The 94,270-nt window shown below is 63.5% G+C and carries 86 protein-coding genes and 1 pseudogene (1 of these 87 running past the window's edge); 53 read left to right on the plus strand and 34 right to left on the minus strand.

Features of this window, described 5'->3' with window-relative positions; all coding sequences use genetic code 11:
- Positions 1-554, minus strand: the 5' portion of a protein-coding gene (locus tag VGN93_RS12740) for an acyl-CoA dehydrogenase family protein (RefSeq protein ID WP_327507775.1). 658 nt of this gene lie to the left of the window's left edge; only the first 554 of its 1,212 coding nucleotides appear in the window; its start codon is at positions 552-554; its stop codon lies beyond the left edge, outside the window.
- Between the two features lie 192 nt (positions 555-746).
- Between VGN93_RS12740 and VGN93_RS12745 the strand changes: the two genes are divergently transcribed.
- Positions 747-2,162, plus strand: coding sequence for an LLM class flavin-dependent oxidoreductase (locus VGN93_RS12745; RefSeq protein ID WP_327507776.1), 1,416 nt, complete (start codon positions 747-749; stop codon positions 2,160-2,162).
- A gap of 49 nt (positions 2,163-2,211) precedes the next feature.
- The gene (locus tag VGN93_RS12750; protein WP_327507777.1) at positions 2,212-3,654 is read left to right on the plus strand and encodes an FAD/NAD(P)-binding protein; all 1,443 of its coding nucleotides are present in this window, start codon (positions 2,212-2,214) and stop codon (positions 3,652-3,654) included.
- Positions 3,655-3,732: 78 nt separating this feature from the next.
- Here VGN93_RS12750 and VGN93_RS12755 read toward each other — a convergent pair whose 3' ends face one another.
- The 5 genes from VGN93_RS12755 to VGN93_RS12775 all read right to left on the minus strand — a co-directional run bounded on the left by VGN93_RS12755 (position 3,733) and on the right by VGN93_RS12775 (position 9,492).
- Positions 3,733-4,839, minus strand: coding sequence for a glycerol dehydrogenase (locus VGN93_RS12755; protein ID WP_327507778.1), 1,107 nt, complete (start codon positions 4,837-4,839; stop codon positions 3,733-3,735).
- A gap of 10 nt (positions 4,840-4,849) precedes the next feature.
- Positions 4,850-5,638 carry a glucose 1-dehydrogenase gene (locus VGN93_RS12760; protein ID WP_327507779.1) on the minus strand — a complete coding sequence of 263 codons (789 nt, stop codon included), beginning with the start codon at positions 5,636-5,638 and terminating at the stop codon, positions 4,850-4,852.
- Positions 5,639-5,663: 25 nt separating this feature from the next.
- Positions 5,664-7,202 (minus strand): GMC family oxidoreductase, encoded by a 1,539-nt coding sequence (locus VGN93_RS12765; RefSeq protein ID WP_327507780.1) that lies wholly within the window; start codon positions 7,200-7,202, stop codon positions 5,664-5,666.
- Positions 7,203-7,273: 71 nt separating this feature from the next.
- The gene (locus tag VGN93_RS12770) at positions 7,274-8,815 is read right to left on the minus strand and encodes an altronate dehydratase family protein (RefSeq protein ID WP_327507781.1); all 1,542 of its coding nucleotides are present in this window, start codon (positions 8,813-8,815) and stop codon (positions 7,274-7,276) included.
- The gene (locus VGN93_RS12775; protein WP_327507782.1) at positions 8,815-9,492 is read right to left on the minus strand and encodes a GntR family transcriptional regulator; all 678 of its coding nucleotides are present in this window, start codon (positions 9,490-9,492) and stop codon (positions 8,815-8,817) included. The genes VGN93_RS12770 and VGN93_RS12775 overlap by 1 nt, the downstream gene beginning before the upstream one ends.
- A gap of 227 nt (positions 9,493-9,719) precedes the next feature.
- On the opposite strand from VGN93_RS12775, the gene VGN93_RS12780 reads away from it, so the two are divergent.
- From VGN93_RS12780 to VGN93_RS12815, 8 genes are all read left to right on the plus strand, one after another.
- Complete coding sequence (locus VGN93_RS12780) at positions 9,720-10,832, plus strand: iron-containing alcohol dehydrogenase (protein WP_327507783.1); 1,113 nt, start codon at positions 9,720-9,722, stop codon at positions 10,830-10,832.
- 91 nt (positions 10,833-10,923) lie between these two features.
- Positions 10,924-11,967 carry a sugar ABC transporter substrate-binding protein gene (locus VGN93_RS12785; RefSeq protein ID WP_319315149.1) on the plus strand — a complete coding sequence of 348 codons (1,044 nt, stop codon included), beginning with the start codon at positions 10,924-10,926 and terminating at the stop codon, positions 11,965-11,967.
- Positions 11,968-12,068: 101 nt separating this feature from the next.
- Complete coding sequence (locus VGN93_RS12790) at positions 12,069-13,589, plus strand: sugar ABC transporter ATP-binding protein (protein WP_327507784.1); 1,521 nt, start codon at positions 12,069-12,071, stop codon at positions 13,587-13,589.
- The gene (locus VGN93_RS12795; RefSeq protein ID WP_327507785.1) at positions 13,586-14,560 is read left to right on the plus strand and encodes an ABC transporter permease; all 975 of its coding nucleotides are present in this window, start codon (positions 13,586-13,588) and stop codon (positions 14,558-14,560) included. Before VGN93_RS12790 ends, VGN93_RS12795 begins: the two co-directional genes overlap by 4 nt.
- Entirely contained in the window at positions 14,557-15,567 is a 1,011-nt protein-coding gene (locus VGN93_RS12800; protein ID WP_327507786.1) for an ABC transporter permease, read from the plus strand. Before VGN93_RS12795 ends, VGN93_RS12800 begins: the two co-directional genes overlap by 4 nt.
- 19 nt (positions 15,568-15,586) lie before the next feature.
- Positions 15,587-16,618: an aldo/keto reductase gene (locus tag VGN93_RS12805; protein ID WP_327507787.1), complete on the plus strand. Its 1,032-nt coding sequence runs from the start codon at positions 15,587-15,589 to the stop codon at positions 16,616-16,618.
- 21 nt (positions 16,619-16,639) lie between these two features.
- A complete protein-coding gene (locus tag VGN93_RS12810; RefSeq protein WP_327507788.1) occupies positions 16,640-17,062 on the plus strand; it encodes an RbsD/FucU family protein in 423 nt (140 codons plus the stop codon).
- Between the two features lie 22 nt (positions 17,063-17,084).
- Complete coding sequence (locus VGN93_RS12815) at positions 17,085-17,915, plus strand: amidohydrolase family protein (protein WP_327507851.1); 831 nt, start codon at positions 17,085-17,087, stop codon at positions 17,913-17,915.
- A gap of 19 nt (positions 17,916-17,934) precedes the next feature.
- On the opposite strand, the gene VGN93_RS12820 is transcribed toward VGN93_RS12815, so the two are convergent.
- The 3 genes from VGN93_RS12820 to VGN93_RS12830 form a co-directional block, all read right to left on the minus strand.
- Positions 17,935-18,585, minus strand: coding sequence for an HAD family phosphatase (locus tag VGN93_RS12820; protein WP_327507789.1), 651 nt, complete (start codon positions 18,583-18,585; stop codon positions 17,935-17,937).
- Positions 18,585-20,066, minus strand: a complete 1,482-nt coding sequence (locus VGN93_RS12825; protein ID WP_327507790.1) for an FGGY-family carbohydrate kinase — start codon at positions 20,064-20,066, stop codon at positions 18,585-18,587. The genes VGN93_RS12820 and VGN93_RS12825 overlap by 1 nt, the downstream gene beginning before the upstream one ends.
- A 78-nt stretch (positions 20,067-20,144) precedes the next feature.
- A complete protein-coding gene (locus tag VGN93_RS12830; protein WP_327507791.1) occupies positions 20,145-20,996 on the minus strand; it encodes a DeoR/GlpR family DNA-binding transcription regulator in 852 nt (283 codons plus the stop codon).
- 228 nt (positions 20,997-21,224) lie between these two features.
- Between VGN93_RS12830 and VGN93_RS12835 the strand changes: the two genes are divergently transcribed.
- From VGN93_RS12835 to VGN93_RS12860, 6 genes are all read left to right on the plus strand, one after another.
- A complete protein-coding gene (locus VGN93_RS12835) occupies positions 21,225-22,025 on the plus strand; it encodes an SDR family NAD(P)-dependent oxidoreductase (RefSeq protein ID WP_327507792.1) in 801 nt (266 codons plus the stop codon).
- Positions 22,026-22,094: 69 nt separating this feature from the next.
- Positions 22,095-23,195, plus strand: a complete 1,101-nt coding sequence (locus VGN93_RS12840; RefSeq protein WP_327507793.1) for an ABC transporter ATP-binding protein — start codon at positions 22,095-22,097, stop codon at positions 23,193-23,195.
- 3 nt (positions 23,196-23,198) lie between these two features.
- A complete protein-coding gene (locus tag VGN93_RS12845; protein ID WP_327507794.1) occupies positions 23,199-23,999 on the plus strand; it encodes a carbohydrate ABC transporter permease in 801 nt (266 codons plus the stop codon).
- Between the two features lie 39 nt (positions 24,000-24,038).
- The gene (locus tag VGN93_RS12850; protein WP_327507795.1) at positions 24,039-25,322 is read left to right on the plus strand and encodes an extracellular solute-binding protein; all 1,284 of its coding nucleotides are present in this window, start codon (positions 24,039-24,041) and stop codon (positions 25,320-25,322) included.
- Between the two features lie 151 nt (positions 25,323-25,473).
- Positions 25,474-26,349 (plus strand): sugar ABC transporter permease, encoded by an 876-nt coding sequence (locus VGN93_RS12855; RefSeq protein WP_319315187.1) that lies wholly within the window; start codon positions 25,474-25,476, stop codon positions 26,347-26,349.
- A gap of 66 nt (positions 26,350-26,415) precedes the next feature.
- On the plus strand, positions 26,416-27,222 hold the full coding sequence (locus VGN93_RS12860; RefSeq protein ID WP_327507796.1) for a BtpA/SgcQ family protein: 807 nt from the start codon (positions 26,416-26,418) through the stop codon (positions 27,220-27,222).
- Positions 27,223-27,267: 45 nt separating this feature from the next.
- Here VGN93_RS12860 and VGN93_RS12865 read toward each other — a convergent pair whose 3' ends face one another.
- The 15 genes from VGN93_RS12865 to VGN93_RS12935 all read right to left on the minus strand — a co-directional run bounded on the left by VGN93_RS12865 (position 27,268) and on the right by VGN93_RS12935 (position 44,085).
- A complete protein-coding gene (locus tag VGN93_RS12865; RefSeq protein WP_327507797.1) occupies positions 27,268-27,960 on the minus strand; it encodes a GntR family transcriptional regulator in 693 nt (230 codons plus the stop codon).
- Positions 27,961-28,063: 103 nt separating this feature from the next.
- Positions 28,064-29,392, minus strand: coding sequence for an aspartate aminotransferase family protein (locus tag VGN93_RS12870; protein ID WP_327507798.1), 1,329 nt, complete (start codon positions 29,390-29,392; stop codon positions 28,064-28,066).
- Positions 29,389-30,447, minus strand: a complete 1,059-nt coding sequence (locus VGN93_RS12875; protein ID WP_327507799.1) for a phosphotransferase — start codon at positions 30,445-30,447, stop codon at positions 29,389-29,391. Before VGN93_RS12875 ends, VGN93_RS12870 begins: the two co-directional genes overlap by 4 nt.
- Before the next feature lie 162 nt (positions 30,448-30,609).
- Positions 30,610-31,401, minus strand: a complete 792-nt coding sequence (locus tag VGN93_RS12880) for an SDR family oxidoreductase (RefSeq protein ID WP_327507800.1) — start codon at positions 31,399-31,401, stop codon at positions 30,610-30,612.
- Positions 31,402-31,410: 9 nt separating this feature from the next.
- Positions 31,411-32,493, minus strand: a complete 1,083-nt coding sequence (locus VGN93_RS12885) for a sn-glycerol-3-phosphate ABC transporter ATP-binding protein UgpC (protein ID WP_327507801.1) — start codon at positions 32,491-32,493, stop codon at positions 31,411-31,413.
- A 13-nt stretch (positions 32,494-32,506) separates the two neighbouring features.
- A complete protein-coding gene (locus VGN93_RS12890) occupies positions 32,507-32,935 on the minus strand; it encodes a diol dehydratase small subunit (RefSeq protein ID WP_327507802.1) in 429 nt (142 codons plus the stop codon).
- Positions 32,932-35,211 (minus strand): propanediol/glycerol family dehydratase large subunit, encoded by a 2,280-nt coding sequence (locus VGN93_RS12895; RefSeq protein WP_327507803.1) that lies wholly within the window; start codon positions 35,209-35,211, stop codon positions 32,932-32,934. Before VGN93_RS12895 ends, VGN93_RS12890 begins: the two co-directional genes overlap by 4 nt.
- 1 nt (position 35,212) lies before the next feature.
- A complete protein-coding gene (locus VGN93_RS12900; protein ID WP_327507804.1) occupies positions 35,213-36,130 on the minus strand; it encodes a sugar ABC transporter permease in 918 nt (305 codons plus the stop codon).
- A gap of 85 nt (positions 36,131-36,215) precedes the next feature.
- Positions 36,216-37,517, minus strand: coding sequence for an extracellular solute-binding protein (locus VGN93_RS12905; protein WP_327507805.1), 1,302 nt, complete (start codon positions 37,515-37,517; stop codon positions 36,216-36,218).
- A 60-nt stretch (positions 37,518-37,577) separates the two neighbouring features.
- Positions 37,578-38,399, minus strand: coding sequence for a carbohydrate ABC transporter permease (locus VGN93_RS12910; protein WP_319315217.1), 822 nt, complete (start codon positions 38,397-38,399; stop codon positions 37,578-37,580).
- A 382-nt stretch (positions 38,400-38,781) separates the two neighbouring features.
- Positions 38,782-39,099: an L-rhamnose mutarotase gene (rhaM, locus tag VGN93_RS12915; RefSeq protein ID WP_327507806.1), complete on the minus strand. Its 318-nt coding sequence runs from the start codon at positions 39,097-39,099 to the stop codon at positions 38,782-38,784.
- Between the two features lie 15 nt (positions 39,100-39,114).
- Positions 39,115-40,110 carry an ABC transporter permease gene (locus tag VGN93_RS12920; protein ID WP_327507807.1) on the minus strand — a complete coding sequence of 332 codons (996 nt, stop codon included), beginning with the start codon at positions 40,108-40,110 and terminating at the stop codon, positions 39,115-39,117.
- Between the two features lie 18 nt (positions 40,111-40,128).
- Positions 40,129-41,649: a sugar ABC transporter ATP-binding protein gene (locus VGN93_RS12925; RefSeq protein WP_327507808.1), complete on the minus strand. Its 1,521-nt coding sequence runs from the start codon at positions 41,647-41,649 to the stop codon at positions 40,129-40,131.
- A gap of 54 nt (positions 41,650-41,703) precedes the next feature.
- Complete coding sequence (locus tag VGN93_RS12930) at positions 41,704-42,888, minus strand: sugar ABC transporter substrate-binding protein (RefSeq protein ID WP_327507809.1); 1,185 nt, start codon at positions 42,886-42,888, stop codon at positions 41,704-41,706.
- 78 nt (positions 42,889-42,966) lie between these two features.
- Positions 42,967-44,085 carry a mandelate racemase/muconate lactonizing enzyme family protein gene (locus VGN93_RS12935; RefSeq protein ID WP_327507810.1) on the minus strand — a complete coding sequence of 373 codons (1,119 nt, stop codon included), beginning with the start codon at positions 44,083-44,085 and terminating at the stop codon, positions 42,967-42,969.
- Positions 44,086-44,248: 163 nt separating this feature from the next.
- Between VGN93_RS12935 and VGN93_RS12940 the strand changes: the two genes are divergently transcribed.
- The 18 genes from VGN93_RS12940 (at position 44,249) to VGN93_RS13025 (ending at position 62,144) form a co-directional block, all read left to right on the plus strand.
- Positions 44,249-44,977 (plus strand): FadR/GntR family transcriptional regulator, encoded by a 729-nt coding sequence (locus VGN93_RS12940; protein ID WP_327507811.1) that lies wholly within the window; start codon positions 44,249-44,251, stop codon positions 44,975-44,977.
- Positions 44,974-45,750 carry an acetoacetate decarboxylase gene (locus tag VGN93_RS12945; RefSeq protein WP_327507812.1) on the plus strand — a complete coding sequence of 259 codons (777 nt, stop codon included), beginning with the start codon at positions 44,974-44,976 and terminating at the stop codon, positions 45,748-45,750. The genes VGN93_RS12940 and VGN93_RS12945 overlap by 4 nt, the downstream gene beginning before the upstream one ends.
- The gene (locus VGN93_RS12950; RefSeq protein ID WP_327507813.1) at positions 45,747-46,724 is read left to right on the plus strand and encodes a C-terminal binding protein; all 978 of its coding nucleotides are present in this window, start codon (positions 45,747-45,749) and stop codon (positions 46,722-46,724) included. Before VGN93_RS12945 ends, VGN93_RS12950 begins: the two co-directional genes overlap by 4 nt.
- Before the next feature lie 15 nt (positions 46,725-46,739).
- On the plus strand, positions 46,740-47,786 hold the full coding sequence (locus VGN93_RS12955; protein WP_327507814.1) for a Gfo/Idh/MocA family oxidoreductase: 1,047 nt from the start codon (positions 46,740-46,742) through the stop codon (positions 47,784-47,786).
- Between the two features lie 2 nt (positions 47,787-47,788).
- The gene (locus VGN93_RS12960) at positions 47,789-48,607 is read left to right on the plus strand and encodes a sugar phosphate isomerase/epimerase (RefSeq protein ID WP_327507815.1); all 819 of its coding nucleotides are present in this window, start codon (positions 47,789-47,791) and stop codon (positions 48,605-48,607) included.
- Positions 48,604-49,410: an SDR family NAD(P)-dependent oxidoreductase gene (locus VGN93_RS12965; RefSeq protein WP_327507816.1), complete on the plus strand. Its 807-nt coding sequence runs from the start codon at positions 48,604-48,606 to the stop codon at positions 49,408-49,410. The genes VGN93_RS12960 and VGN93_RS12965 overlap by 4 nt, the downstream gene beginning before the upstream one ends.
- Positions 49,407-50,162, plus strand: coding sequence for an SDR family oxidoreductase (locus VGN93_RS12970; protein ID WP_327507817.1), 756 nt, complete (start codon positions 49,407-49,409; stop codon positions 50,160-50,162). Before VGN93_RS12965 ends, VGN93_RS12970 begins: the two co-directional genes overlap by 4 nt.
- Positions 50,163-50,176: 14 nt before the next feature.
- Positions 50,177-51,229 carry a zinc-binding dehydrogenase gene (locus VGN93_RS12975; protein WP_327507818.1) on the plus strand — a complete coding sequence of 351 codons (1,053 nt, stop codon included), beginning with the start codon at positions 50,177-50,179 and terminating at the stop codon, positions 51,227-51,229.
- Between the two features lie 109 nt (positions 51,230-51,338).
- Positions 51,339-52,100 carry a FadR/GntR family transcriptional regulator gene (locus VGN93_RS12980; protein ID WP_327507819.1) on the plus strand — a complete coding sequence of 254 codons (762 nt, stop codon included), beginning with the start codon at positions 51,339-51,341 and terminating at the stop codon, positions 52,098-52,100.
- 111 nt (positions 52,101-52,211) lie between these two features.
- The gene (locus VGN93_RS12985; RefSeq protein ID WP_327507820.1) at positions 52,212-53,189 is read left to right on the plus strand and encodes a substrate-binding domain-containing protein; all 978 of its coding nucleotides are present in this window, start codon (positions 52,212-52,214) and stop codon (positions 53,187-53,189) included.
- Positions 53,190-53,291: 102 nt separating this feature from the next.
- Positions 53,292-54,821 (plus strand): sugar ABC transporter ATP-binding protein, encoded by a 1,530-nt coding sequence (locus tag VGN93_RS12990; RefSeq protein WP_327507821.1) that lies wholly within the window; start codon positions 53,292-53,294, stop codon positions 54,819-54,821.
- A gap of 13 nt (positions 54,822-54,834) precedes the next feature.
- Entirely contained in the window at positions 54,835-55,842 is a 1,008-nt protein-coding gene (locus VGN93_RS12995) for an ABC transporter permease (RefSeq protein ID WP_327507822.1), read from the plus strand.
- Positions 55,843-55,866: 24 nt separating this feature from the next.
- Positions 55,867-57,495: a GMC family oxidoreductase gene (locus VGN93_RS13000; RefSeq protein ID WP_327507823.1), complete on the plus strand. Its 1,629-nt coding sequence runs from the start codon at positions 55,867-55,869 to the stop codon at positions 57,493-57,495.
- Positions 57,492-57,905, plus strand: a complete 414-nt coding sequence (locus VGN93_RS13005) for a hypothetical protein (protein WP_327507824.1) — start codon at positions 57,492-57,494, stop codon at positions 57,903-57,905. Before VGN93_RS13000 ends, VGN93_RS13005 begins: the two co-directional genes overlap by 4 nt.
- A gap of 13 nt (positions 57,906-57,918) precedes the next feature.
- Entirely contained in the window at positions 57,919-58,701 is a 783-nt protein-coding gene (locus VGN93_RS13010) for an SDR family NAD(P)-dependent oxidoreductase (RefSeq protein WP_327507825.1), read from the plus strand.
- A gap of 28 nt (positions 58,702-58,729) precedes the next feature.
- Entirely contained in the window at positions 58,730-59,911 is a 1,182-nt protein-coding gene (rhmD, locus tag VGN93_RS13015; protein ID WP_327507826.1) for an L-rhamnonate dehydratase, read from the plus strand.
- A gap of 15 nt (positions 59,912-59,926) precedes the next feature.
- Entirely contained in the window at positions 59,927-60,673 is a 747-nt protein-coding gene (locus VGN93_RS13020; protein WP_327507827.1) for an SDR family NAD(P)-dependent oxidoreductase, read from the plus strand.
- Between the two features lie 154 nt (positions 60,674-60,827).
- Entirely contained in the window at positions 60,828-62,144 is a 1,317-nt protein-coding gene (locus VGN93_RS13025) for an Nramp family divalent metal transporter (RefSeq protein WP_327507828.1), read from the plus strand.
- Between the two features lie 123 nt (positions 62,145-62,267).
- Here the strand turns inward: VGN93_RS13025 and VGN93_RS13030 are convergent, their stop codons facing one another.
- The 4 genes from VGN93_RS13030 to VGN93_RS13045 are packed head-to-tail and all read right to left on the minus strand — an operon-like array spanning position 62,268 to position 66,840.
- A complete protein-coding gene (locus VGN93_RS13030; protein WP_327507829.1) occupies positions 62,268-63,122 on the minus strand; it encodes an alpha/beta hydrolase in 855 nt (284 codons plus the stop codon).
- Positions 63,123-63,138: 16 nt separating this feature from the next.
- A complete protein-coding gene (locus VGN93_RS13035; RefSeq protein WP_327507830.1) occupies positions 63,139-64,602 on the minus strand; it encodes an NAD-dependent succinate-semialdehyde dehydrogenase in 1,464 nt (487 codons plus the stop codon).
- Positions 64,603-64,614: 12 nt separating this feature from the next.
- Positions 64,615-65,814 carry an iron-containing alcohol dehydrogenase gene (locus VGN93_RS13040; RefSeq protein ID WP_327507831.1) on the minus strand — a complete coding sequence of 400 codons (1,200 nt, stop codon included), beginning with the start codon at positions 65,812-65,814 and terminating at the stop codon, positions 64,615-64,617.
- A gap of 21 nt (positions 65,815-65,835) precedes the next feature.
- Entirely contained in the window at positions 65,836-66,840 is a 1,005-nt protein-coding gene (locus VGN93_RS13045) for an Ldh family oxidoreductase (RefSeq protein ID WP_327507832.1), read from the minus strand.
- Positions 66,841-66,912: 72 nt separating this feature from the next.
- Here VGN93_RS13045 and VGN93_RS13050 point away from each other — a divergent pair, with 72 nt between their 5' ends.
- From VGN93_RS13050 to VGN93_RS13070, 5 genes are all read left to right on the plus strand, one after another.
- Positions 66,913-67,626 carry a GntR family transcriptional regulator gene (locus VGN93_RS13050; protein WP_319315294.1) on the plus strand — a complete coding sequence of 238 codons (714 nt, stop codon included), beginning with the start codon at positions 66,913-66,915 and terminating at the stop codon, positions 67,624-67,626.
- Positions 67,623-69,215, plus strand: a complete 1,593-nt coding sequence (locus tag VGN93_RS13055; RefSeq protein WP_327507833.1) for a sugar ABC transporter ATP-binding protein — start codon at positions 67,623-67,625, stop codon at positions 69,213-69,215. The genes VGN93_RS13050 and VGN93_RS13055 overlap by 4 nt, the downstream gene beginning before the upstream one ends.
- Positions 69,178-70,176 carry an ABC transporter permease gene (locus tag VGN93_RS13060; protein WP_327507834.1) on the plus strand — a complete coding sequence of 333 codons (999 nt, stop codon included), beginning with the start codon at positions 69,178-69,180 and terminating at the stop codon, positions 70,174-70,176. Before VGN93_RS13055 ends, VGN93_RS13060 begins: the two co-directional genes overlap by 38 nt.
- A gap of 47 nt (positions 70,177-70,223) precedes the next feature.
- Positions 70,224-71,189, plus strand: coding sequence for a substrate-binding domain-containing protein (locus tag VGN93_RS13065; RefSeq protein ID WP_319315300.1), 966 nt, complete (start codon positions 70,224-70,226; stop codon positions 71,187-71,189).
- A 63-nt stretch (positions 71,190-71,252) separates the two neighbouring features.
- Positions 71,253-71,840: a DJ-1/PfpI family protein gene (locus tag VGN93_RS13070; RefSeq protein WP_319315301.1), complete on the plus strand. Its 588-nt coding sequence runs from the start codon at positions 71,253-71,255 to the stop codon at positions 71,838-71,840.
- Positions 71,841-72,117: 277 nt separating this feature from the next.
- Here the strand turns inward: VGN93_RS13070 and VGN93_RS13075 are convergent, their stop codons facing one another.
- Positions 72,118-73,017 (minus strand): SDR family oxidoreductase, encoded by a 900-nt coding sequence (locus VGN93_RS13075; RefSeq protein WP_327507835.1) that lies wholly within the window; start codon positions 73,015-73,017, stop codon positions 72,118-72,120.
- A gap of 96 nt (positions 73,018-73,113) precedes the next feature.
- Between VGN93_RS13075 and VGN93_RS13080 the strand changes: the two genes are divergently transcribed.
- From VGN93_RS13080 to VGN93_RS13090, 3 genes are all read left to right on the plus strand, one after another.
- The gene (locus VGN93_RS13080; protein ID WP_327507836.1) at positions 73,114-73,944 is read left to right on the plus strand and encodes a helix-turn-helix transcriptional regulator; all 831 of its coding nucleotides are present in this window, start codon (positions 73,114-73,116) and stop codon (positions 73,942-73,944) included.
- Between the two features lie 383 nt (positions 73,945-74,327).
- Entirely contained in the window at positions 74,328-75,590 is a 1,263-nt protein-coding gene (locus VGN93_RS13085) for an MFS transporter (RefSeq protein ID WP_327507837.1), read from the plus strand.
- Between the two features lie 118 nt (positions 75,591-75,708).
- Entirely contained in the window at positions 75,709-76,953 is a 1,245-nt protein-coding gene (locus tag VGN93_RS13090; RefSeq protein ID WP_414714089.1) for a patatin-like phospholipase family protein, read from the plus strand.
- Between the two features lie 90 nt (positions 76,954-77,043).
- On the opposite strand, the gene VGN93_RS13095 is transcribed toward VGN93_RS13090, so the two are convergent.
- Positions 77,044-77,529: a MarR family winged helix-turn-helix transcriptional regulator gene (locus VGN93_RS13095; protein ID WP_327507838.1), complete on the minus strand. Its 486-nt coding sequence runs from the start codon at positions 77,527-77,529 to the stop codon at positions 77,044-77,046.
- Between the two features lie 47 nt (positions 77,530-77,576).
- Between VGN93_RS13095 and VGN93_RS13100 the strand changes: the two genes are divergently transcribed.
- Positions 77,577-79,079, plus strand: a complete 1,503-nt coding sequence (locus VGN93_RS13100) for an FAD-dependent oxidoreductase (RefSeq protein WP_327507839.1) — start codon at positions 77,577-77,579, stop codon at positions 79,077-79,079.
- Between the two features lie 160 nt (positions 79,080-79,239).
- Here VGN93_RS13100 and VGN93_RS13105 read toward each other — a convergent pair whose 3' ends face one another.
- The 3 genes from VGN93_RS13105 to VGN93_RS13115 all read right to left on the minus strand — a co-directional run bounded on the left by VGN93_RS13105 (position 79,240) and on the right by VGN93_RS13115 (position 83,061).
- On the minus strand, positions 79,240-81,453 hold the full coding sequence (locus VGN93_RS13105; RefSeq protein ID WP_327507840.1) for a xanthine dehydrogenase family protein molybdopterin-binding subunit: 2,214 nt from the start codon (positions 81,451-81,453) through the stop codon (positions 79,240-79,242).
- A 3-nt stretch (positions 81,454-81,456) separates the two neighbouring features.
- Positions 81,457-81,915: a (2Fe-2S)-binding protein gene (locus tag VGN93_RS13110; RefSeq protein WP_327507841.1), complete on the minus strand. Its 459-nt coding sequence runs from the start codon at positions 81,913-81,915 to the stop codon at positions 81,457-81,459.
- Positions 81,916-82,104: 189 nt separating this feature from the next.
- On the minus strand, positions 82,105-83,061 hold the full coding sequence (locus VGN93_RS13115) for an AraC family transcriptional regulator (RefSeq protein ID WP_327507842.1): 957 nt from the start codon (positions 83,059-83,061) through the stop codon (positions 82,105-82,107).
- A gap of 172 nt (positions 83,062-83,233) precedes the next feature.
- Between VGN93_RS13115 and VGN93_RS13120 the strand changes: the two genes are divergently transcribed.
- Positions 83,234-83,605, plus strand: coding sequence for a cytochrome c family protein (locus VGN93_RS13120; protein ID WP_327507843.1), 372 nt, complete (start codon positions 83,234-83,236; stop codon positions 83,603-83,605).
- Between the two features lie 309 nt (positions 83,606-83,914).
- On the opposite strand, the gene VGN93_RS13125 is transcribed toward VGN93_RS13120, so the two are convergent.
- On the minus strand, positions 83,915-84,808 hold the full coding sequence (locus VGN93_RS13125) for a LysR family transcriptional regulator (protein ID WP_327507844.1): 894 nt from the start codon (positions 84,806-84,808) through the stop codon (positions 83,915-83,917).
- A 100-nt stretch (positions 84,809-84,908) separates the two neighbouring features.
- Here VGN93_RS13125 and VGN93_RS13130 point away from each other — a divergent pair, with 100 nt between their 5' ends.
- From VGN93_RS13130 to purU, 9 genes and pseudogenes are all read left to right on the plus strand, one after another.
- A complete protein-coding gene (locus VGN93_RS13130) occupies positions 84,909-86,360 on the plus strand; it encodes an aldehyde dehydrogenase family protein (protein WP_327507845.1) in 1,452 nt (483 codons plus the stop codon).
- Between the two features lie 4 nt (positions 86,361-86,364).
- Positions 86,365-87,360: a membrane dipeptidase gene (locus tag VGN93_RS13135; RefSeq protein ID WP_319315328.1), complete on the plus strand. Its 996-nt coding sequence runs from the start codon at positions 86,365-86,367 to the stop codon at positions 87,358-87,360.
- Positions 87,357-89,051 (plus strand): hypothetical protein, encoded by a 1,695-nt coding sequence (locus VGN93_RS13140; protein ID WP_327507846.1) that lies wholly within the window; start codon positions 87,357-87,359, stop codon positions 89,049-89,051. Before VGN93_RS13135 ends, VGN93_RS13140 begins: the two co-directional genes overlap by 4 nt.
- On the plus strand, positions 89,048-89,626 hold the full coding sequence (locus VGN93_RS13145; RefSeq protein ID WP_327507847.1) for a DUF3726 domain-containing protein: 579 nt from the start codon (positions 89,048-89,050) through the stop codon (positions 89,624-89,626). Before VGN93_RS13140 ends, VGN93_RS13145 begins: the two co-directional genes overlap by 4 nt.
- A gap of 10 nt (positions 89,627-89,636) precedes the next feature.
- Entirely contained in the window at positions 89,637-90,641 is a 1,005-nt protein-coding gene (locus VGN93_RS13150) for an Ldh family oxidoreductase (RefSeq protein WP_327507848.1), read from the plus strand.
- 102 nt (positions 90,642-90,743) lie between these two features.
- The gene (locus VGN93_RS13155; protein WP_319315339.1) at positions 90,744-91,748 is read left to right on the plus strand and encodes a glycine betaine ABC transporter substrate-binding protein; all 1,005 of its coding nucleotides are present in this window, start codon (positions 90,744-90,746) and stop codon (positions 91,746-91,748) included.
- Positions 91,749-91,864: 116 nt separating this feature from the next.
- Positions 91,865-92,737: a proline/glycine betaine ABC transporter permease gene (locus VGN93_RS13160; RefSeq protein WP_319315342.1), complete on the plus strand. Its 873-nt coding sequence runs from the start codon at positions 91,865-91,867 to the stop codon at positions 92,735-92,737.
- 4 nt (positions 92,738-92,741) lie between these two features.
- Positions 92,742-93,887 (plus strand): betaine/proline/choline family ABC transporter ATP-binding protein, encoded by a 1,146-nt coding sequence (locus tag VGN93_RS13165; RefSeq protein WP_327507849.1) that lies wholly within the window; start codon positions 92,742-92,744, stop codon positions 93,885-93,887.
- A gap of 33 nt (positions 93,888-93,920) precedes the next feature.
- Positions 93,921-94,270, plus strand: a pseudogene (gene purU, locus VGN93_RS13170) (formyltetrahydrofolate deformylase); the annotation flags it as partial.

The following is a 94,270-nucleotide window of genomic DNA, read 5'->3' on the forward strand; positions in this document are numbered from 1 at the left end:
GGGCGATCGGTCGGCAGCACGAGATTGGCGATCTGGTCGCCGAAAGCCGCATTGGCATTGAGGCGGTCGGAAATGTGGGCACCGGTCGAGAATGTCTTGCGGCCGCTCAGCAGGTAGTGGTCGCCGTTCTGCGTCAGCGTCAGGCCCGGATCGCGCGGATTGACGGCGGCGCCCCAATAGAGCGTCTTCGCCACGGTCTCGACGCCGAGGTCCCAGGCCTTGTCCGGATCGTCCGCCGCCCAGTAGACGTACTGGCTGTTGACGAAATGGTAGCCGAGGAGCTGGCCGATCGAGCTTTCGCCACGCGCCAGGATGCGCACCAGCCGAAGCCCGTCCACCCAGTCGAGCCCGCCGCCGCCGATCTCCACCGGGTGCAGGGCGTTCAGCAGCCCGTCCTTCTTCAGCCGTTCGATTTCCGCAATCGGCGGCCTGCCTGCCGCGTCCAGTTCCGCGCCACGGCGGGCGAGATCGGCGGAAATCTCTTCCGCCCTGGCAAAGAGCCGCGTGCGGTCGTCCTGAAGGTCGGGGTCCTTGAGAAGGTGTAGGGCGTTCATGGCGGATCTCCTGTTTCAGCGCCGTTCGGCTGCTCGGCCCGCATTTTCCCCGACGCGCGATCCCGGAGCCAGCAAAGCCATTTCCGAAATTAATCCATATAAAAGATAGAATTTCTGTATTTGTGCGAAGCAGGCGTTATCCTCCCCCAAAGTTCGATGCCATCCGGCATCCTCAAGACGCTGGAGAACTCCATGGCCCGCCCCATTCGCTTCAACGCCTTCGATATGAACTGCGTCGGCCACCAGTCGCCGGGGCTATGGGCGCATCCCCGCGACAAGTCCTGGAAATACAAGGATCTGGACTATTGGCAGGATCTCGCCCGCACGCTGGAGCGCGGCGTCTTCGACGGCATCTTCATTGCCGACGTCGTCGGCTATTACGACGTCTACAAGGGCTCGAACTACCACGCCATTCACCAGGCGGCGCAGCTGCCGGTGAACGACCCGTTGCAGCTCGCGGCCCCCATTGCGCTTGCTACCGAGCATCTCGGCATCGGCATCACCGCCTCCACCTCCTTCGAGCATCCCTATACCTTCGCCCGGCGCATCGCGACGGCCGACCACCACTCGAAGGGCCGTGTCGGCTGGAACATCGTCACCTCCTATCTGGAGAGCGGTGCGAAGAATGTCGGGCAGGGCGGCCTTCGCCGGCATGACAACCGCTACGAGGTGGCCGCCGAATATGTCGAGGTGCTCTACAAGCTGCTGGAAGGGTCCTGGGAAGAGGGGGCGGTGGTGCGCGACGGCGAGAAGCGCATCTTCACCCATCCGGAAAAGGTCCACGAAATTGCCCACAAGGGCAAATTCTTCGACGTGCCGGGCTACGGCCTGACGGAACCCTCGCCGCAGCGCACGCCCGTGCTCTACCAGGCGGGCGCTTCCGGTCCCGGCAAGGCTTTCGCCGCTGCGCACGCGGAATGCATCTTCGTCGCCGCGCCGACCAAATCCGTGCTGAAGGCCTATGTCGCCGATATCCGCCAGCGCATCGCCGCCGCCGGGCGTGATCCGAAGAAGGTCTTCATCTATACGCTGGTCACCATCATCACCGACGAGACGGAAGACAAGGCGCAGAAGAAGTTCGAGGACTACAAGAGCTACGTCTCCTATGACGGCTCGCTCACCTTCATGTCCGGCTGGAGCGGCATCGATTTCGGGCAATATGCCCCGACCGACGTGGTGGAGCGGATCGAGACGAACGCCATCCATTCCTTCGTCGAGCACATTGCCGGCGGCGACAAGTCCTGGACGATCGACGAACTCGCCCAGTTCGGCGGCATCGGCGGCATGGGGCCGGTCTTCGTCGGCTCGCCGGAGCGCATTTCCGATATCCTGCAGGAATGGGTCGCCGATACCGACGTCGACGGCTTCAATACCGCCTATGCCGTGACGCCGGACAGTTTTGAGGATATCGTCGCCCATATCGTGCCGGAATTGCAAAAGCGCGGCGCCTACCCGACCGAATACAAGCCCGGGACATTGCGCGAAAAGCTTTTCGGCGACGGTCCCTATCTGCCGAAGACGCATCCAGCCGACGGCTACCGGGACATCGAAGCGGTGAAGCGCCGCGAGGCCGAAGCGGTGCCGGCTCTGAAGACAGTGGGTGCCTGACATGCCGGCAGGCTTGGCGTTCGAGGAAGGACAGGCGGGTTTTCAAGCCGTGAGCAATGGATCAGCCAGACCTGTCGTGGCGGTTATCGGCGGTGGTTTCACCGGCGCGGCGCTCGCCTATCATCTCGCCTGCCTGCTTCCGCTCGGTGAAGCGACGATCGTCGTCTACGAGCCGCGGGCCGTGCTGGGCGGCGGCGTCGCCTATGATACGGACGAGCCCGTCCACCGCATCAACGTGCCGGCGGCGCGCATGACGCTCGTTCCGGGCGACGACGAGCATTTCCAGCGCTGGCTTTTCGAAACCGGCGCGCTTCTGGACGATCCGGACGCGACCACAACCGACGGTCACGTCTTCGCGCGGCGCTCGGCCTTCGGGCGCTATGTTTCTTCCCAGCTTCAGCCGCTTATCGCGGCGGGCAGGATCGAGCACCGTCGCAGCCGCGTTCGCGCCGTAACGGAGGTTGAGGACGGGGTGTGGCGCATCGCGGCCGACGACGGTTCGGAGCTCTGGGCCGACCGTCTGGTCCTGGCAACGAGCCATCCGAGCCCGCAGCCCCCGGCGGCTCTCGACAGGGCGCTCGCCGGGCATGATCGCTACATTCCCGATGCTACCCTTCCGGGGGCCTTGTCGCAGATCCGGTCGGATGATCGCGTGCTCGTCGTCGGCACCGGCCTGACCGCCGCGGATGTGATCGCCACCCTCGACACTATCGGGCACCGGGGCCTGGTGACGGCCGTTTCGCGCCGCGGGCTGCGCTCCCGGGGCCACAATCTTAACCCCCAGGACCCGTTCGGCGATTTCGTCGATCCTCCAGCCCGCTCGGCGCATGCCCTGCTGCGACGGGTTCGCCGTACCCTTGCCGAGGCCGAAGCATCGGGCGTGACCTGGCACGCGGTGTTCGATCGGCTGCGCGGGCAGGGCGGCGACATCTGGCGCGCGCTGCCGGTTGTCGAGCGGCGGCGCATCGTGCGCTTCCTGCGGCCCTATTGGGACGTGCACCGATTCCGCATCGCACCGCAGGTGGAAGCGGCCATCGACCGGCGCAAGGCGGCCGGCACGCTTGTCCTTCACGCCGCCTCCATCGCCGGTGTGAAACAACAAGCAAACGGCGAAATCGCCGTGACATTCCGGCCCCGGCACGGGCGGGAGCCGTTCGAAAGACGCTATGACGCCGTCGTCGTGACGACCGGCCCCGGCCACCGGTCGATCCTCTCAAGCCAGCCGTTCCTGGAAGGCCTGGCGCTGGCAGGCGTGCTGCAACCCGACAGCGTCGGCCTCGGCATCGCCGTCGACGGACAAAGCCGCGCCATCGGCTCGGACGGGCGCACAGCACAAACCCTCTTCATCGCCGGCCCCCTGGCGCGCGGTACGTTCGGAGAACTGATGGGACTACCCCAGGTAACCGACCACGCCGTTTTCGTCGCGACCCGCATCGCGGATGGAATCATCGATGTTGCAAAGCCTGGCGCGCTTGCGCGGCCGGCGACCTAGAGCATTTTCAGCCGACGCGGCATCGCTTCAGCATCGGATATGGTGTTCGTCTCGCTGAAAATCTGGCAGCGCGCGACGTTAGGACCTGCGCTCCAGCAAATGCCTCGCCAGCACGTCAGCGGTGCGGATTGCATCGGCGACGATGCGGGCATTCAACACCCGCGGGACGGAGTGGATCACGCTGGATGGATGCATTGCCGTCTCGCCGACGCGCAGGAGATCGGCGTCGGACACATCCTCAAGTCCAAGATCGGCCAGCCGGACAGGCAGTCCAATGTCCGCACAGAACAGGATTGCCTCCTCGATCTCCTTCGGGTCACGATTTTCCAGCACCAATAGACCGATGATGCCGAAGGCGACCTTTTCGCCATGGAAGAAATGATGCGTCGGCTCCAGCACCGTCAGCGCATCATGGATGCCATGGGCCGCGGACACGCCGCAGTTTTCAAAGCCGAGGCCGGAGAGAAGCGTGTTTGCTTCGATGATGTTCTCCACCGCTTCCGTGAGGCAGCCGGCCTTGGCTGCGAGATACGCTGCTCGTCCGTCTCGCAGGAGTGTCTCGTGGCAGGCCCGAGCGACATGAGCGCCGGCAATCGTCGGTGCATAGCCGTCGGCAATGTAGTTGTTTGACCGGCTTTCGAAATTCGAGCGCGCCTCGAACCAGGTGGATAGCGCATCGCCCATGCCAGCCGCGAGAAAACGCACCGGAGCGCGAAGGATGATTTCGGAATCGACCAGCACGACGTCCGGATTGCGATAGCAGCGCTCGACACGGTCATAGACGCCCTCGGCCGTGTAGATCACGCCGATGGAACTGGTCGGGCTGTCGGTCGATGCGATGGTCGGGACGGTTATGATACGCGCACCGATCTCGCGAGCGGCGATCTTGCCGGTATCCAGCGTCTTGCCGCCTCCCACACCAATCACCACGTCGACGTTAGAGCCGAGTTGCGCGCAACGTCTGACCTCGACATCCGTGGATTCGCCGCCGAAGACGGTCGCCACGGCCTCGACACCGGCCCTGGCCAGCGAAGCACGCAGCGCCTCGCCATAGGTCTTGTCGACGAAGGCATCGGTCAGCAGCAGGGCTTTTTTCCCAAGCCCGGCTGCATAGGTGCCGAGGTCCTTGAGAACTCCCGGCCCCTGCACGTAGCGCAACGGGCCGCCAAATCCGCGAGTGAGCATTCTGTTCTCCTTAGCGCAGCGTCAGGCCGCCATCGATGGTAATGATTTCGCCGGTCGTGAAACTCGCGGCGTCGGAGGCGAGATAGACGACTGCCCCGACCAGTTCGGTCACGTTGCCGATGCGGTTCTGCACGGCGCCTTTTTCCCAATGGTCGCGCACGACATCCGGGTGCTCCTTGAGCACTTCATCGGTCAATTCCGTGCGGATGTAGCCGGGCGCGATGGCGTTGACGCGGATGTTGTGCTCCGCCCATTCTGTTGCCAGCGCCTTGGTCAGCATGTGCACGCCGGCCTTGGAGACATTGTAGGCGGCATGACGGAACGGCCAGTTGACGATGCGGCCCGACATGGAGCCGATCGAAATGATGCTGCCGGATTTCTGGGCGATCATCTGCCGGCCGGCGGCGCGCGAGACCAGGAAGACGCCGTCGAGATTGACCGCCATGGTGCGCTGCCACGTCTCGAGCGAACAATCCTCGGCTGGTGCCGGAAGGACGATGCCGGCATTGTTGACGAGAATGTCGACCCGGCCGAACGCTGAAACCGTCTCGGCGATCAGTCGGTCGGCGTCCGCTTCGACGGAGACGTCGGCCTTGATGGCCTTGCTCTTTCCGCCGGCCGCTTCGATGGCGGAGACGACGGCCTCGGCGCGATCGGCGGCCGAGTTGTAGTTGACGACGACGGTCGCCCCTTGCGCCGCCAGTCCTTTCGCCAACGCTTCGCCGATGCCCCGCGATGCGCCTGTGACGATGGCAATCTTGCCCGAGAGGTCGAAGAGACCTCCTTGAACAGCATTCATGTTTTCCTCCCGAAAACGGCGCGGCTCAGGCAGCCGTGCTTGCCTTGAGAACGTTGTTGGCGATGTGCTCCGCCACACGGATAGCCTGCGCGACGATGGTCAGCGAAGGGTTGAACCCGGTGGAAGAGGGCAGGAAAGACGCGTCGACCACGTAGAGATTGTCGACGTCCCAGATCTTGCCGTAGGGGTCCAGCACCGAGGTCGCCGGGTCGTTGCCGAAGCGGGCGGTGCCGCATTGATGCATGGACACGGTGATGTCCATGCGCTGGGTGATGACGATCGGATAGCCGATCGATCGCATGATCCGTGTCCAGTGACGCACAAGCTCATTGTGGGACGTCAGGTTGTTGGGTGTGTAGTTGACGCGGATCGTGCCGTCCTTGTCGAGCGTGACGCGGTTCTCGGGCCGCGGCAGGTCTTCGGACATGATCCACCAGTCGACCGAACGTTCCGCAAACAGATCCATCAGCCATTCCGGAATCCATTTGGCATTGGCCGTCAGCATGCCGCCCTGCAATTTTCCCAATCCCTGGACATTGCCCATCGGCCAGGGGCGATGGGCGTTGGCCAGGTAGAAATCGTTGATCGCCATCGATTTCTGGAACTTCACCCGGTTTTTGCGCAAGGGGTTTATCGCCATCATCGCGGTGTTGTTGTGGGCCATGTAGTTGCGACCGAGCTGGTCGGACGTGTTGTTGCCCAGTCCGCGCGGATGTTTTTCATTGGCGGAGCGCAGCAGGATCGCGGTCGAATTGATCGCACCTGCCGATGTGATGAACAGGTCGCCGGAAATCACCCGCGTCGCACCGGCCTGTTCCACCTCGATGCCGGTGACCTGCCGTCCGCTGCCGTCGGTCAGCATGCGCAGAACCTTGGTGTCGAGCACGAGATCGACGAGGCCGGTCGCAAGCGCTGGCCCGACCAGGCGGATTTCGGCGTCGTTTTTTGCGCCGAGCTTGCAAGCGAAGCCATCGCAGGTGGGACAGCGAATGCACTTGCCGCCATCGTGCCGGTCGATGGCGATCGGCAGTGGAAAGGGTCGCAATCCCTTGCCGCGCAGTTTTTCGGCGACGGCTTCGATCTCCGGTTCGTGGCCGATGGCGGGGTAGGGCATGGGGCCGGAGCGCGGCGGCTCGATGGGATCGGCCCCGGCGGTGCCGTGGGTTCCCATCAGTCGCTCGGCTTCATCATAATAGGGCGCGAATTCGTGATAGCTGACCGGCCAGGCGGGCGCGATGCCGTCCTCGTGTTGCAGCTCCTCGAAATCCTCCACCCGGAAACGCACCGTGGCGGCGCCGAAGAATTTGGAGTTGCCGCCGACATAATAGAAGGTCGAGGGGGTGAAAGAATTGCCGCTCTTGTCTCGCCAGGTTTCCTTCGTCGTATATTTGCGCTGGTGGAAGACGGCCTTGACGGACCAGTTGTCGGCCTCTCGCGGCAGATAGTTTCCACGCTCGATCATCAGCACGCGGGCGCCGGTTTTCGCCAGCCGATTGGCCATCGCGCCCCCGCCGACGCCGGCGCCGACGATCACCACGTCATAGTGGGTGTCGATCGTGTTCATGATAGTCTCCTCCAGGCCGCCTTCACGACGGGCGGCGAAATATAAGTTCCTGTGCCGGCAAATCCGGCTTGTCACATGACGGCGCCGACCTGCCAGGGCACGAATTCGTTATCGCCGTAGCCGAGCTCCTCACTGCAGGTCGGCTTGCCGGAGGCGGTGGCGATCATCAGATCGAAGATGCGATGGCCGAGGACTTCGATGGTTTCGGTGCCGCTGACGACCGTGCCGCAGTCGATGTCCATGTCCTCGACCATGTGCCGGTACATCTCGGAATTGCTGGCAAGCTTCAGCGATGGTGACGGCTTGAAGCCCGAGACGGATCCGCGGCCGGTCGTAAAGGCGATAAGATTGGCGCCGCCGGCGACCTGGCCGGTGACCGCAACCGGGTCATAGCCGGGCGTATCCATGAAAACGAGGCCCTTTTCGCTCACCCTCTCGGCATATTCGTACACCGCATTCAGCCGCGACATGCCGCCCTTGGCGACCGCGCCGAGTGATTTTTCCAGGATGGTGGTCAGCCCGCCCTGCTTGTTGCCATGGGAGGGATTGTTGTCCATCTCGGCACCGTTGCGGGCGGTATAATCGCGCCACCATTCTATGCGCTCGAGCAGCTTCTCGGCCACGGCCGGCGAGGCCGCGCGGCGCGTGAGCAGGTGTTCGGCGCCATAGATTTCCGGCGTTTCCGCAAGAATGACCGTGCCGCCGTGGCGCACGAGAAGGTCGGCCGCGAAACCGAGGCCAGGATTCGCCGATATGCCGGAATAACCATCCGATCCACCGCATTCCAGCGCGAGCGACAAGCCGCTTGCCGGCTGGGGCGTGCGCTCGATGGCACCGACGATGGGCATCATCTCCTCGACGGCGCGGATGCCGGCCTCGATGGTGCGCCGGGTGCCGCCGACAGCCTGGATGGTCATGGTGCGAAGCCGGTCGGTTTCGCCCAGTCCCTCGCGCCTGAGCAATGCAGGGATCTGGTTGGTCTCGCAGCCAAGGCCGATCATCAGGACGCCGCCGACGTTGGGATGGGCCGCATAGCCGGAAATCGTGCGGGCGAGGTAGTCGTAGCCCTCCGTCTTCGTGTTGAAGGCGCAGCCGCCGCCATGGGTGAGGGCGATGACCCCGTCAACGCCAGGATAACGCTCCACGACACCGGGAAGCGAAAAGTGCTGTGCTACCGCCTTGGAAACGGTGGCGGAACAGTTCACCGACGAGATGATGGCAATGTAGTTGCGGGTTCCGACACGCCCGTCCGGCCGGGCATAACCCATGAATGTCGCGCGCTTGTCCTCGTCAACCATGTCCGGCACCACCGCATCGGCGCCGATCGCATAATCGCGCGTGAACTCGCCGACCGCCAGGTTGTGGCTATGCACATGCGCCCCGACGGCGATGTCGTCACTGGCAAAACCGATGGTCTGCCCGTATTTCGTGACGGCCTGGCCGCGGGCGATGACTGCGGTGGCGATCTTGTGGCCGCGTGGAATCCGTTCCAGGGGCCGAAGGCCGTCGATGTCCGGCATGGCGGCGGGCTCGATCTGCTCCCGGGCAACGGCGACATTGTCGGCCGGGTTCAGCCGGATGAGTGGCGAAATATAGTTGTGCGTGTCGACCATCAGGAGGCGTCCTGTGAAAACATGCTGGTTCCTTCCTGATAAAGCCTGGCCATGACGTCGAAGGACGATTCCAGATGGATGCGCATGGCGAGCTCGGCATGATCCGGCTTGCCCGCGCGGATCGCCGCGACGATGGCAGCATGCTGTTCGGTCACCATGGCCAGATGGCCGGGCACCGGTGCGGAGAGCTGGCGCATCCTGTCGAGGTGCACTTTGGCCAGGGTTATGAACTTCCAGATGCGCGGCATGCCGCTCAAGCGGGCAATCGCCTCATGCAGCATGTCGTCCTCCTCGAGATAGAGTTCGAGGCGACCCGTGTCGATCAGCACCTGCATGCGCTTCACGATCGCGTCGAGCTCGGCGCCGGCCGCGTCGTTGTAGCGTGACGCTGCACGTCGGACGCTCTCGATCTCCAATGCGCGGCGGATCACGAATCCCTCCTCGGCAACCTGGAACGAGATGCCGCTCACATAGGTCCCCGAGTGCGAGATGACATTGACCAGCCCTTCCTCGGCGAGCTTCTGAACGGCCTCCCGGACGGGTGTTCGCGACACGGAAAGCTCAGCGCAGATGTCCTTCTCGACGATGGGGGCACCCGGCTTAATCTCCAGCATGATGATGGATCGCCGTAACAACTCATATACTTGCGTAGCTTTCTGAGTGGACTGTTTGTTCATGCCGCTTCCTCTAATAACTGCAATTACACACAGTTATTGGGATCTTGCAATTAATTTTTCGCTTCCCGTTGACAAACTCATATATCTGTAGCCTCTATAACTCATATATGAGCTGCCTCATCGCCGGACTTTTACCGATGGGTGGCAGGAGAGCGGCGCAGCATTCGCGCCGAGCAGGAGAGAGCCATGACCGACCGCGCAATCGCGCCTGCTCTACAGGTGAGCCTGTGAGCATCATCAACTATTTGACGCGGATCGAATTCGGCGAAGGCGAGATCGTTCGCTTGCCGGAACTGCTTGCCGCCTTGAAGGTGACGCGGCCATTGATCGCGACGGACAAGGGCCTCGTCGCCTCCGGTCTCGTCGATAGGGTCGCCGCGCTTTTCGGTGACGGTGTCGTCGTGTTCGACGGTACGCCGGCCAACCCGACCGAGGACGCCGTGATCGCCGCACATGATCTTTATGTGAGGAGCGGGTGCGACGGCATTGTCGGCCTCGGCGGCGGATCGTCGCTCGATCTGGCCAAGGCTGTACGCCTTTTGACCGGTCACGAAGGCCCGCTTGACCAATATACCGCAGTCTCCGGTGGCGTAGCGCGTATCCACGGCAATATCTGTCCGATGGTTGCCGTGCCGACCACCTCCGGCACGGGTTCGGAAGTCGGCCGCGCCGCCGTGATCATCACGGCGGACGGGCGCAAACTCGGCATCCTGTCCGGCTTCATGCTTCCGTCCATCGCGCTCTGCGACCCGGAACTGACCTATGGCCTGCCGCCGCGGCTGACGGCGGCGACCGGCATGGATGCCATCTCGCATTGCCTCGAAACCTATATGGCCCCGGCCTTCAATCCGCCCGCTGAAGCAATCGCGCTCCATGGCCTGGACTGCGGCCTCGGCGCCATTGAACGCGCCATGGCCGACGGTGCGGACAAGGCCGCGCGCCGCGACATGATGGTATGCGCCCTGGAAGGCGCGCTGGCTTTCCAGAAGGGTCTGGGCGCAGTGCACGCACTGACGCATCCCCTCGGCGCGATCCGCGAACTGAACCTGCATCACGGCACACTGAACGCCATCCTGATGCCGGCCGTGCTGCGCTTCAACCGCGAGACGATCGGCGCGAAGTGGGATGTCCTCGCCAGGCGCATGGGCGGCACACCGGACGAGGTGATCGCCGCTCTGAACATGCGCATCGGAATGCCCTCCGGGCTGAAGGAGATGGGCGTGACCGAGGCGATGATGGAGGCGGTGTCCCACGCCGCACTGAAGGACCATTGCCACGCGACCAACCCGCGGATCGCGAGCCAGCAGGATTATCTGGAAATTCTTCGCCACGCCGCATGAGGCATGGGGCGAGGGGAGGAGCCAGGCGGGCTGACCCGCCTGGTATGTTCAAGTTCGAATAGGGCCGTGTGCCCGATCTTGGGAGGGTGAAATGACTGAAGAAACGAAAAACACCGATCGCGTCGCGAGCTTTGGCGGGTTTCGTCTGACGCGCCGCGGTCTTTTGTCGGCAGGTGCCGCTGCCACCGTCGCAGCCACGCTGGCACGGCCCGGGTTTTCCTTTGCGCAGAATGCCGAGAAAAACTTCTGTGCCTCGCTCGGCTGGACGGTCTGGGAATCCGGTCGTCACATCGTCAACGGCTACAAGGACGCCGTCGAGCGCCTAGGCGGAAAGCTGACCATAGCGGACGCCAATTACGACATCAAAAAACAGGCCGACCAGATTCTCGCTTTCGTGGAAGCCAAGCCGGCTGCGATCTTCATTACGCCCGCTGACGCGGCTGCGATTTCGCCGGCCGTACAGCAGGCCGTCGCCTCGGGAATCCCGATCTTCGTCGGCGACTCCTATGTGCCCGGCGTGACCGTCACCTCGACCGCGATGTCGAACAATTTCGGCCTCGGCGCCTACCCGGCCCAGTATATTGCCGACCAGCTCGGCGGCAAGGGCAAGGTGGCCCTGGTATCGCTGCCTTCGAACGAAAGCTGGGACCAGCGCACGCTCGGCGCCAAGTCGGTCTTCGTTCGTTATCCCGATATCCAGATCGTCTCGGAAATCGCCTTCGCACTCGGCGGCTCGACCACGCCGCGGCAGGTCGTCGATCAGATCCTCACCGCCAATCCGGAACTGGACGCCATCTGGTGCGCCTGGGATGGTGCGGCTTCGGAAGGAACGCTTGCCATTCGCGCTTCTGGCCGCAACGTCATCATCACGGGTATCGACGGAGGCCAGCAGTCGTTCGAATATATCAAGGCGGACTCGCCGTTCAAGCTGACCATGGCGCAGAGCTTCTACGAGATGGCCTATATGAACGCCTACTATGCCCAGGAAGTCGCCGCCGGCCGTCAGGCGCCGCGCTTCGTCATCACGCCGTCCTACGCCGTGACCAAGGCCTCGCTCGATCCGCTGGATGCGATCCCGGATACCTATGACGTGCCGGGCGAGGCTGCCAAACTCGGCTGGAGCCGCGTGCTCTGAGGCGAACCGCCTGAGGGATTGACTGTTTCCTCCCGAGGCGGGTGACGGCACACAATTGCCGCCACCCGTTTCGGCGGAAAGACATCGAGGAGGATCGGATTTTGACTGGTGATACGGGCGTGATCCTCGCAATGCGAGGAATCCGGAAGCGCTTCGGCGATGTCAACGCGCTGGAAGACGTCGATTTCTGTCTGCGCGAGGGGGAGGTTCACGCCCTCCTCGGGATCAACGGGGCCGGCAAATCGACACTGATCAAGATCCTGTCGGGCGTTTATACCAAGGACGCCGGTTCAATTAAAATCGCGGGCCAGTCCTATGAACTCGGTTCGCCGCGAGCGGCGATCGAAGCTGGCGTGGCCGTCGTCCAGCAGCATCCGGAACTCGTCGGCGACCTCACGGGCGCCGAAAACATCTTCCTTGGTCACGAGGGTCGCCGCCCGGGTTTGTTCTCGCGCATCAATCGCCGCGATATCGCCGCGCGCGCCGAAGCGATGCTCGCCCGCTTTCCGATCGATATAGACCTTGGCCGAAAGGTCTCGGACATGCCGGCCGTCGATCGGGAGATCGTCGCGATCCTCCATGCTCTGCGGCTGGAAAAGGCCCGCATCCTCATTCTCGACGAGCCGACCTCAACCTTGACCGAGCGCGAGAAGGCCTCGCTGTTTTCCATGATGCGAACGCTGAAGGCAGCCGGCATCGCCATCATCTACATCACCCACCGTCTGGAAGAGGTCTTCGAGATCGCCGACGGGTTCACCGTCTTCCGCGGGGGGCGCAACGTCGCGACCCATACGGTCGCCGAAGCGCGCGCGAAAAAGATATCGATCCCGAACCTGATGCTCGATTCCGACAAGGGGCTTACCTTTCCACCCCGTTCGGAAACAGACGACGGCGAGATCGTGCTGGAGGCGAGGGCGCTGCGCGCGGAAGGCCTTTTCCGCGATGTTTCCTTCACCGCCCGCAAAGGCGAGATTCTCGGCATTTTCGGGCTGGTCGGTTCCGGTGTCGATGAATTGTCGAAAGCGCTCTTTGGCGTCGTCACGCCGGACGGCGGTGAAATCCGCCTGAAAGGACAGCCCGTCCGGTTCCGCTCGGCGGCGCAGGCCCTGAAGGCCGGCATCTTTCTCGTGCCGGGGGACCGACGCACCGAGGGCCTCGCCATGAATGAGGACGTGGTGTTCAACACCACGCTCGCCAATCTCGACCGTGCCTCGCTCGGCGGCTTGCTGCGCTTCCGTGACAACCGAAAGCAGTCGGCAGCGCTTGCGGCCAAGGTCGATCTGCAGCCCCCGAAGCTCGATCGTCCGCTGCGCGGCTTTTCCGGCGGAAACCAGCAGAAGGTCGTCATTGCCAAGGGTCTCTACCGCCAGGCCGGAGCCTACATTTTCGTCGAGCCGACGGTCGGTGTCGACATCGGCGCCCGGTCCAAGATCTACAGCCTGATGCGGGAAATCTCGCGCGAGGCGGCTGTCATCGTCATTTCGTCGGATTGCGACGAGGTGCATGGCGTCGCAGACCGAACGCTGGCGCTCTACAAGGGACGGCCGATCGGTGTTCCGGATCGGACAACCACCCGCGACCAGTTGTTGTCCGCGGGCATCATGGGGGAGATGACGGTATGATTTCCGGCCACCTTGCGTTTCGCCTGTTGGCGTTCATCGTGCTTGTCGCCGTGATCGCCGGTATTTTCTGGACGCAGAATTCGGCCTTCCTGTCGGAAGGCAACCTTCGCGCACTGATGCGCCACATGTCCGTGCAGGGATTGGCGGCGCTGGGACTGACCTTCGTCATCGTCGTGCGCCAATTCGACCTCTCTTTTCCGGGTATCGCATCGCTCGGCGCGATGACGCTCGGCTGGCTGATCGCCATCGGCATGCCGCTGCCCGTTGCCATCGGAGGCGGGCTTGCCGTGGGCATAACCTTTGGACTGGTCAACGGTATTGCCGTCGCGCGTTTCGGCCTGCCCGACATCGTGACGACGATTGCCACCGGTGGGCTCGCCATCGGCTTTTCCTATTTCTATTCGAACGGCACGTCGATTTCCCAGAACTTCTTCATGTCCGGCATCCTCGATCTCAACGACCGCAAGATCATTGGTCTCGACATGCCCTTCGCCATCCTGATGGCGGCCGCGATCGCCGGTTTCGTGCTGTTGCATGCCTCGCGCTTCGGTCGAGGGTTCTATGCAACGGGCGAAAACCGCGTCTCCGCACGCTTTTCCGGTGTGCCGACACGTCTGCTTATCGTTGCGGCCTTCGCGATCTGCGGCATGGCCGCCTGCCTGTCGATCACGCTTCTGGTGGCGTCTTCCGGGGCTGCGAACGTCACGGCAGGCAACCAGCTCCTGATGCCGGCCTTTGCCGCTGTCTATCTGGGCGCAGCACTCTTCGGGCGGCCATCTATCGGCGCGACGCTCGCCGGCACGCTGATGATGTCGACCATGCTGAACGGGTTCACCCTGCTTGCCATTCCCTATTATTATTCGGACGCCATTGTCAGCACGGTCCTGATCGCGGCCATCGCGCTGTTCGACCCGCGCGTTTCCGGCCTGTTCCGCAATCTGTTTGCCGCACGGAAGGACAAGATCGTATGACGGACCTTGCCGCCTCCTCCACCCACGCCCGCAGGGCCGCACCGGTTGCCCGCAACGGCAGCACGCTCGCTCGCTACGGCTTCTTTCTCCTGATACTCGTCGTCTTTGCGGTTTTTGCCTGGCTGCGGCCCACATTCGTGTCGGCTGGCAACATTCACGGCATGCTGATGTCCGCCTCCATTGCGGCGTTGATGTTCCTCGGGTTGACGTGGATCGTAGCCGCCGGCGAAATCGATGTCAGTTTCATGTCGGTGGCGGCTCTGTCCAACATGCTCGTTGCAGGACTTGTACAGGCGGGTGCCGGCTGGGAGTTGGCGACGCTTGGCGGGCTTGGTGCCGGTCTGGCCTTCGGCCTGCTGAATGCAGGCCTCGTGGCAGGCCTCAGGCTGCCGGCGCTGGTGATTACCATAGCGACCGGAGCGCTCGCCGCCTCGATCGCTGCGGCCATCGGCCTCGGAACGTCGATCTCGCTCTCCTCCACCGGTTTCGTCGGCCAGATTCTCGGCCTGCGCCTCGGTCTGGTCCCGCTGATCGCGGTCATCGTCGGCCTGCTCTATGCGGCATCCTGGTTCGTCCAGGAGAAGCTCACCTTCGGACATTATATCTATGCCCTCGAGCAGAATCGTGAGGCGGTGGTGGAGGCCGGCGTGCCCGTCAACCGCATGCTCTTCATGCTCTACGTTCTTTCTGGCATCGTCTCCGCGCTTGCAGGCGTGCTGCTGGCGGCAAACCTTTCGTCCGGTCAGCCCTATCTCGGCACGTCCTATTTCCTCGACGGCCTGACCGCTGTCCTCCTCGGTGGCATGGCGCTCAAGCTCGGCAAGCCGAACGTCCTCGGGACGCTGGCGGCGGTCATCTTCCTGATCGGCCTGCTGAACGGCGCCGCCCTGCTGGGCTGGACGGACAGCGAGCGACAGATCGTGCGCGGCAGCCTGCTGCTCGTCGGCGTCGGCCTCGTCGTTTTTGCCCGCAACCGCAACCGCAATCAACGCCGCGCCCACACTTGAGCGGCTTCCAGGAATGAACATGGTGCTGACTGCAACCTCCCGCCGCAAGATCGCTTCGACCGGCCTCGAAGTCACAGCGCTCGGTATCGGCTCCGCCCCGCTTGGCGGGCTCTATGCCGATGTGCCGACAGGACAGGCGCTGGACATGCTTCAATCGGCGTGGGATCTCGGCATACGATATTTCGACGCCGCACCGATGTACGGCCTGACGCGGTCGGAACACCTTGTCGGCCAGGTTTTGCGCGAGCAGGACGGCAGCCACGTCCTTTCCACCAAGGTCGGCAGGCTGATGACAACGGAGCGGGCCGGCCGCAAACTGCCGCCGGAGCCACCGAAAAACCCTCTCGACCCGGGCTGGTGGAACGGCCTGCCGTTCCGTGAGGTGTTCGACTACAGTTATGACGGCGTGATGCGCAGCTATGACGACAGCCAGCAACGCCTCGGCACGAACCGCATAGACATCCTCTATGTTCACGATATCGGCCGCATCACCCATGCCGAGCTTCACGACCATCACTGGGGCGCACTGACGAAGGGCGGCGGTTTTCGCGCTTTGCAGGAGCTGAAATCCGCAGGCGACATCCATGGTTTCGGTCTGGGCGTCAATGAATGGGAGGTCATCCGGGACGCCCTCGAAGAGACCGATCTCGACGTTTCCATGCTCGCCGGCCGCTATTCGCTGCTCGATCGGGATGCTGGCGAGACCTTTCTGCCGCTGGCGCAGAAGCGCGGCATGTCGCTGGTGCTGGCCGGCGTCTACAATTCCGGCATTCTCGCGGCCGGCAGGGATGGGCGGAAGAAGTTCAACTATGCCGACGCCGATCCGAAGGTGGTCGCCCGCGTCGAGGCGCTGCGCGCCGTCTGCGATGACTACGGCGTTCCGCTCGCCGCGGCCGCCATCCGCTTCCCGATGCGCCATCCGGCCGCCACCTGCGTCGTGATCGGTGCCAAGACGGCGGCGCAGCTCAGGCAGAATGTCGAATGGTTCGACACCGATCTGCCAGATTCGATCTGGGTCGATCTCGACACCGCGCTGGCAAAAGCCGGCTGACCATCAAACGAAGAGAGTACCATGCTGAAATCAATCAATCCGCTGCTGACCGGTGAACTTTTGGCCATTCTGTCCGACATGGGCCATGGCGACGAAATCGTCATCGTCGACGCCAATTTCCCGGCCGATGCCGTGGCGCAACGCCTGGTGCGCCTGCCCGGCATCAGCGCGACAGACACGCTCGATGCCGTGCTTTCCGTCTTGCCGCTCGATGATTTCGTCGATCTGCCGGCCGCCGTGATGGACGCGCCGGGCGATCGTCCCGCAATCTATCCCGAGTTCGAAACACAGCTGGAAAAGGCGGAAGGCCGTGCCATTTCCCTTGATCCGATCGACCGTTTTGCCTTCTACGATCGCGCCAAGGAGGCCTATGCCGTTATCGCGACCGGCGAGCGGCGGCTTTATGCCAACATCACCTTGAAGAAGGGCGTACTCCGCGCCTGAAGCGGGAAATGGAGTGAAGAACATGCTCGACGCGCATCAGCATTTTTGGGCCGTGGCTCGCGGCGACTACGGCTGGATGACGCCCGATCTGAAGCCGTTGTTTCGCGATTTCGGCCCCGACGATCTCTGGCCCCTGATGCAGGCCGCCGGAGTCACCCGGACGGTGCTCGTGCAGGCGGCCGAAACGGAGGAGGAGACCGATTATCTGCTCGGGATCGCAGCCCGGACCGATTTCGTTGCCGGCGTCGTCGGATGGCTCGACATGCTGGCGCCGGATTTCTCTCGCCGGCTGGAACATTACGCCGCTCAGCCGAAATGGATTGGTCTGAGGCCGATGCTCCAGGAGCACGATCCAGCGCAGATCGCCGACCCACGATTTCGCGCCTCGCTTGCCGAGGTCGCACGCCGCGGCATTCCCTTCGATATCCTGACGTTTCCGCGACATCTGCCGGCAATGGTCGAAGCGCTTCACGCGACACCCGGTCTGCGCGCCATCCTGGACCATATTTCCAAGCCCGACATGACGAAGCCGGTCGATGCCGACTGGGCTTCGGGGATCGCATCGCTTGCCGCCATTCCGGGCCTGCACTGCAAGATCTCCGGCATGGTGACGGAAGCGGGCACTGATTGGTCGATCGATCGTATTCGCCCTTTCGTCGAACACGTCGCCGAACAGTTCGGACCCAGCCGCCTTGTCTTCGGTTCCGACTGGCCGGTCTGCACTCTCTCCGCGACGTATGCTGAAGTCGTCGCTTTGGCTCATTCAGTTTTGAACGACCTTTTTGGGGCCGAAGACATGACGGGCATAATGCAGACGAACGGTTTGAGGTTCTACGGGCTCCAGATGCGGTAGTTGACGCTTCGAAATCGTCTCAGCGATCGAGCTGCAAGATTTCATCCAGAAGAGCGATCCGAAAATCCGGCTCGTCGCCTCCGCTCTGCGCATTCGTCGAGCCATTGCCGAGCAGGGCCACCTGCATTCCCGCGGCGCGTGCGGCGCGGGCACCGGTAAAGCTGTCCTCCACCACCAGGATGTCAGCGGGATCGATTTGGACAAGCTGGGCTGCCCGTAAATATGATTCCGGCGAAGGTTTGCCTTCGTTCACATCGTCGAGCGATACCGACGCTTGCATCAGTGCCGTCACGCCGATGGCGGCCAGATTGGCGTCTACGACCTCCCGTGCGGAGTTCGAGGCGCAGACTTGCACCACGCGCATTGAATCAAGCGATCGCATCGTTTCGACCGCGCCAGGGATAGCTCTGAGTTTTTCAACACCTGCCGCATAGTGTCGATTGATCCGACGATGAAACTCCGCCTCCGCCAGCGTCTTTGGAAGATGCTGCCGGAGCTGTAGCCAGACGTCTCGCAAATGCACGCCGATAAACGTTGTTTCGGGAAGGGCGCGCAGATCCAGCCCTTGTTCGTCGCACGTCGCGATCAGCGCCTGATGATGCAGCGGCTCGCTGTCCACCAGCGTGCCATCGATATCCCAGGCGACCGCTTTCCAGGGGAATGTCTTCATCAGTGCATGCCCTGAACGCGGCGATAGAGATCTCGAAACGTGGCATAGCCGCGACTGTAGGTTTCACGGTTGTCGGAGTTGGGGGTGAACAATGTATCGCGGGTGGTGAACGCGATGATACCGTCCCATTCCGCGGCGCCAAGGCCGACCGCTGCCGTCCAGGCAGCGCCGAGGCATGAGCCGGGATGACCGGCAAGACGTTGAAGCGGCTGGCCGAGGACGTCGGCGACAATGCCCATCCAGACGGAGGATTTCGCCCCGCCATCCGACACGAGAAAGCGTGTCGTCTGATGCCCCGCCTCGTTGAGGATTTCGATGTGGTGACGGATTGCATAGGCGTAGGATTCGAGCACCGCGCGCCAGATGTGGCCGAGGTCGTGAGATAGCGTCAGTCCGTTCAAGACGCCCCGTGCGAAAGGGTCGTGCAGAGGTGTTTTCTCTCCCAGCAGATAGGGCAAGAAGGTCAGGCCCATTGCGCCTGCCGGTCTCTCGGCGGCCATGGCGTCCAATGCGGCGTGCACCGAGCCGTTCAACGGCTCGATTCCGCCTGCAAAGGTTTCGACAAACCAGTTCAATACCGAGCCGCCGGTCGACATGCAGCCGTTCGGCAGCCAGAGGCCGGGGACGAGGTGATAATCCAGGAAGAGCCGCGGATCGGGTTTAAGCACCGTGGTTGCGGTGAGGATATCCACTGCGCCACCGAACTTCAGCAACACATCGCCGCTGCGCACCACTCCCGCTCCCAGGCAGGAGGCGATCATGTCTGCCGCGCCGCCGACGACCGGCGTACCTGCGGCCAACCCCGTTTCGCGCGCGCAATCGGCGGTGACATGGCCCAGGACCGCCGATGAGCCGATCAGAGGGGGCAGGAGATGCGGCGGAATACCGGTCCGTTCCGCCTGTGCCAGATCAATTCGACCGCTGGCGACATTGACGATGCCGGCCTCCAGAGCCCAATTCTGCTCGACCGCGGCTTTGCCGGTCAGACGATAATTGATATAATCGTAAGATCCGAAGAGCGTCCTTGCTTTTGCCAATGTCTCGGGCTCGTGCCTTGCGAGCCAGCGGATTTTTGCACCGACAAGCTGCTGGTTCACGCCGCAGCCTGCCGCCTCCAGAAATGCGGCTTCATCGACGTCGCGTCGGATTTCCTCCACCTCGGCACCGGCGCGACCGTCGCTTTGCTGAATCGAGCGGCGAAGCGGATGCCCGGCTTCATCGAGAAGCACCGTGGCGGGGAGCATTCCGGCAACACCTATGCCCGAGATGTCGGCGGCTTCGATGCCGGACTGCGCCAGGAGGTCAGGAATGATGGCGCAGCAGTTTTGCCACCACTCCGCCGGGTCTTCCTCTGCCCATCCGGGCTTTTCCGAATAGAGCGCCACCGGCCGCGAGGCGAGGGCCAGAACGTTGCCCGAGGTATCGACAAGAATGCCGATGGTGGAGGTGGTGCCGATGTCGAGGCCAAGAAAGACGTTCATTCTGCGGTGGGTTCCGAAAAATAGAGTTTGTCAGGGAAAGTGGAAACCGGTTTTCCCGAAAAGACATACTCTAGAGGGTTACAAGGGATCGGCGACGATGACGCGTACGCCTGCCGCGTCCAGCACGGCAGCGAGATCCGGCGGAGGCGGCGCATCCGTGATCAGCGTCGTAATTTCAGACAGGGTGGCAATCAGAACCGTCGAAATCCGGCGGAACTTGGTGCTGTCCATCAGGAGAACACGTTCGGCGGAGCGTTGCAGAAAGACCGTTTTCACGGCCACCTCCTCGGGCGAATAGTCGAAGACGCCTTCGGTCGTCATGCCCGATGCGCTGAGGAGCGCCACATCGAAATAGTAGCGGGAGAAGCCGTCCACGGCCTCTTTGCCGGTCAGCGACATTTCCTCGGCGCGGATCAGCCCGCCGCTCATGTAAATCGGGATTCCGGCGCGGGCGATCACCATCCCCACGCGCAAACTGTTCGAGAAGGCGCGCAGCTGGGTGTCCGGCCCGGCCTGAACGATGGCATGGGCCGCGGCAAGGACGGTGGTGCCCAGGTCGAATGCAATGGCTTTGCGCCCGGAAACGTAGCGGGCTGCGGCCTGCGCGATGCGGGCCTTGCGCTCGGCGTTCTGGCGCGCCCTCGCTTCGAAGATCGGCTCGACATCATCGATCACGGTCAAAGGTCCGCGCTTCAGGCCGACCGCGCCGCCATGGACACGCTCCAGCAATCCGTCACGCTCCAGTTCGGCGAGATCGCGGCGCACCGTCATGTCCGAAATGCCAAATTCCTGCGCGATATCGGTGACCGAGATCGAACCGCCTTCCTCCAGTCGCTCGAGAATACGGACCATGCGTGCCCGCGCAGGCGCCCGGACGCGTTCTCGCGTGGGTGAGGGGGTGTTGGCGGTCGTCTTTTCCAGCTGTGTCACGTCTATGGCCGTCCCAAATCCGACTGAATGCGATGTCCCGAGCTGGTAGCACAGACCAGAGTGATTTTCCCGGCGTTTCCATTGGCAGATCACCTGCTCGCAGGCTGAAAAGGGGTGCCGTTTCGATCACATAACAACATATAGCGGAAAAATATCGAACACAAGTGAACATTTATGTTGCAATCGGCGCCACAAATTGTTTGATTTCGTGCAATTGGAGAAATGGATATGCAACCAAATCAACTTGCCGATCAAAAACACCCGGGGTTGGCCCGCAAGCGGGCCATCGTGACCGGCGCTGCGACCGGCATCGGCTTCGCCATTGCCAAGGCGCTTGCCGCGCAAGACGTTTCGGTGGTCATCGCCGACCTCAACCTCGAGGCTGCGCAGGCCGCCGCCGCCTCGCTTGGCGCGGGGCACCATGCCGTCAAAATCGACGTGCGCGAGCGCGCCTCGGTGCAGGCGGCATTTGACGAGGCGCTGTCATCCTTCGGCGCGCTCGATATCTGCATTGCCAATGCAGGTGTATCGACCATGCGCCGAGCGGTCGATCTGAGCGATGACGACTGGGACTTCAACATGAACGTCAACGCGCGCGGTGTGTTTTTGACGAACCAGGTCGCGGTGCGATATTTTATTAAAGAAAACAAAGGTGTTATCGTCAACACGGCGTCGCTCGCCGCCAAGATCGGCGCGCCTCTTCTCGCCCACTATTCGGCTTCGAAGTTCGCCGTGGTGGGTTGGACCCAGGCTCTTGCACGCGAACTTGCGCAGCAGGGTATCCGCGTCAATGCAGTCTGCCCCGGCTTCGTCCGCACATCGATGCAGGAGCGCGAGATCCTCTGGGAAGCCGAGTTGCGCGGTATGACGCCTGCTGAGGTGGAAGAGGATTACATTCGCCAAACGCCTCTGGGTCGTATCGAGACCCCCGAGGATGTCGCGGGTGTCGTCGTCTTTCTCTGCTCCGATGCGGCGCGCTTCATGACGGGCCAGGCCTTGAACGTCACCGGCGGCGTTTATACCACCTGACCCCATGATTTGTTCGAATTTGTTCGATTTTAAGCCGCATCCCAACGCCACTCTGTCCATGAGGCTACCTTGACCGCGATCACACTCGACACCATCAGCCGTGAATACGGCAGCGGCGTATTCGGGGTGAAGGATGTTTCCCTCACCATCGAAGAGGGTGAGTTCATGGTGCTGCTCGGCCCATCGGGCTGCGGAAAATCCACGACGCTCAGGATGATCGCCGGCCTGGAAGAGATTACGGCTGGACGAATAAGGATCGGAAAACGCGACGTCACCGACCTGCCGCCCCGCGCGCGAAACGTCGCCGTCGTGTTCCAAAGCTATGCTTTGTATCCGCATATGTCCGTGCGCGAGAACATGCGTTTCGGGATGAAGATGCGCGGCACGCCGCTCGCCGAGCAGGATGTGAGGATCAAGGACGCTTCCGAGATCCTGGGACTTGTCCCCTATCTCGATCGCAGACCGGGCGCGCTTTCGGGTGGCCAGCGTCAGCGCGTGGCGCTTGGCCGGGCGATGGTGCGCGAGCCGGATGTCTTCCTGATGGACGAGCCGCTTTCGAATCTCGACGCCAAGCTGCGCGGCGAGATGCGGCAGGAACTGGTAAAGCTGCACCGCCGCCTGGGAAAGACCATGGTCTTCGTGACCCATGATCATATCGAGGCGATGACCATGGGGGACCGGATTTGCATCATGCGGGACGGCCACATCGAGCAGGTTGGTGCTCCGCTCGATGTTTACGCCAACCCGGCCAATACGTTCGTGGCGCAGTTCCTTGCTTCCCCGACGATGAACCTCGTTGCGGCGCGGCTGTCCGTTGCAGCGGGCGTATTGTCGATCGATGCGGGGCCGATCGCGGGCGTTCTGCCGCCGGCCCAGTCGGCGCTCTACAGCCATGCCGCCTCGGAACCGGCCATTCTCGGCCTGCGTGCGGAAGATGTGCTGACGGAAGCGACCTCCGCAACCTTGCCCTTCACCGGCAAGGTGGTGATGCGCGAAGCCCTTGGTGCCGAGAACCTGATCGGGGTCGAGGCCGGGGGCGCCACCCTGTCGGCCCGTACCGGGCGGCATTTCCTGCCCGATTTCGGGGATCAGGTCACGCTTCACGCCGACATGTCGCAGATGCATCTGTTCAACGCCGCCTCGGGTGCGGCCTATCGGCGAAAGGCGTAAGCGATGGCGCGCCGCATCCTTTCCCATGTCGGGCTGACGATTGCCTGCCTGATCGTGCTCCTGCCGATCCTGTGGGTGTTGCGCACTTCTCTGGTGCCGGAGCGGGCATCCTATTCGATGGCGATTTTGCCGGAATTCACCCTCGATAACTATCGAGCGTTGTTCGTCGAGAAAAATTTCGGCACGAACTACCTCAATTCGCTGATCGTCGCGGTCATGTCCGTGGTGCTTGCCATGCCGCTTGCCGCCATGACCGGTTATGCATTCGCCCGTTTTCAAACCGGGGGAAAGTTTGCGCGGTTTGCGACGCTGGCCAGCCAGATGCTGCCGCCCGTCGCGCTCGCGCTGCCGGTGTTCATGCTCTATCGCATCACGGGGCTGACCAATTCGCTGACGGGGCTGACGCTCGCCTATGCGGCCATCAATCTTCCCTTCCTGACATGGATCCTGATGGGATTCTTCGAATCCATTCCGGAGGATCTGGAAGGGGCGGCCATGACCGACGGCGCCACGCGCTGGGGCGCTTTCTGGCGCATCGTGCTGCCGGTGGCAGCGCCGGGCATCATGGCCGCTGCGGTCCTGGGGTTCATCCTGTCGTGGAATGAATTCCTCTTCGCGCTGATCCTTGGCGGCTCGAAGACGGCCACCGTGCCAGTGGCCCTTGCCGCGTTGCAGACCTCAAACGGCGTTCAGATCGCCCAGGTCTCCGCGGGTGTCTCGCTCGCGATCCTGCCGCTGCTGATCGCGGTGCGCTTTATCCAGAAGTATCTCGTACAGGGCCTGTCCTTCGGCTCGGTCAGATAAGTGTCTTCAAGACTACATAAGCAAAACAGAGAGGAACTCATGAAAACGCGATTGAAAATAAATGCCTTCCTTGTTGCAGGCAGCCTTGCTGCCACACTATGGGCCGGGACGGCACTTGCTGCCGATGTCGTCCTGCGTGCACTGATGGAGGATGTCCCCGAAACGAAGATCATCGAGGGATTGCTTCCGGAGTTCGAGGCCGAAACCGGCATCAAGGTCGAATTCGAGAAAGTCGGCTATGGCGACATGCACGACAAGTTGGTCACCCAGCTCGTCAGCGGCGAGAGCCAGTACAATCTGCTTTCGGTAGACTTCCTCTGGGCGGGCGAGTTTCCGGCCGGCGGCTGGCTCGAAGACCTGAAGCCCTATGCGGAGAAGTCGGGCTTCGACACGTCCCCGATCATCCCGTCGATGTTGGATCTTCTGGGTCGCACAGACGAAGCGATGCCGATCATGCCGATGTACAACTATTCGATGGGCCTGATCTATCGCACCGATCTGCTGGAAAATCCCGACCTCGCCGCAAAGTTCGAAGCGGCGGCCGGCAAGAAGCTCGAAGCTCCCGCGACATTGGATGACTACGTTGCCGTCGCCAAGTTCATGAAGGCGCAAGCCGGCATCAACGGCGCTGCCATGCAGGGCCAGCGCGGTGATCCCAATTCCATGGAGTTCTCCAACTACCTCTTTGCGGCAGGTGGCGACTATTTCGACAAAGACGGCGCCATCGTGCTCAATTCCGACGAAGGGAAAAAAGCACTGACGCTGTATGCGGATATGATCAGCAACGCAGCCCAGACAGGTGCGCTTTCGGCCACGCTCGACGACACGATGCGGCTGATGTGCGCCGGCGAATCCTTCTCGATGGTCACCTATTGGTGGATGCTGCCGCAGATCGACAACGCGGAAGCCTGCCCGAATGTGGCCGGCAAGGTGTCGATCTCGGTGATGCCAGGCGGCCACGGCGAAAGCGGCGGCTGGGGCTGGGGCATTCCGAAGAACATTCCGGACGACCAGAAGGAAGCGGCCTGGACGTTCATCTCCTGGGTTCAGTCCAAGGATGTCTCGGTGAAGCGCGCTCTTCAGGGCCATGCGCCGGTGCGTTCGGATGTGTTCAGCGATTCAGCCGTGCTGGCCAAGTATCCCTTCTATGCCAAGGCAGGCGACATTGTGGCTGCCGGCAAGAGCTTCCCGATCTTCACCTACAGCCCGCAATATGAAGATCTGCTCGGTACCCAGATCTCGCTTGCCGCCAGTGGCGACGCGACGGTCGAAGCTGCGCTGGAAGCGTCTGCGAAGGGCCTCAAGGACCTTATGGCCAAGTAGGCCATTTGCTTGCGGGCTGCATCGGCAGCCCGCAAGCAGCCAAGCGAATTCGCCCCTGACGGGACATCTCACCAAGCACGCCGCTCGCCTGCCAAGGCCGAGCCGGACAGCGGGCCAGCAGCGCGCGCGTCCGTACACAAGGGATCGTCGCATGAATGCGATTGCAAGAAACAGGGTTCGTGCCGGATGGAGCTTTGCGGCTCCTGGCCTTGCCATGCTGGTCGTGGTCATGGGGTTCCCGTTGCTTTACGCATTGGCGATCTCGCTGTCCTCGATGACGATGATACGCCCGGCGCTGAATTTTGCCGGCCTGACAAATTTCCTCAATGTCACGAGCGAACCGCTGTTCTGGCATTCGCTCTGGCTGACGCTGCGCTATTCGGCAGCCGCCGTGATCGGCGAATTCGTCATCGGACTGGCCATTGCCCTGATGCTGCGCCAGATTTTCACGGCGCGCGGGATTTATTTCGCCATCCTGACGCTGCCAATGGCCATGTCGCCGGTTGCCGTCGCCCTGATCTGGCGCATGCTGTTGCAGCCCAATCTGGGGATCGTGAACCAGACGCTTGCCGCCATGGGCCTGCCGATGATCGACTGGCTGGGCAACAGTTCCATTGCGCTCTCGACACTCATCTCGATTGACATCTGGCAACAGACATCCTTTGTCGTGCTCCTGCTCTCGGCTGGCCTCGCGTCCTTGCCGAAGGAGCCGTATGAGGCTGCCGAGGTCGATGGTGCCGGCCCGCTCCAGCAGTTCTGGTACATCACCCTGCCGCTCCTGCGCCCGGTTTCGATCATTGCCATCGTCATTCAGCTGATCAATGAATTTCGCACCTATGACCTGATCTATGTGCTCACCAAGGGTGGCCCTGGCGTTTCCACGGAGCTTCTGTCGTTTTTCGCGTACAAGCGCGCCTTTCAGGGCCTTCAGGTGAACGAGGGGTCGTCCGCCGCCTTCATCCTGCTTCTGATCATCCTGATGATCACGGTCGTTTTCTTCTGGCTGATCGAGCGCCGAAAAAGCTGATCGCCATGCCCCATCCTGTAACCCAAGACCGCTCATCCCTTCTGCAAGCGGCTAACGGAGAATGAAATGACGAAATTTGCCGATCTCTTTCCGGGAATCAAACCGGTCATCGCGATGGTTCACCTGAACCCCATGCCCGGCACCCCCCTCTATGATGCCGACGCCGGCGTCGAGGGAATCTATCAGGGTGCCTTGAAGGATCTCGACGCCCTGCAGGCAGCAGGGGTGGATGCCGTGATGTTCGGCAATGAAAACGATCGCCCCTATGAGCTGAAGGTGGATATCGCCACCACGACGGCCATGGCGTGCGTGATCGGCCGTCTGGTCGAGCGGATCGAAAAGCCCTTTGGCGTCAATGTGCTTTGGGATCCCGACAGCACCGTCGCCCTGGCGGCCGCCACCGGTGCTGCTTTCGTGCGCGAGATTTTCACCGGCACCTACGCCTCGGACATGGGACCGTGGACGCCGAACGCAGGGCGGGCCATGCGCCGTGCGCGGCAGCTCGACCGCAAGGACCTGGTGATCCTGAACAATGTCTCGGCAGAATTCGCCGCCTCCCTCGACAGCCGTCCGCTGGCGGACAGGGCACGCTCCGCGGTCTTCTCCTCGATCCCGGACGCCGTTCTGGTATCGGGCGCGATTACCGGTGAATCGGCGAAGATGGTCGATCTGGAATCGGTGAAGAAAGCGCTGCCCGATACGCCGGTGCTCGCCAATACCGGGGTCAAGCACGCCACCGTGGCCGATGTGCTGAAGGTTGCGGATGGTTGCGTCGTGGGGTCGTCGCTCAAGGTCGATGGGCACACATGGAATGCCGTCGATCCGCAGCGGGCCAAGGAGTTCATGGCCATTGTGCGCAAGGCGCGTGGCTAAACGAAGAGGCCGGGACGCCAATCGCGTCCCGGTCGTCCGCGACTATCAACGAAGCGACCCGAGGACCGCGCGATCGTCCTTCGACGCAAGCTCTTGAATACGTGGTTCGAGCACTTCGGCCGCGCTGGCGATATCGGCAACGATATGTTTGCGAACGCCCGCCGCATCCCGTGCCTTGAGACTTTCGAGAATGAGGACGTGTTCGGTGTTTGCGACGGACTCGTAGACGGGATCGCTGAACAGTTCCAGGAAGTAGGGTCCGACCTGGCCCCAGACATCCTGGATCATCTGCAGCAAGCGGGGAGAATTCGCACTCTCGTAGATCGCGAAATGGAACTGCTGGTTCAGATTGACATAGACCGAGATGTCTTTGGCCGAGATCGATTTTTCAATGTCGAGGACGACCTTCTCGAGAACCCGGATCTTCTTGTCGGTGATGTTCTGCGCGGCCAGTTCGGCAGCCAGGCCCTCCAGTTCACGCCGGATGCGGGCGAGCTCAAGATATTTCTCGACATCCCAGGCCGGAACGGCAACCGAACGGTTCGACAGAAGGACGAGCTGACGCTCGCCGACCAGTCGCTGGAGTGCTTCGCGCACCGGCGTGGTTGAAATTCCATAATTCTCGGCAAGGGTGCGGGTCACGAGCACGTCGCTTGGACGAAAATGTCCGGCGATGAGCGAGCGCTTGATTTCATCATACGCGCGCTCGTTCAAAGTCCTGTTTTCGATCTTTCCCATCCAGCCCTCCGACATTGGGTGGCCAATATCAAAAAAAACCACCGCCAGCTACCTCTGCCCACCATTCGGTTGAAGTGGAAGACAAGGCGGCGGCGGCTGAACACTAGCGGCCGTCGCGCGATGCCTTCAACGCAGTCTCGACAGCCTTGAGGAAAAACGCGGCGTCCTCCTGCTTCATCACGAGGGGCGGGCGGATCTTCAGGATGTTTGCACCGGGACCCGTGGCGCTGATCAGGACGCCGTTTCGGCGAAGGTGATTGACGAGCGAGGCTGCAAGGTGGGCGTTCGGCGCGCGGTCTTCTGCGTTCAGGACGCATTCGACGGCGATGAAGAGGCCGGCGCCGCGGACATCGGCAATGTCGTTCCGGTCGGCAACGAGCGCTGCCAATCCGTCCTTGAGATGGCGGCCGATATCGCGGGCATTGGCTTGCAAGGCCTCCTCCTCGATCACGTCCAGCACGGCCATGCCTGCGGCGCACGCCACTGGATTGCCGCCGAAGGTGTTGAAATAGCGCGCTTTTGCGCCGAACTCCGCGACAAGATCCGGCTTGAGCGCGACGCCCGCGACCGGGAAGCCGTTGCCCATGGGCTTGCCCATCGTCACGAGATCCGGCACCACGCCGTGGCGCTCGAAGCCCCAGAACGTCTCGCCTGTCCGGCCGAAGCCCGGCTGTACCTCGTCGGCGATGAACAGGCCGCCCTCCTTGCGGATGAGATCGACGGCCGGTCTCAGAAATCCGGCGGGATCGGGATAGAGGCCATCGCTCGAAAAGATCGTGTCGACGATGAAGGCCGCAGGTTCGATGCCGTCCTCGCGCATGGCGGCGATGGCCGCGGCGAGATCTGCCGCGAGCTTTGCGCCCTGTTCGGCGGGGGGAACGAAAAGGGCGTTCGGGGCCGGGATGAGCCGCACCCGTTCGCCACGCTGCACATAGGCGCCAAGCGAGGGCGAAATCTCGGCAACGGCCTCCGTCAGGCCGTGATAGGCGAGGCTCGTCACGATGACACCCTGCCGGCCGGTGAAGGCACGGGCTATCCTCAATGCCAGATCGTTGGCCTCGGAGCCCGTGCAGGTGAACATCATGTGGCCGAGTGCGGATGGCATCGTCGCGAGCAGCCGTTCGGCATAGCTGACGACGCCCTCGTGCAGGTAGCGCGTATGCGTGTTCAGCGTGCCGGCCTGGCGCGAGATCGCCTCGACGACCCTGGGATGGCAATGCCCGACCGAGGCCACGTTGTTATAGGCATCGAGATAGGCCCGGCCGTTCTGGTCGTAGAGCCACACGCCTTCGCCTCGCACCAGATGCAGCGGCTCCTCGTAGAACAGCCGATAGGCCGGCCCGAGCGCCTTCTCGCGTCGTGTGATCAGGGCGAGTTCCTCGGGATCCAGGGCGCTGACGCGGGTCGGATCGAATGCGTTCACCATGCTCATGGTCTGTTGCTTCCTGCATTTACCGTTGAACTGTCCCGTGTCGCGGCCCTCGTCAGGGCATGGCTCGTCTCGGAGGGATCGAGGGAATCGAGGATGTCCAGCCCGCGGCGCGATGCGGCGGCATTGCGCAGGATATAGGCGGCGTTCTCCGGATATTTCTGCGCGCGCCACGACGTGATGGCGAGCGTGGTGGCGTGGCGCAGACGGATCAGATCGGGAAGCAGGCTCAGTTCCTCCGGCTCCAGGGGAAGGACCGAGGCATAGCCCGCGACCAGATCTTCCACGGGTCGCAGCGGATCGTTTCCGCCGTTGAGATGGTAGGAGCAGGCAACGGCGAGGTCGCAGACATTCGGCGTCGTCACCATATCGCCGAAGTCGATGACGCCGGTGACGCGCGCGGCGCGCGGACCGTCGACGACGATGTTGTGCGGATTGAAGTCGTTGTGCACCGTCTGCGCGCGCAGATGCGGCAGGCGCGGCCCGATCTCGGCGTCGAAACGTGCGAGCAGTCGCGTGAGCCTCGACTTCAGGTCCGGCTCCTCGACGGCCTCGAGCATCGGACGCAGCCTGCCGGCATGCTTGATGTCCCATTGCAGGAAGCGGCCGCTGGAAGGGTGGAAGAAACCGCGCAAAGCCCGCGTCAGCCGCGCAAGCGTGCGGCCGATCTCGAAGTGCAGGCCCGGCAATGGCTCGGCAATGCTCAGCATCGTGCCTTCGATATAGGACATCAGGCGCACGATATGCCGATCGCCGGCTGGTCCGTCGATCAGCACCCAGGCGGCCCCGTCCGTCGTGGCGTGGATACGCTGTACGGGCAGGTCGGGATCGACCGCGGCGAGATGCATCAGGGCGGCAGTCTGCATGCCCGTCTCGGCCCTGTCCTCCATCGAATTGCTGACCTTGAGCAGCGCCTGCGCGCCGTCGGCAAGCTGGATATGGAAGTTGGCATCCCGTTCCGAGGAGAGCGCTCGGACCTTGCCCTCGATGCCGTAGAATTGGCGGGCCAGATCGGCGGCATTGTCGGGGGTGATCCTGGGGCCGGAGCTCGCGAGCAATGATTCCCCGTCCCCGCCCGCCCGGTCTGGAGCACGGGTCGGATCCGTCGTGGCCAGGACCGGAGGCAATGCGCCGCTCTTACCGTCGGCGACCCGATTGATTTGACTTTGCAAGAACGATTTCCTTCATTTGGTGCCTCTCATGGAGCGGAACCGGGATATTCACACCGTCGAGTTGCTTCCACCGGCCAGGCACTCGCCACCGTCCACCACCAGCGCATGACCGGTGATGAAAGCCGAGCGATCCGAGCACAGGAAAAGAATGGCCTCGGCGACCTCCTCCGGACGCCCGAAGCGGCCCATGGGAACGAGATCGCGCACCAGCTTCTCGAGCGCCGCGCGGCCCCCGAGCTGGTTTTCGTAGGGTCCATTGAACGGCGTATCGACCCAACCGGGGCAGATCGCATTGACGCGTATGCCGTCCTTTGCATAGTCGAGGGCGATCTGCTTGGTCATGGTGATGACGGCGGATTTCGTGGTGATATAGGCGAGCATCCCCTTGTCGAGAAAGACGCCGGCATTGGACGCGGTGTTGAGGATGACGCCGCCGCCTTGGGCGCGCATGAACGGCAGCGCGGCGCGGCAGGCCGAAAACGGCGCGACGACGTTCACCTCGTAGGATTCGCGCATGTCGCTGCTGTCGATCTGTTCGAGCGCGCCCGCGATCTGGATGCCGGCATGGTTGTGCAGGATGTGCAGCCCACCATGGGCTTTCACCACGCCCTCGAACAGTGACGTGATCGCCACGTCGTCCGTCACATCGAGCGCATGCGCCTCTGCCAGCCCGCCGTCGGCGACGATGCTCGATGCGGCCTCATCGGCTGCCTGCTCATCGCGATCCGTCACAACGACGCGAGCGCCGTGCTCGGCCAGGATTCGCGCGGAGGATCGTCCGATGCCGGACCCCGCCGCTGTCACCAGGGCGACCTTGCCATCGAGAAGGGATTTGGCCATCGGTCTCTCCTATGTCCGCAGCGTCAGTTCGGTGTTCTTGTCGAAGACGTGCAGTGCGGCAGGGTCCGCGTAGATCCGCCGCGTCTCGCCGCGGGCAGGTTGCGTGCCGGGGTTCAGTCTGATGGTGATGTCTCGCCCGGCCACCTCGCCGATGACATAGACCTCGGCTCCGCAGGGCTCGATGAGCGATACGGTCATCTCCAAGCCCGGCGCATCTTGCGACGGCGGATTGAGGTGGAACGCCTCCGGCCGAATACCGACGAGGATCGCGCGACCCTCGCTGGATCCCAGATTTGCGAAGGCCGGTGGCAGGTCGAAGGTCGGTCCGTCTTCGACTGCTATTCTACCGTCACGGATGTTGGCCGGCAGCAGGTTCATGGCAGGCGAGCCGATGAAGCGGGCGACGAAGGTCGACGCGGGACGATTGTAGAGGTCGTCCGGGCTTCCGATCTGCTCGATCTTGCCGTCGCGCATGGCGACGATGCGGTCGGCGAGCGTCATCGCTTCGATCTGGTCATGGGTGACGTAGATCACCGTCTGCTTCTCTTCGAGATGCATGCGCTTGATCTCCGCGCGCATCGTCGTGCGCAGCTGGGCATCGAGGTTGGAAAGCGGCTCGTCGAACAGATAGACCGCCGGTTCGCGCACCATGGCGCGGCCCATCGCGACGCGCTGGCGCTGGCCGCCGGAGAGGTCCTTGGGTTTTCTGGCGAGGAGATGCTCGATGTGCAGGAGCTTTGCCGCGCGTTGCACCTGCTCGGAAATCTGGGCCGCAGGGACACCGGCGAGCTTGAGGCTGAAGCCCATATTCTCGGCCGCCGTCATATGCGGATAAAGTGCGTAGGACTGGAAGACCATCGCGATGTCGCGATTTTTCGGCGATAGCCGGGTGACGTCCCTGTCACCGATCCTGATTTCGCCCGCGCTCGAGGTTTCCAGGCCCGCAATCATGCGCAGCAGGGTCGTCTTGCCGCATCCCGACGGGCCGACAAGGACGACGAATTCGCCGTCGGCGATCTTGAGGTTCAGGTCGTTGATGATGTTGACTGTGGCAAAGCTCTTCGACAGTCCGACGACTTCCACTTGGGCCAAGGTCGTTCCTTTCCTAAAATCTCTTCGAGAACAGGCCGCGCCTGTCGTAGACGTCAGCGGCTTCCTCGATCAGCGTGGCGATGTGTTCGGCACCGAATTCTTTCCGCAGTGCCTCAGCCCGCTCGTGAAGCACCGCTGCGGAGCCGGCGCGGCCTGGCCGCAGAAGCTCGTATGTGCTGAGCAACAGGTCCTGTGGCACGGCCACGAGTTCGGCGGCGCGCTCGAAATTGTCTGCCAGCTTGTCGCGGCCCGCGCTCCTCGCGATCCCCGCCTGCAGCCGGAGAACCTCAGGGGTGATTGCCAGATCGGAGACGCCGACCCGGCCATCCAGAACCGCCTCGAGCGTGAATTCGTCGAGCGCCAGCCCCGTTGTGGTGCGCACGAGTTCCGGGGCTTTTTCGGAGAGCGGATAGATATCGCTATAATTTTTCGACTGGCTCATGCGTTGCGCTCCGGCGTGGCGAAGTACTGATCGAGCGGGTCGGCACCGGGCACCGTCATCTCGGTCTCGATGGCGTAGAGAAGCGCCACCTTCGTATGGAAGCGGGCGCTCAGCGCCTGCCCGTCATTGGTGACGATGACGGGTTCGGGAGCCTCTCCCCATGCCATGCGCGCCGCGTTATGGCCCATCCGGCGATAGTGCTCGATCGTCACGAGCGGCGCATTGGAAAAGAGTTCCAGATTCATGTGCGGCAGCCGGTCACGCTGGTGAATGATCGCGGTGCCCTTGGCCTGGATGCCGATGCCGTAACCGGAGCCCGAAAGGCGCGCCGCCGTGAGCCCCAGAAACGAGGTGTCGGCCGTGTGCATGATGCGAACCACCCGCGGCAGCCCGCCGCCGGACAGAATGCCGGAATAGAGCGCATTCAGCACATCCGTGACCGCATGGCCCGCCGTCGTCTGGTGCAGCCGCTCGCCGAAGGCGGGGCTGATGCCGATGACGACTTCGTATGGATCGTGGCCCTTTTCCGCCCGGCCGATGCTGTAGAGCGTCGGCGTGCCGCTGGGAGCCTCATGCCGGCCTTCCGCCTTCAGCACATGCTCGCGGTTGATCGTGCCGCGGATCGACTTCACCCGCTTCCATTTTTCAGAGCTCATGCGGTAACCCGTGCCCGGTCCGCTATAATCGTTCGGTTCGTTCACGGCGCTGACGACCTTGCCCTCGCGGATCACCGCGGACGTCTGCAAGTAGTCGCCGCTGAGGCGCTGGCGCAGCATGACAAGCACATTCTCCGCCAGCCGGGCGTGGCCGCGCCGGGCGAGTGCGCGGATGACGTCGAGTGCGCTCAGCCCACGCGCGGCGATACTGTTGCTGATCGCAAGCGTCGTTGCCGGCGAAAACGTCTCGGTCTCGTTCGATCCGGAGGCATAAAGGACGCTTTCCTTCATCGCCTCGTCGGCCTGCGCGAGACCGAGTTCTTCCAGCACGTCGCCCAAGGCATCCAGCGCCTGCCGACGGAGCTTGAGCGCGTGATCCTCCGTGATCGGCACCAGTCCGCCATCCACCTGGAAATCGCGCTGGAGGACAAGATAGTCCTCGAGTTCCTCGCTGTTGAACAGCGAGGGATTGAACGAATTGTCGTAGGCCTTTATCGACCCGAAACCCGACGTGATGAGGTCGGAGCCCGCAAGCAGATAGGGCGTGATCTTGGCCCCGACGCGGATTTCCGATTCCGAGATCCGTGTATCGTTGCCAGACGCGCATTCCAGTCCAAGCCAGACGGCGAGCAGGTTTTCGGCGAGGAGTTCATGCACGCCCGCCGGCATGGAGGCGGTGAGCGGGGCGCCGTCTATGCCGCCATTCTGCGTGCCCTGCACGCCCATCGCCCGCTGAAGGCAAAGGCAGCGCGCCTCGAGATAAAGCACCGATCGTTTTTCGTGGAACCCCATGAGAAGCTCGGAGGATGCGCCCGACGTGCAACGGGCCTTGATGCCGCGCGACGCATAGGCGGCTGTCAGGAACGCCTTCGACCACGGCGTATCGTCGCCATCGACGAAGGACCGCTCTGTGCCGTAGACCGAGACCGTTTCCGCATAGGTCGCAAGGCCGGCGAGACCGATCTTCAGCTCTTCCGCCTCTTCGATCGAGCACTGGAAAAGCGTGCTGCCGCGACCGGCGGCCGCGCCGACGGTGCAGGCGAGTGCGTTGGCCCAGGCATTGCCCGCCACGCGCATCGTCGTTTCGATCTCGTCGAAGCCGAGCGCAACGGCGATCGCGGCATCCGCCGCGAGTTGCAGCGGGTCGTCCTTTGCATTGGTGACATGCGCCTGGTTGCCCGGGCTGTGCCGCTGGCGCATCTTCGAATAGGCGAACGTGGTTTCCAGCGCATTCAGATGACCGAGCACGTCGGTGAACTTCGCCGGCGTCATGCCCCGTGCCAGTTGCTCCAGACGGGCGCGCGGCACGTTGATGTCCACCAGCATGCGCGCCACCTGGGCGCTGTCCATCGCCATGGCTTCGGCGGCCATGGCCGGGTCGATGTGGTGACGGGCGATGAAGAAATCGAGAATATCGAAATCCGCCGCAAGGCGCCCGTCCATTTCCAGCACCGTGCCATCCGGCGAAAGCCTGAGGCTCGGGCTCGGATCATAGGGGCTGTCGAAGACGGCGAAGCCATCTTCCGGGTTCTCCTCGGCGAAGCTGTCCAGCCTGAGCGGCCGCGCGTCCCATTCCTCGAACCGGTGCCAGCGGCGCTTGTCGGGTGAATTTCCCTCCATCTCACCTCTCCCTCAGGATGCGCAGAAGTATAAGCGTGAGCCCGACGACGGCCACGAGCAGGATGAACGAGACTGCCGCGGCCTGTCCGATATCCAGGAACCGGAAGCCCAGGCGATAGGCGTAGAAACTGATCGTTTCAGTGGTCTTGCCGGGTCCGCCCTGGGTCAGGATGTAGATGAGATCGTAGCTTTTCAGCGCCGTGATCATGCGGATCAGCAGGGTGACCAGAATGACCGGCCGAAGCGTCGGCAGGGTTACGTGCCTGAGGATCTGCCAGGCATTCGCGCCGTCGATCCGCGCCGCTTCGACGGGATCCTGCGGGAGCGACCGCAAGCCGGCATAGAGCATGATCAGCATCAGCGACGTCTCGGTCCAGGCATCGACGAAGATGACCGTCGCAAGCGCCAGGTTCGGATCGCCGAACCACCCCTGCGCGGGAATGCCGACCAGGCTCAAGAGCCAGTTGACGATCCCGAGATTGGGATTGAACATCAGCCTGAACATCAGGGCGACGGCGACCGGCGTCATCAGCATGGGAAGCATCAGGATGACGAGGTAGAACTCGCGGTAGCGCAGCCATGACTGGTTGAGCAGGAGCGCAAGCGCAAAGGCGACGAGGAACTCGATCACCACCACGCTGATCGTGAGCTTCATCGTGACCCACGAGACCCCGGCGAATTCCCGTCCCATCAGGAGCACGTAGTTGCCGAGACCGATGAAGGGCCCCTGGCCATAGGTCACGATGTATTCGTGCAGGCTGAGGTAGAGCGAATAGAGCAACGGCGCCGCGACGACCAACATCATGACGAGAATGGTGGGTGTCATGAAAACGAACTTGTAGAAGCCGAGGGAAAGCCCGTCGCTCTTTTGAGGGACGCGTGTCGCCCGCATGTTCGTGGAATTGGTCGCAGATTTCATGTCATCATGATCCAGCTGTAATCAGACCGGCCCGCCGCCACCGGTGTGTGGGCCGCGGCGGGCGTGAGCGCAGGCGGTGCCTCGCTTATTTCAGGAGCGGATCGCCGCGGGTGAGTGCAGCAAGCTTGTCTTCCGCATTGGTGATCGCCGTTGCCGGATCGGTCCCGTTCGCCAGCACGTCGCCCATCACTTCCGCGAACACTTCGACGAGCTGGGTCGCACGCGACATGACCGGAAGTCCCTTGGCATGGGCGAGCGCGTCACCGACCGCAGCCATGGCCGGCCACGCCTTGATGAAGTCCGCGTTGTCGTAAATCCAGGTCTGGGTCGGCTGGCCGCCTTCGATACCGCGCTTGAGCGCGATGTCCTTGGATTCGACCCACTTGATGAATTCCCACGAGCAATCCGGGTTCGACGCATTGCTCGGAACGGCCCATCCCCATGCGCCGAGCAGACTGTCTTCGCCGGGCATCCTGGCAAAGCCGATCTTGTCTACGACGAGCGATTCCTTCGGATCCTGAAGTGTCGGCATCAGGAAGAGATAGGTGATCGCGAAGACGGCCTTGTCCTGCTTGAGGGCATTGGCGACATCGTCGAAATTCGCACCCAGGGCACCCGGCTGCGCGGCATTGTTGATCAGATCCGCATAGACGGTGACAGCCTTGATCCCTTCAGGGGAGTTCAAGGAGGGCACCCAGTCCTCACGATTGTAGAAATCGGCACCGAGCGAGAAGACGTAGTTGGTCGCTTCCATGACGACGGGGTCCGCGCGCTGGCCGGACATGGCAGCACCCGCCTTGCCGGTGAACTTGCCTGCCCATTTCGCAAGCTCGGCATATTCCTCCAGCGTCTCCGGCAGACGCCAGTCGCGGCCGAATTCGGTCTTGTAGGCAGCCTGGAATTCCGGTGCCTCGACGATGTCCTTGCGGTAAAGCAGACCCATGGCGTACTGCCAGAACGGCAGCATGTAGGTCGTGTCCTTGATCTTGCCGTTGATGTCCATCAGCGCCGGGAAGTAGACGGAGGTATCGACGCCATCCTTGGCGATGCGTTCATCGAGCGGCTGGATCCATTTGGCGGTGACGAATTCGCCGACCCAGTAGCTGTCTACGACGAGCACGTCATAGGCGCCGGACGAAGCCGTGAGGCTCGGGACCAGCTTTTCATGCATCAGTGAGTAGTTGACGGCCTCGATATTGATCTTGGCGCCGGACAGTGCCTCGAATTCCGGGGCGACCTTCTGTAGCGCAGTGGTATCGGGAACCGTTTCGAGCAGCATGTTCAGGGTCACGCCCTTGCACATCTCGGCCGGGTTGGCGAAGGCAGACGTGGCACCGAGGACGCAGGCAACGGTGGCCAGCAGGCCGGCTTTATAAAATCGCGACATAAAAGTTCTCCATCTGAAGGGGTTGCAGAGCTTTCTGCTCCGTTCTGTGTTGTTATTCGTTCAGCCTTTGACAGCACCCGCATTGAGCCCTGCCACCAGGAAACGGCGGACGGCGAAATAGAGGAGCGCCATGGGCAGCATTGCGAGGATCGTCGCGGCACTCACCGCGCCGATCGCCGTGCCCTGCTGGGTTACCAGGCTTGAAACCGCGACCGGCAAGGTCTTGGTTTGCTGGCCGGTCAGCATCAGGGCGAAAAGGAATTCGTTCCAGCAGAGCACGAAGCTGAGAATCGTCGCGGCACCGATGCCCGGCAGCATGGCGGGCACGATGATCCGGATGAAAGCCGTCAACGGCGTGCAGCCGTCGATCAGGGCCGCTTCGTCAAGCTCGCGCGGCACGCGCTTCATGAAGCTCAAGAGCAGCCAGACGACATAAGGCAAGTTGAACGCGAGATAGGCGAGCACCAGGCCGAGACGCGAATCCGTCAGTCCGATATTCTTGAAGATCAGGAAGAACGGGATCACGAGCACGATCGGCGGCATCATCTGCGTCGCGAGGATGATCATCGGCATCGCGGGGCCACCGGCCTTGTACCGGTCGATCGCATAGGCCGCCATCGCACCGATGACGACCGCCAGCAGCGTCGACGTCGCCGCAACCACCATGCTGTTCAGGAAGAATTTCCCGAACTCCATCTCCGTCAGGATCGTCCGGTAATTATCGAGCGTCGGCACGAAAAAGAGGTCCGGCGGCAGCTTGTAAGCGATGACGCGATCGACGAACGAGGTCCGCAGCACCCAGAGGAGCGGCAGGAGGATGATGGCGCTCGCCAGTCCCAGAACCAGGTGCGTCAGGATTTTCACGTACAGGGGTGGCTGCATGTCGATCGCTCTTTCGCGTTATAACATGCAACATGTAACGGCTGAATTTTGAATGTGTCAAGGCCTGTCGAACGGAATGTCTTGAGTTACGATAACGTCGTGAACGAGGAGAGGTATGCGGTACCAGCCTCCCAAGCGGATGCACGCGCACCCCACTTTCGAAATTCGTCCGCGAGGGCGACGAAGACAGCGCCAGCGTTCACGACATCGATCGCCGCGGTGGCGACGGGAAGCCGGTGGAAAAGATCGCCGCGATCAAGGGCAAGCGCGATCGGCAGCAAAGGTGGCGGACAGTCATGCACCGGGGTGGCATGCCGAGAGCCCTTGCCGCCGATATGAATGGCTGGCCGGGCACCGCACCGGCTGTCTGACGTTGCGGACGTCAGGCCATGTGGAAGACCGACTTGAGCGGCACGACGTGCGGCTCGTTGCGGTCGTTATATTGCATGATATCGGCCATGAAGTCCCACCAGCGGCGGTTGACTTCCGTTTGCGGCAGCTTGTCCATGGTGTGGTCGTCCGTGCGCACCAGGGTCGCGAAGAGGTGGTTGGTCTCCTCGTCCAGCCAGATGGAGTAGTCGGATACGCCGGCATCGCGCAGGGCCTGGCTGAGTTCGGGCCAGATCTCGTCGTGGCGCTTCTTGTATTCGGCGGCCTGGCCGGCGTTGAGGACCATACGGAAGGCGATGCGTTCGGGCATGGCGGCGTACCTCTTTCAGATTTGCGAGCGGATGCGGAGCTGGTCGAGCCCGACGGCGAGCAGCAGTACCGCGCCCTTGGTGACATCCTGCCAGAAGCTGGACACGTTGAGGAGGGTGAGGCCGTTGTTCAGCGTGCCGAGGATAAGCACGGCGAGCAACGTGCCCCAGACCGAGCCTCGGCCGCCGAAGAGACTGGTTCCGCCGAGGATGATGGCTGCAATGACGGTAAGCAGGTGCTTGCCGACCGCATCCGGTGCGGCCGCGCCCAGCATGGCGGCGACGACGATGCCGGCCAGCGCACCGGCGACGCCGGACAGGATATAGAGCTTGATCTGCGTGCGGTCGACCGGGATCCCCAGCATGCGGCTGGCGTCCGGGTTGCCGCCGGAAGCGTAGATGAAGCGACCGAAAGGCGTGTAGGCCATGACCCACCAGATGGCGGCGAAGAAGACCAGCATCAGGATCAGCGGCACCGGGATGCTGACGATGCGGCCGGAGCCGATCCAGTTGAAGCCGGGGATCGTCAGCGGCTGGGTGAGGCCGCCGGTCAGCACCAGCGACAGGCCCGTGATGATGCTCATCGAGCCCAGCGTGACGATGAAGGGATTGAGCCGAAGGCCGTTGGTCAGCACGCCGTTGCACGCGCCGATCGCGCCGCCGGCAAGGAGGGCGATGACGCAGGCCAGCCAGATGTCGATGCCTGCGGCGTAGCAGAGCGAGACGATGACGCCCGAGATCCCCGCCACCGCGGCAACGGAAAGGTCGAGCCCGCCGGCGATGATCAGCGGCGTGCCGGCGGCCGCCATCAGCCCGACGAAGGCCATGTTGGAACCGATGGACAAGAGGTTCTTGAAGGTCAGGAAGAAGGGCGAGAGGATCGTGAAGACCACCAGCAACAGCAGGTAGATGACGAGCAGCATCGCCGTGCCCGCCCAGGATTTGCCGAGCAGGCCGCGGCCCGTCTCGCGCTTCGGCGCTTCGATCACGGTTTTGACCGTTTCCTCGGACATTGAGACCCCTTTTCTGACTTACACCGCTTCGGCGGCGATGGGCTTGGATGCGGCGCTCATCAGCTCCGCGGCCGAGACCGGCGTTTCATAGGTTGCGGTCACGCGGCCGCCGTCGAGCACCACCGAGCGGTCGGCGAGGCCCGCGACCTCCTCGGCATCGGAGGAGATCAGCAGGATGCCCAATCCATTGTCGGCCATCTGGCGGATCTGCCGGTAGATTTCGGCGCGTGCGCCGACATCGACGCCGCGTGTCGGCTCCTCCAGGATCAGCGCCTTGAGGTCGCCGATCAGCCAGCGCGCCAGGCAGACCTTCTGCTGGTTGCCGCCCGACAGGCTGCCGATCGTCTGTTCGGCGTCGCGCGAGCGGATCGCGAAGCGTTTGATCCAGTCGTCTGCGGTCGCGGCTTCCATCTTGCGCTGGACGACGAACCCCTTGGTGAAGCGCGGCAGATTGCAGACCGACATGTTCTCGCGCAGGCTCAACATGGAGATGATGCCTTCCTGCTTGCGTTCGGCGGCAACCAGTCCCAGCCCGGCGGCAACGCCTGCCTGCGCATTGCGGATCGCATAGGGCTTGCCGTCGACGGTTGCCCGCGTGGCTTTCGCATGCGGCACGGCGCCGAACAGTGCGCGGCCCGCCATCTCTACACCGGAGCCGATCAGCCCGTGCATGCCGGTGATCTGGCCCTTGCGGATGGAGAAGTCGACGCCACGCAGCCAGCCCGCCAGCGTCAGGCCTTCGACGGTGACGACATCCGACCCTGCACCACCCTGTTTGGCGAAATCCGGATAGAGGTTGCCGACCCGGTTGCCGACGATGGCCTCCAGCACGGCGTCGACATCCGTCTTCTTCGTTTCGAACCGGCCCGCATTCCGCCCGTCGCGCAGGACGACGATCTCGTCGGAAATCTCGAAGACCTCCTTGAGGTAATGGGAAATGTAGACGATCGAGATGCCTTCGGCCTGCAGGCGGCGCACGCACTGGAAAAGCATCTTCACCTCCGCGTCGGCGAGCGAGGCGGTGGGTTCGTCCATGATCAGGACCCGCGCATTGCCGGCCATGGCGCGGGCAATTTCCACGATACGCTGAACATGGTGCGAGACCGTGCCCATGCGCGTCTTCGGCGAGAGCCAGTCGAGGCCCATGCGCACGAGAAGCTCGGCTGCGCGCGCTTCCACGGCGGCTTTGTCAACCGTGCGCAGCGGGCCTGAGCCTTTTGTCGGCAGCGCGCCGAGCATGATGTTTTCAGCGACCGTCAGGTCCGGAAAGACCGACAGTTCCTGCGGCAGCAGACGGATGCCGCTGGCAATGGCGTCAGCCGGCACTCGGAAGTCCATCGGCCTGCCATCGACGCGGATTTCGCCGGCGTCGCGCGTATAGTTGCCCGACAGGATCTTCATCAGCGTCGACTTGCCGGCGCCGTTGGCGCCGAGCAACGCCACCACTTTGCCCGCGTCGACCCGAAGGGAAACATCGGACAAGACGGCAACGCGGCCGAATGACTTGCCGATGCCGGTCATCTCAATCAAGCCTGCCATCAACTCCTCCGATGGGGCGGAGGGCGCGCCGACGTGGCGCGCCCGGCTCTGGACTTAGTTGTTGGGGATCAGCGTCTCGTAGCCCTTGAGCGATTCCTGCCCCTTCAAAGCGGCGAGATGCGCCTCGAATTCAGCCTGCGGGAACTTGTACTCGAAGGTCGGCTTCTCGCCGCAGGTATAGTCCTTGTAGTATTCGCAGACATTGGCCTTGGTGATCATCACATGATTGACCAGCACGGCCGGCGGCAGTTCCTTGCCGGCGAGCGTCGCGAGCGCGATCGGGATCAGATAGTTGCCGTAGCGTTCCGGAAAATAGCCGGTTGCGGCGACCAGTTCCGGCTCCTCGACGAGAGCCTGGGTTTCGTCCGCGCCATTGCCGACGGCAATGACGTCCGCCTCACGACCGGCCTGCTTGACCGCGCGCAGCATGCCGATCGCCGACTGGTCGTTGATGGCGTTGATCATGATCGGCACGCCATCCGGGATGCGGCCGAGCAGGTTGGTCATCTGCGCAAAGGATTCCTGCAGCGTGTTCTTGGTGTCGATCCGCAGCATCTGTTCCTTGGGGAAGTCCGGTACGGCGGAAAGGAAACCGGCCTGCTGGCCTTCCGTGCGCATGGCGGGGATCGCACCCGACTGCGGCAGTTCGCCGATCACGTAATAGCCCTGCTTGACCTTGTCGGCGCCGAATTTCGCAATCGCCGCCTGGCCGAGATAGGAGCCGCCCATGAAGCCGGATTTCGGGTTGTTGGCGCCAAAGAACGTCGCGCCCTCCATCGGAATGTCGATGGCTGCGACCTTCACATTGTCCTGGTTGAAGACGTTCATGACGGTCGGGCCGAAATTCACGTCCGTCTGGAACTCGATGACATAGTCCACATTGCGCTGGACGAAGGATTGCGCATTGGCGAGCGCCGTCGGGCCGTCGAGACGGTTGTCGGCGATGGTGAGTTCGACGCCGGCCGCATCGGCGTTGGCCTGGATGCCCTTTTCCACCACGACGCCGAAGCTCATGTCGCGCTGTAGATTGGCAAAACCGATGACATATTTGGAGCCGTTGCGCGGCGGGGTAACGGCGGACGCGTCCTTGACCATCGCCTGCAACTGTTCGGCCGACAGCATCGCGCCATCGTAGCTGGCCGGATCAAAGCCATGGAAGTCTTCCGCCGAAGCGGCGCCTGCAACGACAAGTCCGAGCGCCGTAGCGCAGGCCAGAGCCGCCAAATTGAAGTTCATCATGCCTTCCTCCCCTGGAAACGACCTCGAATGGTCAATCTCATTTTGCGGTAAACTTGTCAAACAAGTTTACAGTCTCAATCATAGAACGAGCCGGCTCAGCACGGCTTCGTCGACGGTGATGCCGAGCCCCGGACCGGCCGGTGCGCGAATGTCGCCGCCGACATGCCAGATCGGCTCCTCCACCAGTTCGCTCTGGACGACGACGGGAAACGGTTTCAGCTCGAACAGGCGCGCGGTGCGCGATGCCAGCGACAGGTGGAGGCTGGCGGCGGTGAGGATGGCGCTGCTCCAGGCATGGGCGTTGACGGTGATGCCGTTCGCCTCGCACAGCGCATCCACCATGCGGAAGCCCGTCACGCCCTCGGCGCGCGAAGGGTCGACGCCCAGCACGTCGACCGTGCCGGTCTCGATCAGGCGCCTATAGCCGCTGAGCGTCCATTCGCGCTCGCCGGTGCCGATCGGCACGTCGACCGCGGCCTTCAACGCGCGATAATCCTCGATCAAGGTCGGATAGAAGGGCTCCTCGATCCAGCCGATATCGTATTCGGCCATGCGCCGAACGGTGGAGATGGCTGTTGCCGCGTCCCATTTCACGCCATTGCCGGCGTCGACGATGATCTCGAACCCGTCGCCGACGGCCTCGCGCAGGGCGCGGATGAAGGCGACGTCGTTGTCCGGCTCGCGGCCGATATTCGACAGTCCCTTCTTGGCAAAGCCGAGTTTGACACCCCGAAAACCTTGCTCCTTGAAGCCGACGATCTCCGCGACGCAGTCCTGGATGGTCGCCTTGTTGACATGGCTGGAGGCGTAAGCCGGCAGGCTCGCGCGGGCATCGTCCGAAAGCAGCGCATGGAGCGGCTTGCCTTGCAGCTTGCCCTCGATGTCCCAAAGCGCCATGTCGAGCGCGCTGTAGGCGAAACAGGCGATGCCGCCCTCGCCATACCACCAGCAATGTGCGCGCATCCTGTCCCAGGCGCCGCGCACATCGATCTCGCCGGCCTCGATGAGCATCGTGCCCAGCGCATCGATGATCGTGGCCGTCGCCGCGCAGGCTTCCGGCCACATGGCGATGCCTTCGCCCCAGCCGACGACGCCGTCCGTCGTTTCGACGCGAACCAGCGTCGTCATGCGCCGGTTGGCGAAGTCGTTCGGATCGGAATAGGCGATCACAATGGGCCGCACGTGACGAATGCGCATGATGTTCCTCAACCCGTCGGGCGGTCTTGCTCCTCACCGCCGACGCTGGCGATTGACTAACACTATCTCTGCGGTTACGTCAATAAGTGGTAAGGCCAATTGGCCACTTGACAAGATCGGGGTCAAGATGCGCAGATGGTCCGGTGTCATGGGAGGCAGGAGCGTGCAGGAACGGAGCTTTTCGGGCGTCGAGCCGGTGAAGAGGACGGGGCTGACGGAAATCCTCGTGTCGCGGATTCTCGGCCTGGTAACCGCGGGCAATCTCAAGGCGGGCGATCAACTGCCTTCCGAGCGAAGCCTCGCGGAATCCTTTCAGGTCAGTCGCCCGACGGTGCGCGAGGCCGTGCGGGCGCTTGCGGTCCTCGGCGTCCTGGAAATCCGCCACGGCGGCGGCATCGTCGTTTCGCAGCTGAGTGCCGCCGATCTGCTCAAGCCGCTGACCTTTTTCCTGACCTTGCAAAACACCGAGGTGGACAAGCTCTATGAAGCGCGCGAGCTGATCGAGAGCGATATTGCAGCCCGGGCGGCGGTGAAGGCGAGTGCTGCGGATGTGGCGCTGCTCGAGAGATTGATCGCGGAGCAGGAGGCGGCGACGGAGACGCCCGTACAATATCGCGCGGTCGATACGACCTTTCACCGCCACCTGGCGGAGCTCGCCGACAACGAATTCCTCGCCCGCACCGCCGAGAGCCTGAACATCCTCGGCCTGGAATTCCGCAAGGTCGCGTCCGAAACGCCGAGCGTCATCAGTCGCTCCATCCAGGATCACAAGGCGATCGTGAAGGCGCTGCGGGAGAACGATGCGGAGGCCGCGCGCGCTGCGATGGCCGCCCATATGCGCAATGTCCTGCGCTCGACGCGGGAATCGATGAAGGCCGGAGACCGACCATGACGGAACGCCGCTGGGGCCTGACCCGCCCTACCGAAGCCGATATCGCAAAGGGCGGGTTCTCGACGCCATGGGACGCGCCCTTCATCCCGCCGTTCCCGTTCCAGTTCCGAAATTGCGAGATCCTGACCGTCTTCTACCGCACGGATCCGGCCGCCGCCGCCTTTCTCGCGCCGCCGCCGGTCCGCTCGACCGGTGATATCGTGGCGGTGCATCTCTACAAGATGAACGATACGGACTGGATCGGCCCGTACCATGAATGCAACGTGATGTTCGGCGCGGACGTCGCCGGCCGTTCCGGTGCCTATTCGCCCTACCTCTTCCTGCATTCGGACGGCGGCGTTGCGCATGGGCGCGAAATCCACGGCCAGCCGAAGAAATATGCCAATCCCTCGCTGGAATTTCGCGGCGACCTCATCGTCGGCAAGGTCGAGCGCAACGGCATCGACGTCATCACGGTAACGACGCCCTACAAGCAGCGCCGGGCCGATCCGGCCGAGATGCGCCGGCATTTCGATTTCGGCATCAATCTCAATCTCAAGGCGATCGATCATATCGATGGACGGCCGGCGATCCGGCAGATCACCTCGCGCAAGCTGACGGAGGTGACGGTGCATGAATGCTGGGTCGGCCCGGCGACGGTGGAGTTGCGCCCCAATGCGCAGGCACCGGTCTTCCGTCTGCCGGTCATCGAGCCGATCGAGGCGTTTTTCTGGAAGGCCGATTTCACGCTGGTGAGCGGCGAAATCATCCACGACTACCTGGACAAGGCATGACCATGGGCAAGCGCAAAGTCGTCGTCACCGATTACACGTTTCCGGCCCTTGCGCAGGAAGAGGCGGCCACGGTCGCCTCGGGCGCGGAATTCGCCGCCTTCCAGTGCCGCACGGCAGAGGAGGTGGCCGAGGCCGTGCGCGGGGCCGACGTCGCGGTCGTGCAGTTCGCACCGCTGACGGCGCGTGCGATCGGGGGACTGGCCGAGGGTGCAGCGATCATCCGCTACGGCATCGGTTTCGACAATCTCGACATAACCGCCGCCAATGCCCGCGGCGTACCGGCCGGCTATGTGCCGGACTATTGCATTGACGAAGTCGCCGATCACACCGTGGCCCTGATCCTTGCGCAACTGCGCAAGATCGTGCCGCTCGATGCCAGCATTCGCACCGGAGAATGGGCGGCGGTCGCGGTGGCCAAACCTCTTGCCGCCTATCGCGACACCACGGTCGGTTTCCTTGGCTTCGGCCAGATCGCCCGGGCCGTTGCCGATCGGCTGCGCCCGTCCGGCTTCCGCTTCCTCGCCGCTGACCCGTTGCTTGATGCTCCATCGGCAGATGCTCTCGGCGTCGAGCTCGTCGATCCGGAATTGCTGGTGGAGCGGGCCGATGTGCTGAGCCTGCACGCGCCCGGCACGCCGCAGACCACGAAATTCATCAATGCCGAGAGGCTGGCGCGGATGAAGCCCGATGCCTTCATCGTCAACACGGCGCGCGGCGTGCTGGTCGACGAAGCGGCATTGGCCGAGGCGCTGAGGGCCGGCAGGATCGCTGGCGCGGCGCTCGACGTCTTCGAAGTCGAGCCGCTGCCGGCGAATTCGCCGCTGCGCAAGGCGCCGAACCTGATTTTGACGCCGCATGCTGCCTGGTATTCGTCGGCAGCCATCGAGGCGCTGCAGCGGCTCGTCGCCGATGACATCCGCGCGCATCTCGCCGGCCGCCCGCTGCGCCGGCCGGTGCCGGGCTCGAAGCACTGAGCGAGGAGGACAGGAATGCCCGACAAGGTCAATATCGGCATCATCGGGGCGGGCTGGTGGGCGACCCTCAGCCATATCCCGGCGCTGATCGCCAATCCGCATGTCGATATCGTCGCCATCAACCGTCCGGATGCGGAAGGGCTGGAAACGGTATCGAAAACCTTCGACCTGCCGCACGCCTATCTCAATGCCCGCGAGATGCTCGACAGCGAGACGCTGCACGGCGTCATCGTCGCCTCGCCGCATGTGCTGCATGCCGAACATGCGACGCTCGCGCTGGAGCGCGGGCTGAAGGTGCTGATCGAAAAGCCCATGGCCACATCCGCCGCTGATGCGCGCGCGCTGGTGGCGCTGGCAAAGGCCCGGGGCGGCGAGATCATCATGCCCTATGGCTGGAACTACAAGCCGATGACCGATGCCGCGCACCGGCTGATCCGCGAAGGCTGGGTCGGCGAGGTGCGCCATGTCGTCGTGCAGATGGCGTCGGCGCTGGCCGATCTCTTCGGCGGCGAGCCGATGGCCGAGACCAAGGATCATCTGTTCCGTCCGCCGGCCTCGACCTGGGCCGATCCGAAGCGCTCGGGCGGCTATGGCTGGGGCCAGCTGACGCACGGGCTCGGCGCGGTGTTCCGCCTGGTCGATCTCGCACCGGCAAAGGTCTTCGCCAGGATGGGCCTGTCGCCCGCCGGTGTCGACTTCTACGATGCCGCCGTGGTTGAGCTTGCCAATGGCGCGACCATGGTGCTGTCCGGCTCGGCCACGGTGCCGAAGTCGCGCGGCTTCCAGCTCGATATCCGTGTTTTCGGCACAGAGGGCATGCTGCTGTTCGACATCGAGCGGGCACGCGTCGAAGCCGTGCGTCACGATGGCAAGACCCATATCGAGACGCTGGGAGACGATGCTGGCGCCTATGAACAGGTGGAGCCGATCGCCCGGCTGGTCGATCTGTGCCGGGGGAAGGACGTCGTCAATCCGGCGGATGGCATGATCGGCGCACGCGCGACTGCCGTGCTGGACGCGATGTACCGCTCGGCGAAATCGGGACGCATGGAGGAGGTTTGACGATGAAACTGAGCATTACCAGCTGGTCCTTCCCGCTTCTGACGCTGAACGAGGTCGGCGCGGTCGCGCGTGCTATCGGCATGGAGGGCCTGGATGTCGGTTATTTCTACCGCTCGGCCCTCGACAAGTCCCGGCTGCTGAAGGAGCCCGAGGCCTATGGCCGTGAAATCGCGGCGCGGCTGCCTTTGCCGGTCTCCAATCTCTACCATCTGTTCGGCGCCTCGCCGGCCGAGCGCAACCTCGCGCTACCGGGCCACCGCGCGGAAAACCTCGCGGATTTCCGCCAGGTCCTGACGTTTTGCCAGGCGGCGGGGTCGCCGACGGTCTTCGTTCTGCCCGGCCTCATCAATGGCGCGCAGACGCGCAAGCAGGCGCTGGACGAAACCGTGGAATCGCTGAAGCCGCTTGTCGCGGCGGGGCAGGAGGCGGGCATCGACGTCTGCGTCGAGCCGCATGTGCATTCCTATCTGGAAACTCCGGGCCTGACGGCCGAAATGTGCGAACGCGTGCCGGGCGTGAAGCTGGCGCTCGATTATGCCCATTTCGCCGTAAGTGGTTACCGGCAGGAGGAGATCGACGCACTCATCCCCTGGCTCGGCCATGCCCATCTGCGCCAGGCGCGACCGGGTGCGCTTCAAGCCAAGATGGAGCAGGGCACATTGAACTTCCCGGCAATGTTCGGCGCCTTCAAGGAGAGCGGCTTCACCGGTTACGTCGCCAGCGAATATGTCCATCAGGATTATTTCGACACGGTGCACGACGACGTGATGTCCGAAACCATCAAGCTGCGCGACCTCTTCCGCGCCTGGAGACAAGCATGAGCGACAAGGCAGTCATCGTCACGGGGGGCGCGGGCGGCATCGGGCTCGCCATCGCCACACGGTTGAAGGCGGACGGCTTTGCCGTCGTCGCCGCGGACCGGAATGCCGATGCGGCGCGCGATGCCGCCGCCGGGATCGGCGCGGACTGGCGGACGCTCGATATCGCGGACGAAGCTTCCGTCGTCGCCACGGTCCGCGACGTGGCGCGGACCTACGGCGGGCTTGCTGCTGTGATCAACAATGCCGGTGTCCACATGCAGAGCCTGGTCGTCGAGACGACGGCCGAGGACTGGGATCGCATCCACACCGTCAATGCCCGCGGAACCTTCCTGATGTGCCGCGAGGCGGCGCGGGTGATGGGACCGCAGGGGCATGGACACATCGTCAACATCGTCACCCGGCTCGGCTACGGCAATCCTTTCTCATCGGTCTATATGTCGTCGAAGAATGCAGTTGCGGCGCTGACGCAGTGCCTTGCGGTCGAAATGGCGGCGACGGGCGTGCGGGTCAACGCAGTCGCCCCCGGCCATGTCGGCGTCGGGACAGGGATGGAGGCGGCCTTCCGCAAGAAGGCCGAAAAACTCGGCAAGGACTGGGATGCGTTCGAAAAGCAGGTGGTCGGCTCCATTCCGCTCGGGCGCTGGTGCAAGCCGGAGGATGTGGCCGGCGCGGTGTCCTGGCTGCTCGGACCGGATGCGGATTTCGTCACCGGCGAGGTAATCTCGATTACCGGCGGTTTCCAGGCCTATGGCATCTCACCGGACCGCCAGGCCGTGCTCGACGCGATTGAGGCCGCGTCATGAGCCGCGACCTTTCAGGTAGAACGGCGCTCGTCACCGGCGCGCGCCATGGCCTCGGCGCGGCGACGGCAACGGCGCTCGCCGAGGCAGGCGCAACCGTCGCCGTCTGCGGCCGCAAGGCGGGCGACTGCGCCGAAGTGGTCGCGGCGATCGAGAAGGCCGGCGGCAGGGCGATCGACACGGCGCTCGATGTCGCCGACCTTGCGAATGTCGGGGCCCGTATTGCAGAGATCGTCGGCCGGCTCGGCCGGCTCGACATCGTCGTCAACAATGCCGCGACGATCGAGCCGATGGCGCCGATTGGCGCGCTGGATATGGAGCGGTTCGACCTGGCGATGCGGATTAACGTATCGGGTGCGGCTGCCGTCGTGAACGCCGCCTGGCCGCATCTTGCCGGTCACGGACGGATCGTCAACCTGCTGTCCGGTGCCGCGACGCGGCCGTTGCATGGCTGGGCGGCCTATTGTTCGGGCAAGGCGGCGCTCCTGATGCTGACGCGCGCCATCGACGAAGAGGGCAAGGCCGAGGGCATTCGCTGCTTCGGCATTGCGCCGGGCCTCGTCGATACGGCGATGCAGGCAAGCATCCGCGCCGCCGGCATCAACGAAGTGTCCAATATCCCGCAGGAAAAGCTCTCCGATCCCAAGGTTGCCGCCCGGGCGATCGCCTGGCTCGCCTCCGGCGCGGGTGACGAATATGCCGGGACGATGGCGGATGTGCGGGACACGGACTTCATGGCGAAGGCGAACAGATAAGAGGAGCAGTCACGATGCCCAAAATGCTGGCGGCCTATCTGCCCGGGAATTCGACGGTGGACCTGCGCGAGATCGAGCGGCCGAAACCCGGCATCGGTCAGGTGCTGCTGAAGATGAAGGCGTCGGGTATCTGCGGCAGCGATATCCACTATATCTATCACAAACATCTCGGCGACGACCCGCGCACCTCCTATCAGGGGGTCGTCTCCGGGCACGAGCCGGCCGGAGAGGTCGTGGAGCGCGGCGCGGGTTGCCGTCATTTCAAGCCGGGCGACCGGGTCGCGGTCTACCACATTTCCGGCTGCGGCTTCTGCCGCAACTGCCGCAAGGGGTTTCAGATATCCTGCACCGACCCGGCGCGCGCCGCCTATGGCTGGCAGCGCGACGGCGGCCATGCCGAATATCTGGTGGCCGACGAGCGCGACCTCGTGCACCTGCCGGATTCGCTGAGCTATCGGGACGGTTGCTTCATCTCCTGCGGCGTGGGAACCGCCTATGAGGCGGTGCTGCGCGGCAATGTCTCGGGCGGCGATGCGATCGTCGTGGTCGGGCTCGGGCCAGTGGGCATGGCGGCGCTGATGCTGGCGAAGGGACGCGGAACGCGCCTTGCCATCGGGGTCGATACACAGGCCGACCGCGTGGAAACGGCACGCAGGCTCGGCCTCGTCGATCATGGGCTCACGGCCGGCGCCGACACGCTCGGCGAGATCGAGGCGCTGACCAGGGGCGGCGCCGGCGTCACCATCGATTGTTCGGGCAACCCGCGCGGGCGGCTGTTGGCCCTGCAGGCCACACGCACCTGGGGACGCTGCGTCTATATCGGCGAAACCGGTCCGGTCCAGTTCGACGTCAGCGACGACCTGCTGCATCGCCAGCGCACGATCTATGGCTCCTGGGTGACCAGCGTGCACAACATGGACCAGTGCTGCGAGGACCTCGATGCCTGGGGCCTGCACCCGCACGACATCATCACCGATGCCTTTGCGCTGAGCGAGGCGCCGGCCGCCTATGCGCTGATGGCCGGTGGTAAATCCGGAAAAGTCATCATCGCCTTCGACGACGCGTAAGGAAATTTGCCAGACAAGTTTGCAGGTTGCAGAATCGTGTTTTAGGCTCCACTTTCATGGCGGGTTGTCGCGGCCGACCGGGCTGCGCCTACAAATGTGGAGAAATTCAATGCAAGAGCTGGGACAGATCACGCCGCTTGAGCGTGCGCCGGCGGCGGCCGAACGGGTCGCCAACCAATTGCTCGAACTGATACGGTCCGGCAATCTGAAGGCCGGCGACGTGCTGCCCTCTGAAAACGACCTGGCGCGGGCGCTGCAGGTCAGCCGCCCTGTCGTTCGCGAGGCGCTGCGCGGGCTGTCGATCATGGGGGTGGTGGAAAGCCGCCAGGGCGGACGCTGCTACGTCACCAGTCTCGAGGTCTCCCGGCTCCTCGCGCCGCTTCAGTTCGTCATGGCGCTGGACGAGAGCAATGTGAACGCGCTCTACCAGTCGCGGCTGATCATCGAGGTCGGGCTTGTGCGCCTGGGCGCCCCTCTCGTCGATGATGCGACGCTTGACCGGCTGCGGGAGATGGTGACGGCCGGCTACGGGCTGACGAAGGATCCCGTCGGGTTCCGGGTGCTCGATCTCGAGTTTCATGCATCGATCATGAAGATCGCCGGCAATCCCTTCATGGAAGTGGTGGCACGCAGCCTCTACGAACTCGGCATGGAATACCGCCGCGTCGCCTCCGAGACGCCCGGCGTGCTCGATCGCAGTGCTGCCGAGCACGAGGCGATCGTCGAGGCTCTCGCCACGCGCGACGCGGAAGCGGCGGCCGCAGCCATGCAGGCCCATCTGAGCTCCATCAACCGCACCACCTATGACGCGATGCAACGCGTCGGCGCGGAGAAAACGAGAAAGCGGGAAAAGGCCCCGGCCGCATTCTAGCATCGCAACTATAAACTTAGCTTACAAGATTACCAGTTGACAACTTTCGTGTTCCCGCCAATGATGATGTGACGCCGATGGAGGAGCGTCATCAGGGAGGATTTCGATTTGTTGAGGAGACTCACCACGACCGTCGCAGCGCTGGCACTGGCGGCCGTCATGCAGAACAGCACGGCATCAGCCCAGGACACCAAGCTGACGGTCGGCGCTATCTATCTGGACGCGCAGGGTTTTTACGCCGGCGTGCGCAAGGGCGTTCAGGTCGGCGGCGCCGATCTCGGCAAGAATGTCCAGATCATCGAGACCAATGCCGGCGGCGATGTCGGCAAGGAAGCGTCCTTCATCGACCGGCTGGTTTCGGCCGGCGTTCAGGCAATCATTCTCTCGGCGGTCTCGCCGGAAGGATCGGTGCGCGCGATCAAGCGGGCGCATGAAGCAGGCATCCCGATCGTCTGCTACAACACCTGCATCAACGACAAGGCCATGAAGGAATATGTCTACGCCTATGCGGTCGGCGATCCCTTCCAGTTCGGATACAAGATCGGCCAGGTCGCAGCGGAGGATTTCGTCAAGGCCGGCAAGACCGAGCCCAAGATCGGCATTCTCAACTGCGAGTTCGTCGATGTCTGCGTGCAGCGCCGGCTCGGCTTCGAGAAGGCATTGAGCGAGAAGGTGCCAGGCTTCAAGATCGTCTCCAACCAGGAGGCGACGATCCTCGACAAGGCGATTTCGACCGGTGAGAAGATCATCACCGCCAACCCGGATGTGGATGCGCTATGGGGCGAGTCCGGCGGTGCTGCGCTCGGTGCTGCCAAGGCGATCCGCAACACCGGCAATATCGGCAAGATCCACGCCTATGGCTCGGACATGACCACCGAGATCGCACAGGAAATCATCGCGGGCGACGTGATGCGCGGCACCGTCGATGTATCGGGACAGGCGCTCGGCAAGCTGGCATTGCAGCAGGCCGTGAAGGCGATCGAACAGCAGCCGCAGGGCCAGCTGATCGTGCCGAACCCGATCGACCTCTACACCAGCGCCGAACAGGCGACCGCTTGGCTGGCCGCTCATCCGGACGGCCTGCCGTAAAGCAATCGGCCCTGTGACGTCGAGCGTGCCGGCCCGCGGCCGGCATATCCTCTCTTGTCGGCCACAAGCCGACGATCCCATGGTTTCGAGCAAGTGACACCAATGGCAGCGCCCGCTCCATCACAACACCCGGTCCAGCCGATTGCCAGCATCGCAGGCGCGGTAAAGCGCTATGCCGGCGTTCTCGCGCTGGACCATGTCGACTTCGCCGTGCAGCCCGGCGAAGTGCGTGCGCTGCTCGGCAAAAACGGCGCCGGCAAGTCGACGTTGATCCGGCTGCTCACGGGTGCGGAAACGCCCGACGAAGGCTCGGTGACGTTCGCTGGCCAAGGGCTCGACCAATCCGGGGAGAACCGTACGCGTCAGGCCTCCGCCCTCGGCGTGCGCTCGGTCTATCAGGAACTCAGCCTGGTGCGTGACATCAGCATCGCCGAGAACATGTTCCTCGGCGTCTGGCCGCGCCGGTGGGGCGTGCTCGATCATCGCGACATGCGCCGGCGCACCGCCGAGGCCTTGGCCAATCTCGGCCTTTCCCTCGATCCGGCAACGACCATCGCGGCACTCAGTCCTGCCGAACGCCAGCTGGTCGAAATTGCGCGCGCCACGATGGGCGAGCCGAAACTGGTCATCCTGGACGAGCCGACGAGTTCGCTGGCGGCGGCGGAGGTCGAGCGGGTATTTGCCGCCGTCCGGCGCATGCGCGACCGCGGCGTCGCGGTGATCTATGTCAGCCACCGGATGAAGGAAATCCGCGAGATCGCCGATACGGCGAGCGTGATGCGCGATGGCCGTATCGTTTCGACGCTCGATATCGGCGCGGCCGATACGCGCGACATCGTCCGCATGATGCTCGGCCATGACGAGGGCAAGGACGAACTGGTGGTGCCGCGCGGGGCCGGAAAGACGCTGCTGTCGGTGCGCAACATTCGCTATCTCCCGAAACTTCAGGATGTCAGCTTCGATCTCCGGCAGGGCGAGGTGCTCGGCATTGCCGGCCTGCTCGGATCGGGCCGCACCGAACTCCTGCGCATCATCGCGGGTCAGGAGCGCGCCGACGCCGGCACAGTGGCTCTCGACGGTATCGACGTCACCGGCGAGAGCTGGGCCGGCATGCTGAAACGCGGGCTCGGCATGACGCCGGAAAGCCGCAAGGACGACGGCATCGTGCCATTGCTCGGCATCGACGAGAACACGGTGATGACCGATGCGAAACCGGTCACAGCCTATGGCGTGCTGTCGGCGCGGCGTATCGCGACGGCGACGCGTGACATCGTCCAGCGCATGAGCGTGAAGGCGCCGAAGACGACGACGCCGATCGGCACGCTGTCGGGCGGCAACCAGCAGAAGATCGTGATCGGCCGCTGGGTCTATGCCGGCTCGCGCCTGCTCCTGCTCGACGAGCCGACGCGCGGCGTCGATGTCGAGGCCAAGAGCCAGATCTACGCGATCATCCGCAAGCTCGCGGCCGAGGGCAAAAGCATCGTCTTCGTCTCCAGCGAGATCGAGGAACTGCCCAAGGTCTGCGACCGCGTGCTGGTGCTGCGCGACGGCTGCATCGTGAAGACGTTCGCGGCACCCGACATCAACACCGATGAACTGATGACGGCCAGCATCGCTGGCCATGCCTATTGAGATGGAACGGACCATGGCTCAAGTCACTGTCACACGAGAGGCTCAGCGGCCGCAACGCCGCCTCGACTTTCAGCGCATGAACGAGATCGGCCTTCTGGTGGTGATCGCGCTGCTCTATCTGGCCTTCTATTTCTACGCCAACAACTTCCTGACGTTCCGCAACCAGGTCTCGATCCTGCGCGACGCGGCGACCTTCGGCATCGCCGCCTGGGGCGCGACGCTGATCATCGTGGCGGGCGAGATCGACATCAGCGTCGGCCCAATGGTGGCCTTCCTCTCGGTCTGTTTCGCCTTTCTGCTGAAGACGGACGACGTGCCGATGGTCGCGGCCTTCGTGCTGACAGCCGTCATCGGCGGCGCGCTGGGCGCGATACCCGGCGTGTTGCGGGCGGTGTTCGACGTGCCGTCCTTCATCGGCACGCTCGGCCTGTGGAGCGCGCTGGGCGGGCTGGCGCTTTATTTCACCGACTCCGTTCCGGTCACGATTCCGCCGAACGATTTCCTCGACTGGCTGGGGGGCGAGCTGCTCGGCCTGCCGATCTCGGCGATCGTGCTGTTCCTCCTGTTCGGCGTCTTCGCCTTCGTCAGCCGCAAGACCGCCTTCGGCCGCGCCGTCTTCGCCATCGGCGGCAATGCCAGCGCTGCCCATCTCGCCGGCATCAAGGTCAGGAACATCCGCGTGGCGCTGTTCGTCATCGCCGGTCTGCTCGCCGCTATTACCGCGATCCTGCTCACCGCCCGCAACGGCGTCGGCGATGCCAGCGTCTCGCGCAGCGGGCTGGAGTTCAGCGTCATCTCGGCCGTCGTGGTCGGCGGCACGGCGCTCACCGGCGGGCGCGGTTCGATCCTCGGCACCCTGCTCGGCATCATCGTCATCTCGCTGATCGGCAACGGCCTCGTGCTGATGGGCGTCAATTCCTACCTGCAGCCCGTCGTCAGCGGCGTCATCATCGTCGCCGCCGTGCTGCTGAACATCCTCGCCTCCCGCTATGGCGCGCGGCGCAACCGCACAGGTGCGTGAGACATGAAACCAGGGAGCACGGCCATGGCTGATACGCCAAAGCCCATCGATTGCGACGTGCTGGTGGTCGGTTCCGGACCCTCGGGCGCGGTCTTCGCCAAGCGCGTCGCGGAAGCCGGCATGCGCGTCGTCTGTCTCGAACAGGGCGACTGGGTCGACTATTCCAAGGCGATCTCGGACAAGCCCGGCTTCGAACTGACCGCGCCCCGCGACTGGCAATACGTGCCGACCAAGCGCGACAATTCCGGCGACTACCCGATCTCGGTGGACGATTCCGACATCATCCCGCTCTACTGGAACGGCGTCGGCGGTTCGTCCATCTCCTGGGCGGCCAACTGGATGCGCAATCTGCCGAGCGATTTTCGCGTGCGCACGCTCGATGGCGTCGCCGACGATTGGCCGATCTCCTACCAGGACCTGATGCCGCACTATGCCCGCACCGAGCGTGAGTTCGTGGTGTCGGGCGTGGCGGGCGATCCGATGTATCCCGGGCAGGACGAGCTCCTGCCGCCGGTTGACCTGACCCGGGCCGGACGCCTGGTTGCGGCCGCGCAGAACCGGCTCGGCTGGCACTGGTGGCCTGGAACCAACGCCATCGCCACCGTGCCGCGCAATGGCATGGAGCCTTGCCAGCAGCGCACCGCCTGCATGTGGGGCTGCGTGGAGAAAGCGAAGGCTTCGACCGACCGCACCCATTGGCCGGCCCTCATCGCGCAGGGCGTTCGTCTCGTACCGAACGCCCGGGTCGTCCGCATCGAGCTGGATCGGCAAGGTCTGGCGCGCGGAGCCGTCTATATCGACCGCACGACCGGTGAGGAGCACCTCGCCAAGGCGTCCGTCGTGGTGATCGCCGCCAACGGCATCGGCACGCCGCGCCTCCTGCTGTCGAGCCGCGTGCCCGGCAAGGAGGACGGGATCACGAACAGGTCCGGCCTCGTCGGCAAGCGGCTGATGCTGCACCCGACCGCGGCCGTCGTCGGCCTGTTCGACCAATCACTGGAAAGCTACCGCGGCGCCTGGGGGCAGGTGGCCTACACGCTGCAATTCTACGAAACGTCGAAGGATCGCGATTTCGTTCGCGGCTCTAAATGGAGTCTCCAGCCGACCGGCAGTCCGGCCCAGATCGCCCGTCGCTGGCCCTGGGGGGACGAGAACCAGCTGTGGGGCGAGACCTTCCATCAGGAGTTTGCCCGCCGCTTCGGCCGTTCGGTTTCCTGGGGCATCATCTGCGAGGACCTGCCGGATGTCGAAAACCGGGTGGAATTGGACATGGCGGCGCCGGACGATACGGGCATGCCGGGCGTGAAGATCCACTACAAGACCGGCGAGAATTCAAAGCGCATGCTGAAATTCATGACCGAGCGGGCGAAGGAGTCGCTGATCGAGGCCGGCGCCTACCGCACCGTGACGGCACCGCAAAGCCGCGAATCCGGCTGGCATATCCTCGGCACGGCCAAGATGGGCGACGATCCGAAGGACAGCGTGGTCGACCGCTACGGCCGCGCCCATGACGTCGCCAATCTCTTCATCATCGACGGCAGCGTGTGGCCGACATCGGCCGGCGTCAACCCGACCGCCACCATCGCCGCCTTCGCCTCCTGGAGTGCCGCGCATGTCGTCGCCAGCCGGGCAAACCAGAGGATGGCATCATGAACGCCGAGCCGCTATCCCTCTCGGAGCGTGCCTTGCTTGCAAGGCTCGCCGATACCCTGATCCCTCCGGCACCGGGATGCCTGTCGGCGAGTGAGGCCGGCATTGCCGGTGAACACCTCGACCAGGCCCTGTCCTATGCACCCGACCTCGTTGTCATGCTGCACAGGGTCATCGGTGCCGTCGGTAATGCCACGCCGCAGCAAGCCCTGCTGGCGCTCAAGCAGAGTGATGCGGCGGCCTATGACGCCTTCTGCGAAACCATCGCGGCGATCTATTTCCTGTCGCCCGGGGTGCGTGCCGCCGTGGGTTTTCCGGGGCGTGAGCCGAAGCCGGCGCGCGTCGACGTCGCCGATCTCGAAGATCTGCTGATGCCGGTGCTGGAAGCGGGCTTCGCGCCGCGCGCCGTGTGAAGGAGGGACGGGTATGCTTCTCGAAGGCAAAAGGGCAATCGTCACGGGCGGATCGCGCGGCATCGGCGGCGCGATCGTCGTGGAATTGGCAAGGCAGGGCGCGGATGTCGTGCTCGGTTACTTCGGCGAGAACGACAGCGGCTATGGCCGGGAATCGGCGGTCGAGAGCGTCGTTGCCGACGTCGAGGCGCTCGGCCGCAAATGTATACCCGTCGAAGGCAATATCGGCGAGCCCGCCACGGCCCGGACACTCGTCGATGCGGCGGTCAAGGCATTCGGTGGCGTCGACGTGCTGTCCTCCAACGCCGGCATCTGCCCGTTCCACGCCTTTCTGGACATGCCGCCGGAGGTCTTGCAGCGCACCGTCTCGGTCAATCTGGAGGGCGCGTTCTACATCTGCCAGGCGGCCGCCAACCGAATGAAGGCGCAGGGGACGGGCGGCGCCATCGTCGCCACCAGCTCGATCTCGGCGCTTGTCGGCGGCGGCATGCAGACGCACTACACGCCGACAAAGGCCGGCGTGCATTCGCTGATGCAGTCCATTGCCATCGCGCTCGGCCCCTATGGCATCCGATGCAACTCGGTGATGCCCGGCGCGATCCTGACGGACCTCAATCGCGAAGACCTCGAGAACGAGGAGAAGCTCGCCTATTTCGGCAAGCGCATCCCGCTCGGCCGCATCGGCCAGCCACGGGATGTCGCGACTTGCGTCGCCTTCCTCGCCTCCGACATGGCCGCCTACGTCACCGGAGCGTCGCTGCTCGTCGACGGCGGCATGTTCGTCAACCTTCAATAGTGGTTCATCCGACCGCCGGAGCAAGAGAATGAGTTCACAATTCCGTATCGCCTCGGTGCGCACCTACCTCGTGGAAAGCCAGGGGGATGGCGGCGATTATCACCGGCAGAAACAGGGCCATTGGCTGATCGACACGCTGATCAGCAATCCCATGTCCGCCTATCCGGAATACAAGGCCAGCCGCACGAGCTGGGGCATCGGCGTGCTCGGCTCCATCGTCGTCGAGATCGAGACGGAATCGGGCGCAACCGGTGTTGCGACCGGCTTCGGCGGGCCGCCCGCGCTCTGGCTGATCCGCAACCATTTCTCCCGCTTCCTGATCGGCCAGGATGCCCGCAACATCAACCGGATCTGGGACCAGCTCTTCCGTGCATCGATGTTCTACGGTCGCAAAGGCCTGCCGATCGCGGCGATCAGCGTGGTCGATCTCGCCTTGTGGGACCTGGTCGGCAAGGTGCGCGGCGAGCCGGTCTACAATCTGATCGGCGGGCTCAGCCGTGACGAGATCAGCTTCTATTGCACAGGCCCTGCACCCGACGCGGTGAAGGCGATGGGTTTTTGGGGCGGCAAGGTGCCGCTGCCGCACGGTCCCGCCGATGGCGAGGAGGGGTTACGCGCCAATGTCGCGTTCCTGGCCTCGCATCGTGAGAAGGTCGGGGCAGACTATCCCCTGATGGTCGATTGCTACATGTCGCTCGACGTGCCCTATGCCATCCGGCTGGCGGAGGCCTGCAAGCCGCTCGACATCTACTGGTGGGAGGAGGCGCTGCATCCCGACGATGTCGAAGGGTTCCGTTTCATCAAACGCGCGCACCCGACCATCCGCTGGACCACGGGCGAACATGAATATTCGCGCTACGGCTTCCGCCGGCTGATCGAGGAGAGGTTGATCGATGTCCTGCAACCCGACGTGATGTGGGTGGGTGGCCTCACCGAGCTGCTGCGCATTTCGGCGCATGCCTCTGCCTATGACATCCCGGTCATCCCCCATGGCAGCGGTCCCTACTCTTACCACTTCATCGCCTCGCAGCCCCATTCGCCCTACTGCGAATATGTCGCCGCGAGCCCGGACGGGCGCTCGGTGCTGCCGGTCTTCGGCAAACTTTTCAAGGACGAGCCGATGCCGAAGAACGGCAAGCTGGTGGTGGGCGCCGCACCCGGCTTCGGCATGGAAATCGCCGACCGGGCGATGCTGACGCATTTCGAATAGGACAGGACCGACAGAATGAACCAGATCGATCTCCGCGGCCAGACGGCCGTCATCACCGGCGGCGCGCAGGGCCTCGGTTTCGCCATCGCCAGGCGCGTCGCCGCTTCCGGCGCCACGGTCTCACTCTGGGATGTGGATGCCGGCGAGCTGCAAAGAGCCGCTGCCGAACTGGGCGACGGCGCAAGCGCCGTCACCGTCGACATTACCAGTCCAGAGGCGGTTGCCGATGCGGTGGCGAGGACGGAGGCGGAAAGCGGGCCGGTGTCCATCCTCGTCAATTCGGCCGGCATTGCCGGGGCGAACCACGCGCTTGATGCCTATCCCATCGACGAGTGGAAACGTGTCATCGACATCAACCTCAACGGCGCCTTCTACGTGAACCGCGCGGTGGTGCCCGGCATGAAGGCACGAGGCTACGGCCGCATCGTCAACATCGCCTCGATCGCCGGCAAGGAAGGCAATCCGAATGCATCCGCCTATTCGGCATCGAAGGCTGCGGTGATCGGCATGACCAAATCGCTCGGCAAGGAGCTGGCCGGCCACGACATCGCCGTCAACGCCATCACACCGGCCGCCGCGCGCACCCGCATCTTCGACCAGATGAAACAGGAGCATATCGACTATATGCTCTCAAAAATCCCGCGCGGCCGCTTCCTGGAGGTCGACGAGGCCGCCAACATGGTCGCCTGGCTGGTCTCCCGCGAAAACAGCTTCACCACCGCCTCCGTCTTCGATCTGTCCGGTGGCCGGGCGACATACTGAGAGCCGGCGGCTGAGCCGAAGCCGTGCCGCATGTTGCAGTTTGCACCACCACTTCCGGCGGACGGCCACAGACGCTGGAGGAACATCTTCGCGCGATTCCGGTTTGGCGCGGGCGCATTGCGATGCGTGCTCGACAACTTGGAGGTCTGCATCCATGACCGACACCGCGCTCAAAAGCCCGGCCTCCTTAAAAGGAAACGGAAATCCATCGCCAGTCGGCGGAACGGACCGGCCAATCCTCAAGCAGTTCGGTCCCGGCCTCATCACCGGTGCGGCGGACGACGATCCCAGCGGCATCACGACCTATTCTCAGGCCGGCGCTCAGTTCGGCTTCAACCTGCTCTGGCTGATGCTTCTGACCTATCCGCTTATGTCGGCCATCCAGATGATCAGCGGAAGGATCGGGCGCGTTACCGGCTGCGGGCTGGCTGCCAATCTGCGCGCAGTCTGGCCGAACCCGCTGGTGCTTTTCCTCGTGGGTCTGCTGTTCATCGCGAACACCATCAATATCGGGGCCAACCTCTCGGCGATGGGAGCGTCGGCCGAACTCGCCACGGGACTGCCGAGCGTGCCGGTCACCATCCTCTTTGCGGCCCTTTCCCTCCTGCTGCAGATGTTCGTGCCCTATCATCGCTATGCATCCTATCTCAAATGGCTGACGATGGTTCTGCTGTCCTATGTCGCGGTCCTCTTTGTCGTGAAGATCGATTGGACGGCCGCCCTGAAAGGCTTCGTCATGCCCTCGATGACGGCAAACGTAGACACCTTCACCGTCATCGTCGCGATCCTGGGCACGACGATCAGCCCCTATCTGTTTTTCTGGCAAACGAGCCAGGAGGTGGAGGAGATGGAGGAGAAGGAGGGCGCGCAACCGTTGCGGCGAGCCCCGCGCCAGGCAAAGCGGGAACTGAGACGTATCCGTATCGATACTTTCGCCGGCATGGCCGTCTCGAACCTGGTCGCCATCGCCATCATTATGAGCACAGCCGCGACCCTGCACACGAGCGGCAAGACGGAGATCGCAACGGCCGCCGATGTCGCGGAGGCCTTGAAGCCCATCGCCGGAAACTTCGCCTTCGCGCTGTTCAGCGTCGGGATCATCGGCACGGCCATGCTTTCCATTCCGGTATTGGCGGGTTCGGCGGCCTATGCGGCGGCAGAATGCTGCGGCTGGGCCGGCAGCCTCGAAAGAAAGCCTGCGGAGGCGATCGGGTTCTACAGCGTGATCGCGGCCGCGACGGTGCTCGGCCTCGCGGTGGAGTTTATGCCGATCGATCCCATCCGCGCGCTCTTCTGGAGCGCCGTGATCAACGGGTTCGTCGCCGTTCCGATCATGGTCGGCATGATGACGGTCGTCAGCCGGCACGCGCAAATGAAGCAGTTCACCGCCCGGCCGTTGCTTGTTGTCGTGGGATGGACCGCGACCGCTGCGATGGCCGCGGCGGCGATAGCGATGTTGATCTATCGGTGAAGTCCGACAATCGAACATCTTCCATTTCCGCGTGCTTCCCTCTGCACCGACCTATCTTGCAAGGCGCGAAAAACGCACCCCTTTCCGGCAACTTGAGGAAATAAGCGGCGGTTCTGCGCGTACTTAGAACCGCTGCAACGCGCTTTCCATGACCATTTTCGCAACACAGCCGCCGAGACATCCGGCCGGATCCGCCAGGTCGAGAACAACACTCATATGATTGAGACCCGGCACCCGCAGCAGTTCCGAGGCGCTGTCCTGACGGTTGAGCTGTGCATTCAGAGCCGCTGCCTGTTTTTGGAAGGGCGACGTTTCCTCTGCGCCGAATGCAATGATGCGTTGAGGGCACGGAAGCTGGCTCGAGGTCAGAGGCGACCAGGCTGCCGCTTCAGCGGGAGTTATCCTGGCCTCGTCGCGTAGGAAGCTGTCGGGAATTCCCGAGAGATCGTAAATGCCGCTGACCAGCAGAAGTCCGCTTACGGAGGGAAGGGACGGTTTCGTCGTCTCCTCCGGCCCCGTCGCCGCGAGAAAAGACGCCAGGTGCGCGCCCGCCGAATGGCCGCTGACCGTGATCTTGCGAGAGTCCGCGCCGAAATCGCCGGCATGCTTTTCGAGCCAGAGCACGGACCGCCGCACCTGGTCGACCAGCACTTCGAGGCGCTGGCCGGGCATCAGGTCATATTCGACGATGGCGGCAACACCGCCGGCCGCAAGGACCGGCGTAGCAACGAAACGGTAGTTCTCCTTCTCGCCGGAGCGCCAGTATCCGCCATGGACGAAGACATGCAGCGGCGCTCCGGCCTTCGGGCGTTCCGGCAGGACGACGTCCAGCACCTCCCGCGGCCGCGCGCCGTAGCGCAGATCGGCCAGCACATCCGCGCGGGCCGAAAATGTCCGGCTGCGCGCGGCGAATTCGGCCCCGATCGCGTCGAAATCCGGTACGAAATCGCGTATCCGGTAAAGGTCCTGTGACGTCATCCTGTTATCCCCCGCATCAGTATTCGACTGCGTAATACTTCGCCTCCATGAATTCCAGAATACCGGTGACGCCGCCCTCGCGGCCGAGGCCGCTCTGCTTGACGCCGCCGAAGGGTGCCGCCGGGTCCGACATCAGCCCCCTGTTGATGCCGAGCATGCCGCTTTCGAGGCGTTTGCCGACCTTGAGCGCCCGCTTCAGGTCGCCGGAATAGATGTAGGCGGCCAGACCATACTCGGTATCATTGGCAAGGCGAACCGCCTCGTCATCGGTTTCGAACCTGTAGACGGGGGCGACCGGGCCGAAGATTTCCTCGCGGGCGATGGCCGCATCGACCGGCACGTTTTCCAGGACGGTCGGCGGATAGAAATAGCCGTTTTCCGCAAGCGGTTTGCCGCCCGTGGTCGCGCGCGCGCCCGCGGCCACCGCATCGGAAACGAGGCGATCAATCTTGCGCACGGCATTCGTCGTGATCATCGGGCCGCACTGTGTTTCCGGATCATAGCCGGGACCGATCCTGAGCGCCGCCATGCGCGCCGTCAGCCCGGCGACGAAAGCATCGTGAATACCGGACTGGACATAGAAGCGATTGGCGGCGGTGCAGGCTTCGCCGGCATTGCGCATCTTGGCGATCATCGCGCCGTCGAGCGCGGCCTCGAGATCCGCATCGTCGAAGACGATGAAGGGCGCATTGCCGCCAAGCTCCATCGAGCAGCTGACGACCGACTTGGCGGCTTCTGCGAGCAGCGTGCGGCCGACACCGGTGGAGCCGGTGAAGGAGAGTTTGCGCACGCGCGGATCGGAAAGCATGGCGTTCGTCACGCCGCTCGGATTGGTCGTGGTCAGCACGTTGACAACGCCGGCGGGAACACCCGCCTCTTCGCCGAGGCGCGCCATGGCATAGGCGGTGAGCGGTGTCTCGGATGCCGGCTTGAGGATGACGGTACAGCCGGCGGCGAGCGCCGGCCCGATCTTGCGCGTCGCCATGGCCGCTGGGAAGTTCCACGGCGTGATCAGCACCGCGATGCCGATCGGCTCGTGATCGACGAGGATGTTGTGCGAGCCCGACGGCGTATGCCGGTATTCGCCCGGAATGCGCACGGCCTCCTCGGCATACCACCGGAAGAATTCCGCCGCATAGGCGACTTCACCGCGCGCATCGGGCAGCGCCTTGCCGTTTTCCAGCGAGATCAGCGTGGCCAGTTCCTCGGCATGCTGCGTCATCAGCTGGAACCATCGGCGCAGGATTTCGGCGCGCTGGCGGGCAGGGGTGGCGCGCCAGCCGGCGGCAGCCGCCTCGGCGGCATCGACGGCGCGGCGGGCATCATCGATGGACGCGTCGGTCACCTCGGCGAGCAGGTTTCCAGTCGAGGGATCGAGAACCTTTATCCCGTCGCCCTCGACCCAGCTGCCGCCGATATAGAGGCCCTGGGCGTGGAGTGCGGGATCGGCATAGCCGGAAACTTTGTCATGGAAGGTCATAGTTTTGTCCTTTCAGATCAGGCTGGCGCGGTCGCCGCCATGGGCGGCGGCGACGAGATTGCGCATCTCCCGCGGGTTCAGCGGGCGGGGATTGTTCTGGATGAGGCGCGTAATGCCGGAACTCTGCTCGGCCACCCAGTCGATACGGTCGTCGGAAAGGCCGAGGTCGCGCAAGGTCACGGGAATGCCGATCCGTTCGAAAAGCGCGGCGAGAGCGGGGATGACGTCTTCGGGGCCGTCCAGACCGGCCGCATCGGCGATCTGGGCGAGCTCCTGTCCGATGACCGGCTGGTTCCAGGTCATCACATAGGGCATTAGGCAGGCGACGCCGAGGCCGTGGGCGGTGTGGGTGAGCGCGCCGACGGGATACTGGATGGCGTGCGCCGCGGCCGTCCCGGCCACGCCGAAGGCGAGCCCCGCAAGCGTCGCGCCCAACATGACCTTTTCGCGGGCGACCTGATCGGCGCCATCCTTGCAGGCGGCTTCAAGCCCCTGCCAGAGAAGGCCGATCGCGCTCAGCGCAAAATGATCGGACAGCGCATTCTTGCCGACGAAGACCCGTTGCAGCGCAAGGCCGGGCACCGGATCGCGCCGGATCGCGGTAAAGGCCTCGATGGCATGGGTCAGCGCATCCGCGCCGGCAATCGCTGTCAGCCCGGGCGGGCAGGAGAGCGTAAGTTCGGGATCGCAGATCGACACGGTCGGAATGAGATGGGGGCTGGAAATGCCGACCTTCAGGCTGCGCTCGGCATCCGAGAGCACGGCGACCGGCGTCACCTCGGACCCCGTGCCGGCGGTGGTGGGGATGGCGACCAGCGGCAGCACCGGCCCCGGAACGGTGTGTTCGCCGTAATAATCCTGCGGGCACCCGCCATGCGCGAGAAGAAGCGCCACGCATTTCGCCATGTCCAGGCAGGAGCCGCCGCCGATGCCGATGACGAGGTCCGGCTGGAACTGCCGGGCGTTCTCGGCGCTCGCAATGGCCGATTCGACGGGCACGTCCGGCAGGGTCGAGCTGTCCACCAGGACGGCGAGGCCGGCTGCCTCCAGCTTGCCGACCAGCGCGCGAAAATCGGCGTCGGCCGCAAGGCGCGTGTCCGTGACGACCAGCGCGCGCCGGCCGAGCGTGGCGGCGACGCTTCCGAGCGCGTGGCGCTGGCCGGCGCCGAAGAGCAATTCGCGCGGCGCCCTCAATGTGCCGAATAGGTTCATTCCGTGTCTCCTCCAGTGAATTCAGGCGGCCTCAAGGGCCATAAGCTGTTCGAAAAGCGGTTGCGGCAGGGTGATGCCCTCAGCCATCGCGGCGGCCCGGCGGCTGCGCGCGCCATCGCCGGGAACGGCGACCGGTCTTGCGGCATCGAACGGACGGGAAAGCCGCAGGCTGTCGAGATAGGCGGTCAGCGCGGGGGCCGCGCCCTTGCCGGCGGCGGGGTCGATGAGGACGAGAAGGTCGCCCTTGTTGGCGGCGTGATCGTCATCGAGCGTGCCGTGCACGTCAGGCGACAGGGCCGAACCGGCAAGCGCCGCCACAAGAAGCTCGATGGCGAGGCCAAGACCATAGCCCTTCGCATCGCCGAACGGCGCGATGGCGCCATCCTGTGCTGCCCTGGGATCCTCCGTCGGACGCCCGTCCGCATCCACGGCCCATCCCAGCGGGATCGGAACGCCGCGCAGCGCATGGTTGCGGATCTTGCCCATGGAGACGACGCTGGTCGCAAGGTCCAGCACGAAGGGCCGGTCGCCCGAGGGAATGCCGATCGCGATCGGATTCGTACCAAGCATGGCCTCGGTACCGCCGAAGGGATGGACGAGCGCCTCGCTCGTCGACATGACGATCGCGACCAGGCCATCGCGGGCGGCGGCCTCCGCATAGTAGGCGAGCATGCCGATATGGTTGGCGTTGCGGATGGCTGCAACCGCGATTCCCGTATCCGGCAGGTTCTGCCGGAGGCGGCGCATGGCGTTCATCAGCACCACGGGACCGAGCCCGCGTTCGCCATCGACATCGAGAAAGGCCCGCCGCGACCATCTGCAGGCGCCTTGCGTAAGCCCGTTCGCCAGTCCCTTCTCAAGGCGCGACAGCAGGAGCGGCAGGCGTTGCAGCCCGTGAGAGGGCAGTCCGCGCAACTCGGCCTCGACCAGAAGGTCGGCCTGAAGCGCTGCGGCCTGCGGCTCTACGCCCCGGCTTTCGAGCAGCGCCGTCGCCAGCCTGCGGAGTTGATCGGGCATGACCTTCATTTCATATCCTATATCGGATCATATACGATATTGTATTTGACATAGGATATCTTATTTGCAACAAAAGATCGCATGTCAATAAGCAGTCGGAGAGCAAGTGTGGCAATTGCAGCGGAGCGGGAAGGCAAAGCGCCGGTCATTCGCCCTATCAGCGTCGTGGAAGGCGTCTATGACGGCATCTACCATCGCCTGATGTCGCTGGAGATCGCGCCGGGCGCGCGCATTCCCATCGACGTTCTTTCGCGCGACCTCGGCGTATCGCAGACCCCGATCCGCGAAGCGCTCAGCCGGCTCGAGCGCGAAGGCCTGGTGCGCAAGGAACATCTCGTCGGCTACAGCGCCGCCCCGCAGTGGACGCGCAAGCAGTTCGAGGACCTCTATGCCTTCCGTCTGCTCGTCGAGCCCGAGGCGGCAAGGCTTGCCGTCATCAACATGACGCCGGAGGCGCTGTCGCAGCTGGAGACCTCCGCTGCCGATATGGGGCATGGTGAAGCGCCGGTCGACCGCAACACCCGCTATTCCCGTTTTGCGCGCGCCGATGCACAGTTCCACGACGCCATTCTCAAGATCGCCGGCAACGAGATCATCCGCAGCACGCTGTCGAACCAGCATGTCCACCTGCATATTTTCCGGCTGATGTTCCACACCCGCGTCACGCAGGAAGCGCTGGAGGAACACGAGAACCTGCTCGCCGCCTTCCGCTCCGGCGAACCGCAGGCGGCATACGATGCCATGCGCGTCCATATCGAGCGTTCGCGCGACCGCCTGTTGTCGGCCTTCGAATGAACGCGGTCGTCACCCCACAGCCGGTCATGGCCCCGGGCGGCACCGTCGCCGCTCTCGGCGCCGAGGGGCTTGGCAAGACCTATGGCCAGATCACCGTGCTGTCGGATGTGACGCTCGACATCCGTCCCGGCGAGGTGCACGCGATCATCGGCGAGAACGGCGCGGGCAAGTCGACGCTGATGAAGCTCTTGTCCGGCCATGTGGCGCCGACCGAAGGCAGCCTCTTCCTGGACGGCAGGCCGGTCGCGTTCCGCAATGCGGTGGAGGCCGAGGACGCCGGCATCGTGCTGGTCCACCAGGAAATCCTGCTGGCCGCCGACCTGACCGTCGCCGAAAACCTCTTTCTCGGCCGGGAGGTCGGCCGCGGCCTGATGGTCGACGACCGGTCGATGAACCGACGCACCGCCGAACTCCTGGCTAGGGTAGGCTCCACGGCGCGTCCGCGCGACCGCGTCTGCGACCTGCCGCTTGCCCAGCGCCAGCTGGTGCAGATCGCCCGCGCACTGCTGGACGAGCGCAAGGTCGTGATCCTCGACGAGCCGACGGCCGTGCTGGCGAACGACGAAGTTGCCGCCCTGCTTGCCATCGTGCGCAGCCTGCGCGACCACGGCGTCGCCGTGCTCTACATCTCGCACCGTCTCGACGAGGTGCAGGCGCTGGCCGACCGCATCACCGTGCTGCGCGACGGGCGAATGATCGGCACCTGGCCGGCGGCCGGCCTCGGCCAGCGCGAGATGGCGGAGCTGATGGTCGGGCGCGAACTGGACATGCTCTATCCGCACAAGCGGCCGGAAGCCACGGCCGAACCGATCCTGACCGTGACCGACCTCGCCGTCGATCGCGGCACGGAGAAGGTATCCTTCGACGTCCGTCCCGGCGAGGTGCTCGGCATCGGCGGCATGATCGGGGCGGGGCGCACGGAACTGATCGAGGGCCTCATGGGGCTGCGCCCTTCGGAAGCGGCACGCGTCACCGTCAACGGCAGGGAAATCACCCACCGGTCGGTGCGCACGCTGATGGAAGCCGGGCTCGTCTATCTGACCGAGGATCGCAAGGGGAAGGGCCTTCTGCTGGAGGAGAAGCTCGGCCCCAATCTCACGCTCCAGGCGCTCGATTCCGTCAATCCGGGCTCCGTGCTCGACAAGCGCGCGGAGTTCGTCCGGCTCGAAAAGGCGGTGGCGGATTACGACATCCGCGTGCGCTCGCTGCGTCTGGAAGCCGGCAAGCTTTCGGGCGGCAACCAGCAGAAGCTGCTCCTGGCCAAGGTCATGATGGCGGATCCCGCGGTGGTCATCATCGACGAGCCGACGCGCGGCATCGACATCGGCAACAAGAGCCAGATCTACGACTTCATCGACGCGATGGTGCGTGCGGGCAAGGCCTGCATCGTCATCTCGTCGGAAATGCCCGAGCTGGTCGGCCTCGCCGACCGGGTTCTGGTGATGCGGGCCGGCCGGATCGTCGCCGAGCTCCGCGGCAATGACATCAATGAGGAGAATGTCGTCTACGCGGCCACGACGGGTGGCAGCGCCGACGGCGGGGAGGAAGACCATGACCACCGCAGCGACCGTAACAATCCCGCCGGCTGACGACGCGACCCGCATTCGCTGGGCCGATCTCGCGCCGTTCATCGCGCTTGCGCTGATCGTGCTGTTCGGCGCGCTGGTGAATTCCAATTTCGTGTCGTCGGCCAACCTGATCAACGTCATCACGCGCAGCGCCTTCATCGCGATCATCGCGGTCGGGGCGACCTTCGTGATCTCGTCGGGCGGACTGGACCTGTCGGTCGGCTCCATGATGGCCTTCGTCACCGGCATCATGATCATGGTGATGAACCACCTCGCGCCCAACTTCGGAGCCTGGGCCATCCCGATGGGCGCCGGGGTCGCGCTGGTCGTCGGCTCGCTGTGCGGGCTCTTCAACGGGCTGATCGTGACGGCCGGGCGGATCGAGCCCTTCATCGTGACGCTCGGAACGATGGGCATCTTCCGCGCCTTCATCACCTTCATGACGGATGGCGGATCGCTCCCGATCGACCGCAGCCTGCGCGAGGCCTATCGCCCGGTCTATTTCGGCAGCCTGTTCGGCATTCCCTATCCCGTGCTGATCACCTTCGTCGTCGTGCTCGTCGGGGCCTTCCTGCTCTACAAGACGAAGTTCGGCCGCCGCCTCACATCGGCGGGCTCGAATGTCGAGGTCGCGCGCTTTTCCGGCGTCAACGTCGCTGCCGTGCGCACCATGGCCTATGTCATTCAGGGTGTCTGCGTGGCCGTCGCCGCCATCTGCTACGTGCCGCGGCTCGGCGCCGCCACCCCCACGACGGGACAGCTCTGGGAATTGCAGGTCATCACCGCTGTCGTCATCGGCGGCACGCTGCTGCGCGGCGGTCGCGGACGCATCGGCGGCACCGTCGCCGGCGCGCTGATCCTCGAGGTCATCGCCAATGTCATGGTCCTCTCGGACATGGTCTCGGAATATCTCGTCGCCGCCGTTCAGGGCGCGATCATCATCATCGCCATGCTGGCGCACCGCTTTACCGCCAACCGCTGATATCGGCCTTCCGTCGAGACCGGCACTGACTTCAAAAGGAGGAGAAAATGAAGTCTATCATGCAGAAAGCAGCACTCTTGCTGTCAACGGCCGCCCTGGCCATCGCCCTGCCGCTCGGCAGCGCACAGGCCGAGGAGAAGGTGACGATCGCCGTGTCGATCCCGGCTGCGACACACGGCTGGACGGGCGGCGTGGTCTACCATGCCGAGCAGGCCGAGAAGGAAATCGAGGCTGCGTTCCCGAACATCGACGTCGTCCTGTCCACGGCTTCCTCGGCGACCGCCCAGGTTTCCGCGCTCGAGGACCTGTCGGCGAGCCGCAAGCTCGACGCGCTCGTCATCCTGCCCTTCACGTCGGAAGAACTGACGGGGCCGGTCGAGCAGATCAAGCAGAAGGGCACGTTCATCTCGGTCGTCGACCGCGGTCTGACGGACCCGGCGGTGCAGGACCTCTATGTCGCCGGCGACAATATTGCCGTTGGCGCCAACACCGCGCACTGGCTCGTCGACAAGCTGAGCGGCGAAGGACAGATCGTCGTGCTGCGCGGCATCCCGACGGTCATCGACGACGAGCGCATCAAGGGCTTCTCGGATGTCATCGCAAAGTCCAACATCAAGATCCTCGACATCCAGTATGCCAACTGGAACCAGGACGAAGCCTTCAAGCTGATGCAGGACTATCTGGCGAAATATCCGAAGATCGACGCCGTCTGGGCCAATGACGACGACATGCTGCTCGGCGTGCTCGAGGCCGTCGACAATGCCGGCCGCAAGGACATCAAGTATGCGCTCGGCGGCAACGGCATGAAGCAGGTCATCGAGATGGTGAAGGAGAAGAACGAGCGCACGCCGATCTCCACGCCCTATCCGCCGTCGATGATCAAGTCGGCCATCTACATGACGGCCGCCCAGTTCGCAGGCCAGGCGCCGGTGCGCGGCTCCTTCCTGCTCGGCGCGCCGCTCATCACGCCGGAGAATGCGGACCAGTTCTACTTCCCCGCATCCCCGTTCTGATCGCAGACCGTGCCCGGCTTCGGTCGGGCACACCACGACACCAACGACACAAGGAGACATGACATGAGCGGCAAGAAAATCCTCATGCTGACCGGCGAATTCACCGAAGAATACGAAATCTTCGTCTACCAGCAGGGGATGGAGGCTGTCGGCCATACGGTGCACGTCGTGTGCCCCGACAAGAAGGCCGGCGACCGCATCAAGACCTCGCTGCACGATTTCGAAGGCGACCAGACCTATACCGAAAAGCTCGGCCACTATGCAGACATCAACAAGACCTTCTCCGAAGTGCGGGTCGAGGAATATGACGCCGTCTATGCAGCCGGCGGCCGCGGCCCGGAATATATCCGCACCGACAAGCGCGTGCAGGACATGGTGCGCCATTTCCACGAGACCGGGAAGCCGATCTTCACCATCTGCCACGGCGTACAGATCCTGATGGCCGTGCCCGGCGTGCTGAAGGGCAGGAAGGTCGCCGGCCTCGGCGCCTGCGAGCCGGAAGTGACGGCCGTCGGCGGCATCTATATCGACGTGAAGCCCACCGAGGCTTATGTCGATGGAAACATGGTTTCGGCCAAGGGCTGGACGGGACTGGCCGCTTTCATGCGCGAATGCTTGAATGTACTCGGCACCAAAATCACGCACACCTGAGAAACCGATGAATGGAGCATGCCCCGGCGATCTGATGCGGGGGCATGTCCGGCGTTTCGAGCACTCCTTCAGCGGATAGAAAGAGTGTCGCACGGTTCGACGTCGGCAATCCAGACATAGGATCCCGTCTCCTTCAACAATCGGGATGGCGATGACGGCTCTTTCCTCTGATTAAGGGGGGCGAAGGCCGTATCGGCTTGAATTGAAGCCGCAGGGAACGGTCGCGGTCGCCGATGCGCAGTCCATCTTTGCGCTTTGGTCGTCAGTATTCCCGACTTCAGACACGTGTCGGCGAATAGTCCATGTCTTTCAGGTCGGCGAGCAAGCTTGGCCCCGTCGTTTGCCAACCCAGTTTCTGCCGGGTCAGTGCGCTCGAGGCCGTTATGTCCGCCGCAGCGAACATGGCGAACCAGCCGAAATGGGCTTCCGCCTCTCCTTTCGGGAGCGAGACGACCGGAAGGCCAAGACCGGCGGCGACCACCTCGGCGATGTCGCGCACGACGACGCCTTCTTCGGCCACAGCATGGTAGCGGGCGCCGGGTTGCGCGCGATCGAGCGCGAGGACGTAGAGCTTCGCCACATCGTCCACATGACCTGCGGCCCAGCGATTGACGCCCTGGCCGACATAGGCGACCACGCCCTTCTCACGGGCCATTGCGATATAGGGCGAGATCAGTCCCTGTCGAATGGTGTCGTGGACTTGCGGAAGCCGAACGACACCGAGGTTTACACCCGCCGCGAGCTGTTCCTGGCCGGCCAGTTCCGAGGCTATGCGCGGATTGAAATGATGGGCGTCGAACACGTCCTCGCGAGCGGGTTCGCCATTGCCCGGGTCGCCGATACCGACGCCCGACGTGATGAGCAGCGGCCGGCTCGATCCCTTCAGAACGGAGCCGAGCGCGGTAATGACGCGGCGATCCTTTTCACAGTTGGCCACGAAGTTCGCAAAGTCATGGTCGAATGCCGTGTGGATGACGGCGTCGGCGTTTTCAGCTCCTTTCGCCAGGCCTGCGGGATCCTCCAGCGTTCCGAAATGAGCGGACGCGCCGGCATTTGCCAGTTCTTTCGCGCCGCTGCCGGAACGGGTGAGGCCGATGACCTCATGGCCCGCGGCCAGCAGTTCGCGACGGATGCGGGACCCGATGAACCCGGTGGCACCTGTCAGAAAAACACGCATATGAAATCTCCCTGCATTGACGTGCCGGGTGATCTCATGGAAGTTTGTCCTGTTAAAGTAGTGACTTTATCCTAGTATAAATACCAACAGGACCACATGAGCGGCAGCGTCACAGAAAATGCTCTCGGCACATTCCTGCGCGACCGGCGCATGCGCCTCGATCCGGTGTCATTCGGCTTTCCGGCCGGACGGCGCCGCACGCCGGGCTTGCGTCGCGAGGAAGTCGCTCAGCGCGCCAATATAAGCCCGACCTGGTATACCTGGTTGGAGCAGGGGCGGGGCGGAGCCCCATCCGCCCATGTGCTCGATCGCATCGCACGCGGCCTGATGCTGACCGATCCGGAGCGTGATCACCTTCATATTCTCGCTTTCGGCCATCCTCCCGAGCCACGTTACCGTCGACACGAAGGGATCACGCCCCGGCTGCAGCACGTGCTGGATGCCATGCCGTTCAGTCCTGCCATTATCAGGACGGCGACATGGGATGTGGTGGCGTGGAACAAGGCCGCGGCCGTGATCCTGACGGACTATGCCAAACTGCCCAAGGAGCGTCGCAACATTCTTCGCATGATGTTCTCCGATGAGCGCATGCGCGCCAAGCAGGATGACTGGCACACCGTCGCTCGTTATGTCGTCGGCGCATTCCGGGCCGACGCGGCACGCGCCGGGGCGGGGGTGGAAATCCGGCAACTGGTCGAGGAACTCTCCGCCCGCAGCCCGGAATTCAAGGCGATGTGGGATGACAATGAGATCACCAGCACGCGCGAAGGTATCAAGAGACTTCACCATCCTGCTCTCGGAACGGTCGATCTGGAATTCTCGACCTTCTCGGTCGAAGGTCGGTCCGACCTCAACATGATGGTCTACAGTCCGGCAAACTCCGAAGTCAGGGAGCAGTTTCGGTCACTGATCAGCAGCGCTTGTTGATCTTGGATGGGACTGGTCGAACAAAGATAGGTCTCGTCGCTCAAAAACTTCGCTCCTACGGCATCCAATGGACGATCCATCGGACTCAGGGCTGATATGGATGCGCTTGCGATTGAAGAGCGTAATAATTTCCGCATCGTTCGACGAACAGAGGTGTCATGCGCGCGCCTGCGGTCATGACGGCACACGACTCTCTCTGCTGGTGCCTCGCACCTTGATGCCGGTCACACATCGAAGTGGGGCACAAAGAAATGTGCATTATACACTTTGTTGTTGACGGGCCTCGCCCCTTGCCATTATGTGCATACTACACATTGATCGAGCGCTGCGCAGCGAATTTAGTCATTCGCGACGCATGTGCGGTCAATAGGAGGAGTCGCGAGATGAACGTCGATGCATCTACAGCAGGGTGTAACAAGGCAACGCCAAGGCTTGACTGGCGCGTGATGCTGCCGGTCTTTCTCAGCGTAAGCCTCTATGCGGCGAGTGCGGCCGCAGTCTTGCCAATCTTGCCATTTTACCTCAGGGAAATGGGCGGAACGCCGCTCGTTTTCGGTATCGTTATCGCCACAGAAGCGCTCACTCAATTTGTGGCGGGGCCCCTGGTCGGTCAGCTCTCAGATCGCGTGGGACGTAAGAAAATCCTGCTGGCAACGCAGGTGGCTGCTTTTATCAGCTTCCTTTTTCTCGCTCTGGCGAAGGCGGTGTTTCCCGTTCTGTTGGCACGCGTTCTATTCGGCTTTACGGGAGGGACATTCACCGCGGCCGCCGCATACGTCGCAGACCACAGTTCCCCGACCAACCGCCGGCAGGCCATAGGCATTCTAAATGCCGCCGTTGGGCTTGGAGGTATCGCCGGAGCGGGACTGTCGGGTTACCTGTCCGGCATCTCGCTGACCGTTCCGATTTACGCCGCCATGGCCTTCTCCGCGACCAGTTTCGTCGTGACGGCTGCCTGGATCAAGGGCAGCCACACAGCATCCACCGGCTTCGATGAGACAGTCAAAAGCCGGGCTCCGTCGGACAAAGCCTCATTCAGGTCGATCGTCGGTTCTCCCTTGATCCGAGTGCTTGTGATCGTACTGCTCTGCTACTTTTTTGCCTATGGTATGTATGGCTCTCAGATCGCCAACTATCTTCAAGCGACCTTTACCAGTGAAGGCGGTTCGTTTGGACCGCGCGAGCTTGGCTACGTAATGGCCGCCGATGGCGCGATCAACATCATTGTCCAGCTATTCCTGCTGCAATGGCTTGGGCGATACTTCACGGAACGCCTGCTGATCGTTCTCATATGCGCCATTGTGGCCGTCGGCTACATCACTGTCGGCTTTGCGATGACGCTTCCGGTTCTTGTCTTTGCCATCCTTTGCGTAAGTGTCGGTGACGCCTTGGCGCGCCCCACCTTCATCTCGGCGCTCTCCGTCCATGCCCCGCGCGAACGTCAAGGAATCGTGCTGGGAACTGCCCAATCGCTGCTTGCTGCTACGGAGGCCGTCTCGCCCGTAATAGCCGGCTTTCTCATTGGCCAGGCACTCTATGGTGTCTGGACCGGCGCGATCATCGCGTTCGTCGTGATTGCCGCGGCAATCGCCTGGACACGACTGCCGCGCACCGACCCGGAGGCAGAAGGGCAGGCGAACGAATAAGCATACGGTTGCCGCTCAATGGCAGCGCTCCTCATCGAACTCGGCTCGAGAGAACCCACTCAATGACACGCCACGACATCTCGGAAACAGAATCGATATGCAGTCCGCGGGAGACATGATGATGACTTCGGCCGCACGTGATCCGCTCTTTCGCATCCATTCAAGGGCGCTGACTGTTCGCTTCGTTACCAGGCGATCCGTGCAGACATTGATATTTCTTTTGTCCGCCGCGCTGGTTCTTTCCGGCTGCACACATATGTCAGAGCGCGCTTTCGACGCCCGTGAGGCCGACAATGCCTTGATCGCTGGATATGGCGAAATCCGCACCTACCGCTATTCCCCGCGCAACGAGGTGCTTGCAAGGCATCCCGACTGGATGGTCGAGACCCAGTCCGACAACAAAAATATACTGATGATCTCCGGTGGTGGTGGCAGCGGCGCTTTCGGTGTCGGCGTGCTCGCGGGGTGGACCGCCACGAACACGCGCCCGCGTTTTGATGTCGTGACCGGTGTCAGCACAGGCGCCTTGATCGCGCCATACGCCTTTTTAGGTCCCGCTTACGATAAGACACTGGTGCATCTATTTACCAGCGGCGTTGCCCAGGAGCTTGTCGCGATCAACGGGCCGTTCGGGGTGTTTGGCTCAAGTCTGCTCAAGCCCGGGCCACTCAAAAGACATGTCGAACGCTCCATCACGCCGAATGTCCTCAATCAGATTGCTGCCGAACACCGCAACGGTCGACGGCTACTCGTTCTCACGACAAACCTTGATACTCAACGCGGTGTGATCTGGAACATGGGCGCTATTGCTGCGAGCGGAACCCCGGACGCCCTGAAGCTGTTTCGAGATGTTATCGTCGCTTCGGCAAGTGTCCCGGGCGTCTTTCCTCCTGTCATGATCCAGGCGACGTCAAACGGACGGCAGTTTCAGGAACTGCACTCCGACGGAGGGTCAACTTCTCAGATCCTGACACCACCTCTTCTCGTTGAAAACGCGCTTTTTTCCGAGGGGACTGTTCAGCAAAAAGTCAATCTGTACGTGATCGTCAACAACGCGCTCATCCCCGAGTTCGCTGTCACTCCTAACCGGGCGGTCTCGTCCCTGGGCCGAGCATACTCGACCTTCCTGAAGTCTCAGGCGCAGAGCGAATTGACCGCGCTCTACAACCATGCCCGCCGCACGGGAGCAAATTTCCACGTTGCATCGATCGAGGTCCAGATTCCCTATTCGATGCTTAATCCGCTCGACAGGAATTACATGCAGGCCGTGTACAGGCTTGGTTACGAGCAGACGACCTCCGGGGCGTTGTGGAAGGATACGCCAGCCTTTCCGTTGAAATTATTGCAGCCTGTTGCGCGGTGATTTCCGTCATCGAAACAGGCGGACCTATCCATTTTCAATCTCTCATATAACGCCTCATCAACCGATCCGCAGGCTGAAGCGGCGTCGCTCCTAGTCTTCCGGAGCAGGCGTGGCGCCGATGCTGTCGGCGAACATCCGCATGAGGCGAAGCAGCTCGTCGAAATCTTCACGCGTCCAGTCCTTCAGGAGAGATAAAGCCATCTTTTCTCGCGCTCTGTCGAGAGCGTCCGTCGCAGCCTTTCCTTTCGCCGTAATGACCGCTTCACGCACCCTCTTGTCGGTCGGAAGGGAGCGGCGCTCGACGAGGCCGAGTTGCTCGAGACGTGCCACCTGGCGACTGACGGTCGTGTAGTCCCGCCCTACACCATCGGCGAGTTCGACAACTCCGATCGGTCCGCGTCGCTCTATGCCGACGAGAAGCGGAAACAGGGCGCGCTCCAGCGTCAGCCCTGCCAGTTCCAGCAATTGCGCGTCCCGTTCCGGACGGTTCATGAGGCCGGCAATATCCATGAGCGCACGATGCAACTCGGGTAGTGATTTCAAGATATGTGCATTTTGCACTTTTGTTGTTGACATGGCCACGCCTCCTGATGATATGTGTATCATACACATTGGAGGCGACAATGAAAGCTGATAACATGATCGACGTTTTGATCTGCGGCGCGGGCGCTGCGGGTCTTACGCTGGCCATCGACCTGGCGAGGCGTGGCGTGGCGTTCCGCCTGGTCGAGAAAAGGAACCAGCCATTTGCGGGCTCTCGCGGCAAGGGTATCCAGCCGAGAACACAGGAAGTCTTCGAGGATCTGGGGATCATCGATCGGATCGTTGCGGCAGGCGGCATCTATCCGCGGATGCGCATGTATCTGGATGACGGCACCTTTGTGGAAAAGGATATGGGCGTGCGAGCCGATCCCACACCCGCTGAGCCCTATCAGATCGCGCTGATGGTGCCGCAATTCTTCACGGAGAAGATAATGCGTGAGCGGCTCAGCGAGCTCGGCCATCACGTCGAGTTCGGACTTGAGCTTGTTGCCTTCGAGCAGGACGAGGAATGTGTCACCGCCCGGCTGGCCGGGCAATCCGGTGAAGAGGTCGTGCGCTGCCGGTACCTGATTGGAGCAGACGGCGGCCGAAGCTTCGTACGAGGCTCGCTTGGCGTGGATTTTCCTGGAAAAACACTTGGTGTACGTGCGCTGGTAGCGGATGTTTCGCTGACTGGGCTTGACCGTCAGGCCTGGCATCAGTTCAACAGCGGTGACATGCAGCGAATGGTCTCGATTTGCCCGCTCGCAGGAACCGACCTGTTCCAGATCCAGGCGCCGATCCCGCCGGAGGGCGAGGTGGACCGGTCCGCTCAAGCGCTGCAACAAATGATCACCGAACGGACCGGCCGCAGTGACATTCAGGTGCTGTCGGTGTCCTGGGCATCTGCCTACTCGACGAATGCTCGCCTTGCAGAGCGCTACCGGATTGGGCGGGCGTTTCTTGTCGGCGACGCTGCCCACATTCATCCGCCGACGGGTGGCCAGGGCCTCAATACCAGTGTGCAGGATGCCTACAATCTTGGATGGAAGCTGGCGGCGGTGCTTGCTGGTGCCCCGAACCGATTGCTCGACAGCTACGAGGAAGAGCGGCGCCCCGTCGCGGAAGCGATGCTGGGGCTCGCGACGGATTTGCTCGAGGCAGCAAAACGAGGAGGAATGCAGCGGGGCCGAGAGGTGCGCCAACTGGATATCGGATATCGAGGATCGTCATTGGCTTTCAATCCACCCGGACGCCACGGAAATCTCCTCGCAGGAGATCGCGCGCCCGATGCGCCGGTGCGGGGTGCGGCAGGATCCGCCCGCCGTCTCTTCGATCTGTTCACAGGACCGCACTGGACCCTGATCGGTTATGAGGCGGCGGGTGATGTCGTTAAAGGCCACGAAGGCCTTCACATCCACCGGATCGGTGGCGGATGCGAACTGGAAGACGAGGATGGCCACTTCCGTGACGCCTACGGACTTGCATTGGGCGAATGGGTGCTCATTCGGCCCGACGGGTATGTCGCGGCGATCGTGACCTCCGGCGACACCGCAAAACTGCGATGCTCCTTCGAGGAGGCAGGACTGAACGGACCGCTTTGAGAGATGAACTGGGCACAGGCCCAAGCCTTCGTGTGCCTGTGCGCCCAGCGATCGCAAGACGGGAGAATTGCGGGACCAAACAGATTCTTGCCACGAGCCCAGCGCCGCCGTTTCAACCCGCATTCTCCCCGGCAAGACAAGCTGGCCGGGGAGGATGGCATCAGGCGCCGAGCGATTTGGCGAACGGCATGATGCGGATGCGCCTGCCGAGTGCCTTGTAGGCTGCATTGGCCACGGCGGGGCCGATGGGCGGAACGCCGGGTTCGCCGATACCCGAAGGCGGATTGGCCGAGGCGAGGATGTGGACCTCGACCTCGGGCATCGCGTCGATCCTCAGCGGCGTGTAGAGATCGTAGTTGCCCTGATCCACCCGGCCCTCGGTGAGGGTGATCTCCTCGCCGAGGATGGCGCCGAGACCGAAGCCGATGCCGCCCTCCACCTGTGCGCGGATCTGGTTGGGATTGATCGCCAGTCCGCAATCGACGGCGGCCACGACACGCTCTACCTTGATGCCGCCGCTACCGTCCAGCGAGACCTCGGCGATCTGCGCAACCACCGAGCCGAAGCTTTCGGCAACGGATACGCCCCGGAACCGGCCTTCCGCCGCCGGCTTGTCCCAGCCTGCCTTCTCGGCCGCCATTTTCAGGATCGTGGCGTGGCGCGAACCCGGCTCCATCATCGACAGGCGGTAGTCGATCGGGTCACGGCCGGCTGCCTCCGCAACCTCGTCCATGAACACTTCGACGACGAATGCCGTGTGCGTGGAGCCCACCGAACGCCACCAGAGGGGCGGAACGCCGGTCTGCGTGGTGGTCAGGCCGACCGTCTTGTTGGGGATGGCATAGGGTAGATGCACAGCCCCTTCCACCGAGGTCGGATCGACGCCGTTCTGAACCATGCCTTCCATCATCGTGCCCGACACGATGGACTGTCCCACGACGTGGTTGCTCCAGGCGACGAGCTTGCCGCTCTCGTCGAGGCCTGCCTTGACGGTGTGCACGTAGGCGGGGCGATAGCGCCCGGCGCGCATGTCGTCTTCCCGGGTCCATTGCACCTTGACCGGAGCACGGAAGCCGAGCGCCTTGGCGATATACACGGCCTCGACCACCACATCGCCATCGAATACGGCGCGCCGGCCGAAGCTGCCGCCCGTTTTCATGACATGCAGGTGTACTTTGTCGGGCGCTATCTCGGCGATGCCGGCGGTGAGCGCCTGATAGACATCCGGGAACTGGTGTCCGCCCCAGATTTCGAGCGTGCCGTCCGCGTTCTTGCGGGCCACGGCATTCAGCGGCTCGAGGGCCGCGTGAGCGAGATAGGGGAACTCGAAACTGGCTTCGAGAACCTTCGCCGCATCGGCGAATGCCGCATCGGCATCGCCCTCCTTGCTGGCGATCGCCTGCGGAGGCTTTGCTGCCAGATTGCGGTACGTTTCTGCCAGTTCTTTGCTGCTGCGCTTTTCCGCGCCGCTCTCGTCCCACTCGACCGTCACGGCGTCGCGCCCCTTGAGCGCAGCCCACATATGCACGCCGACAACGGCGATGCCGCGCGGAATCTCCACCACGTCGACGACGCCCGGCAGTTTTTTCGCCTCCGTCGCGTCGAACGACTTCACCTTGCCGCCGAACAGCGGCGGATGGATCATGACGGCTGTCAGCATGCCGGGCAATTTGACGTCGATCGTGTATTGCTCGGTGCCATTGGTCTTGCGGGCGCTGTCATAACGCTTGAGGGTGGCATTGCCGATCAGCGTCCAGTCGGAAGGCTGCTTGAGGATCACCTCCGATGGCACCGGCATGGTTGCCGCCTTTGCGGCGAAGTCGCCGAAGCCGCCCTGCTTGCCGGATGCGTGCTTGAGAATGCCGCGCTCGACGGAAATTTCCGCCGTCGGGACGCTCCATTCCGCCGCCGCGGCAGCGACGAGCATGCTGCGTGCCGCAGCGCCGGCATTGCGGTAGCGATCCCACGACGTCATCATGGATGTCGATCCGCCGGTGCCCTGGATCGCGCCGCCGAACGCTATATTGCCGTAGGCCTGGACATTGCCGGCGACGCCCTGAACCTCGATGGTGGAGAAATCCGCCTCGAGTTCCTCGGCAACCAGGGTGGCAAGCCCATGGTAGGACCCCTGTCCCATTTCGAACTGGGAGGAGAGTACGGTGACCTTGCCGTTTGAATCGATGGTCAGGTAGGGCGAGAAGGCGTGGGGCTCTTCGCCGACGGTTTCGCTGGCTGCGGCAGACGCGGCGCCGAGCATGCGGAAGCCGACGGCGAGGCCGGTGCCGGTGGCGATGGCGCCGAGCAGGAACTGCCGGCGCGAGGCCTGGCGCCGGACGACGGGCATGAGGATCGATTGCATCAATTTGGGAATCATGGCTCAGGCCTCCAGGCGCTTGGCAGCTTCGTGAATACCCGCTCTAATCCGATGATAGGTGGCGCACCGACAGAGATTACCGGACATGGCAGCGTCGATGTCGTCGTCGGTCGGCTTCGGATTGCTCGTCAGCAGGTCTGTCGCGGACATGATCTGGCCGGACTGGCAGTAACCGCACTGCGGCACGTCCATGTCGGCCCAGACGGTCTGCACCGTTTTTGCGACCTTGCCGTCGAGACCTTCGATTGTGGTCACGGCCTGGCCTTCGATGTCGCCGACGAAGGTCTGGCAGGACCGTACCGGAACGCCATCGACGAAGACCGTGCAGGCGCCGCATTGAGCCATGCCGCAGCCGAACTTGGTGCCGGTCAGGCCGACGAGGTCGCGGATGACCCAGAGCAGCGGCATATCGGCCTCTGCCTCGACCGTGTGCTGGGTGCCGTTTATGGTTACAGTCACCATGGTTTTCTCCCTTCGATGTAGTGTGCGTGAGGCACGCATGACGTGGCGCGGGCACGCCGGATCACACGCTCCCTCCGGACACTGAACTGCTTCTTCATCTTAGGGGACGTCACGAGGCATCGGTAGGCACGATCCTGCTGAATTCTTGCCTGATCGTCTTAAGTCTGCAGAATATGCCGCCGATCGCGGTCAGCCGACGGCATTCCGCCGTGGTGTCTCGCCGGCGTTGAGAATGGACTTGATGTCGCGCAGAGGGGGATGGCCGAACATGCGACGGTATTCTCGGCTGAACTGGGTGGGGCTTTCGTAGCCGACACTAAGTGCAGCGGTAGCGGCGTCGATAGATTGCGCCAGCATCAGCTCCCGCGCATGGTAGAGCCGCAGATGCTTCTGGAATTGCAGCGGGCTCATCGCGGTCATGGCGCGGAAGTGATGGTGGAGTGTTGACACGCCCATATTGGCCGTCTCCGCCAGTTCGTCCATGCGCAGCGGTCGCGTGTAGTTCTCGCGGAGCCAGGCGATCGCCCTGGCAACACGATGGCCGTTGCTGCCGGCGAGCGCAACGCGGCGCAACTGGCCGCCCTGATCGCTCTTGAGCAACCTGTAGAGGATCTCGTTATGGATGTGGCCGGCCAGAAAAGGCAGATCACCCGGCGCATCGGCGAGGGAAATCAGCCTGAACAAGGCGTCGAAGAGTTCCGGCGTCGCGGTGCCGATGGCCACGCCCAGATCGTGTCGCGGCATGTTCGATATGGCCAGATCGTGATCGGCAATAATGCGTCGCGCCTTTTCGAGGTCAAGCCGCAGACGTGCCGCCACGTAAGGCTTGTCGCAACTTGCCGCACAGACCTGTCCGGTCAGCGGCAAGCCGATGGAAATGAGGAAGAAGCTGGATTCGTCGTAAACCATCGTCTGGCCGCCGACATGCATCTGCTTGCTGCCCTTGATGATCAGCGACACACTTGGCTCGTACACGATGCAAGCGGGACCGAGCGGTTCGACGACGCGATAGAGATCGAGATCCGGAACGGGGTGTTGATAGGTCGTTCCGTCCCACGCAAGCGTCGATAAGCGATCGATGATGCGCTGCCGGATGGGCGCGATGACGCCGCGTATCGTTTCTTTCTCGATGGCTGGGCCGTCCATGGATACCTCTCCTTGAGCCGCTCACCTATCGAGCCGCCCTCTAAATGTCTTATCACATTTCTTTGATCGCCAGAGGATCGGGCAAGAATATTGCACGATCGGGCTAACGCCGATTTTTTCCGGTGGTTACGTATCAAAGATGCTCTACGACTTCCGAAAGGACAATTCCGCCATGTACAGAATTCAGGTTGCCCCAATTCTTGCGCTGGTCTTCTGGACGCTCTGTCCCGGGTTCGCCGCAGCGGACGGTGATGCGGTCAACGGCGAGAAGCTGTTTGCCCGCTGCAGCGCATGCCATTCCGTGGACGGCAGCAGAAAGAGCGCACCCACCCTGCAGGGCGTCGCGGGCCGTAAGGCCGGAGCGGCGGAAGGCGCCCGCTATTCCAAGGCGCTGGCGGAATCCAACATCGTCTGGGACGAGGCCAGCCTTGATGCCTATCTGGAAGCGCCGTCGAAACTGGTGCGCGGCACCACGATGACGATCCGGATACCCAAGCCGGACGAGCGGAAGGACCTCATCGCGTACTTGAAGACACTTGAGTGAACGAACGCCGCGGACCTCAAATGGGCTGTCGGCACAGCAAAATGCCACCCCTTGTCACCTCGTGCTGAGGCGGCATCCATAAGGCTCATGGTAGCACGCCCGATGTGACCTCGGACCAAAAAAGGATCGCGGATGGCCTGTTGGGTCAAGGGCCGTAAACTGCGACCCGATTACAAGCCAGACTCGTTGCCGTCGAGTGCGTCATCACCCGCAGCCGTGAAAAGCGGCTGTTCAGCCAGCTGACGATGTCCCAGCCAATGTTGCGGCCTCAGGGAAAAGTGGGAACCGGTTTTTCCGAAAAGACATACTCTAGCGTCCGAGCCGCTCGGCGACCAGCGCCGGAATTTCCTTGAGCGCAAACGCGCGGAAGGCGGCAGCGACGGGCGAGGGCGGAACGTCGCGCCGCTCGACCAGCCCCACCCGGCGGCTTGCCGCCGCATCGGCGAGTTCCAGCACCGCCACGCCCTCGTGCGCACCATGCATGGTCAGCGACGGCAGAATGGTGAGGCCGAGCCCTGCCTTCACCAGCGCGACCAGCGACGTGACGTTGTAGACGGTGATCAGCGATTGGCCCGCCAACTGCTTGTAATCCTCCGCCTCGATCCGGTCGGAAGCGCCGTTGCGGATCAGCGTCGCCGCATTGAGGTCGCTCCATTCGACGGGCCGCTCAAGACGGCACAGATCGTGCTCTTGCCCGCAGAGCAGCTTGAAGCGGTCGGAAAAGAGCGGCGTGAACTCCACCGCGCCGCCGGCGCGGCTTTCGCCGGCAATGCCGATGTCGGCGACCCCGCTTTCCACCATGCGGCGGACCTGCGCGCTGTCGATGTCGAACAGTTCCACCTGCACCTGCGGCCGGGTTTGGAGAAACCGTTGCAGGATCGGCGGCAGCACGTTCGTCGCCACCGATGGCACGGAGGCGATGGACAGGCTGCCGATGCGGCTGTGCGCGAAGGCGCGCATGATGCTGACGGACTTGTCGAAACTGCGGATCTGTTCGCGGCCGAGATCGAGCATGAGGTTGCCGAGCGCCGTCAGGCTGTTCTTACGGTCGGTCTGGAACAGCGGCCCGCCGATCTCCTCTTCCAGCTGCTTGAGCGTCATCGACACGGCGGAGGCCGTGCGGCCGACGGCATCGGCCGCATCCTTGATGTTCCCGCTCTCCGCCACCGTGACGAAGACCCGCAACGCTTCCAGCTTGATCATGGCGCTTACTTCAATTCTTCTGAAATTAATAACAGAAATATCTGCTTGATTGAAGCGCGCCGCTGAAGGATTTTTCGTTCGAACGCAATGGAGACCGCAAATGGCAGAACGCTACGCCAACCTGATCGGCGGCAAATGGAGGCAGGGCGAGCGCTTCCATGAGAATCGCAATCCGTCGGATGTCACCGATCTGATCGGCCTCTATGCGCAAGCCGATGCCGCGGATATCGACGAAGCCGTCGCTGCCGGCCGTGCCGCGATGCCGGCCTGGCGCGCGACGGGTCTCGAACAGCGCCAGGCGATCCTCCATCGCATCGGCACGGAGCTGATGGATCGTTCCGCCGAGCTTGGCGAACTGCTGTCGCGCGAAGAGGGCAAGCCGCTGGCGGAAGGCCGCGGCGAAGTGTTCCGCGCCGGCCAGTTCTTCACCTATTATGCGGCCGAGGTGCTACGGCAGCTCGGCGAGAACGCGGATTCGGTGCGTCCCGGCATCGAGATCGACATGCGCCGTGAGCCGATGGGGCTTGTCGCCGTCGTCTCACCCTGGAATTTCCCGACCGCGACCGCCAGCTGGAAGATTGCGCCCGCCCTCGCTTATGGCAATGCGGTCATCTGGAAGCCGGCCAACGAGACGCCGGCCTCAGCCTGGGCCCTTGCCGACATCATCCACCGCGCCGGCCTGCCCGGCGGGGCGTTCCAGCTTTTGATGGGGCCGGGCGCCGTCGTCGGCAACGGGCTCGCCAGCCACCGCGGCGTCGATGCGATTACCTTCACGGGTTCCTATGAGGTCGGCTGCCAGGTCGCAGTCGCGGCCGCCGCAAACCTCACGAAATTCCAGCTGGAACTCGGCTCGAAGAACGCGCTGCTTATCATGGATGACGCCGATCTCGATCTCGCCGTCGCAGCCTCCATTGGCGGCGGCTATTCCGGCACGGGGCAGAAATGCACGGCCTCCTCGCGGCTCGTCGTGCATGAGACGGTCCACGACGTCTTCGTCGAGAAGCTTGCCGCTGCCGTTGCCGTGCTGAACGTGGGGCATGCGCTCGCGGCCGGCACGCAGGTCGGGCCGGTGGTGAGCGAACGCCAGCTTGCGGCGAACCTGGCGTGGGTGGACCGCGCCCGCTCTGCCGGTGCCGAAGTCGCCATCGGCGGCGAGCGCCTGCAACTCGCCCATGACGGTTTCTACATGAAGCCCGCACTCCTGACCGGCACGACCAATTCGATGGATTTCAACCGGGAGGAAACGTTTGCGCCCATTGCCGCGGTGCAGAAGATCGGTTCCTACGAGGAGGGGCTTTCCGTCGTCAATGACACCCGCTTCGGCCTCGTCGCCGGCATCTTCACCCGCTCGCTTGCCCGCGCCACCCATTTCCGGCGCAACGTCGAGACCGGCTGCGTCACCGTCAACCTGCCGACGGCGGGAACGGACTATCATGTGCCCTTCGGTGGGCGGAAGGATTCGAGTTTCGGCTCGCGCGAGCAGGGCCGGTCGGCGGCCGAGTTCTACACCCAGGTCAAGACCGCCTATATCCGGGCGGGGGAGCCGGAGTAAGGTCATGGATGCAAAGATCGCCAGCCCCCTCGTCGACTGCCTGCAATATGCCAACTGGAGCCCGAATGTCTTCAGCGAGATGCGGGTGGGCGGCGTGCACGCCGTCCATGCGACCATCGCTTACCACGAGAATTTTCGCGAGACAGTGGCCAACATCATCGCCTGGAACCGTCATTTCGAGCGTCATCCCGATCTCATCTTCCCCGGCCGCTCCGGCAGCGATATCGAGCGCGCCATGCGGGAAGGGCGCACGGCCATCTTCTTCGGCCTGCAGAACCCGTCGCCGATCGAGGATGACATCGGGCTGATCGAGGTGTGCCACATGCTCGGCGTGCGTTTCATGCAGCTTTCCTACAACAACCAGTCATTGCTTGCCACCGGCTGCTACGAGGGGGAAGATCCCGGCATTACCCGTTTCGGCCGCCAAGCCATCGCCGAGATGAACCGGGTCGGCATGGTTATCGACATGAGCCATTCCGCCGAACGCTCCACGCTGGAGGCAATAGAGATTTCCACCCGGCCGATCGCCATCACCCACGCCAATCCGCATTCGTGGCATCCGGCGCTGCGCAACAAATCCGATACGGTCTTGAAGGCGCTGGCGGGCTCGGGCGGCATGCTCGGACTTTCGCTTTACCCGCATCATCTGAAGGACGGGTCGAACTGCACGCTGGAAAGCTTTTGCGCCATGGTCGCGCAGACGGCGTCACGCTACGGCGTCGAGCATGTCGGCATCGGCAGCGACCTGTGCCAGGACCAGCCGGATTCGGTGGTGACCTGGATGCGCAACGGCCGCTGGTCGAAGACGACGGATTACGGCGAAGGATCGGCGGCAGCGGCGGGCTTTCCCCGGCAGCCGCAGTGGTTCAACAGCAATGCGGACCTCGGTAACCTTCGCCACGGCCTGCGCAATATCGGCTTTTCCGAAGAGGAGGTCGGCGGCATCATGGGCGGCAACTGGCTGCGGTTCTACAACGCGTCCTTCGGGCCGATGCCATGACCAGCCGGACGCTCGACCTTACGACAGGACCGGCGCCGGCGCTGCGTTCGCCGGATGTCGTCATGCGCTTGCGACGGATGGGCGCCTCCTTCCCGACGCGGCTCAGCTTCCTGCGCAGCCTGATCCGCCGCCTTGCCGCAAGCGGCGCCATGGTACGCCGCCCGGTCTGGAATATTGACGATGCGGGTTTTGGCCATGCGGTCTATACGCTCACGCTCGGCGGGCATGACTACAGTCTCGTTGCCTTCTCCTGCCCGCTTGCCGACGACCAGCGTTCCGACCGCGTGATCGCGGAAGCCTGGGATACGAGCTATGTGCTCTATGACGGCATTCCCGACGCCGCCGAGATCGACCGGCTGCGGGCGAATGCGCCGCGGCAGGAGGCGGGACGTTTCGGCCCGCGTGACCTGGTGCTGAGTCGCGCCAACAAGTCCGTGCGTTTCTTCGAGCATGTTGCCGACAGCCTCGCCCACGGCCGCCAGCCGGATCGCCAGCGCCTCGGCGCGGTCGGCTACCTGCTGCGCACGACCGCCGTCTACGGCAACGGCAAGTTCGGCATTGCGGATCGTTTCGTGCTGGCGGAGCGCGAGGGGCTCGACGGCCCTTTCCAGGCGGAAATGCTGACCGTCTGGCTGATCCGCGAATTCTCCCACGACCTGGTCGAACACGTGGCCCGGCAGCGTGCGCCAAAAACCTTCGTGCCGCTGGCGCCGGAGCTACGTCGCCATATCGGTGTCGGCAATTCCACCGGCCTTGGCATGGCGCCGTTCCTGGCGAACCATCCGGTGCTTCTGAACAATTGGGTCCTTGCCCGCGAGACCGCCTTGGCGCGGGTGCGGGCGAAGCCGTATCTGGATGCGGCGACGCTGAACCGGCTCGCCGATCTCTGGCGGCAGGCGGCGCTGCATCTCGATCAATGGTCGGTCGAGGACGATGCTTTGATGGCACGCATCCTGCGACTGCGTCGGGAATGGACCGAAGCCGAAGGCTGGATCGATCCTGTACGGCTGCTGGCGAAATCGCTCCCGGTCGCTTCCCTGCTCGACCGCTCGCAATCCCTGTCGGTGGATTTCCAGGAGTTGCTGGCCGCACTCGCCATCGAAATGGCGGGCGCGGAGAACGACGACCTTGCGGACGGCATGGCAGCCGTGCGGGAAGGCGCGCTTGAACCGGGCATGCGGGTCGCAGCCCTCCGCGGGCTCCTGCATGGCCACTATGGCTGGGCCATGGCCATCGCCTTCGACGCTCCGGCCGAAACCGCCCAGTTCTGGTACGTCTCGGAAGAGAAGCTGGAACCTCGCCTCGGCCGCCGCGCCACTGAACCCGGCGCGGATCTGGAATTGCCACTCGATATCGCCCGGCAAGTGCAACGGCTCGCCGCCGATCTCTCGGACGCACCAGGAGAGCAGACCGTCGCCGCCTTCCTCGCGCATTTCCCGCAACACCGTCACATGGTTCGCCGCATCCAGACGACGGCCGCCGCGCCCTATGCGGAAATACGCGACAACCTGCTTTCGGATCGCTGCCTGCCGATCGATATGCTGCGCTGCAAGCTCGCCTTCTTCGGCGCGTCGAAGTTCGACCCGCGATCGGATCGCTGGACCCGCATCACGCTCTTCCAGGGTGCGCCGACGGCCGGCGAGATCGCGGCCGGCGAAACCGACGATTGCTGGCTTCCGGTGCTGCCATGACGACGATCCTTCTCTCCTATAACGAGGTGCAGTCGGTGACCCGCAAGGCGGCCAGCGGCGCGGGCCTGCCCCATGGTGCCGCGGACGATATCGGTCATGCAGCCGCCTGGCTCTCGGCGCGCGGCGTCGATGCCGTCCGGACCGTCGTCGATGCTCTTGGCGACGATGAGCGAGGCAGACAGACAATTCTCCGTGATCAGGCGGCCATCGATACACTGTGCTGCGGAGAGACCGAGCAAGTCCTGCTTCGGGATCGGAACTACGGCCTCTTGCTGATCGGCCTTGCCGGCGCTGCAGCGGTGCACACGGGGCTGAACCTCGCCGTGCAGCAGGTCGATGGCGATGTCGTGCCGCTCGCCCGGGTAAGCGATGCCGGCGGCCTGCTGTCCGCCATGAAGATCTTGCGTCTCCTGCCTGACGATGACGCGCCCGTCTGCTCCGGATCACTGCGACCGATGGCAACCGATGCCGTGGCCTACGCGGCAGCGCTCGGCCTGGCAGCCAGGACCTATGTGCCGGCTTCGGACCTGTCGCGCGCCCGGGGCGCCGGCGCTGGTACCACCGACAACGATTGAGGATGTTTTCATGACGGACCGGATGATGACGCTCGCCGCGATCGAGCACCTGTGCCTGCGCGCCTTGGTGGCCGCGGGCGCCAGCGAGGCCAATGCCACCGCCGTCGCCCGATCGACGATGCTGGCGGAGCGCGACGGCATCCGCAGCCACGGCCTGCACTATGTGCCGATCTATGCGGAGCATATACGCTGCGGCAAAGTCGATGGCATGGCGCGGCCTGTCGTGTCGCAGCCGCGTCCCGGCGCGGTCGTCGTCGATGCGGCGACCGGCTTCGCCCATCCGGCAATCGATTCCGGCTGGGAGCGGTTCATCGCCGCAACGCGTGAAAATGGCGTCGCCGTGATGACGGTGTTCAACTCCTACAATTGCGGCGTGCTCGGCCATCACGCCGAGCGCATCGCCGAAGCCGGCTTGCTGGGCCTCTGCACCACCCACGCGCCGGCCTCCATCGCCCCGCCCGGCGGGCGCGTGCCGGTCATCGGCACCAATCCTTTCGCGCTGGGCGTTCCGGGTGACATGGGCGGGGCAGCACTCGTGCTCGACCAGTCGGCAAGTGTGGTGGCGAAATCGGAAATCCTTCTGCGTTCACGCGAGGGCAGGCCCATCGAGCCCGGCTGGGCATTGGATGCGGAGGGCGCGCCGACACTGGACCCGGCCGCGGCACTCAAAGGGTCCATGCTGCCCGCCGGCGGTCACAAGGGCTTTGGTGCCGGGCTTCTGGTCGAAATCCTCGCCTCCTGCCTGTCGGGCGCAGTCCTCAGCAAGGATGCGAGCCCGTTTTCCGGCACGGCGGGCGGTCCGCCAAAAACCGGCCAATGTTTCATTGCCTTCGACCCCTCGGCCTTCTCCGCAGGCTTTTCGCAACAGGTTGCAAACCTCCTTGGCGCCATCACCTCGCAAGAGGGCGCGCGTCTTCCGGGTGGCCGCCGGCAGGCGGCACGCCAGCGCACCGAGCGCGACGGCGTTCCTGCCGATCCGGCGCTGATCGAGCGGATCGAAGCGCTCTCCCGCTAAAGTTTTTCTGAAATCCGGATCAGTTATTTCGGTTTGATAAAAGTGACCGCTTTCGACATCGTAGCCGCCAAGATCACGACAACCACAACAAAGGGAACGGACATGAAGATCAAGACATCCATTCTTGCGGGCGTTTGCCTGTCCTGCATGGTTTTCGGCGGCAACGCCGTTCAGGCTGCGGAATGCGGCACGACCGACCCCATCACTGTTGCCGAAATGACCTGGCTTTCCGCCGGCACGCTCGCCTATGTGACCAAAGCGATCCTTGCCGAAGGTTATGGCTGCAACGTCCAGATCGTGCCCGGCGACACGGTGCCGACCGCCTCCTCCATGCTGGCCAAGGGCGAGCCGGACATCGCCCCGGAACTCTGGGTCTCCACCGTCAAATCGACCTGGGACCAGATGCTGGCGAAGGGCACCGTCTACAAGGCGGGCGACATTTTTGCCAGCGGCGGCCAGGAGGGCTGGTGGATCCCGGACTATGTCGCCGAAGCGCATCCCGAAATCCGTTCCGTCAGCGACCTGAAGGACAATTGGCAGGTGTTCGAGGATGCGTCGGCGACCGGCAAGGGCCGCTTCTATGCCTGCCCGCCCGGCTGGGGCTGCGAGATCATCACCAACAACCTCGTCAAGGCGCTCGGCCTCGAAGAGACCTACGAGATCTATCCGACCGGTTCCGGCGCGAACCTGAAGGCCACCATCGCCCGGCAGGTCTCGCGCAAGAAGCCGTTCATCGGCTGGTACTGGGGCCCGACCGAGGTGATCGGCAAGTACAAGCTCAAGGTGCTCGACATGCCGGCCTATGACGCGGCCAAGTTCACCTGCCTCACCGATGCCAAGTGCGAGAAGCCGGAATTGACCGGCTGGGCGGTCGGCGAAGTCGCCGTGGCCGCGACCACGAGCCTCAAGGAAAAGGCACCCGATGTCGCCGCGTTCCTGTCGAAGATGCAGGTACCGAATGCCGAGATCAGCGACGTGCTGGCCTGGGGCGACGACAACAAGGCCTCGCCGGAAGAGGTCGCGACCCATTTCTTCAAGAACTATGAAGCGATCTGGACAAAGTGGGTGCCAGCCGATGTCGCCGAGAAGGTCAAGGCCTCGCTTTGAGGTCTGCCTCGCGAGGCCGGCGCAATCCTCTGGTTGCGCCGGCCTTGGCAAAACGCTTTTGCCGGTGTTCGCGCCGCGTAATAGCCGGCGAGAGACCATCCTGAAAGGCTTGTGCCGTGGCAAACAATTTCCCCGAATTTTTTGATACCCGCGGTCTCCGCTTCGCTATCGACGACGGTTTCAGCTGGGTCGTGGCGAATTACGGCGACGCGTTCGAGCAACTGCTGATGCCGCTGCTCAAGCTGCTCGGCGCCATGGAAACCTTCCTGCAATGGCTGCCCTGGTATGTGACGATCGCCGTCATCGCCGCCCTGACCTATTCCGCATCGCGGAGCCTGAAGGCGACCGCAGGTGCTGCTGTCATGCTTGTCTTCATCGGCGCACTGGGCCTGTGGAACGACGCCATGGCGACGATCGCGCTCATGCTCGCCGCAACCGTGGTGGCCGTCGCGGTCGGCATTCCGCTCGGCATCGCCATGGCGCGCTCGGACCGGCTGCGCTCGATGGCGCTGCCGTTGCTCGACATCATGCAGACGCTGCCGATCTTCGTCTATCTCATCCCCTTCGTCATGCTGTTCGGCCCGGGAAAGATCCCGGCCATCCTCGCCACCGTGTTCTTCGCCATTCCGCCGGTCATCCGGCTCACCGATCTCGGCATCCGCCAGGTCGATAGCGAAGTGGTCGAGGCGATCGTCGCTTTCGGCGCGACGCCGCGGCAAAAGCTTTTCAAGGTGCAGATCCCGCTCGCATTGCCGACGATCATGGCCGGCATCAACCAGACGACGATGATGGCGCTCTCCATGGTGGTCATCGCCTCGATGATCGGTGCGGGTGGCCTCGGTTACCAGGTGTTGCAGGGCATCCAGCGGCTGGAAGTGAGCCGCGGCCTCATCGCCGGCATCGCCATCGTCTTCCTCGCCGTGATCTTCGACCGCATCGCCCAGTCCTATGGCCGGCGCGCCCAGAAACATCTTGCCAGCGGAGAGTGAGGCCGTGACCGCTTCCGACGTGAAAATCCAGGTCGACAAGGTCTACAAGATTTTCGGCGACCGCCCGGACGATGCGATCGCCGAGCTTCGCGCCGGGGCGCAGAAGACCGAGGTGCTGCAGAAAACCGGCTGTGTCGTGGGCCTCAAGGACATCGACTTCTCGATCCGCACCGGCGAGACCTTCGTCATCATGGGCCTGTCGGGCTCGGGAAAATCGACCCTGATCCGCCATTTCAACCGGCTGATCGAGCCCACCGCCGGCCGCATCCTTGTCGATGGTCGCAACATCATGGAGATGAATGCGAAGGAACTCCTGGCCTTCCGCCGCAACGGCATTTCCATGGTGTTCCAGCGCTTCGGCCTGCTGCCGCACCAGACAGTGCTGGAAAACACGATCTGCGGGCCGATCCTGCAAGGCGTGAACCGCCGCGAGGCGGTGGCGCTCGGCATGGAACAACTGGAACTCGTCGGGCTCAAGGGCTTCGAGAACCGCTTCCCGCGGCAGCTTTCGGGCGGCATGCAGCAGCGCGTCGGCCTTGCCCGGGCGCTGGCGACCAAGGCGGACGTTCTCTTGATGGACGAGGCCTTCAGCGCGCTCGACCCTCTCATCAAGAGCGACATGCAGGAGCAGCTGAAGGACATCCAGGCGCGGCTGAAAAAGACGATCATCTTCATTACCCATGATCTCGACGAGGCGCTGCATCTCGGCGACCGCATCGCCATCCTCAAGGATGGAGAGTTGCGCCAGGTCGGCGCGGGCGAGGACATCCTGTTCCGCCCGGCCGACGGGTATGTCGAGCGCTTCGTGCGGAAAGTCGACCTGTCGCGGGCGATGTATGCCCATGAGGCCTATGCGAAGGTCCCGGTCCTGACGGTCGCCGAGGCGACCCCGGAACGGTCGGCTGCGCTGTTGCGGGAGCATCCGGGCGTCGTGGTCACCAATGGCGCCGCGCCGCGCCTTCTCGCGCGCGGCGCGTCCGGCGAGGCGATCTCGGTGGCGTCCGTCGATGCCGGTGCCGCCATCGGCCAGTGCTTCCCGCTGCTCGCCGCGCACGACGCCATCGTCGTGACGGAGGGCGGCGCGGCGACGGGCATGCTCACGCGTGAAATGGCCTTCAAGGCACTGGCGCGCTCGGCACGCCCCGCCTGAGGCGCAGAACCGCCATCCATGAGAAAACAACCGATGAAAAGCCACGTCCTGACCGTATCCTGCCAATCGACCCGCGGCATCGTCGCCGCGATCACCGGCTACCTCGCCGAGAAGGGGTGTTACATCTCGGACTCCTCGCAGTTCGACGACCTTGTGACGGGCCTGTTCTTCATGCGCCTGACCTTCCTCAGCCAGGAAGGCGTGTCGGAGGAGGAGATCAAGTCCGGCTTCGCCCCGGTCGCCAAGAAATTCGCGATGACGTACCGCTTCAACGACAGCGACGAGCGCATGAAGGTGCTGCTCATGGTGTCGCGCTTCGGCCATTGCCTGAACGACCTGCTCTACCGCTGGAAGATCGGCGCGCTGCCGATCGACATCGTCGG

This window comes from Shinella sp. (genome assembly GCF_035998705.1).
Taxonomy (GTDB): domain Bacteria; phylum Pseudomonadota; class Alphaproteobacteria; order Rhizobiales; family Rhizobiaceae; genus Shinella.

What these genes read in the sequence shown, in the direction of transcription:
- VGN93_RS13120 (WP_327507843.1), top strand. Translation starts at nt 83,234, where the DNA reads ATGTACAGAATTCAGGTTGCCCCAATTCTTGCGCTGGTCTTCTGGACG.
- VGN93_RS12880 (WP_327507800.1), bottom strand. Translation starts at nt 31,401, where the DNA reads ATGGCCAAATCCCTTCTCGATGGCAAGGTCGCCCTGGTGACAGCGGCG.
- VGN93_RS12855 (WP_319315187.1), top strand. Translation starts at nt 25,474, where the DNA reads ATGAATGCGATTGCAAGAAACAGGGTTCGTGCCGGATGGAGCTTTGCG.
- VGN93_RS12935 (WP_327507810.1), bottom strand. Translation starts at nt 44,085, where the DNA reads ATGCGCATTCGTCACGTGCGGCCCATTGTGATCGCCTATTCCGATCCG.
- VGN93_RS12805 (WP_327507787.1), top strand. Translation starts at nt 15,587, where the DNA reads ATGGTGCTGACTGCAACCTCCCGCCGCAAGATCGCTTCGACCGGCCTC.
- VGN93_RS12800 (WP_327507786.1), top strand. Translation starts at nt 14,557, where the DNA reads ATGACGGACCTTGCCGCCTCCTCCACCCACGCCCGCAGGGCCGCACCG.
- VGN93_RS12995 (WP_327507822.1), top strand. Translation starts at nt 54,835, where the DNA reads ATGGCTCAAGTCACTGTCACACGAGAGGCTCAGCGGCCGCAACGCCGC.
- VGN93_RS13050 (WP_319315294.1), top strand. Translation starts at nt 66,913, where the DNA reads ATGTCAATAAGCAGTCGGAGAGCAAGTGTGGCAATTGCAGCGGAGCGG.
- VGN93_RS13115 (WP_327507842.1), bottom strand. Translation starts at nt 83,061, where the DNA reads ATGGACGGCCCAGCCATCGAGAAAGAAACGATACGCGGCGTCATCGCG.
- VGN93_RS13140 (WP_327507846.1), top strand. Translation starts at nt 87,357, where the DNA reads ATGACCAGCCGGACGCTCGACCTTACGACAGGACCGGCGCCGGCGCTG.
- VGN93_RS12860 (WP_327507796.1), top strand. Translation starts at nt 26,416, where the DNA reads ATGACGAAATTTGCCGATCTCTTTCCGGGAATCAAACCGGTCATCGCG.
- rhmD (WP_327507826.1), top strand. Translation starts at nt 58,730, where the DNA reads ATGAGTTCACAATTCCGTATCGCCTCGGTGCGCACCTACCTCGTGGAA.
- VGN93_RS13020 (WP_327507827.1), top strand. Translation starts at nt 59,927, where the DNA reads ATGAACCAGATCGATCTCCGCGGCCAGACGGCCGTCATCACCGGCGGC.
- VGN93_RS13100 (WP_327507839.1), top strand. Translation starts at nt 77,577, where the DNA reads ATGAAAGCTGATAACATGATCGACGTTTTGATCTGCGGCGCGGGCGCT.
- VGN93_RS12890 (WP_327507802.1), bottom strand. Translation starts at nt 32,935, where the DNA reads ATGAGCCAGTCGAAAAATTATAGCGATATCTATCCGCTCTCCGAAAAA.
- VGN93_RS12905 (WP_327507805.1), bottom strand. Translation starts at nt 37,517, where the DNA reads ATGTCGCGATTTTATAAAGCCGGCCTGCTGGCCACCGTTGCCTGCGTC.
- VGN93_RS13155 (WP_319315339.1), top strand. Translation starts at nt 90,744, where the DNA reads ATGAAGATCAAGACATCCATTCTTGCGGGCGTTTGCCTGTCCTGCATG.
- VGN93_RS12925 (WP_327507808.1), bottom strand. Translation starts at nt 41,649, where the DNA reads ATGGCAGGCTTGATTGAGATGACCGGCATCGGCAAGTCATTCGGCCGC.
- rhaM (WP_327507806.1), bottom strand. Translation starts at nt 39,099, where the DNA reads ATGCCCGAACGCATCGCCTTCCGTATGGTCCTCAACGCCGGCCAGGCC.
- VGN93_RS12785 (WP_319315149.1), top strand. Translation starts at nt 10,924, where the DNA reads ATGACTGAAGAAACGAAAAACACCGATCGCGTCGCGAGCTTTGGCGGG.
- VGN93_RS13110 (WP_327507841.1), bottom strand. Translation starts at nt 81,915, where the DNA reads ATGGTGACTGTAACCATAAACGGCACCCAGCACACGGTCGAGGCAGAG.
- VGN93_RS13060 (WP_327507834.1), top strand. Translation starts at nt 69,178, where the DNA reads ATGACCACCGCAGCGACCGTAACAATCCCGCCGGCTGACGACGCGACC.
- VGN93_RS13070 (WP_319315301.1), top strand. Translation starts at nt 71,253, where the DNA reads ATGAGCGGCAAGAAAATCCTCATGCTGACCGGCGAATTCACCGAAGAA.
- VGN93_RS13065 (WP_319315300.1), top strand. Translation starts at nt 70,224, where the DNA reads ATGAAGTCTATCATGCAGAAAGCAGCACTCTTGCTGTCAACGGCCGCC.
- VGN93_RS12795 (WP_327507785.1), top strand. Translation starts at nt 13,586, where the DNA reads ATGATTTCCGGCCACCTTGCGTTTCGCCTGTTGGCGTTCATCGTGCTT.
- VGN93_RS13045 (WP_327507832.1), bottom strand. Translation starts at nt 66,840, where the DNA reads ATGAAGGTCATGCCCGATCAACTCCGCAGGCTGGCGACGGCGCTGCTC.
- VGN93_RS13130 (WP_327507845.1), top strand. Translation starts at nt 84,909, where the DNA reads ATGGCAGAACGCTACGCCAACCTGATCGGCGGCAAATGGAGGCAGGGC.
- VGN93_RS13085 (WP_327507837.1), top strand. Translation starts at nt 74,328, where the DNA reads ATGAACGTCGATGCATCTACAGCAGGGTGTAACAAGGCAACGCCAAGG.
- VGN93_RS13000 (WP_327507823.1), top strand. Translation starts at nt 55,867, where the DNA reads ATGGCTGATACGCCAAAGCCCATCGATTGCGACGTGCTGGTGGTCGGT.
- VGN93_RS13055 (WP_327507833.1), top strand. Translation starts at nt 67,623, where the DNA reads ATGAACGCGGTCGTCACCCCACAGCCGGTCATGGCCCCGGGCGGCACC.
- VGN93_RS13030 (WP_327507829.1), bottom strand. Translation starts at nt 63,122, where the DNA reads ATGACGTCACAGGACCTTTACCGGATACGCGATTTCGTACCGGATTTC.
- VGN93_RS12845 (WP_327507794.1), top strand. Translation starts at nt 23,199, where the DNA reads ATGGCGCGCCGCATCCTTTCCCATGTCGGGCTGACGATTGCCTGCCTG.
- VGN93_RS12835 (WP_327507792.1), top strand. Translation starts at nt 21,225, where the DNA reads ATGCAACCAAATCAACTTGCCGATCAAAAACACCCGGGGTTGGCCCGC.
- VGN93_RS12970 (WP_327507817.1), top strand. Translation starts at nt 49,407, where the DNA reads ATGAGCCGCGACCTTTCAGGTAGAACGGCGCTCGTCACCGGCGCGCGC.
- VGN93_RS12770 (WP_327507781.1), bottom strand. Translation starts at nt 8,815, where the DNA reads ATGGTCGACACGCACAACTATATTTCGCCACTCATCCGGCTGAACCCG.
- VGN93_RS12820 (WP_327507789.1), bottom strand. Translation starts at nt 18,585, where the DNA reads ATGAAGACATTCCCCTGGAAAGCGGTCGCCTGGGATATCGATGGCACG.
- VGN93_RS12825 (WP_327507790.1), bottom strand. Translation starts at nt 20,066, where the DNA reads ATGAACGTCTTTCTTGGCCTCGACATCGGCACCACCTCCACCATCGGC.
- VGN93_RS12760 (WP_327507779.1), bottom strand. Translation starts at nt 5,638, where the DNA reads ATGAATGCTGTTCAAGGAGGTCTCTTCGACCTCTCGGGCAAGATTGCC.
- VGN93_RS13005 (WP_327507824.1), top strand. Translation starts at nt 57,492, where the DNA reads ATGAACGCCGAGCCGCTATCCCTCTCGGAGCGTGCCTTGCTTGCAAGG.
- VGN93_RS13150 (WP_327507848.1), top strand. Translation starts at nt 89,637, where the DNA reads ATGACGGACCGGATGATGACGCTCGCCGCGATCGAGCACCTGTGCCTG.
- VGN93_RS12910 (WP_319315217.1), bottom strand. Translation starts at nt 38,399, where the DNA reads ATGCAGCCACCCCTGTACGTGAAAATCCTGACGCACCTGGTTCTGGGA.
- VGN93_RS13095 (WP_327507838.1), bottom strand. Translation starts at nt 77,529, where the DNA reads ATGTCAACAACAAAAGTGCAAAATGCACATATCTTGAAATCACTACCC.
- VGN93_RS12870 (WP_327507798.1), bottom strand. Translation starts at nt 29,392, where the DNA reads ATGAGCATGGTGAACGCATTCGATCCGACCCGCGTCAGCGCCCTGGAT.
- VGN93_RS12900 (WP_327507804.1), bottom strand. Translation starts at nt 36,130, where the DNA reads ATGAAATCTGCGACCAATTCCACGAACATGCGGGCGACACGCGTCCCT.
- VGN93_RS13080 (WP_327507836.1), top strand. Translation starts at nt 73,114, where the DNA reads ATGAGCGGCAGCGTCACAGAAAATGCTCTCGGCACATTCCTGCGCGAC.
- VGN93_RS12990 (WP_327507821.1), top strand. Translation starts at nt 53,292, where the DNA reads ATGGCAGCGCCCGCTCCATCACAACACCCGGTCCAGCCGATTGCCAGC.
- VGN93_RS13040 (WP_327507831.1), bottom strand. Translation starts at nt 65,814, where the DNA reads ATGAACCTATTCGGCACATTGAGGGCGCCGCGCGAATTGCTCTTCGGC.
- VGN93_RS13135 (WP_319315328.1), top strand. Translation starts at nt 86,365, where the DNA reads ATGGATGCAAAGATCGCCAGCCCCCTCGTCGACTGCCTGCAATATGCC.
- VGN93_RS13025 (WP_327507828.1), top strand. Translation starts at nt 60,828, where the DNA reads ATGACCGACACCGCGCTCAAAAGCCCGGCCTCCTTAAAAGGAAACGGA.
- VGN93_RS12765 (WP_327507780.1), bottom strand. Translation starts at nt 7,202, where the DNA reads ATGAACACGATCGACACCCACTATGACGTGGTGATCGTCGGCGCCGGC.
- VGN93_RS13145 (WP_327507847.1), top strand. Translation starts at nt 89,048, where the DNA reads ATGACGACGATCCTTCTCTCCTATAACGAGGTGCAGTCGGTGACCCGC.
- VGN93_RS12755 (WP_327507778.1), bottom strand. Translation starts at nt 4,839, where the DNA reads ATGCTCACTCGCGGATTTGGCGGCCCGTTGCGCTACGTGCAGGGGCCG.
- VGN93_RS13035 (WP_327507830.1), bottom strand. Translation starts at nt 64,602, where the DNA reads ATGACCTTCCATGACAAAGTTTCCGGCTATGCCGATCCCGCACTCCAC.
- VGN93_RS12950 (WP_327507813.1), top strand. Translation starts at nt 45,747, where the DNA reads ATGACCATGGGCAAGCGCAAAGTCGTCGTCACCGATTACACGTTTCCG.
- VGN93_RS13090 (WP_414714089.1), top strand. Translation starts at nt 75,709, where the DNA reads ATGATGACTTCGGCCGCACGTGATCCGCTCTTTCGCATCCATTCAAGG.
- VGN93_RS13105 (WP_327507840.1), bottom strand. Translation starts at nt 81,453, where the DNA reads ATGATTCCCAAATTGATGCAATCGATCCTCATGCCCGTCGTCCGGCGC.
- VGN93_RS13125 (WP_327507844.1), bottom strand. Translation starts at nt 84,808, where the DNA reads ATGATCAAGCTGGAAGCGTTGCGGGTCTTCGTCACGGTGGCGGAGAGC.
- VGN93_RS12810 (WP_327507788.1), top strand. Translation starts at nt 16,640, where the DNA reads ATGCTGAAATCAATCAATCCGCTGCTGACCGGTGAACTTTTGGCCATT.
- VGN93_RS13075 (WP_327507835.1), bottom strand. Translation starts at nt 73,017, where the DNA reads ATGCGTGTTTTTCTGACAGGTGCCACCGGGTTCATCGGGTCCCGCATC.
- VGN93_RS13010 (WP_327507825.1), top strand. Translation starts at nt 57,919, where the DNA reads ATGCTTCTCGAAGGCAAAAGGGCAATCGTCACGGGCGGATCGCGCGGC.
- VGN93_RS12895 (WP_327507803.1), bottom strand. Translation starts at nt 35,211, where the DNA reads ATGGAGGGAAATTCACCCGACAAGCGCCGCTGGCACCGGTTCGAGGAA.
- VGN93_RS12955 (WP_327507814.1), top strand. Translation starts at nt 46,740, where the DNA reads ATGCCCGACAAGGTCAATATCGGCATCATCGGGGCGGGCTGGTGGGCG.
- VGN93_RS12775 (WP_327507782.1), bottom strand. Translation starts at nt 9,492, where the DNA reads ATGAACAAACAGTCCACTCAGAAAGCTACGCAAGTATATGAGTTGTTA.
- VGN93_RS12930 (WP_327507809.1), bottom strand. Translation starts at nt 42,888, where the DNA reads ATGATGAACTTCAATTTGGCGGCTCTGGCCTGCGCTACGGCGCTCGGA.
- VGN93_RS12865 (WP_327507797.1), bottom strand. Translation starts at nt 27,960, where the DNA reads ATGGGAAAGATCGAAAACAGGACTTTGAACGAGCGCGCGTATGATGAA.
- VGN93_RS12815 (WP_327507851.1), top strand. Translation starts at nt 17,085, where the DNA reads ATGCTCGACGCGCATCAGCATTTTTGGGCCGTGGCTCGCGGCGACTAC.
- VGN93_RS12850 (WP_327507795.1), top strand. Translation starts at nt 24,039, where the DNA reads ATGAAAACGCGATTGAAAATAAATGCCTTCCTTGTTGCAGGCAGCCTT.
- VGN93_RS12975 (WP_327507818.1), top strand. Translation starts at nt 50,177, where the DNA reads ATGCCCAAAATGCTGGCGGCCTATCTGCCCGGGAATTCGACGGTGGAC.
- VGN93_RS12945 (WP_327507812.1), top strand. Translation starts at nt 44,974, where the DNA reads ATGACGGAACGCCGCTGGGGCCTGACCCGCCCTACCGAAGCCGATATC.
- VGN93_RS12745 (WP_327507776.1), top strand. Translation starts at nt 747, where the DNA reads ATGGCCCGCCCCATTCGCTTCAACGCCTTCGATATGAACTGCGTCGGC.
- VGN93_RS12980 (WP_327507819.1), top strand. Translation starts at nt 51,339, where the DNA reads ATGCAAGAGCTGGGACAGATCACGCCGCTTGAGCGTGCGCCGGCGGCG.
- VGN93_RS12965 (WP_327507816.1), top strand. Translation starts at nt 48,604, where the DNA reads ATGAGCGACAAGGCAGTCATCGTCACGGGGGGCGCGGGCGGCATCGGG.
- VGN93_RS12920 (WP_327507807.1), bottom strand. Translation starts at nt 40,110, where the DNA reads ATGTCCGAGGAAACGGTCAAAACCGTGATCGAAGCGCCGAAGCGCGAG.
- VGN93_RS12960 (WP_327507815.1), top strand. Translation starts at nt 47,789, where the DNA reads ATGAAACTGAGCATTACCAGCTGGTCCTTCCCGCTTCTGACGCTGAAC.